A 93,900-nucleotide genomic window follows, 5' to 3' on the forward strand; every position below is an offset into this window, starting at 1 on the left:
GCGGTCTGTTCTACATATGAGTGCTCAAAGAGGCAGCAGAAGCAGTTTTGGAACAGTATTCGGGAAGTCAGTTGGACAGAGACCCGTCAATTGAAGCCACCATGATCTATGCCGGCGTCTAGGTAAAGAGGTGTATTTAGGTAGACTAATCGGTTAGGCCAATCAATAAACCCACCTAGGAGGACTAGCGAAAAACTATAATCAATCAGTTCATCCGATAATACATGCTTACTTATGCCACGTATTCGGAGGCTGGCGGCGTTGGAAAGACAACACTTGCTGCATCACTCGCTGACGAACACACCCGCGTCGGTCGCAACGTCCTGACAGTCGACCTTGATCCACAGTACGGATCGCTGACTCACTTACTCGGCGTCGATGCCCCACGCGACGATGGCGACGCAGACAACTTGGCTCGCCATTTGATCGACCGGCCGAAAGGAGACTTCAACGAGCTCATCCTCGAGACTGATTTCGGATTCGATGTCGTCCCAAGCCACAACATGATGGAGCGACTCGGTGATCTCCTGACTCGAGCCGAGCAGATGGCCGCCGATCTCGACGAGGACTTTGATCCAACCGACCAGCTGCGACGTGTCCTCCTCGAAGCTGGCGTCCCCAGCGAGTATGACACAATCATCATCGATCCGCCAGCAACTGCGGGACCACACCTCTACAACGCAGTTAACGCGACGCGATCGCTAGTGATCCCGATCGAGCCGACGGGGAAAGGGATGCAAAGTATCTACGGCCTCGAAGAGCTCGTCGACGGCCTTGAAGGCACCATCTCGAACGGCGATGAGCAGGTCGAGATCGGAGTCCTCGCGGGAGTCCCGAACGGCATCGGTCGAACAAGTGACCAACAGGAGTACCTCGAGGAAATCCGTAACCGCGGCTATCCAGCACCGGTCGCGATTCGTACTCGGGAGTCGCTATTCCAAGGCTGCTGGAAAGAGCAGTGTACTCCTCGCTACTACGTTGAGCACCACCGTGATCGGAAACGCGACCATGAGATGGAGACGCTCGAGAAGTTAGAGCAACTGGCTGCAGAGATCACAGAGGTCGGTGAACGATGAAGAAAGGAGCTGGCAGCGATCCGTTTAGCGATAACGTCGACGACACGGATGACCAGAACGAGGAGGACGTCGACGACGTTGTCGATAATGCCCTCAAAGAGGAACCCGAGGACGAAATAATCACTGACGATGCCGCTATCGAGGAAGTAGTCGAGACTGCTAACGATGGAGTCGTGCCAGAGCTTCCTCAATCAGGCCGTGATGATGGCGGTGTTCCTTGGGTCTATACGCGGGATAACGTCAAACAGGACCGAGATATGGTCCAGTTCTATCTTCGCAGCAGCGTCCAAGATGTCGAGGGGAAACTCGTTGGCGCGGTCGAAGACGAACTCGGGACCAATGTCTCGAAGACGGACGTTCGAGAGGCTGCGTATGTCGCTGCGATGCGGCGGCCAGAGATCGTTGCTGAGGAACTCGAACGCTGGGGCTTCGAGACCGAGTGAGGTTCTCGAGGACTGAACGGACACCCCCCATATTTCATGAGTGTTTGAGAGTGCGTTATTTTGGAGGAAATAAATTAGTACTGTGAATCAATAACGTTCAAAGAATATAGAGTTCGACGCCCCCCTCCCCCCACTTTTCACGAGAGTTCGAAACAAGTGGGACGGCCAAAGAAATTGTCTGTGCTTCTCATAGAGTAAGTATCTAATGAATAGAAAGATTCTATGTCTAGTGCGGTTCTGGTTTTTTACATAGACACTTATAATTTTCTCTATTCAATACTCTCGGTCTCAGTCTTACCCATAGGCTTGATATCAAAAACACTCGTGAAAAGTGGGGGGAGGGGGTTGGGATGCCGACCGACAAATGAGACGAATGAAGCTCATGAAACTCGTGAACTAGTGGTTTTATTATTCCTAGTTTGAATGTTGCTTGTAATGGGACTCGAGCCATTCACTCGTGACTCGACTATCTTTCGCGACGAGAATGTCCTTCGCGATAGTTACACCCCGCAGACGCTAATTGAGCGAGATGATGAGTTAATGGCCTATCAATCCGCTCTTCGGCCTGTTGTGAACGGTGCACAACCAAAGAACCTCTTCCTCTATGGCCAAACCGGTGTTGGGAAAACGCTCGCAACGAAGTTGGTCCTTGAACGTCTTTCCACCGATCTCGAGCCAATGGATGATGTCGATTTACACACCGTCTTTCTCAACTGTAAATCTCTTTCCTCGAGTTATCAAGTCGCTGCAAATCTTGTAAATGAATTTCGCGAACCCGACGACAAGATCAAGACCACTGGCTACCCCTCGGGTATGATCAATCAAATGCTCTGGGACCATCTAAACGATCTCGAGGCAACCCACTGTTTGATTGTCTTGGATGAAGTTGATTCGATTGGTAACGACGACGACATTCTCTACCAGGTTCCTCGGGCAAACGACAACAATCTAGTCGAAAATACTCAGGTCGGTGTTATCGGTATCTCGAATGATTTCACCTTCCGAGATAATCTCTCGGCTCGAGTGAAGGATTCGCTATGCGATGAGGAGATTCTGTTTTCTCCTTACGACGCAAACCAGCTTCGGCGAATTCTGGAACAACGATCCGAACAAGCGTTTCACGATGATGTCCTCGTGCCTTGTTGAACGCAAGACGGCATCGGGGTGGGGTTGCTGATCTACAATTTCACGACGTTAGAGACGGCTTTTCGACCTCAGAAGATGCAGTAGCTGTCAGTCACAGCGATTGCTGATGAGTCAAAACTATGGTACCTTGCTCCGTTGTTCCGGTGACGACGGCGATGCCTCTCCCGGATACGTCCGGAAAAGGGGAGCAGGCGGCGAGCCCTAACTCGCCGCCTGCGTTAGGTTATGCACGATGCACTTGCGAGTTAGCTCCCGGAACTGGCCGTGCCAGCTCCGGGAGCGGAGCTTCTCGCCGTCGTCTTGCTTCAACTGCGAGAAGCCGGTTTCACTCATCCAGCGCTGGTTGTAGTCATCGTTCATTCGTGCGTTGTGGGCCTTCTGCAACGGTGTCTGCTCCCTGTGCTTGATCAACGGTCGCGTTGACTCGGAGCGACACTCCTCACGGAGGTCGCTCCACGAGTAGTTCGCGTCAGCAGACAACACACGCAGGTCTTCCGCGTTCCGGCGGAAGACCTGCATCCCGATGTGGCCGTCCCAGGCCTTCTGCGTCGTAAAATGAACGTCCTTGATCGCCAGTGAGTTCACGTCGATCAAGATCGTTGTCTTCATCGACTGGAATGAGTAGTTCGCTCGGTCGCGGTAGTGGTAGCTGGTTTGATCGCGCTGGAAGCCACTTGCATCAATCGCAGCTTCACCACTCCAGCCCGCCTGCTCCGCCGAAGCGCGGAGCAGGCGGCGCAGTTCACGCATCTGATACTCCTGCTCCCACCGACAGAACGAGCTGTAGTGCGGTGCCTCGTCGAGATCGAACACAGCAAGAACACCTGGCATCTCGTTGAGGTAGTCTTCAGTCTCACGGAGGCTCTTCTCCAGTTCGACGCGGAACAGAATTAACGCGATCTGTGTCCACTTGGCGTACCCGTCCGCGCCATCCGGCGCGGCGGGTACGTCCGGATCGTCAACGTGCTGTTTGGCAAGGTCTCGACACATTCGCGCTAGTCGTCTGAGCGATGCCATATCGCCAGACGGCGTCCATTTCCCGGTTAATCTGACGGAACCTTCCTGTGAGAACGTCTGAAGTTGCCGTCAATCGGCGGCAAAACAAGGCATGTCCTCGACGAGAACGTAATCCCGCTGGCCGCCGCATTCGCCGGCCAGAGTAGCGGATCTGCACGGCAGGCGCTTCTCCGACTCTATAAAGCAGGGGATATCGCTCGCGACGAAGGTGCAGAAATGGTAACTGAGCGCCATGTTCGAGAGGCCGATCGAGCAGTTGAACGCGATAAGGTGTGGGAAGAGTTGTTGCGAGTACCGACGCACTCGAAGCTCACATTATACGCGCTATTGACGCTTGAGACCGAAAATAAACTCCCCGCAAAGCGCTCCGCGATTTACAAACGGTATCGGATCGCGGCGGATCGGATCGGTATTGACCCTCGTACTGATCGGACGGTCCATGACCGACTCTCGCAGTTGACATTAAAAGGGTTTCTTGATGTTGAAGAAAAGAACAAAGGGCCGAAAGGCGGATCATATTACCAATATCAGTTTTCAATTCGGCCAGAACTGGTTACTGAAGCTCTTTCTGAGGATTCCCGAGTTAGTGAACTATTCGACTAACCGCACCTAGCCATCGCGTTTGAGGTGGTACCTGGAATCCATAGACTCAACCCGATTGGCCCCTTCGAACTACACACCGAATGCGGATCGATTTCGACGACGGGACACTCGTGCTCCAAGATGCGCCTGCCGAGGTCCCCTTTGCGGAGTGGGACGATCGCATTGATGAGTACCGCGTGCAGGCCTATCGGTATCGGAAACTTCTCGAGTGGGCTGGTGGCTGGTCCGACAGCAACGGACAGACAACACTCCAAGATGCATTACCACGTTCTATATCTCTCCACGATGCTGCCCGAAGCTATCCAGAACTCGATCTGACACCGGCGCTCCACATCGAACCGCGTGACTACCAGCAGGCCGCCCTCGACGCCTGGATCGACCACAGCCGTCGAGGGAGTGTTGTTCTCCCGACTGGCAGCGGGAAGACCTTTCTTGGACTGCAGGCAATCGCTGACGCCGGCGTGAGTGCGCTTGTCGTGACACCGACGATTGACCTGATGAATCAGTGGCACGCCACACTCACCAACGCCTTTAGCGATCAAATCACAGAGCCGATCGGCGTTCTCGGCGGCGGCAGCCACGAAGTCACCGCGATTACCGTCACCACCTACGATAGCGCCTATCGCTACATCAACGAATACGGCGACCAGTTCGGCTTACTCGTCGTCGACGAAGAACATCACCTGCCAGCGCCGACATACCGGCAGATTCCCGAGATGACGATTGCACCGTATCGGTTGGGACTGACTGCTACCTACGAACGGCCTGACGGAAAGCATGAGCTCCTCGAGGATCTCATCGGTCCGGTTGTTTATGAAGAGGCTGTCGACGAACTTGCTGGCGAGTACCTCAGCGAGTACGAAACCATCCACATGTCTGTCGAGCTCACGCCAGAGGAACGGGAGACATACGACGAGGAGTACCAGATCTATCGCGACTTCGTCGATAGCCACGAGTTTGATCTCTGGAAAGAGGAGGGTTATCAGGAGTTCCTCAAACGGACGTCCTACGATCCGAAGGGACGGCGGGCACTCATCGCCAAGCAGCGCGCCGAACGCATCGCCCGAACGGCAGAGAAAAAACTCGAGACGCTCGACAACCTGCTCAAACGCCACCACGACGACCGCGCGATCATCTTCACTGCGAACAATGACTTCGCCTACGAAATCTCTCAGGAATTTATCGTCCCCTGCATCACCCATCAAACGAAGACGGACGAGCGCACCGAGATTCTCGAGCGGTTTCGGACTGGCGAGTACTCGATGCTGGCAACGTCACAGGTGCTCGACGAGGGGATTGACGTTCCCGCTGCGAACGTGGGGATCATCTTGTCGGGAAGCGCTTCGAAGCGGCAGTATGCCCAGCGGCTTGGACGCATCCTCCGGCCGACAGATGACCGCCAACCGGCCCGACTCTATGAGATCATCACGGCAGATACGATGGAAACGTACGTGTCCCAACAGCGCCGACAGGGGGTGACGACGAATGTTGACGGCTGATCTGGCTCGCTCTCGTACCACCGGCGATGCGATCAAGCCGCTGTTTATCGATCCAACGGACGAGAACTATCGAGAGACGGCACGCGAACTCATTGCGCTGTTCGATGCCCATCTCGGTGAGCCGAAAGGCGATCTCGAAGACGCGATCGACGAACTCACTGTAGCGGATACCGACTACAAGATCGTCCAGGGACTGGCGAAACTGTTTCTCGACGAGTGTGAGTTCGAAGTCATGTCTCCAGTTGAGCCTCATGAGATCCGCCAGCACTTGTTCGAGAAAGCGAACGAGCGGTATCCGGTTGTTCGCCAGCCTACGCTCGGTGACGACACACAGAGGATCGAGGTGTATAGTGCAGTTGCTGATGAGTTGGGTATCACACTCGAAGCATGCTACCGCGGGATGTATGCTGACCTCGAGGAAAACAAACGACTTGTCCAGATCGGCACACGGACCGCTGACCAGTATGCCGGTGCTGGCGAGCAATCGACTACGACCACGACACTGACTGGCAGTAGCGATGGCGAGTACGAACACACTGACCTGACGGTCGACTGGCTGGTCACTCGCTACAATCTTGCGCTCGCCCAGGCAGTCCTCTACGATGCGACCGAGATGCGAATCCGTGTCTGGGATCATTTCGGGACGGTATTCAGCTACGTCAAACTCTTCGGACTGATGCATCGGATCTATCCGATCGATTCTGATGGCAAGCGTGTCGAACGAACTGACCGTGCCGATGGCTACGAGGCCATACTTGACGGGCCAGCGTCGTTGTTCTCTCAATCGCAAAAGTACGGCATCCGGTTGGCGAACTTTCTGCCAGCATTGCCCCTCTGTGACCGCTGGGAGATGACTGCCACAGTACTTATTGATGAGACAGCGGGTGAGACACGGCAACTCAGGCTGGACGACACTGACGAACTCGATTCACACTACAGTACTGGCAAGCGGTTCGATAGCGATCTTGAGCAGACACTCGCCCAGAAATGGGAGCGAGCGACCACGGACTGGGAGTTACTACGCGAAAACGATGTGTTTGACCTCGGTGATGAGGTGATGATCCCCGATTTCGCGATCGAGCATCCGGACGGTCGGCGAGCGATTCTCGAGATCATCGGATTCTGGACACCCGAATATCTCGAGTCGAAGCTGAAGAAAATACGCCAGGCAGATGCTGAGAATCTCCTTGTCGCAGTCTCTGAACAGTTAGACTGCTCGAATGATGACTTCGGTGAAACGAGCGAGCGGGTGCTCTGGTTCAAAACTGGGATTCACGTCTATGACCTGGTTGAACTGGCAGAAGAGTATTCGATTTGAGAACGGAACTCTCCAGACGAGTTCACGACTCAACACCACTATGTCCGCAGTAATATCAGAATCAGGCTCAGGTGTACCGTTCGAGCGTCGTGTCTTCAGTAAAGATATCGGCTATTGACTCATGTATACCGACCTCTGTGATAGTCTCATCAAGTGCATTAAGAATCATGTTGATATCCATATCAACAGAATATTCTCGATAAGTTCCACCACGCCGTCCTTCATTTCGTTCGACAGCGGAGATGATTCCTAACATAGAGAGTTCACCGAGATGGTCGCGCATCCGACGAGGAACAAGCGGATCAACCCCAATCTGTTTGGCAAAGCTGGTGTATCTGGGCCGAATATCTCGAGACCGAACTGGTGTCTCCTCCTCCTCTTTGTCAAGTGTGATGAGTGCATAGAGAACGAGATGACCGTGTTGAGTCAATCCGGAGATTCCTTCGCGAATTCGTCCTCGCTCAAGTTCATTTCTAGCATCTCGGACAAGATCTTCTGTAATCGTCTTGGTATCACGGTCTCGTGCAAGATCACCAGTTTTCATCAAAAGATCCAATGACTGGCGGGCGTCACCGGCGTCTTTAGCACCGTATGCAGCACAGAGTTCAATAACACCGTCAGTGAGAACACCATCATAGAAGGCTACGTCTGCGCGCTGACGAAGGATCTGGATGAGTTCCTGGGCATCATATGCCGGGAACTGTATCTCTTCCTCACACAGGGAACTCTTGACTTTCGGCGAGAGATTATCACGAAAGGAAAAGTCGTTCGAGATCCCGATAATCCCAATTTTCGCTTTGGATAGATTTCCGTTCGCACGGGCTCGAGGAAGTTGGTAGAGAATGCTATCATCATTGATGTGGTCAACCTCATCAAGAACGATAAGGATCGTACCACCACATTTGTCGAGTTCTTCCCATAGCATATCATAGACAGTGGAACGAGGATATCCAGTTGTAGAGATCTGATTTGATTCGTCCCTGAATTTATTGACGAGTCTTGTTGCGATTTGATAGCTGCTTGAGAGACCATCACAATTTAGCATCTTTACGGTGAGCTTGATATCATCATACTGAGCCGCGTCATCAATTAGATGGTCAAGAAGAAATCGGGTTCCTGCGGTCTTCCCAACACCGGTCTTTCCATAGAGGAAGATGTTGTTCGGTTGTTCCCCGTTGATTACCGGTTGAAGCGCCGTTTTGTATCGTTCAAGCTCCTCATCGCGACCAACGAGAGTATCGGGTTGATAGTCTTCCCTCAGTGCGTCTCGGTTCCGGTAAATATCCAGATCCCGCTCGAACATTCCACCCATCTGTTTTGGAATACATTTAGAGTGGAAGATATTAAAACCACCCCCTGCCGCAGTGTCCGCCGTTTCCGCTGTTCTGGGAGTTTATAAAGATACTCAGCACACACCCACCCCACCGTGTCCGCAGTAACTCTCTCAAATAAGGACATACGCTGAGATCAGTATCTAGATAGAGAAAGATTTATTATGTAGACAGTGGTACTGTCCGAACGATATCTAGAAGCATACTAGTGGTTGTTAGGTGGTTGTATGACAATCGGTTTATCAGCACCACCTCTCCCTTAGTTTCAGAAGAACTGCGGACGTAGTGGGGTGGGTGTCTCCTTTCAATCTCATATTGTACCTAAGCCTCCTAAACCCCGTCATGAGTCTTGAGCAGGCCAATTTCAGAAGCCGATATTTTCTAACACCACTATGTCCGCCGTTCTAGTAACATGTTTTCCGAAGAACAGCGGACATGGTGGTGTGTCTGTACTCGTATAGACACCACTGTGTCCGTCGTTCCGATAACAGGTCTTCGGAAAGGCCAGATATGATCGTTCATTGCCAGTCAGATCACACCCCTATGTCTGCTGTTATAGTAACATGTTTTTTCGAAGAATAGCGGACATGGTGGGGTGTCTGTCTTTTCTCACACCACGGTGTCCGCAGTAGTCTCAGTGTTTGAGAACCCGGAATTCACGTCTACAACCTGGTTGAACTGGCAGAAGAGTATTCGATTTGAGAACGGAACTCTCAGTGTGTTTTCGACTGGCAGATGATTCGTGTCATACGCGGTCGCGTCCGCGTAACTGGGAATCGGGAAGAGATTGATAATGAGGACATCGAATATATCACCTGTCGCGTGATCCACTGCGCGCGACACTGCCCGGATTCAATCATCGCCCACCCTCAGTCCCGTCCGGTGTTGATCGCTGTTCCCGATCCGCCGGACATACCGCTTTTCGAGACTCGAGACACACCGTGTGCAGAGTGAACTCTGTGTGCGTGGGGCATCAACTACAACGTAGTTGGATAGCGTGACCAGGATTCACCGGCCAGTGATGCCTCTCATCCTAATCTGAGTTCTTGCCCACCGAGGATGGACTGGAGCTGTTCAGGCGGATCAAGTCCTCGTCGTTTCCACGTGGCTAACATGGTCGTAATCGTCTCGTGAATCTGGACCCCTTCGGCTGAGCGGAGGGTCCGGAACATCTTCCGCAGCACAACTTGCTCGCGCAGAGCGCGCTCTGCGCGATTATTCGTCGAATCGACGTCTGGCTCTGTAACGAACGTCAGCCAGTGCCCTAACCCGTTCCTGATCTTCTCGATCAGCTTCTTGACCTCCTGTGCCTCGTAGTCTTCCCTGATCAGGCCTTCCAGATGTAACGACGCCTCCGCCCGCTTTTGCTCGCGGGCGGAGGCGGACGGATCCTCCTCGTCGAACGCCGTTAAATCGTCATGGAGAGCGTGTAACTCCTCAGACAACCTCTCTGCTTCCTCGTACCGTTCAGCAACGTACTCCGCCTCCCGCAACAGATGTGCCCAGCACCGCTGGAGCTTCGTGTGATAGCTCGGATACGCTGACCAACCGTCACAGCTGAGCGTTGAGTCCTCGGCGAAGTCCTCGCCGAGGACGTCCTCTAACACCTGACTTCCACGACTCTCATCAACCCAGAACAGCACTTCTTCGTCAGTAACGAACGTCCACGCCCAGTGTTGCTCTCCGTCAACAGGAAATCCCGTTTCATCGCAGTAGACGACGTCACTTTCCTGAATACGGGCTTTGACATCGTCATACGCGGGTCGCAGCCGGTCTGCGACCCGCTTGGTCAGGTTGTAGATCGTCCGATGAGAGATGGGTGTATCGAGTTCCCAGTCAAACAGCTCCGCCTGTTTACGGTTTGGAAGTCGCTGATGGAACCTACCGAGGGCGGTTTGGGCCATGATATTTGGCCCAAACCGCCCGGTTTCCGGGCAGTCTGGATGTTCAGCAACGACTTCGTTTCCACAGGAACAGCGGTGTTTGCCGAGTTCGTACTCGACGACAGTGGTTGGAATAGGGAGAGGTATGTCGATAATCGTCCGTGAGATGTAGCTGTCCGGGTTAGAGAGGATTTGCTCACAGTCTGGGCAATATCCCTGATCGACTCGAATAGTCTCCTCTGGTTCCGGAGGCGGTCGAGTTGTTCCTTCGTGACCTTCGTCACGTCCTGGAGAGGAGCCGCTGGCGGCGTCAGCGTCGCCGCCAGCGTCGTCCCCTTGGTCTTCGTTCTCTTCCTCGTCGCTGTCATCGTTGCCAGGTGATCCAGCCACGCCACCCTGCTTACTGGGAGGTGTGTTTGGGTTTTCGTACCGCTTGAGGCGAGCCTCAAGTTGTTCGATCTGCTGTTGTTTTGCAGTGATCTGACGACGAAGAAGTCGGTTCTCAAGCTCTTTGACGACGAGTTGCTGGCGGAGATGCGTACTGTTCTCGGTGCGGATCGTGGAATCTATCGATTCCAGCGATCCGCTAACCCCCAGCGACACACTTGATTCACCATTGAGAGACCATTCATGAGACTGCTACGAAATCGGTCTGACGGCAAATCGCTATCCAACTACACTACAACTATCTATGAAGGGAGAGTTTCATCATTGCTTACAGCTGATCTCGATTTGAGGTGTTCTTCTCAGGAAATACGGTGTGTCTTTTGTACCGCAAGTCCCGTGTCATCGGTCGAGTTTTCCATATCAGAATCTGTACTGCCTGGTCCAGCGACTGCCTTCGCACGCTCGAGTTCACGGATCTCTCGCTGAGCCTGCCGTTCGAGCAGTTCGGCTTGCCGACACCGTTCACGAGCAATGTCGTCGACACTGTCCTCGTCACCGATCGTGAAACGCTTACCACGGTGATCGATCTGCTCGAGCATCAGTATCGACCCTTGGCTTCGTCGACTGCAGCATCTCGAGCGTCCGCTTGGAGGTGCTCGTAGCGGACCTCACAGCTGTCCGAACAGAACCGACCAGAATACCCTGTCCGATCGCGAGCAGGTTCTGAACACGTCGGCATCCGACACTCATCGCGGTCAGTCATCTGGCGATCCCTCGGTTCAGGAACCGAGTTGTTTCAGTGGCTGTCGATGTGATTGCTGTCTCTCTTTGTCTCATGGGTTGCTACGGTGGGCTCCTTCGAGCCCCCGCACCCCTTTCAGGGGATACAAACCGTCTCGAGTGACGAGATCACTCGACAGTCAGCGGCTGAAAGTACCATCCGACGCAGGGACAAGCCCCGTGCGGATCTCGAGGTCGACACGGCGAAGATGCTTACAGCCGTTGTCTGGCTGGCGCTGCTCGAAATCAGGACAGGTACACGTCGCTGCCTCGATATCGACCTCGTAAGTGTTCCCGCTCTCACTCTCGACTTCGTAGACCGGACCCACTGTCGCAAAGCGGACGTCCAACTTCTCGTTCAGGGCACGACGAGTTCGTGGGTCGTCAATCGAGTAGCCACCTGCCTCGAGGGCAGTCGCCGGCTGGGGGTTGTCGCAGGGGATGGTGAACTCGTCGCGATGGTTGCGTTCTTGGCTGCACTTTCTGCAGCGCCAGTAGCGTGTCCGATACTCGTAGCCATCAGTGAGATTGAGTTCGTACGGTGTTGGCTCCGCGCCTGGCAGCCACTCGTCGATCGCGACGAGTTCGTGTCCGTTCAGTCGGGCAACGTCTCCTGGATAGCTGCGATCGCGGTCGCTCGTGTACTCGTTTGTCGGTCGATCTCGATGCGAGTCGCTCTGGAGTGGTCGATTTGTACTCATTCGTGGCCTCGAGGCACACGAGTGTGCGCCTCAGTCCATTCTGGTGCAAAAAACTGACTCGTCACGCTAACGCATGGGGGAAACTGATCGTCTCGTCCTAGAATTGGTCAGTAGTCAACCTGAGCCCGGTTCATCAAACAAGAAGAAAATGGATCGATATAGACTCCTTAAATATTTCTAGACAGATATTTTACAGTTCCTCTATGCCACCATCTTTGAGCGTGGCCTTGAGGGATTTGGCCGCGTCTAGTGCTGTTCTATAGCTCGTTGATCCAACAATGACAAATTTCCCTGTTCTATAGAGCAGAGCTGTAATATCTTCATTCGGTTTGTAGATAACTCCAGGAAACTGTTCAGGTTCATATTCTGTATGTTCTAGTCCTAAAAGGACAATGATAGCTTCGAGATTAAGTTCTTTCTCTAGGTCTCCCTGGACGACAATATTCTGCAACTGGAGCTTTCCTGATGCCTGCTGAATATCGATCCCGAGTGATTCAAATTCATTAAGCAGTGCTTCTGCTCCATCCAATAGATCGTCTCGCGACTTCGCTCCAGCAAAGCTGATCTTGCCATTCGCTGGAATCAGGCACGTTGGTCCTCTATCCTCAAATGGACGGTATACCAAAAACGGGGAATGTTCTGGATCATATTCTGACTCATTTAAATCAGAGGCGAGCGCTGTGAGATTCAATTCCCGTCTCAATGAGAGCGTCGCGACGATATTACTGATCGAGAGCCCACTCTTCTGGAGCTCGCTTTCGGGAATGTCTGACGCTGCTATTGAGACGGTGCTCATAATTAGTCTTCTACTTTGGCGCTTTTCTTTTCTGCGTCTTCAATACGACCCACCTTCTCATTGAGTGATTCTGTAAGTGTAGCAAACCCTTCTGCACGCTTCTGGACGGCTTCGTCCAGCTCTTTGCGGAATTGGCAGGTAGAGCACCTGGTATCGATCGCTTACGTTCCAGATTAGAGTCTCATATTCATGCTTAGATTGGAGCTGGTCCGTCACGATATCCTGCGAAAGGTGATAGAGGAGCACCGCTGGCGTCAGGTTGTAGTCATTATCTTCATCCACGCGCAGGATGTCGTTCTCTGCGCCAGAGAGCAGCGGGATCTGTGCTGGATGGACGATTCCGACGTTGCCAATATCGGTACTTCCCGACTGGTGTGAGAGCTGGAGCTAAAGCGTTGGTCTCATGAGGAAGATGTCTGGTTGAGTGAATGTGTTCAGTATCCCTCAGCCAGACGGTGTTCTTTCGGATTCGGACGTGAAAGATTTAGCGGAAGACGTCATCTGCCAGCTCCCCTTGCCAGGGATCGAGGGCTCGCCCCTCGATCCCGGCGATATCTGGGTTGTTGTCATTCTTGCAGCAGTCAATCAGACGTCCATCTGGGAGACGTGCAAGGACAACGACAACGCTGCCTGTGATGATACTGTCATGGACTGGCTCCATACGCTCAACCGAGAGTGGCTTGAGCGGGTTGCTAACCGCCTTCTCAGGGAGGTGGCGATGACGATCCTCGACCCTGATCGGTCGAGGATCGTCTCCATTGACTTCGTCGATAACCCCTACCACGGAACGTACGCCGATGAAGAAGGTGAACTCTGCCGCATGCACGCGAAAGACGGAACAACGACGTGCCACCGGTACTGCACGGCGTATCTCGTCTCGAACGGAAAGCCAGTGACGCTGGCGATGACGTACGTCCGTAGTGATGAGAAAGAGGCCGACGCGGTCGAGCGCGTCCTCGACCGCGTCGAAGCCTATCCCTTCGAGATAGAGCTTCTGTTGGCTGATCGTGGCTTCTACAACGAACGTATTCTGCGCCGCTCACGGGAGATTGCTGCGACTGTCGTTCCCGTCCAAAAGAAGGGCAAGCGCATGAGGAAGAAGCTGGATACGCACTGCTCGTACATGACAACCTATCGGATGTACAAAGGCCGCGAGCGGGAACTGGAATTCCCGCTCGCGGTCGCTGTATCATATCACGCCGGAGATCGCGGGAAAAGCGGCGAGGTCGTTCGAGGCTATGTGGCGTGCGATCTGGCCGATCGCACGCCGAAACAAGTCGAACGGCTCTATCGAAAACGGTCAGCGATCGAAACGAGCTACCGTGTATTTCGCCAAGCACGAGTGGTAACGACGACACAAGACCCAATCATCCGCTTCGCGTTCGTCCTGGTTGGATTCCTGTTGGAGAACCTCTGGCTTGTGCTTCGATGGGCGGTCGTCGTCGCCCCCCCAGCGGGGCGGGCGCGACCTGCCCGAGGAATTCACGTTCAAGACCTTCTCTGACTGGATCAGACATGCATTAGAGGAAGAGCTAGAGCGGAGTTGGGAGATCGAGATGAACGGAACAGGTGTGCCAGAAGCATACGCGCCGGCCGCGGGCTGACGCCAGCCCGCGGCCGTGGGCAAGCTCCTGGTGAGCAACAGCATTCGCCTAGAACAGCGTATCTCAGCCTTCTTACTTCACTTCTCCTCATCCGTGGATTCTATTTCCTGTTCACTCAGTTACCACACCGGCATTCGCTCTGTTCGTCCATGACTCAGCACAGTTCACGAAGCGACGTTCGGGAAGTACCGAATATAGTTTGCTCTTCCGTAGGAGATTGTTGATACTGCTGAGCTGTCGCTGTAGAGTCGAAGAGGACAAGGGCACCGTGTTGAATGCGTCGTCCACGGTGAATACGCTGACGACGAGATTCACATCAATACCTGCGAGAGCCACGCGTTGCTGATACGACGGTGGCTCTCACCACATCGAGGCATCTCGAAAGATAAGCTAACACAGTATCTCAGAGCGTTCCAACTCTGCCGAGAGTTATATCCAAAACCGGGACGAGACGCATTCAAACACGCTATTCAAGCGACTCTCTGAAATCAATAATGTGCTACGCAAGAGCGTCGGACGTAGGCCGATCCCTCTACTTCTCTGGACTCCTCTTAGTGATCGAAGTCGATCGGCCTGATACGGGATGTTTTACTCTTGCTACCGAAGTTGAAGAGCGATAGACTCATCAGAACTCTTTCTTCGGTGACTTCCTCTCCTCATATGTATACACTTTTACCATACCCTCCTAAATCAAGCAGGACAAATGGATAACCAGAACTCAATACTCTATCCCAAGGGTTTCGAAGACCTGATCGTCCAGACCAGTAGTAACGACCGTTACGACGAGATGGGAGCTGTCCTCAGTCCCGACGAACAATATCGCTACTACCTGTGGCGCGAGTGGGACAACAGCCAACCCACTGTTGCTTGGCTCATGGCAAATCCGAGTACCGCTGACGGTTTTTCCAGTGACGCGACGATCAATCGCGTGTACGGCTACTCCGACCGCTGGGGCTACGGTAGCTTCGTTGTTGCCAATCTGTTTGCCTACCGTTCTAGCGAACCCACCGATCTTGACGATGTTGACGATCCAGTTGGGCCGCGTAACGACGAAATTCTTCAAGATGTCGCGTCGAAGGCCGACCTCATGGTCGGGGCCTGGGGATCCCCGGGTGACAGGTATGGACGTCCCAAAGAAGTCCTACAAATGCTTGATATCAATATCCATGCGTTGACCGTCCTCTCAAGCGGAAATCCGGGCCATCCGCTGTTCAAAGATGGCGATCTTGAGCCAACCCCCTACGAGTACAATGACTGAGCGACTTGTTGAACATATCATAATTCGTTAAGGGTTGGGTCAGGTGTAGCGCACCATTTTATTACGCCAACTCAACCAGTCCTGTAGTCGATGATGTACCAGCCGTCCTCTGGCTCGAACAGGAGGTCGATCTGGCCACGGACGTAGGTCCCAGTTGGTTCGTGGTAAGCGGTCAGCTAATACTCTGGAAAGATACCAGACGTATCGGAAGGGGAGCTCGGAAGCAATCGAAGTCCCTTCGAAGTTGTCGATGACATTCTCCAAATTATCGAGCACCTCGCCCTCGTATTGGTCGAAGAACGGGTCGACATTCAACTGGCCCTGAATGTACCGTTCTGAAGACGGGGCATTCTAATTTTCTTTTCGAAATATTAAGATATTTTGGTGTACCATCGATGGAATGTAGGAGAAAGGATAGCCGTATACGTGGAGATCTTTTGATGGATCGTACCAGATGAGGTTTGCCTTGAGTGTTAGCCCTACCTCTTGAATTGATCGCGCAAGATCTGCTGAAAGGAAGTTATAGGATTGCTCCCGGTACATATCGCCGATGAACACAGCGATATAACCGTCTTCTTTGATCACTGGCTTGAACTTCTCGAATTTAGTCTGCATATCGTCCAGCCACTCATCCTTCGTTTGGAGTGAGTTCGTGTTGAAGCCGCCCAGTTTACTTTCCCGCGTTTTGTTCACGTTCCGGGTCTGCTCGACCTTGTCCATCGACCAGTAGGGAACATCGGTTAGGAGAAAATCAACTGAACTATTCTCAAGTTCCGTGATCAGCTCTTCGCAGTCACCATGACGGATATCTTGGCTCTGGAGTTTTCCCTTTCCTGCTGCAGCCCGATCAGCGTTCTCAGCTTCGAGTACCTCTTCGTAGACTTCGATCCACTCGTCATTGATCTCGAAGCCGATCGCCTCACGGAAGCCGCTCCCTTCGTACTCGCAGAGACTTGCACCGAAGAGTGTCCCACCAACTCCAGCAAAGGGATCTAATATGACATCGCCAGCTTGGGTGAACCGCTGAATAATATCTGCACAGAGACGAGGGGGTTTCTGCCCGCCGTGTTGGCCCCGGAGCTCGTGCTGGAAGTCTGGTGGATACTGTTTATCGAGAACGGACTTGGTCGCAAACTTCCACTCTTTCCCCGTCAGGTCATTAATCGGATTACGCTCGTCGTAGATCCCGCGACCTTCGATGTACGTTTGATGATCAGCCAGCTCATCTGTATTGATGACCTCGCCGTCCTCAACAGGGAGTGTATCTTCTTTCGCTCGTGACTCGTCGAATTCCCCGTCATCAGTTGTGAAGAGGCGGCTCTGTTCATGCTGGTCCGGGTCCTCGCTCATGTACTGGTAATCTTGATCGGGATCTTATAAACGATAGCATCTTACTGAGACCGGCCACCCAGCTATAGATTCATATTTATATACCACATCATTTAAGCCAATGCTGTCTGTCATATCGATCACCTTGCAACAGGTCTACGCCTACTCGGATAACATCTTAGAGGGTGTGCGGTTTGCGGAAAACCTCGACGCACATAGCTCGCTACTCGATCTTACAGACGAGTCATTCGACGACCCGAGCCAGCCACGATATACGTTTTCCTCATCGGAGGGTGATACGATCGAACTCATCGTTCGAGGGCAGTATGATCACTGGACGCTTCCGGAGAGCGTCGAGAACGCTGTCACATACATCGGTCGCCCGGATATCGTACTCGTCGATTCAACGGGCGATCCGATCCTCGGCGGCGAATTCACCGATGCAGCTCCGATCGGGAACATGATCTATCAGCGGGAGGGTCGTCAAGTCGGTCTCCTCCAGGCTGGCTTTCCGACCGTCTATGATACCGCCTATACAGCGACTGACCGAACGAAGACTCCACCAGCGCCACGATTTCCACCAGCGACAATCGTTTTGCTCAGGTTGGCCTACTGCCAAAAGTTCGGCTTGCCAGCATTCCTGTGTTTCTACAAGGACGAGACTGGCGAAGCGCGAGCGAAAGAAAAGTACGAGGGCTATCCCCCGACACGGGACTACGATACCGGGACGAAATATCTTCACGAATACCTCAGCGCCCAACTCTTGGATGCGGTATACGGAACATATTCCGGAACGGTCGAAGATGCGCAGCGAGATATCCTGCGACACATGATCGAATACCTCCAGGACACGCCAGTTGTGCGCTCCAGTGCGTCGTCGAGACTTGAGAAAGACGTACCGGCATTGGCAAATCAGGCTCTAATCAATGGACAACAAGAGGAATTCATCGACCATCTCATCGAGGTGATCAACGGGCGAGAAGAACCCGATCCAGCATATGATATTACGGATATGGCCCCAGATCGGTTGGTTGAGTGGACAGGGGGCCACCACAAGAGGAAACCACTGAATGCAACCGTGTTAAACAGTAGCCTCAGCCCGAAGACCGTCGGATCTGGGCAAAACCCGTACATCGTCGCCGATACCCCTGCACTGATTGACGCAGTAAGTTCACGCTATCCTCCCCTCACGGGAGCGCTCCGTGAGCTGAATTCCGATCTTGAGACCGTCGTAATCACGATGAAGTTCTTCCAAAAGAAGCGGTCGAACTGTCTCGTGAAGGTCGATCCATACTCGGGTGCAATTGCTGCGTTTGGCGAGTGGCTCTCGCGTGATATCACCAACGAGAAAATCCGGAACGTGCTCGTGTACAGCCACTCGGGGTGCGCAGTGACCGACCTCGAAGTTAATAATAAACTCCACCGTTCCCTCGAAGAAACTGCTGACGTGGTCATCGTGTCAGTAGGCGACGACAACAACGCAGATCAATGGCACCTGATGTGAACCTCTCCGACGAGCCGTATCGTTCACCAAGCGAATACACCGATGAGGCGTCACTACTCCATCTCTGGCACCAGCTGGTCCGCAAGGAAAATTGGAAAGAAGACTACCTTGTGCCGCGTGGGTCTTCCTGGCCCAATATCCGTGTCTGGAACGGGGACAGCTTTGACATCGGATACGTGAACAAAAACGATGCCCGTGTGAATCTCATCGTTCAATCGCCAGAGCCACCCTTTGACTTTGTGATTGGCTACTGTATCGGCAACGAATTGGATCGTGAGCCGTCCGATGCTCGATTGGTGAGCAAGATTAGGAAGGCATACGAACGGACAGAAGAGACCCTATCGGACATCTCTGATGTGTTTGATGACTCAACAACGGTCTACCGCGCACTCGTCATGGCAAAAGACCCTGCCGTCGGAAACCCTGAGAGTGAGGCAGATCTCTGGGAAGATATCCTGTTCAATTCGCTAAAACAACCGCAGAAATCCTTCATGTACCTCACTGTGCCTGACGATGATTCGGGAGTTGAACGCTTAGTTCGGTATCACCCGAACTTCCCTTCGGACGGGCGTTCGGAGCTCGAGTCGCTTCTTACGGACTAGTCATCCCACACGTGGCACCGGTCCATATATGGACACGTTCCACAGCGCGTCGTAATGTCGGGGTCCACGTCATCCTCAGGAGCGGGGCTCGGCTTTGCCTGTAACCCCTTCTCCCCGATGTCGAGATGCCGATCGAGCCGCGAGAGCTCCTCTTCGAACATTCCAGCATCGACATCGACCGTCTCCTCGGACACCTCTGGGTGGATGTAGATGAGATGCGTGTCCGCGAGCGTAATGTCCTCGAAGTTATTCTCGAGAAGCCACGCATAGCTCGCGAGTTGGTAACGATACGTGTCGCTCACGTATTCACCCTTCTTAGCAACACGACCAGTCTTGTAATCGATTACGTGCCAGCCGTCCTCTGCCTCGAATAGGAGATCGATCTGGCCACGGACGTAGGTCCCAGTGGGTTCGTGGTAGGCGGTCAGCTCGTATTCAGGCAGTATACCTGAGGTATCCCGGGGGAGGTTCGACGAGACAGCAGTACTGTCGAAGTTCTCGATGACGTTCTCGAGTTCGTGGAGAACCTCGCCTTCGTATTGATCGAGGAACTGCTCTGTACTTGACTCACCGTGCACGTAACGTTCGAGCGCTTTGTGAGCAGTATCCCCCCACGTGTCCCTTTCCAGACTTCCGGGCGGCTCTGCCCCCGGTGGAGTCGGAGAGCGGATCGTACTGACGTTCTGGAGCATTCGGTACTGGAACCGGAGGGGACACTCACTCAAGTCGTGGAGGGAGGTCGGATTGATGACCCGAGGCATGAAGTCCTCCGTAACGTCGACCACGTCGTGTGTGAGGTCCGTCTCGATCCCGGCGTTAATTTCCTCTACGCCAATCGGGTCTTCCTCGACATATTCGCCAGGGTCGATCATGTCTACGGCGATCGTCGTATGCCTGTGAACAGTCTCGCCGTCATCCTCCCACTCAAGCGGGAGATTGTATTCACCCTGTTGCCAACCATCGGTGGGGCAGAGGAATTCTCGCATCGCTGCCGCCCACACGGTGTACTGATTAGGCCACCATCGACTGCCGTTGCTGGTGCCGAAAATAACGTGATCCGATGCACGGGTGAACGCGACGTAGAGGGTTCGCCAGAACTCGGCCAGTTCTTCTCGAATGTGGTCATTAAGCGGGTGCGGATACTGGAGATCCCCTGTGTTGTTATTCCGATTCTGACCGATCCAGATAGTCCCCCGGTCGTCGTCCTCAATGTACGAACCCCCAGGTCCGGCACCCTGGGTTATCGCGTTATGTGGCCCGGTGACCGGATGGAGTGCCGCCCCCTGGCGGCGACTCAGTTGGAGTCGATCCGTATGTGGGAACGCTATCCCTGGACGGATCATGTCTGGCAGCACGACGATAGAGTATTCGAGCCCCTTCGACTGGTGAACGGTCGTCAGCCGTACCGTCTCGTCAGAGTCATCGTCCGCGATTTGGGCTACTCCGTAGTCTCCGTCGTTGTTCAGGGCACGGGAGCGAAGTCGTGTGAGCTGTCGGAGGAACTCCTGATACGAGAGTAATTCCTCTTCCTCCCAATCGTTGACGACCTCGGTCAGCAACCAGAGGTTTGCGTACTTCTGCTTCCCGCTAACGTCACCCAGGACGATCGCGTCGAAAGCCGTATGACGGATTATATTCTGGATGAGCGAGGCCTTCGAGGACTCCCGTTCCCATCGGAGGTCGTCCCGGAGCTTGACGAGCTTGTCTAGCCGGTCTCGGTCCTCCTCTGGGAGCTCTTCTGGCCAGTCTTCGTCTTCTTTAAGAACATTCGAGAGGTAGAAACTCTCGCTGGCCAGATATCGAAGGCTTTCGTCGGAGATGGCAGTGACGGGAGACCGAAGAATTCGGATGAGCGAATCCTTGGAGTGCGGGTTGGCGAACCAATCCAGAACGTCGATGAGAAGACGCACCTCAGGCTCGGCGAAGAGGCCCTCGGAGACGTCGATGGCGCAGTCGACACCGTAATCGCGCAGCGCTTCGGCGTACTGCTCCATGTACGTTCGCCGCTGGAAAAGGAGCGTGACATCGCCCGGAATCGGATCGCGTGGCTCCGGATCGTCGAAGACGTCCGAGTCCTCGTCAACGACCTGTAGCTGGTTCTCACTCAGAATGCCACTAATTGCCTGGGCCACGCGCTGGGGTTCTTGAGCGAACCAGTCGTCCTTCGAGCTTGCACCCCCGAGGTTGAGGACGTGAAGGTGGGACTGGTCGATGTCTGCTTCATACCGATTCCGTCTCGGATTAAGTGGCTCGAATGGGATATTGAAACGACCAATATCGCCCCGAGCGTTGTCGTTGAAGATGCCGTCGAACAGGTGATTCGCCGACTCGACGAGATCCGGATGGCTGCGGAAGTTCGTTTGGAGTGGCAGATATGCCAGTCCATCTGCTTCCAGGAACTCGTCCGGACCTTCCGCGTCGCTATCCGCGTGCTCGATTATATCTGCGAAGATGCCCGGCTCGGCAGACCGCCACTGGTAAATTGACTGCTTGACGTCCCCGATGAGCATGAGCTGGGTTCGGGGCGAAGTATTATCGATGAACCTGCAGAGAATCCGGCACTGCGCGTAGTTCGTGTCTTGGAATTCGTCGATAAAGAGATGGTCGAAGCGGTCACTGAGACTTTCGGCCCACTCGCTGTCCGGGTTCTCGCTCAGATAGTTCCATACGTGGTATGTGATGTCTGTATGCGACAGCAGCCCTTCCTTTACTGTCTTTTCTTCGTACAGTCGGTCGAACTCCCGAAGCACCTCGCTGAACGCCTCGACCACTTCGAGATTCGTGTCGTAGATGTCATTCGCGTGCTCAACCAAGTCTCTGGTTGGTTGCGTATTAGTCCCTGTCAGGGATCGAATAATATCTTGGACCGCATCGTTATCGAGAGGCGGCTCGTGACCCTGGTGGATCGTGTGGACGAGCGCTGACTCAAGCTCCTCAGCAGCCTCGTCAATAGTCCAGCAGAACTCCCTGCTCTTACTATGAACCGTTTCCAACAGCGTCTGGACGTTGTCCGGGGGATACGTTCTCCAGCTCTCGTCGGGGTATGCCTCGTCGAGGGTATTGATGAGGTCTGCAATATGGTCATCCTCTTGCAGCTCCTCCATTATTTCATCGTAGAGATCCTCGTCCTCCAGTCCCTCGCGAATCTCGAAGGCTGGCGAAATTCCCATCTCAACTGCGACTTCCTTAAGCAGGGTGTGAGTGAACGAATCGATAGTCTCAATATAGCTCTCCGTTTCGATCCATCGCCAGAGATCGTTATCCAGAGAGACGTCGGCCGCCTGCTCGTGCTGTCGAAGTCGACGTTTGAGTTTGGTCTTGAGTTCGCTCGCAGCGTCCTTGGTGAAGGTCGTAACGAGGATATCGTCCATCGGGTTCCCATCTTCCTCGTGGTACTTTTCAAGGACAGCCTCGGCGACGATGTCGATGAGGGTGGTGGTCTTACCGGTCCCTGCTCCGGCTCCAACGACCACCCGACCTCCGCCATCGTGGTATTCGTCGAAGACTGGTTGTTGGTCCGCTTCCTCCAAGTCGTGCGAATCTTCCGGTGTTTCAAGATACGTCATAGGTCTGCCCTCTCAGGAACAAGGCACATGTCTTTGTACACGCAGCTATCGCAGCCATCCAGCTGTACAAATCCTGGATCAACTTCAAATGTGAGGTCGTCCGCAGTCATCTCGCTCAGGTGGTCGCTGAGGTCACTATCTCGGGCACTCTGCCGCGAGTACCACGCTCGTCTCGATAACGGATTGGGGTCGTCCTCTAGGTGACGTTCCGGATCGTTTTGGAGCGATTCTCGGAACGCATTAATATGCCCCTGCTTGATAATCCCGTATCTACTGTCCGGACCTCGATTGTAGTGGTCCTGATAGATGACTCCCGCAAGACTCGACTCTACGTTGGTCAGGGTATGGAGACGGTGGTCGAGGGTAAATTTCGTTTTCCGGGAACAGTCGTCGACGTTCCCGCACGACTGACACAGAGAGTCGCAGTCTTCATCCCGGAATGCGCGGTCGTAGGAGTCCCAACAAGCCTTGATTGCCTTCTCTGCGTAGGAGGGATGACGAACATTTAGGACCGGTAGAGCGTAGCCATCGTCATTGTTGAGGATATCCCGTCGGTAGCCACCGATTCGAACATCCGTGCCGTCGATGGTCTCCGTCTGACTTTCTGCCCAAGTCCACTGTCGGTCAACCTCCGCAGCGCCCTCGAGCTCGTGCTGAACCAACTCCCATTCGTTCTTCAGCGCTGGGAGGAGCTGGTAGCGTTTGCTCTGCAGGTCGTCCTGATCATCGAACCACTCCTCCAGCTCATCGAGGTCATCGAACTGATGAGCCAGTTGATACCGATCCCGGATCTTCTCGTTGATGATGGATTCCCAGGCCTCGTCGAGATAGGGGCTGGTGTACTGGTGACGGATGACCTGCGGTAGTCGTCCGACCCGATGGTGTGGTCGACTACTGGAGTAGTATGGGATCTCGTCCCGCTGGACTGAGTCGCCCTCGTAGTTGAACAGCAGTTGATAGAAGTAGTATTTCAGCTGGCACTGGCTGAAGAGGTCGAGTTCGTGGGTACGAATCGGTTCGCTAACCACATCTGCCAGATCCAGATCGTTCTCGAATGCAGGCTCGTCGGTGGAGACTGAGATTTCCGTGGGAGGCCGTACATATCGATCGTATCGCGGCATCGTCTCCTGCTCCACGATATCCCGATCGGTACGAGCAGCAATTTCCCGAACGTCCTGGGTCGTAATGGCCGGGCGACGCATCGGCCAGAGACGCTCCGTGTGGTGATAGAGGAGCCGGAGCCTGTCCTTCTCGGAGACGTTCACCGCCATGTCTTCCCACGTAGCGCCATCCGGCTCGTCCGGCGTTGCTTCCTCGGGCTGGGGCAACCACTCGTCGACTCGAACTCGCTCGGCGAGGTCGTTCGTGGGCAGCAAGTCGACGAACGGCGACCACTCCACTGTATTCCCCTCTGAGTCCTTGTAGTGGTGGAGCAGCGTTATTTCGGCGTCGCTGGCCCGCATCACGTTCTCGTAGTAGTCGAGATCGATGTTGTATTGGGTTCGGCTGGACTGGAGACGGAGGAAGGGATAATCTCCAGTCTCCGAGCGTTCTGCGACTTCGTCTCGGAGCTCGTCATGGAGGAACGACGCTGGCTCGTTCTCAACCGGGAACTCTCCAGTCGAGACGCCGAGGAGATAGACGTAATCCGCTTCGACGAAGTGAGCGTCGCCAGCATCCATTACACGGACAGCGTTGGCGTCGGTGTGGGTCTTCCCGATGGTCTGGCTACCGATGACCTCGGTGATTGCACGGTTGACCTCTTCCCACCCGGAATCAACGTCGAATATATCCTGTATGTATTCGTAGTACTGGCCCGCAGCTGCTGCGAGTTGGTAGACCTCGGACGCATGTGAGGTTGAGTGGGTCTCGGTGATGCGAGTTCGCTTTAGGTCGACTCCAGGCCCGTCAGGACGGTTACGTTCCCGCGTGACCGTGAGGTAGATGTGACTCCCAAGGAGGGTGCGAAGGAGACCACGGAGCTGAGGACCTGTTTCCGGGGCACCATCCCGCTGTGAGGCGATCCAGTCCATGTAGTCCTTCATAAGATCCCAGGCCATATCCCAGCCAGTTGCCGACTCAACCTCGGCTCGCCATTCCGAGAAACTCCGCCATCCGTCACTCTCCTCCCACTTGTGCAACCGCTGTTCCAAATAGAGGAAGACACGCTGAGGGAGCGGCCAAATCGAGCTGTTCGCTTCTGGGTGACAGAACCCCAGTCGGAGAGGTGCCGTCACGTCATCGTAAGAAATCTCCTGGTCCTCTGACGCTGCCTCAACCAGCCGGAACGTAGCGTCGATGAAGCGATATCCGGCGGCATGGGCGAGGGGTTCCTTGGTCTCGATGTGGTACGGGATCTGGTTCGTTTCGAAGATGTCCTCGATAGCGGCTTGATACCGGTCGGCGCTACGAGTGAGGACGAGAATGTCCTGTGGGTCGGCACTGTCAGCCAATTTTTCGCGAATATCCTTGACAACGTACTCAACCTCCCGTCGTCGTTCCGGTGCTTCGATGAAGTCCACTGTACCAGGAAGATCCACTTCGTTCCCGACTGCTGCATCGAAGAGCGACTGGCCAGACTCGTCTGGGATAGACCACTCTGGATCGTCGTCGAAGGATTGATCTCGTATTGTTTCCAGCCGTTCCTTCTGCCGTTTGTAACTCCCTTTTCCGAGGTAGAAGTGAAGGTCAGTCCCATCGATGTTGTCCTCAATTTCCAGGAGGAGGCGTAGTGTCGGATTGTCGAAGGTGCTGATAGTAGCAACACCCAGCCAGTTGGTCTCGCCGAAAACGTCATTCCAACAGTCTTCGACTCTTTCTCGTGCAGCGCGAACCAGGTGACTCCGTGAAACGTAGATTTGTTCTCCGAGATCCGACACCAAATCTTCCAAAACGATAGTTAGCTCCCTGAACTGATTGAGACGCCGTTGCCCAGTCTGTTGCGCGTAGACGTTCGAGAGATCCCTTGCGATTGATTCGAGTTCGTCGTGGTCTCGGCCCGCGTCTGTACAGCGGTAGTAGTCGTTGAGTTCGTTATAGAGAGACTCCAGCGTCTCATCATTCGAGTATGGGACCGTCTCGGCGAACTCCTGCAGTGACTCATTATATTCGCCATCGATAGCACGGTCGAAGATCTCCTCTATCAGCCGGGTAATAAGCTCGTCAGAAAGGTCGTTTGGCTCGATTCCTGTATCCGCTTCGATGAGACGCCCCGCAATCTCGTCGATAGTGGTTAGCGATGCAGTCTCCCCAAGTTGAGTCCCTTCTCGGGTCAGTTTTTCGTGTAAGTTTCGTCGACTCAGTCCTTCGCCAACGATACATAGTCGCTCTGAACTACGTGATGGTTGGCTGGGATCCTGTGAATCCTCGATTAGAGAATCAACCGGTGGTCCGGCATGGAGGGTAACAGCCATGTAATAGACAGATATACCAACACCGGATAAAGATACCGTTGGACCTACATGTCGAACGTAGCTCAGGGTTATGGTTTCAAGTACCCACTTGAAGTCTCACCCGTCCATCGACTAACTTTCTTCTACTGCCTCAACGATCCGGTCGTAGAGCTCCCGGTCGTGCTGTTTTAAGATGTGGAGATCTTCCTCGAAGGATTCTATCTGTTCTTCAATGTCTGCCCGCATCTTGTTAGGGTGGTACGTGAGGTTCTTGTATTCCGATTGAACAGCCTCCCGTTGGCTTTCCGTAAGTATTCCACGACGTTTCTCCATTGCTCATGATTTTACCCCCCTGCGTCAAAGGTCTAATTATCAATAGGCACCAGCGCTGTCTTCGATACGTCCCGCTCGAGTTTGTCCTGAACCGGGGGTGCAGGGAGGTATGCAGTCTCGCCGTCTACTTCGACCTCCATCAGGAGCCCCTCCTCCATATACCATTGTAGTACATTAGCGAGTTGAACATCTTTCCCAGTAGTTCGACGGAGTGCCTCAGGGGATATGTCGTGGTCGTCACACCAGTCTCGCGCGGTTGAATAGAGGTACTCGTAGAGTTCGTCCGCTGTGTCTTCTTCCAGTTCCGTGAGGAGTCGAGCATAGTCAGACTCTTTGTCGTCGCTCCAGATCTCAAGCTCGATTACTGCCATAGAAGGAGAGTAACTCGCGATTCACTAATAGTTTACTGTATATGGTAACTAAGCTCTCGAAACTCTATATGGTAATGGGCCCCTCGACAAAACTAAGTGGGGGTGACTTTACAGTGAGAGATAGATGCCGGATCTCTCAGATTTCACTGATGAGGGCACCGACGATACAACAGATATGATTGAGGACTACCTGACTGGCAAAGAAATTGCGGACGAACCAGAGAACAAACTCCGAAATCGATTCATTCAGCACCTCATTGAAGAACGCGGCTTCGATGAGGACACGCTGAAGACGGTTCCAGAGTGGCGGGTTCCCCCTCGGCCGTCCGGTTCAAGGAACAGTAGTGCGGCGAAACGCCCCGATTTCGTCTATTTCGACGGCCCGAATCACAATGAGAGTCCGGACCGAATCCACACCGTCGGCGAAACGAAAACCCGAGTTACCGAGGGTGATTCGGCTCACGAGGCGGCGGAGAGCCAGGTGAAGTGGTACCTGACGAACGAATCTCAGGCGGAGTATGGAATCGCCGTCAGCGACATGGAAGACCCGTTTAAGGTCACTGTCTTCGCTGATACCAAGGACCAAGCGGGAAAGAAGAACGTCACTCAGGTCGACTTCGATCCACCGCTGCCGGGCGAAGAACTCGACGTAGATGCGAGCACCACCATCGGGGATCTGGAGCCGTTTGAGGAGAACCCAAAAGAACTCACATCGGACATCCGGGACTACGTCCACTCGCATGACGGGAGTGCCACCGACGACCTGACGATGGCAAAGCAATGGGCGTACATGATCCTCACCAAGCTGAAGGACGAGGAGAAGCCCCCGTCCGAACGGCCCGCCCTTCACATCCGCGAAGGCGATGACCCCGAATCTGTCGCTAAGCGCGTGGATCAGCTGTTCAAACGGGAAGTCCTAGACAGCCACCCAGCGGTCTTCGGGACTGCCCCCGACAAGGATACCTGGGAAATCCAGTTCGACGATGAGACCAAGCGGTACATCGTCAGTAAGCTCCAGGATTACTCGCTCCAGAAGACTGACGCGCTGCTAATGCGGGAGGCATTCGAGGTCTTCATTACGGACGCTGTCAAGGGCGACGAGGGGCAATTCTACACCCGTCGGAACCTCTGCGAGGGAATGGCCCGAGCGACCTCACCCAGCCCGGATGACAACATCGGTGATCTCGCTGCGGGGACTGGGGGACTCATCGGTGCAGGCATCGAGGAGGTCTCAAAGAAGATCGAAAAACGGCTCATCGAACGTGGACAGGAAGACCGTTACGCACTGGAACTGCGACAGTTCATCCAGAGTCACGTCTTCGGCGTCGACAAGGCACACTTCGCCGTCGACCTGATGGAAGCCGAGCTGGAAGCGATGGCGGAGACAGCCCCGAACGTCTACCGGAACGACAGTCTCAGCTACCACCGCTGGGACGAACAGCCACTCCCGAAGGGACGATTCGACATTTTGTTCGCGAATTTTCCATACGGGAGTGGTCTGACGAAAAGTGATACAACTGATCTGCGGGAATACGAGCTTGGTTACAAGTGGGAAAGCACCGATGGTGACAACGGTCCACGCGAGCTGACCGACGTGACGGGTATCGGCCCCTCGACTGCTGAGGACCTCCGAGACGCCGGGTATGAAGACATCGGAGACGTGTATGAGGCGGACGTCCAAGAGCTCGGTGAGATCCAGGGAATCGGCTCGGTGACGGCCGAAAAGATTCTCAATGACATCTCCGAGGAAGACGTAGAGGAGCTCCGTGGCGAAGCTGACGATGAGAAACAGGAGCCGTTCGTCCAGACGAGCCAGATCCGCGACGAGCAAGAAATTAGCATTCTCTTCATGGAGCTATACCACGAGATGCTGAACGAAGGCGGACGGGCGGCCATCGTCTTCCCAGAGACACACCTGGTGACGGACGACTACGTCGCCTACTGGCTTCGTCGCAATTTCCGTGTCCATGGTGTCTGGGATCTGCCGGACCAGATGTTCCAGCCACACACGCACGCGAAGATGGTCGTGCTGTTCTTGGAGAAGCCGCCCGCCGACGTGAATCCCCGCGAGGAAGACTACCCGATCTTCATGGGGACGATTGAGCAGGTCGGCCACAACCAGCGCGGTAACTCGCTGTTCAAGCGAGACGAGAACGGTGATATCGTCCGTGACGAGAATGGACACCGGGTTCGGAAGGATCACATCCCGGACATGGCTGAGGTGACTCTCGACTGGTTCAGCAAGGCCAAAGATTTCGTCGAGGACGCTGAGGCCGATCGGTCTTACTTTGAGGATCCCGAGGCGGAACCGGATCTGGAAGGCACCGACCTAGACGAAGAACAGGTAACGACTATCTGGAACAGCGAAGTCGAGGACGACACCCTCATTCCCCGTGCCTACCAGCGTCAGCCCATCGAGCGGGCTCGGAAGTGGGCCGAGGAGCATGACTGCGAACTCGTCCAGCTGAGCGAGCTAATGGAAGAGGGCGTCGTCGAGGCTTTCACCGGGCATGGCGGGGTCAAAAAAGAGTGGTATAGCTCCGACAACGAGATCCCGTACATCAACACGAGTCGGGTCAGCAAGTTCGAGGTCGCCACTGTCGGAAACCACGTCAAACGTGTGCCTCAGGAAGTTTATGATAGCAAGAAAGAGAAACTCAAGATCCAACCCGGAGATATCTTCATCGTCAAGCGCGGAGAGAACTACATCGGCAACGTCGGGATCGTCCACCCGGCACACATCCCGTTGCTGTCAGCCGCTGAGAACGATATCCTCCGCGTGAACGAGGACAACGAGTATAATCTGACCCCTGCAGTGCTTCTATATCTACTCTCTCAAGATATTGTGACCGACCAACTCCAGTCCAAGCACGAATACGAGACCATCATCTGGAATGTGAGCGACCGCTACCAGGAAGTCTATCTGCCGATTCCGCAGGACGAAGAGTTCCGCAAGGAACTAGATGAAGCCGTCCAGAAGCGGGCTGAAGGCTTTGGGACGCTTGTCGAGTCCATAGATTCAAAAATGGAGCGTGTCGGGCAGGAGTCTGAGGAGAACACCGTAGAAGAGCAGGTGGTTCAATCCGAGGATTAAGGGTGTCCTCGATTCCAGAAAAATACTCACGTCAGATTTAAATTTAAAAATAACAACTATATCTCTTCAACATTTTCGACACTCTTGATTTGGCTCTGGTGAATCGCGAGACAGCGCCGACTTGGTCCGTTACAACTAGGGAGTTGAAGCGGGAAACGGCGGATGCTTTATGTCCAAAATTTCGGTTGTGTTGGGACAGGACCCACTATTTGTCGACCTCAACCGGGACAAGATCGTGGTGACGGAATGTGAGTGTGAGAGTCTCATCTGTTTCCAGAACTCTGAGAGAGTATGAATACGCATCAAGCTCTCGTCCAGTATCTGAATCGAGATCGTCAGTATGGATATCTGTAACTTCACACCTGGTGTTATGATACCGCTCATCTGGGTCGTCAGGCCCAAGATATATTTGAACCCTCTCTCCTTGCGAATATGGTCTTGTGGCCGGTTGTGGGATATCGCTCATTGGCTTGAGATGATGTTCACAGTGGTGTCTGTACGATGACTATCCGCCATATCAATAGTGACTGACTTGGTATCGAACCAAGTTTCGAGGTCTAACAGCGGTTGCTGGTTACTTATCGTGATCACGCTCCGGCACTTCGTCTTCGTTGATCTCATAGATTCCATGGCCCAGTGGTTTGACAATATTGTCCTGTTTCAGACGCCCAAGTCGCTCTCGGACGTACTGCGAAGAGTAGTCCGCTTCTTCAGCGATAAGTGGTGCATTTGCACGTCCTTCGCGAAGCACGTCGAGGATCGCCCAATCAGCGTCGCGCATATCGTCTGCGTCCATAGATTTGGTTGCTATACTCATTGGTGTATGATAAGTTGGTGGCAATGGCCAAAAACCTACTGGTGATAACCTACAACCAATAGGTTTAATAGATTAGCTAATAGAGTAGTAACTGTGAGGCGCAGGGTGGCCGGGAGAACCGATTCTCGGCCGGGTGCTGGAACACCCGACCTGTGTCCCAAGGTAAGGACAATGAGCATTCAACCACGAACCCAAAAGACGGTTTCGGAAGCACAGACTACCGACCCACGCGCTGACTACATCTCCGTCGGTATCGACACGGAAGGCGCACACCACGTCTACCGGACGACCGACGAGTCCGTTCACGTTATCAAGAACGGCGAGCGCACCGTCCGCTACGACCTCGAGGTCGTCGAGAAGACGATCGACGACTGGATCGACTACATTGCCGACCGCCGCGGCGGCTTCGAAGTGCAGTACCTGTTCAAGACGATGGCTGACGCGATCGTCGGCGCTGTCGAGGTGGGCGATCAATGACGACCGTCAATGATCACGAAGCTGTCGTAAAGCGTGCCGAACAACTCGAGCGCAAAGGCGCTCTCGAGATGCGCCTGCGAGCGGAGTCCCGCGCCGTCGCCAGCCACGAACTGGGCGACATCGAAGCGACCGACGGCTCGGAGATCATTATCGCCGACGACGATATCCGATCCCACACTCTCGAGACCGAGGACGGAATTCTGCTCATCGATGCCGATGACGATTCACGTATCGCAGCCGACGGCGGTTGCGACCAGTCCACCGAACCGACCGTCGAATTCGTGTTCGAGTACACGACGATCAACGGCCGTCGCCGCCGGGTGATGGTTGTCCCCGATACCGGTGGCGAAGCCTGGCGGATCGAACACGAACGCCGCAATAGCAACTGGAGAGAAACAGGTCGCGAACCGATTACCGAAGTCGATCTTCACGTACAGGGACGGCCCAGCGAGCACGACCCCAGTGAACTCGAGCACCAAAGACAGTCTGCCGTGCCCGATGGCGGCCACATGAACCGTGAGACGTTCCTCACCGAGCAGAGACATTACTGCGATATCTGCGAGTGTCCATTCGACTCGCTCACCACGCTGGCAAGCCATGACTGTCGACTCCAATCCGAGGGTGGCTAGCTGATCCAGTACACCTCCTCGGATCACGTTGACTTATCGAGCGCAGTAGGCCATACTCCGCCACTCGAGACGGAGCCACCAACCCCGGCAGATCGACATCGGTGTTCCTGAACACGAAGACGTCTTCCGGGGAGACGGCCACTTCGCTTCCTCGAGACGACTCTCGAGTCGGTAGTCTACTGCTCTACCAGCGTTCCCGACATCGACCAGCAGCGCGAGTCGAATCGCCCGACAATGCCACTGAATCCAGAACCAAATGAACGCGAACACAGACTGTCCCGGACCTGATGCACAGACACTCCAAACACTTGCCGACGAACTCGAGCGCCTTCGCGAGCGCGTCACAACCCTTGAGGATGAACTCTCCCGAAAGGACGACCGCATCGGTCACCTCGAGGCCGAACTCGAGGAGGCCCACCGAGAAAACAAGGATCTCGAAGCACGGCTTGAGGACTTAGAAGAATCACAGACTCCCATCGAAGCACGGCTGGACGCCCACGAGAAGAAACTCAACGCCAACAAAGACCGTGTCGGTGAACTCCAGGCACGAGAACTCGAGAAGGGTGCACACCTCCTTGAGGAACACATCGATAATGGGGAGATCGACGTTGTGGATGGCCGCCTCGAGCGCATCCGCAAAGACGATGGTGGGAGCTATTTCCGATTGCCTGAGAGTGACGATCCACTCGATCGTGGTGGCGATGTCTCCCTCTCGTATGGAGATCTGCTCCCACTCCAGCAGCTCGCGAAGATGGACGAGGATATGCTCCGTGCAACGACATCATCGCTTCCGTCACGGCTCGCTGCAAAGCTCTGGAAGGCACGCACCGATCCCGCGGTTGGTGACAACCCCTGGCGGAAAGGCAGCACAAGCGTTCGAGAGTACGTCACTGCCGGCGATATGAAACACTGGATCCGACGGCAGGAGAAGGGCATCAGTGACGACTACGCGAAGAAGCTGGTCTCGCGAACGATCGATGCGTTACTCAATCTCTCGAAAAGCAGGCTGGCTGTCAAAAAGCGGACACAGCGCAAGAACGGCCTCAAGTACACGGAACGACGCGTCTTGTTGATGGACGACGTTGACATCCCCGGTGAAATGGCCGGCTCCGGAGACACCTGACGTCGACGGTTGCGGGTGTCGCCGGACTACCCATAACCCCTGAGAAGGGTCTCACTCTATCCGCCCACCTAATATCCAGCACAAGAGCGGTTGTACGCAGTGTACTGTTAGTCTGTGGTACGTCGTTTGATCGGTCGTTGTCGGTCTTCTTCCAAGGACTTCCCTGTGGGTGTGTCTGAAGACGCCAGCTGTCACCGGGACCCTGTCGTCTCGAGAATGTGAACTTGTAGATAAGAACGCAATTAGCGCTTCTCTCTACCCAAGAGCGAACTACTATTGTCCTCTGGACCAATAGCCTTATTGCATTGGTCCACGTACCAATGGGCGAGGATGGCCTCACTGACTGACGATGACCTCGATGGCGTGAGCGAGGGGAGGAAGTATCCCGACGGGACTGTTGTCCGCGTGTTTTGCATGCGGACAGACCGTGACGCGTACCCGTCTGGGTGGGCCTACAAGCTCCATTCGGTGCGACGGAGCCGGACCCACCCCGCACGCTTGACGATGGGACGATTCGTCGGTACGACAACTCGCACGAGGACACCAAAGGGCACGAACTGCACGTTGCACCGGATCCCGTTCCAGATATAATCTCATTCCCCGAGATGGTCGAACTCTGGGAACGATTCTGGAGCGAAATCCCGAAATCCGAACTCGATGTCAAGTGAGGCCATCACACCACGGTGATACCCATGAACGATACCACGCCGCCGCTACACCCGATGGAGCGTGAACAGCTTCGGGCCGAATCAACCCTCGTTGTGACTGTAAAGTCGTCCAGTGAGTTTCACGATGATGTCACCGATGGCATCAAGGCGCTTGAGCGGGGCGACGCGGTGGATACCCCGCCGACGCTCTCGTTCACTAGCTACGACGACCTCATGGAGACGCTGACGCCGCGCGTCCTCGATCTCATTGAAGCCATCCGCCAGGAAGAGCCATCCAGCATTAATGAGACCGCACGGGTTGTTGACCGGGACGTGAAGAACGTCCACGAAGAACTCAGTCGGCTCGCCCAGTTGGGCATCACCTTCTTCGAAGAAGAAGGTCAGAGTAAGCGCCCAGTCGTCTGGTTCGACGAACTCGTCATCAACCTGCCGTTTGACCCAGAGACTGGCGACACGGCAGCCGCCGCACCATAAAATCTCACTCGATTGCGAGCAAAACCCGTATTCAACGGGTACTGTTAAGCGGATGACTGTCGAAACAACCAGATAGAACTGCAATGGCTCGCGTCACAGATCCACGGCCACCACTTCCGGAGTGGATTCTCGAGTGCTACGACCGGCTGTGTACGCAGGCATGTCGACCAGATGCTGGCGAAGACAGTGTTCCGCTGATCGATTACGACGATGCCGCTGACGTGCTGATCTCTGATGTGGAGTTAGCTCTTGAGCAACGAGACGTCGAGTACGCACTGACGCGGCTCCTTGAACGGGGCTACTTCTACGAAGTTGAAGACGAACTTCGGGTAACGTCCCCAGATGAGCATTGTTAACGGCTCTTCGAGGGGTCGTCCTGCATACCGATCTCGTGCCACTGCACTCAACTCGAGTCAGTTCGACATCTCACCGCTTCATTCACTCCATTCCCGGAATTGTCCAGAAGTGATGGCTGCGTTCTGCTAGAGCCCCACCTCATACTCTTCGAACACGGACTCGAATCCTTCATCGACGACCTGCTGGACAAGCTCCGCGAACGAACTTCGATTACCTGGATCTTCAACGAGTGACCGAAACGTACTCTCGAAGTGATGCCCATGAGAAGGCCGATCACGACTCGAGGTTTCGTGAGCGGCTTCGTGCAACATCACGAGATACAGGTCGTGCATCCAGATTGCACGCTGGCGGCTCGTCACTGCCGAGTCAGTGATCACGATGTACGTCCTGCCGTCGGTCCAGGCATCGGCACTCGCCTCGCCGTAGTACACGTCCCGCTCAATCCCAAGCTCTCGTGCGAGCACTCGAGCGAAGCGGAGATAGCGCTGCTGATCAGCGTTCAACTGCGATTCATCCTCGATGCGATGATAGCCCGTCCACACACCTTCTGATTCTGCTTGCTCGCCAACATCGAACGTCTCCGGTACCGCTATCGATGTGTCTCCGTCAATGGCAAGATCGCGAAGCCGTTGGGTTGCTGCATCGCTCGTATCGAGGACGACATAGCCCCGTTCAACGAGTTTGTCTGCGCCTTTCTGGGCTCCGTCACCCCATCCAATCTTTGGGGCTGCCTGGATCTCCTCAAGGCTAATGCGGGACTCCGTTGCCAGCTGGAACAGCTTGCGATCGGCCCACTGCTCGTCCGATGCATCACTGCTGTCGGATGCCATCGCCTCGATCATCACCTCCCGACTCTCGGCAGTCAGCCGGTCGTCCGAGACATTCGCATACAGGTCGTCACGTGCCTGCTCGAGTGCGTCGTCGATCCGTTGCCAGCGATCACAGCCGGATTGGATGCCGTTGCGCGCAAAGTTCAGCGTCAAGTTCCCCTTCGAGACGACCACACCACCGAGTCCGTACTCGCGCTTTGTCGTCACGTACAGCCCATTGCTGTAGATATCGAGCCCCTCGTGGGGCGTGTACTCGAGTGCGAGAATCGCATCGTCAGTTTCGCGTGTGAGTGACGGATGCGGTGAGTCCGCCACTGCTTCGAGTGGATCGCCGTTGTCGACCGATTCGCCGTTGATCACGACCGAGACGCCTGTCTGGGATTGTACGTACGCGAAGCGCTTGCGAAGATCGCGAACGTAGCGCCGCCACCGGTAACTGTCCGGATCCGGCACTTCGTCTTCGTAGTGGTCGATCTCGACAAGCATCCCCTCGAGATGATGCTCAACGTCCACGAGTTGGCCATCGCGCCCACTGACGTCTGCCCACGTTCCAGAGTCGCGTCGATCTCGATAGTCGAAACACAATGCGGTGTCGTGACTCCAGATACGAACGGCACCCTTCGCGATGATCGCACCCTTGCCGATGCCCCACTCGCCGATTGTCTCGTCGTCTGCTCGTTGCTTGCTTCCTGCACCCAGCACTGAGAGGTTTCGCCGCCCTTCGGTCGACTCGAGGTCAACGCCAGCGCCATCATCGAGGATGATCGATCGCTCAGGTGAGATGCTGACCAACACACGGGATGACCCAGGACTGTCGATGCCGTTTTGGACAGCTTCGCGAATCGCGTCTGTGAGATCCGCCATTTGGTCTTCGATGAGGTACGTTGCAACCCGCTCGTCAGCGGTCATCGTCACGGTCTCGTCAGTCGATGGCTGACTGACCGGCCTCGAGTCAGTCGCTTCGCTCGTCGCGAACTCCGATAACGTCAGATGATCTGTCATGGTGTCCACCCATCTTGCACCACACAAACTTCACCGAGCGGCTACTGGGAAATTGGACCGACTGTTAGTCTGACTCGGCGAACGCCCCCACTATGACACCTTGATCACGGCAACATCGGATGGTGTCACTATCACACGGCGCTCACCAATCGAGAATCGAACCTCGAGATCAGTCTGTGGGCCCGTCGAGTCTACAAGTCGCTCAAGGGCTTCGGCGTCGATCATCCGCTGTAGTTGGTACTCGTCTCGATCGAGGCCCTGTTCCTCGAGTGCAGTGATGATCTCGAGCAGAAGCGGTCGATCACTCATCGTCGACCTCCTCACTGACGATGTCGATGATCTCCTGGGCGGTCGAACTGATCCGCTCAAGCCGATCGAGGATCGTTTCGGGCTCGTCACCGTGCCACGCGGCGAGGTAAAACGCTGACCCACTGGTATCCAACTCGAAGTACCGTCCAACAATGTAGCCGACCGCTTCGGCCTCGAGTTCACGTTTCGATCGCTCAGCCTCATCGTCGACGCCATTGTGTAACAGCGCGTGGGCGTACTCGTGAACGAGTGTGACGGCGAGGTCAGCCTTGTTTTCACGAGCACGGACGGCGACGCGTGGCTGCTCTTGAGGGCGGTACTCACAGATTCCCTTGGCACTCCCATGCGACCAGTCCTGGGGTGGCACGACCTCTACGTCCACCTCGAGGGGATCTGCTGCCTCGAGGAGCGCGGGAACCAACTCGCCAGCTTGTCCCCATGCTTCGGTCTCGAGGTCGGGCAGTGGCTCGCCATCAGTCTGTGAGATATCGAAGACGGGTGCTGGCCGAAAGCCTACGAGTCCCTTTTCCCAACTGTCCGGTGGTGTCTCGTTGTACTCACAGTCACTGCGCTCGTGGTACGACGGCGAGTTCCCGCAGTCGGGACACTGCTTTGCGATGATGGGTGCCCAGATCCAGATCGCTGTCTCCCCTTCTTTGACGTGTCGATCAAACTCGTTCTGCCATGTTCGGTAGCCGGCAACGCATGTTGCCTGCGGACACTGAAGTTTGATCAACAGCGTATTTCGGTGCGAGTAGTCGTGGAAGCGACTCTGGACGTCTAACCACTCTGTGAACTGCTCGCTCGAGACGGCGTCATCGACCTCATCGACGAGGTCCTGGACCCATGCCTCGATCGTACTATGCATCTCATCGTGCCGGGTGTCCGAATCGTCGAACGTTTCCCGGGAGCTGCTGCTCGTAGCCATATTCGATTACTGCTTCCCGAGTCGAATCGAACCGAACTGAACTCGAGAAGACCTCCACCCCTCAGGGGGTCTCAAAAATACGTCTGTCTCGAGCAGCTGAAGAGCCGCTAATCAGCGGACGCTGGGGTCTCCACTTTGATCGGCGCGTCGTCTGGCGTTCCACTCTTGTTCAAGAGCGACGCTGGGTATGCATCGTACGCTGTCCCGATCAGCAGTGGTTCGACCTCTGCAAGGGTTGCGGGTGTTCCGTATGGACTGCAGTCCGCTGTCCTATTCCAGGCATGGACCCAGAGATACGTCTGCTGGGACAGCGTTCGTGAGTCGGGCTCAAAGAGTGCCTCAACCCAGTGCTGTTTGCGTTCGTCGTCACCAGTGAGTGCCTGTGAGAGTTCGCCGATATGCCAGTAGTTTCCACCACCCCACCGCGCAAAGCTTCGCGTCCCATCCCGCTCGTAGGCGATCTCTGTGAAGTTTGCACTGAGCTCTCGCTTCTTCCCGTATGCCTCTGCCTTGCCGATATACCGGGGCACGATGTCAGCAGGTGTTGCAGTCTCTGCAGGTTCCTCGAGCTGGTACATGATGTACAGCAGGCCATCGTCGCCGTCCGCACGGATGCCGTCCTCGTCGACACACTTCCGGCCTTCACGGCGAATCCGGGTATCGATCTCTGCAGAGCGCTCGAGCGTTCCGTCGTCGCGTGTTCGAACCCGTAATTCGTCGGTCACATCAAAGAGCGGAATCGGGTCCGACTGTCCTCCGCTTTGGATATCAGCCAGTATGTACTCTTCAGCCCACGCTTCCCAACACTCGTCCTTCGTCATGGGGTTGGCCCGCGTATTTTCGCCGCCACTCGGCCACTGTCTGTCCTGTGCGGTGATTTCGTCTGCGACCCACTCCGTCCCAGCCTTGCCTATTTCGTGTAGAATTCGATTTGGAACGAACTCGCGATTGGCGAAGATCTGCTCGTATTCGGGCTGTGCGTGAACCAGTCCAACGAGTTTTGCCTCGAGTTCCTGGCGATACGTCTCGAACTCGTAGGGACCGGACTCGAGTTTGTCGACGTCAACGATCCAAACGTACAATCGGCTGTCCGCACGTTGGGCGACTGCTGCGATCTGATCATACTTCGAGAAGCTTCCCCACTCGCCATCGTCTTCCCACTCCGTAATTGGAAGCGAATCGCGGATCTTCCGGGAGTGTTGTCCGATCCGTGAGCTGATGTCGTTCGATTCGCCCACATACACAGGGATCACGCTCTGCGCGTCTGTGACCGGCCCATCCAAGAGGTAGATCAGATAGAGGTAGTCACCGTCGTTCATCCCCCATTTGTAGCTCCCCAGTGCATCGCTCGTCTCGAGTCTGTCGTCAGTGGATTCGAAAAATGGGACCGGATCCGGTGTCTCATCAGATCGGAGGTCCGGCAAGAGCGTGTCCTCGAGCCATGCTTCCCAGATCGCTGCTTTGCTCGTCGAACCTTCTGGGCTCTGCTCTCGCCCGTTCATAGACGCTGATTGTACCAACTGAGTCGTTCTCCGATCAGTAGTCCCTCTGTCGGAATCTGTACCGTGACGTCGTGGTCCTCGATCAACGGGAGTAGTTCCTCGTAGTATGCTTTCCCCGCATGGAACACGAGCGTGATGTCGGACTCGAGCAGACCTGCTTCTTCCAGTTCCTCGTATACCCCTTGGGACCACTCTCGCTTTCGTGCGACTCGAGCGCCGGTCAGCGTCTCGTCATACGGCTCGATCGGCGAGCCGTCTGGTTCGAGCAGCTGGTGCTTCGCTGAGAGGATATACCAGTCGTCGTGATACTGCTCACAGTATTGTCGCGCTTTGCTGAACAACGCTGATGGAGAGTAGAGTTCTGCTGGTGGTGCCGCATGTTCGCGCTTCGTTTTCGTGCAACTCACCAGTCCGATTTCGGTCATGAAACGATATTTTCACGCCAGATGGTAATTAGCCGACGATCTCTCATGAGATGACGTCTTTTGGCGAATTGGATATGGAGACCATCGTATGGCGACTCTCGGCCTGCGGTGCGTCCGTGAGCGTTTTCATCACATGAGTTACCGAAGGAAGTGAAGCACTATTACACGAAGTACGCGATATCTCTCGATAGCAACCGTTCGATAGCACATCCGAAAGTCGGTGTGTCCTAACACCGACTGTTTTGGAAGGATCAACTCGATGCATCTCCGACTGATATCGAACGCCTCAATCGAGAACTCGAAGAGACGCTTCTCAGCATCTTGCAGAGGTTGGCCTTCCACTTCGATTAGGTGCTGGTATCTACGTCGAAGATGCGTACTTCACGCCCACGAACGCCGATCGAGATCGCGACATCCTCAAGCTCGCACTGTTAAACCGAGAGAAAACCCGGGGAAGGTAGCAGGAGATCTCTCTGACCCCATTCTTATCGCAAACCGTGGATAATAGATCATATATGTGATAATATGCGTGAGTTAGATATGAAATAATATATTTGACATAGTGTACAACAATAGTGATCTAATCAATTCCCATACCCGGTTGATATCGTGCAAATCCTTCTAGATTTAATAGTAACATAAGACTTATAAATAGAACCCTCCCAACAGCGCGGTTTGGAAACTAGGATCTGATGTCCAACAGACTACTGGAACACTTGACAAATTCGTGGAATAGATCATAATTATTTGTTACATAGTACCCCCCTATCTATTCAGTCATCACTATAATCAACAAGATCCATGCTTTTAAATGGGCCATCATCATCTGGCACATTGAATTGAAGCTTTGGGTCTGTACTCCTAGTATCGTTGACAACTCTATTTAGTTCACCAGCGATTTTGCTTGTCGGATCTGTCCCTGTAAGTCGACACCATCCTTGTGTTCGTGTCAGGGCAACAAACGCTTTGTTCCGCGATCGAAGATGTTGACGACGCCAATTGCTGTCCGACACATCCTTCGACACTTCTTCAGCGACACTATCTAGTCCCATTACATAGACTAAGCCAGCTTCGTTCCCACGAGCATGATGAACCTCCGAAATAGTTACTTTTCCTTTCTCTTTAAAATTTGCTCGCCGCCCCTGTTGGCTCACTGTCTCTGTCACATGATGAACAATCGAGTCACGATTTTCTTGCAAACCTCCAAGCCGTTCCTCAAGACCAGCTTTTAATTGATCAAGAGGATCTTGGCGCTTCTTATACGGCCATAGATGGGTGATCATAATCTCGTGAGGCAATACATTTTCTTCTTCGAGATTCTGCTCAATGTCATCAATAACCCAGTTGATCTCATCTTTCCAGTTTTTTCCCCAGTAGAGCCGGAGCAGCTCGCTTGGTTCTTGAAGTTCCCAGAACGGGTGAGGTGAGTTGTCTACAGGTCGCTTAATCACCACTCTCTCCCCGACTGACGATTGTTTGAAGTCCCCGTCGGTAACTTCGTAACCGAGTCGATCCCAACCTTCCTGTGTAGTCAATGTTTGGATCACCGGCCCGTCACGATATAACCCCATACCGAATGCGTGAGCAGTCATAAGGATCGAACGAGGGGTTCGGAATGATTTCCTCATAATGTGGGTGCTGTTAATACCTCCCGGTAGTTTGCCTGAGACTGACACTCGTGGGTTACCGTTTTCATCAACCCCGAATAGATCAACAGCTGAGAGGGCTTCAAGCGAGGCTAGATTCTGCGCTTCGTCGTATGCCCAGTAGATGCGTTTGGGCTCAGAAAGAGCTGCATAGCACATTCTGAAAAAGTGGGGCGTTAGGTCCTGAGCTTCATCGATAATAATTGTATCGTATAATTCTTCAATTTCTCCTGTCTCGATAAGATTTCGACAGCATTTATCTAAGAGCTTAGGAGTCTTAGTGTATCGACCGAACTTTCGTTTGGCGTCATCGTAACTCAATGGAGATTCGCCTGATTCCCTAGCGATTTCGTAGTACATCCCTGGACCTGTGCTACGTCCACCCCAACCGTGACGGACATGTAACTGGCTCCAGTTTGGATCATCTCCACCGGAAAAGTTCTGATAGAAGGCTGCTATCAGTTCCTCGTGACTCTGCCGGAGCCCATGCGTTCGAAATGCAACTGCGATGGTCCACTTAGGATGTTCCCAGTGTAATTTGGCCGCCCGAAGTGCACAGACGACAGTTTTTCCAGATCCCGCGATACCACGAATATGTTGTGGCGCATCCGGTGTCTGGAGCCCGATCTTTAGCTGTTTATCAGTTAAGATTTTTAAACGACGATCAAGGAAGTCAAGCAATTCACGCTTTGACTTCGGCGTAATTGCAGCATTGAGCTGGCCACCACTGATGCTATCACTGAATTTTAAAGTTGCCAAACCGTGACGGAGTATTTCATCATCAAGCGGAGATTCCAATAATGCCGTTAGCTTGTCCTTCAGCTCTTCACGATTGGCCAGTGTATCCTTGAAAATGAGCCGTTCAGATGCTTTGTCTTCAAAGGTTTCATGCCATTTTCTCCTCGTAATGTTTGGTAAGACGACAAAATCAGAGACTGGAATTTTTGATTGTCGGTCATCGGTTCGTAATTCATCGCGGTTTTCGAACTGCCGCCGTACCGCGATCATTGCATCGCCCACTGTGTTCTCCGGTCGAATCGATGTAGATTCTCCAGCAAGTTGCCAATCAGGCCCGGTGAGGCGTTCAATATCATCAATTTCGATATCAACAATATTCATAACAAACGCGCCAACGGAAGAAGCTAAGCCGACGACATCAATATACTCTGCATCACCGCGTCCAGTCTGCGGATACTTATAGTATAGCTGAAGAAACTGCTCTGACAGTGCTTCTTCAATATTATTTAAGACTCTTTGAGTATTCTCATTATCTGGCCGAACATTTTCACCAATCCTACAGTTTAGGTATTTATGATCCGCTGTTTCGATCCGGTCCGGAATATCGTACGACGATTTGCTCATACCCTTTCGCGATTGTGAAGTGACAAATATTCTTTGTTCTGATAAATAATAAACCCATCAGTTTAATTGATAACGATAGACTGACTCAGCAGTTGGGGAATCCGGTAGATCAGTTAATTCGACAGTCATGCTATCCCCAGCAGCGCGGTCGATATCAAAGTCATCAATAACATTCGCGTTGCCGGTAATCCGATACTCAACGGTGACACTACCACCTCCATTGGATATTAATGATCGGAAACAAGTTTGAAATTCTTCTGTAATTGGCTCTGTTTCTCCCTTAGGGACTCGAGCGGTAGTAATATTCTTTGCGACGAATGTTACTGGTTCCTCCTGGGGACGAGCGGAGGTGTCTTCTAAAACACGCTTTTCTGTGGAATCATAGCGGCGAAGAGGAGTTTGACTTGCTTCAGGCTGGAACCAGTCCGTCTCAGGGCATTCCAGAATACAATTTAACTTTAAATCCTGTGCCACGCCATGTCCATAGTTAGCAAGCTTAAGATATACATCATCATCCTCAAACCATCGATCAACGACTTCGATAGAGGGCTCGGTTTCAAATTGCATTAGCCGTTTTTCCATCTCCACTTGCCTTCGACTCAACTCGACCTGCTGCTGTGTGAGTAGGATCACAGTAGCAGTGAGCAGAGCGCTCAAGAGGGTAGTTGTCACACTGATCGGCCGTTGAACAGTAATACTTCCTGTATTGACAGCAATCATTCCTCCAATGAGGCTGACAGCTACGATAATATATGCGATCAGCCAGCCTAGTCTGGTATTCGAATTCATCTTGTTTCTGATACCCTACTTATCTCACAGGTTAGTATAATATCTGTGAGTTTCATTTAATCACCTAACATCTAATCAATGATTTGGCTGGTTGGAATAACTCATAATCGAATGAATCAGCAGTTGCTCGAGTAACGACCTAACGGCTGGAGTATCCTCAATCTTCAATTTCAACCTAGCGTACCTGAGTCAAACGTTACGCAGACTCGGCTTGCAACTCCTCGAGAGCAGTTTCCAGCGACCCCTGAAACTGCCACGAGGCTTGCTCGAACGCGCTGTCTGTCGGCCCGTCCCACCGAGGAAAGCCGGCATGGTCGCTCACCTTGACGGTCCACTCGGCCGGTTCATCGAATGGGGTTCGCGTTGGCAGTTCGACGACGTAGAGGTACTCTTCATCTCCATGAATGCCGTTGACGGGATTTTCGACACCGTGACCGAGCAGGAACAACGGTTGCTCAAGATGTGCCATGTTCGACGGGTCCAGCAAGTCATCCGGCTGGTCTGCGCGAATACTTCGGTCACGCCCTTCGTCTATGTAGAGGCCCATACTCGAGAGCGTCTCGAGGAAGATGAACTGCGCAGCGGCGTAGCTGGGTCCACGTTCCGTTCGTGTCTTCTCGAGCAGCTGTTTGAGTTGGGCAAGGTCACGGAGGACGCTTTTCGGATAGCCGTCGGAATGCCGGTAGACCTGTGCGATGCGATTGGTTGAATTCTGTTCTGCTGCAGACTCGTTTCGGTGGACGAATCGGAGTTGACTTCGGGTTGACATCGATTTCTCCTCTCCAGCGCGACTACGCCAGCACCCATCACCGGCGCACAAACAACTCCCGCGGACAGGGTAGTCTGGCATCTAATTACTGCTATGTTAACCCTCTGTGACAGATCGGCTACGCCTGCGGATTCGTCCATGCTGTTCTTCCCGCTCTGCTCGAGAAGTTCTACTCTTAGATCGAGTCATCGAACTGTTCACCACTTCCTTCTTGGGCACTTCTGAATCGATAAGTTCAGGTAGTACAATTATCGCTGCTAAATTCCGCCTGTCCGGATGCTATCAAGATCGGCCTGCTGAATAGAGAGATTTCTTCAGCATGGGGACTACCATTATTTGAATAGAAGCCGATCCATGACCCGTATCATGGTTCAAACCACATTGGAGATAATAGGCCTTATTTTCGGTCTTCTCGGGTCAATTATAGCAGTTAGTAATGAGTTTTCAACACTTCGTAAAATTGGTATAAAGATCTCCAAAATAGCACCATGGTCACAGTGGGATCTTACCCTCTTGGATCAGGGGCTTGATACACTCCCTGAACGTCGGGTACGTAGTGACCACGATGCATTTCTCCCGATGTTTGATTATCTCACCGAATCGGGCCAACCCACCACCAGGCCGTCATACACGGAGGAGGACTTAAAATTCATAGATGAGGTTAAGGATACAAATCTTCACAGATTAGCTGAAGATCTAATGGAATTAAAGCATCAGTCTCAAGAAGGAGATAAGGAGATGGAACAATTGTTGAATCGCATGACAGGGTTCGTAGGTCAAATATCCGACGAAGAAATGTATTTTAGTTTATCTGATGATGGAAATGAGATTGTTTTTAATATTCCTCGCTATCCCAACCTCTCGGGCCAATCCTTTAATCGGTCGTATTACGAGGACCGATTGAATGCTGAGATTGATCGATTCTTTGTGCACACTGGCACTCTCTTGATCGGAATGGCATTCGCTTTCCAAGGTCTTTCCCTCATATTTTAATTATATAAAGCATAGAGTGATTTCATTCTCTGTCAGTCACAGCTTATTCTATACTGCATGATCCAACCAATCTAAATTCGGATCACTTTAGCACTGACGCCTTGTATTTAGCACGACTCCGTCAACATCTCTGGTAGATGGTAGAAGTATCAACGCTAAATTCGCACATCTACTTACCGGCAAATTCACCGCAGCAGTCGGTGGATCAAACCAGTGAGAGAGTTCTCTGATACCCGTCGAGAACAAGGTTTAGTCAGGTCAGCGCGTAACTTCCCCGTATGCCCTTTAGCGTCAGTTGGCACACGCTTCTCGAGCATCTGGATGAGCTGCCGGCGGACGCGACACTGATCACACCATTGTCGCACTCTCGCATCCATATCACAGATGCCCAAGAACACCGCGTTATCGTCCAGTTTGACGAGTCGAACGAGAAGCGTCCGCTCCAGCGCGATCAGTTCGAGACACTCTACCATCAGATACAGACCACACATGATGGGTTCGACCTCGACCGGCTCCCGCCAGATGCTGACCCGTATCCAGCGGTGTTGAGTGTTCATCCACGGTTCGAGATCGACGAAGATGCGGGTGTGATCGCAGAGACAGACGGACCGACGACGACCCAACTGGCCGACACAGCACATGAACCAGACACCGATGACGACCGAACCGAACCCGACGGTCTGGACGTCTACTCGGATGCGCTGCTACTGATCGATGCGCTCGAGCGCCACGACGTAACTGACCTGCCTGAGTTGGAGACGGCCACACTGGTGAATCTCTATACGCTGCTGTCGGATGTCCAGCGCGATGCTAACGACTTTCGCCAAGAGGTTGCTGACGTACTTCTCTCACGGCTTCATCACGACCGTCCTGTTGCCGGTCAGTACGGCTCCGTCCAGCGCACGAGTCGCCGTAACCGCTCGCTCAAAGATGACGAAGACGTCCTCTCCATGCTCGAGGCGGAAGGGATCGACCGCGAGCGCGTCATGAGCGTTGATCGCCAGAAGGTTGACGAAGCCCTCGAGGTAACGACGCTCACCGAGTCCGATATCTACGAGATCGATGAGAGCGAGTACGTTCGCAAGGCGGAGGTCGATGACGACGTCAAGGAGTCGCGCCTCCAGGGCTTGAAGGACCGACTTGCCGCCAGCGAGGAGACAGAAGCTGAGGAACTGCAACAGGAAATCGAAGCACTCGAAGAGCGTATCGATGATCTCACGAGCTTCCAGGCGGGGACGGAGATACAGGGATGACTGGTGACGGCTTTCGCGTCATCATGCACAGCGCAGGTGGTTGGCGGGATCTCTCTCAGTCGTTCTGCAATCTGACACTGGCAGTGTCGAGTTAGCCATTGTCCTCCTGCAAGCGGAGTTCGTTGGCCCGTCTCTCGAGCAGGCGGAGGATCGGAACACGTTGTTGGTGCTGGTTTTCATAGGCGATGCAGGCTCGAAGCGTCTCCATATCGTTGATCGTCGCGATGCTGGCATCAATCAGCCGTGTGTTTGGTGCCTCGAGCCGCTGAGCTGGTGAGAGTTCGCTCGAGTTTGGAGGTTGCTTTGGTGTATCGCTCATTGGATGTTGCCTCTACCCCTGTTGAGGCACGAAAAACTGCATTGCTCTCTGGTTTTTCCGCAAGTGAGAGATGACCACGTGCTACGGTAAGTACGGGGGAAGCACCGGTCGTTCGATGCAGCGGTTATACGGTTCGAAGGTCATCTGTCGCCTGTGACCGGATGGCGGCTGCTGCGACTTCGTCGGCTCTCTTGATGAGTTCCGCTTCGATCGTCGCCGGCTCGACCGGCGTTCGGCTCGTATGGGAGAGCACGATGTGTGCCAGTTCGACTGGCAGGTCCACTGTTGCAACGACGTAGACTCCGTAGTAGGGATGTCCGAGCAGGTTGTAGACCGGCGTCTCGGCCATCCCGTCGAATTCGGCGAGTTTGCTCACGTCGTGGATGAGTGCACCAGCAACTACCGTATCCACTGAGAGCGTGACCTCGCGCCGCTCAAGAAGTGTCTCTGCGAGCGCGACGGCACAGGCAGTTACGTCCCGAACGTGGCTTACCAGCCGTTCGTTCTCCAACCCTAACGCACGCTGTGTTGGAGGCAGCCACGGTACCTCGGTGAGGTCGTCGATGTCGTTCTCTTCGATGGCCGTCGCCCACGCACTGGTAACGCCCGCTCGAAGATTGTCGTCTTCGATCACCTCGAGTTCGGGAAACGCGGCCCTGACTACATCCTCGCTCATGTCTCTGCTGTCAGTATTGACCACTAAAAGTACCCGCCGTGCAGTGATGCTCACTGCGCAGCTTGCGCTCTCACCTGCTGTTAGCGTTCTGCGCCATAGACGATTTTCGAGGGGGCTTCGTAGCCACAGTCAGGACAGGCGAACCATCGTTTGACCTTCGCACCAGCGGCAGATTTCTGGCCGACGATGACGTCGTCGTTCGGACACTCAGGACAAGCGAGTTCGGGGGCTGGTTTGTCCCGGAGTGCATCCCGAACGCTGGTCGCCTCCTTCGTCTCGAAGCCGCGCGACCACACTGGATAGCCGTCGACGAGAATCGCTGCCCGCCACTTGTACGCGTAGGAGTCCGGTGCACGATGCAGGACGGCTCGCGCTCCAGTCTCCGTGTTTCGATATGCCAGCGTGGGTGTTCGGCTCTCTCGTGTCCAGTTGGTGATTCGGGGCATGATTACTCAGAAATGGACATCTGCCGGTACGATCCAGCATGTCTCGCGCTCATCAATCTCCTCGAGGAGGCGATCGAGATGTCCGCGATGGCGGATGCCTGTCGCGTGTTGATCATACAGGCAGATCGACGGGCCACGGGAAGCACCGACCTGCTGGAAGGCGTGCCGAGCGAGGCCCTCATCGCGCATGATCTCATCGTCGCTGCGTTCCTCGAGTGCTTGCTTCACCCGATTCAGATTTCGTTGGAACGTTTCCGTCGTAGTCTCCCAGGCCCGCTCGAGGAGTTCTTCACCTTCGTCGGACGTAACGGGCGCAGCCGCCGGCAGGTCGCCCCACCGTGCTTTTCCAGCCACTGTCGTCTCCTCTTCGTCGAAGGTGACGTAGTAGTCGAACACTGCACAAGAATCCGGCTCCGTGCCAACCAGTCGGGCGAACACGGTCTTTCCGGTTGACAGTGCCTCGTCTGCTGTCGATGCCTCTACCAGTGCGTAAATTAACATATGCATCTGGGATACCTCACTGTCCCGACGCTCTGGTCAGTACTCGTCTGTTCTCACTCAGAGCGCCGGCAGCCATCACCGGCGCACAAAATCACGGTGCAACGCGTCTGTCTCTCGGAGGAGAACGATCCGGATCGGTAGTAGCATCAACAGCGATCGTCAGGTCGCTCGACTCGTCGACAGCTTCGAATTGGCTGCGGGTGCCTTCCGAAACTGCACCCCTGCTTGAGCGAAGCACATCATAGAAGATTCGTGAATGATTTCTTTCAACTCACCTTTATTGAATCAGCCGATAAGTAGATGTGGCTACTATTTGCTTTCAATTTCGACAAGAGATTTAATCCCACACTGACAATGCGGGTACCTTCCCTTCCGTCTTATTTTCCCATCAGGAAGCCGAATCGCGGGATAAACGGCTTCACAGTTAGGACAGATGGCGACGATCTCCTGTCCAGTCCGAGTGTTGCTCATTCGAGATAATCGGGCCGACAACGCCCACACAGATATATCAGTGCGTATAGACTCATAACGAGAAATCACTATTATTGTCTGAAGACCTGCATCCTATTGGCCATATGTAAGGTTTTTCACCTCAGAGGTCGTGTGCTGACATGACATGGATGGAATACCTGAAAACGCCTCTTCAACCGATACTTCGGATCAAAATGAACTTATCCATGTCGTAATCGAAGACCCGGGAGAAGCTGACAAGTGTGTGTTTTTCCCAGGAAATGCAACAGCTGATGAGCTACATACAAAGTGGATTCTTGCTCTCGAGGATTCGTACGTCCACCTAAAAGATGCTCAATAGTCCGCTTGTACTGACCGTTCACTACAGCGTCAAATGGGTCCGTGACCGATCCTATGACCCGCTCGGTTAGGAATCAATGTGGGTATCAGTAGATTCACCACGCTCTGGTCGAGTGAGAAGACTCACTTCCTCCAAGAGCGCCGTTGCTGTCTCGATACGTTCTCTGTCTGCGTCAGTCAGCTGATCGCCCTCGAGATGGTTGAGTTGGCTGAGTGCACGATGCAGTCTGTATCCTGGTGTGTTTCGTGGGTCCATTGAATGCGCCTCGGCCGATCGCGGCGCAGACAAACATGACACGATAGCACGGGCGATCGGTCTGTTAACCAACAGCCACGCTGCACCATTCCTGTCTGTTGGTTAAGACATGACGCGGAGCAAGTCATTCTGGGCTCGGCCCATAGCGCGGTGTCCCGCAGATCTGGCACTCCCAGATTGCGTGGCCGGTCCAGATTTCGTCGGGAACCGATTCATGAGCGCTGAATCGATGATCGGTTGTGCGTCCACACTGGTGACACTCGAGGCGTTCTTTGGTGGGAATGCCACTGCCCTGATGCTCAGATTCACGTTCTTTAGGTGCCTGCTGGAGGGCAATTGCAGGAACTAGCCACGCATCATCACCGGCGTTGTCGAGCAGCGTCGCAAGTCGCTGCTCATCGCGAATGCTGGACCCACCCTCGTCGTAGAGATAGGTTGTTGGTTCGCAGTCGCTATCCACCGCTGATTGGTCAGTCCACGCTGTTCGATCGCGGGCGGCCGCGAGAAGTTGCTCACCGTCAGTGGACGTGATCTGTGCTGCAGCAGGAAGCACGGGCCACTGATCTGTCAATTGGGCTGCAGGCTCGTCCTCGAGATCGTAGATGATCGTGCAGTCGTCGACAGCCTGTTCGGTCGCACTCGAGGCAAGGAGTGTCGCAGCGGCCCCACCTTTCGCGACAGCGCCGTAGAACGTCGACGACTCGACAAGCATGTGGACGACGCCGAAGAGTGTCCATTCTGTCGCTGGTGCGTCTGTCTCTGAGGAGGAGTTCTCGAGATGATTGGTGAGACAGAACAGGCATTTGGTCTGATCAGCTGGGATCGGTGCGTCACAGGAACGACACTCAGTGTCTGTTTCCGTTGGAGTGTCTGGATATCCAGTCGTCGCTGTTGCAACTCGCTGTCGATTTGGCTCACCCTCAGTACACTCTCTGAGTCTCTCATCTGGGATATGCGACGCTTCGCCGGTCGGACGAAGCTCCTCGAAGTCAGAATCTCGATCAGTCATTAGTGGGTAGTGGGTTGTATTGCCTCACGTCTTGATCAGGTTCCAGTCCGGTAGAGAAGATCTCGGGAATAAGTTCACTTGGACGCTATTGCTGCCGAAGTCCTGCTTCTCGAGCTTCACGGTTGCTGGCACAATGAATACACGCTGGCAGATCACCATCAACAGCAAAAACCCGGTAGTAGTTCTCTGTGACATGAGAGCCACACCCATCACATTCTGGCATTATCCAAACCTATGTTGTTACTCCAGTAAATATCTTGTTCCAATACTTGTGTAGTTTTTCTCAATGGCATTCTATCTAAGTGGGATTGACTCTTTTCTGGGTCTGGTATTGTTGCGGTTCGAGAAGGAATCCACAGTCTTCACAACGAGTTTCGACTGCGTTGGTGGTCACTCGTCCATTGCATTTGGGGCACGGACTGGCGCTCGAGTTGGGCTGGACATCTTCGTCGAATGTTGTCTCGTAAACCTCTCTGAAAGCCATGGTGTTCACGAAGGGCAATGAGCAACTCTGACTGCCCCTCACTCCACTCGTGGGGCACAGAAACCACTCTCTCAGTAGACAGTAGCAGTGTTCCTTTATTCAGGGCTCTTCGTGAAACTCGCGATAAATACCGGTGAAGGAGCGATCACGAAAGACACGGACTCAGCCGTACGAGTCTAAAAACGAAATCGTTGTTCACGGTCGCCAAGGCGACAATGAAGTCGGAATTAGTTGCGGACGACGTTCGTCGCGCGGGGACCCTTGGGGGCCTGTTCGATATCGAAGTCAATGTCTGTGCCTTCTTCGAGGTCCGGACCGCCAACGTCTTCCATGTGGAAGAACACGTCGTCGTCCGCATCGTCCGTCGAAATGAAACCGTAGCCGCCTGTGTCGTTGAAGAAATCAACCGTACCGTTTGCCATTACACTAACTCAAAATACGACTATACGGTTAAGTATTCCGCATTTGTTTTCAAAAGCCGCCAACAACGATTACAAAATCCTAAAATATCGTGCGTATGTGGATGCTTAACCACTATTTGGCAAGAGTTGGGCCAATAGTGTCTGGTATGTCACAATGGCGGAAGACTTTCGATGTATCCACAGTTCTCTTAGTTTGGTGTAGTCCGTGTTCTCGCGAGTAGGTGTGAACAGTCTGCCGTTCAGTTTGCACGCATAGTTACCAAACCGAGATGGGGTATTTTCACACCTGGCTTTGGATAAAGAAACTTCCTTCTAACCGCTAGGTGGCGGCAACGCCGTGGAACGGATTCATGCTGTGGCGAAAGCCCGGCAGCGCAACGGCCACCGGCCGTGAGCAGCCCGGACCGTGGAGGTGGTGGGAGGTGGCGGTGACTGCGTTCACACCAGCAAAAAAGGGGCTCAGGCCTGGCTATTCCCACCAGCGGCCGCGCTCGGGGAAGTGAATCGTCGACCACCCGGTCACGGCCAGTGAGACACGGCCTTCGTGCCAGTTCCGGGCAGCCTTGTGAATGCGCACCTGCTCGCCTTCCTCGATCCACGGTGCGTCTGATGACTTCCAGATGGTCACACGCGTCTGGCCACTGTCGTCTGCGATGAGACCAACCTGCGCGATACTCGGATGTGAGGGATCCCACAGGGTTTCGACACGCCCTTCGATGCTCACCTCCTTCCGAGAGACTTCCTCGAGTTTTCCAATGGGGATGACGTGTCCGGGTGCCGTCTGCAGCTCCTCGAACACGTTGACGACCGCACTCGTCAGGTCCTGACCACTGACGACGGACTCTCCCAACCGCCGGCTGATCGCCGCTCGAGACCAACCATCCAACCGCTTTGCGAGTCGCATCGACTGCTTGTTCACGGCCGCCAACTGCTCTTGGGTAAGTTCTGTCCGGGGATCCGCCCGCTCCGGGTCCGCCATTGGGTCCACGCTCGCCGCCCGTTTCTGGAATTCCACACGCCGCGCTTTGTTCTGGTCCGCAGCGATCGTTCGCGTTCGTTTCTCACGACCTTCTTGTGTCCCTATCTCGGCCTGTGCACTGATTCGCTCAAGTTCATCCTCTCGTGCTCGAATGCGCTCTTCCTGTTCGAGGGTCGCGCCAGAGATCCGCTCATCATCTGTATCGACGATCCCGTCTGGGTGGTTTGCATCCACCTTTGCTTGGACCTCTTGCTCAACCGTTGCCTCGAATTCCGGCGTCTCGTCGACGACCGGGAAGCCGTCTTCATCGACCGCCTGCTCGTCCGCCTGTTTGAGTTCCTGTTCATCAACCGTAACGACCTTGCTACTCGAGTTGTTACTAGACATTGGTGTACTAACACCTGAAGGCGTTCACGCGCCTGCCACCGCGATGTCCCAGCATCGCGGTTTTCCGACGACGCCGACCGACTAGATCCATCTGCGCGCTCGCGCTCGCGCCTTCGCGAGCGCCCATCTGGGCGCGAGCGAGAGCGCGCCTGAATGCGGTGTTCCAACCAGCACCGCGCGGCGACCCGCCCGGAGCGAGCGGCCAGCTTTAAGCCGTTTCTCGTGTCCGTCCCGGACTGCGGGTCCGTGTCCAGCGCGACTGTCGTCGAGAACGCGCGCCGCAGTGTGGCGCGCGACAGCGCAGGCGGCACCAAGCGCTGGAACGCGAAATCCCGCGAGGGGCGCAACCGAAAACGCGCTTAATGCTGGCGTCGAGACCAGATTCATTTTAGCCCGGAACGGTGAGCGACGCCAGGAGCGAACCGCAGCCCGGAATGGTCGGTCGCGAGCGATGCGGAGGGCGGCACGCGGCGAGCGGGGCGGGCCGATATCTAAGCGCGGGCAACCGACGCGACAGCAGCCCGATCAGTCCACGTGAGGTGGGACTGAAAGGGGCTGGCGCGCTCGAGGAACCCCGCCGACGCAAGCACCGCAACCTGTGAGGAGCGCAGCGAGGCGCGGGACTCGAGCGTGACAGGGGCTTTCACCCTATTATCGAAAGCGATGGTTGCAAGCCACTTACCGAGACCTACTCCCCTTCACAACTGTTTCAGTGACCCATCCGCACACTACAGATGCGAACTTATCGAAGAAGTCGGATCATTAACAGAGCCACCATAGGAGTTAGGAACAAAATCACACCCCCTCCGATAAGTAACAATTCCCGGGGGAGAATAAGGATAAGCAGCAGCACAAGGTTGCTAAGCAAAAGTGCGATAATCAGATTGAGGCGTAAGATGACCGGATTATTGTTCATTGTGTGAGTGTTTTAACTATTCCACCATATGTCTTGTCTGCTAACTACGTGCCCTGTACTTACCGCTGGTTCACGATCCCCTATCCGACCCTCTCCGATTTCTCGGACACACGATCAGGAAGTATAGAGACATATGTCGATTCAGAGATAGCTGATTTTATGTACACCTTCTTAGAAAAGAGAAATATGTCTGGTTGGTCTCCACCAACAATTCCCCAGAAATGGTTCATCGGAATCGGTGTCCTCTACGGGCTTTTGGTAGTATACTTATTCATCACTCAACATATAACATCTATAATCTGGCTTGGCATACTGCTTGGGGCACTCTATCTCTCGTGGCGGTTCGTCGCTGCTGTGGAGGCGATCGCTGACGCTCTCCAACGAATTGCTTATCAACAGGAACAAAACTGATCGGTTTATATCTGTACTGAGCGTTTGACAATCCACGATTCGTCATTTATCAGACGGAATTTCGGAACAGAACCAAGTGTCCACCACACGTTCTTTCCTTGAGAGCTTCTCTTCATCACCGCCAGCGTCGACTCACTCCTCGCAATCAGACAACTTCTTCGACAACCGATCCAGTTTCTCCTGCGCAGACTCACGGCGTTCGCGAGTGGCGTCCAGTCGGTACTCCACCGACGTGATTTCACCATCCTCAAGCGTCACCGAAAGCACGCCACCGTCTGTTTGAGCGGGCTCAGGCAATCGAGCCACAGGGACATCGACTTGCTCGATCACCTGCTCGTTCTCCTCGAGCAAGATGACAGCAATCTCACCGTCCTCAATTCGATCGACGACGCCAGTGTAAGTCCCATCCATCTTTCTCACCCCATAGCAGGAGCGACAGCTCCATCAATTCCACTGGCAACCAGCGGAGGAGATATCAGAGAGTTCGTCTCGTCGTCGGAATCAGGTGTTTCCGCAAGAATATCCTCAGCGTCCGTCGAGAACGACTCTTCCGTCTCTACCTCGATTGACGTGCCATCGGTGCGAACCATAATATCTCCGTGGACCCCAGTCCAGTACGTTTCGATATCCCGATCGCCAAACCGTTCGAGGACCTCGTCACTCGGATGCCCGTACTGTGAGTCGTAGGCACTCGAGATGATGGCCGTCCCAGGAGCGATGACATCCACGAAGGCGTCACTCGAGGAGGTCGATGACCCATGATGGCCGGCTTTGTAGACGTCGCTCTCGAGGTCGCTTCCCCACTCATCGACTAGCCGCTGCTCGACGCCAGTATCGACGTCGCCGGGCGCTAAATACTGGAAGTCGCCAAACTCGAGCGCCAGCACGACACTGTTATCGTTGACATCACTCCCAGTATCTCCAGCAGGCGGGTTCATCACCTGGGCAGAGACATCGCCCTCAAGCGGCAGTTCATCACCGCTTTCGACGATGAGAAGATTGACGTCGTGCTCGTCGACGGTATTGAGGTAGTTCTCATAGGTAGCTGAATCCGATGGAACACCCGAATCGTACGCGGACCCAACGCCCTCGCCAGTCGTCTCGAAATGCTCGATCACGGCGGCGTGGCCACCGATGTGATCGGCATCGGCATGCGTCGAGACGAGGTGATCAATCCGATCGATCCCCTGGGCGTCAAGATAGGCGATAACCTCACTACCGTCTTGGCGCCAGTCGCCAGTATCGATCAGAATCGTCTCATTCGCGGGTGTGATGATGAGAGTCGAATCGCCTTGCCCGACATCGATGTGGTGAATCTCGAGTTCACCGTCAACAGGACTTTCGTTGACATCATCGCTCTCGTCACCAGTGCCGCTCTCTCCATCGCCGTCCGACACAGACTCATCGAGATCGCTATCGCCGTAGGCGTGCTCAAGCACGACCTGGCCACTGGCATCGACGAGCCGAACCACGTCGCCATCGTCTCGCCAGATATTCACGTTGTATCCCCAATACAGCTCGTTGTCCGTCGGATCGCCTTCACCGGTCGTTATCTTCACCGTCTCCCCAGACTCTAGGACGAACTCACTTGGAAACGAAAACGGCGAGAGGCCGCCATCGACCTGTCCACCCTCTCGGTCTCGGAGTTCAAACCCAGACAAATCGACGGGCTCATCAGCGGTATTCTCGAGGACGATGTACTCCTCGTCGGGCGACACCTCCTTGACGTTCATGTCAACAACCTCGAGAGCGTTCCCAACGGTCTGAGAGTCGTCAATCGCATTCTCGGGGCTCCCGGTGTCGCTCGCACATCCTGCAAGAACGACGAGGAGCGCCACGGAAACGACGAGGATCACTCGGTTCATACACGGGTCATCTCACGAGACGCGTTTGAGTGTTCCGTCCAGTAGAAGAACCCCGCTAACATCATCGCAAATACTGTGTGCGAGAGGCCAATGAGACTCACATACCTTCACTGAGACCAAAGGTCCTCGAGACGCTGCTCGATCGCAGTAAGCACCGTCGAGTACACCTCGAGGGGGTGGAGCGACGGGAGTTCAAGATCAGTGATGTCGTTCGCAGCCGGTGGCTGGTGAAAGTGCAACCGGGCATTGTGCGTGTTTGGGTGCCGATCCCAACGGCATTCCCACTGGCTCCCATCGTCGTGGTCTTCGACGTAGTGGAATGTGAAATCTCCCATTGTGAACCACCGAATATCAAGCCGGGCTGTTGAGACTGATTCTGGATATCGCTCCATATCAAGGAACGCCTTGAGGAGTCGCGGCTCGTAAGAATCTGGATCGAATGCTGTCTCGGCGACGAGTGAATCCGATGTGAGATGTCGCTCGAGCAATCGCAACGTCTGGCGATCCGGTGGCCCTGTCGAGTCAGGGGCCGAATCCGATGGTGGCCGACTCATTCAGGCAGGAATTAGATGCCCATCGTTCTGGGAGAGCTGTCGAGCAAGTTCGTAGAGCCGAATCTCTCGAATAATGCCTTGCCACTCACTGATCGCAGTCATCCGCTCATGAACCATCTCGTGGTCGTCATGCTCGACGACCGAGACCGCTGTCGGGTCAGTGGTTCCGAACTGCTCCTCATACTCTGTGAGCTGTTCTTCGAGTGCTGCCACGCGGTCAATTATCTCGTCGATGGAGAGCTCATCTGCAATTTGGCTGGCCTCCTGCCACTCGAGATACCCATCGTTTCGTTCGTACTGCGCAGGGCGACTGTTCCGGTCTGCTCGAACGATACCCATCTCAGTCAGACGCTCGAGATGCTTTTTAGCGGCGTTCGGAGAGCAATCGGCAAGCTCCGCAATCTCAGTGTACGCGGTGGGCGATGTCACTCCAAGGGAAACATCGTAGACACGTCCAAACGTGTCCGTGCCCTCTTGCCACCGTCGCTGAGCAGCGTCGGATTCTGGGGCCGGATCGAACTCAGTCATATCCAACTGTACGCGGCCATGCTCAATATATGTTCGCATTTCTCAGATATGTGTGAGCAGAGGCCCGATCTGCATAGGGCTCACACCGAGAGAACAGGCTGCTAATTGTAAAACCACAGTAATCAGATCACGTCATAAAAATCCCCGCAGACAATTTATTTCAACCCGCTTTGATTGAACCAGCCGGTAAGTAGATGTTCGGATGTACCGACTGGATTTATTTCGACCAAAGTCAATTAGACGATATGGAGCCGTCATTTAGACGCGACTCGCTCATTTTTATCATTACATATGTGATAGGTGTCATAGCTGTCGGCGCTCTTGGAGCAGTTTTGCTCGAACGCACTCCCTCCGTGTTTCTTCGTGATTTATTCACTGACTCTATCTGGCTATTCAACTGTGTGCTACTGATAGTCCTCTGGTTTTTGATGTATCCAAAGCTCCGAAGGAGCTACGAGAGACGAACCAGCTAGTTCACTGCTGCTCCGGTAACTACTTGACCTGTACTTACCGATTCGGGGAGCAAAGCAAGAATACAGATCGTTTCCGATTTTGATCAGTCGATGTACTGTAATACCCACTCACGGCGATCCTCGATCGCTTGTTCTCCCTCGTCTGTAATCGCGTAATAGTTCGTTCGTCTGTCGAGTTGTCCTTTCTCGACGAGTTCCTTATTCACGACCGTATCGAGATTCGGGTATAGCCGACCATGATTGATCTCTGAACTGTAGTACTGCTCGATCTCGTCTTTGACATCCTGTCCAGATGGTCTGTCAGCGCCCGCGATCACGTACAGCAGGTCTCGTTGGAATCCTGTGAGTTGGTCCATGGCCCAGCCATTCAGGCGAGATGATATTTGTTATTCCACACGTACGTAGATGTAAGCTAATACAACTAGTCGGTTTTTTATACCACTAGCTGACTCTCGTTCCATTCACGCCATCCTGAAACTATGGTTGTAATAGAGTACTCGGGAGATCAGATCGAGCGCGCACGCTCAGTGGTCAGGGCCGTCTCACTCTGTACTCGAGAGTAGCTCACCGACGTACTGATCTTCCCACTCTCGCCGGGCCTCGAGTTCGCGTTGACCACGCGCTGTAATCGTGTAGTAGTTCGTCCGACGATCGACCTTGCCTTTCTCGACGAGCCCTTTGTCGACGACCTCGTCGAGATTCGGGTACAGCCGCCCGTGGTGGATCTCGTTTTCGTAGTACTCCTCGAGTTCATCTTTGATCGCGAGGCCATGTGGCTCGTCTTGGCCGGCAATCACGTACAAGATATCACGTTGAAATTTGGTGAGATCGTACATATCTGAATGTATGTATATGTATTGAGTGATGAAGGTTCCGGGACCAGGTGACACTACAGAATTTTTCACCTTGCCATTCACAGCAATTTATAAGAAAACACAGCGTATTAGTCCTGCAGGATGTTCCGAAGTGGTGGTGGCCGGTTCGTGTGTGAAGGGGTCAGAATCGTCACCGAAGTTTGTTACGACAGTGGAGTTCAGACCGTGATCTGCCCCTCATCTCTTTCGGAGACGATTGTCACTCCTGAAAGATAAGCAAAAGTGTTTGACAGCCGTTCCAACCAGTAGTTAGTCGACGAGCCAGCCACCGTCGACATCGACGGCAGTCCCATGCATGAACGAGGCGTTGTCGCTCGCGATGAAGGCGACGACCTGCGCGACTTCTTCTGGCTCAGCGTAGCGTTCAGCAGGCGTCTCCTGGACAATCTCATGGACTTCGTCGGGCGTCTGCTCGATCATGTCCTCGGTCATTCCCGTCTCGATGAAGCCTGGACAGACAGCGTTTGCTCGAATTTCAGGGCCGTAATCGTGTGCCAGCTGCTTGGTGAATCCGATCACGCCATGCTTCGAGGATGTATAGGCAGCACCACCACCACCAGCGACCTTGCCGGCAATGGAAGCGGTATTGATCACGACGCCTTCCTCGTCACCGTCCATAAGTGCTGGCAATGCTGCTTTCGTGAGGAGGAACACGCCCTTGAGATTGATATCCATGACCCTGTCCCACAGTTCCTCAGACGTCTCCCCAACTGGGGCGTAATCGTCAAGGATGCCTGCGTTGTTACAGAGGACGTCGATCGTGCCGTATTCGTCAGTTGCTTGCTCGACGACTGCCTCGACACTATCGCGATCAGAAACGTCGCCGACAACGCCGATTGCCTCACCACCGTTGGCCGCGATCTCGCTCGTGACCTCATCGAGACTGTCTTCGTCAATGTCGACGGCGACGACAGACGCTCCTTCACTCGCGAACTCGAGTGCCATCGATCGACCCATGCCCGATGCGCCACCGGTAACAACGACAACACTGTCAGCTATTGAAACCATACAAGAAACTTCAGCTCAGACACACAAAAATCACATCCCTATTTTTACGAGCTGACAGTCTCGTTGCTGGCCCGCTAACGTGACTGGCTCGGCTGTACCACCTGGAGCGGACCGATCGTCAGTTACCTTTGTATTCCTTCTTGAAGCCACAGAACTCAGTGCGGTGTGCTTCTTCATCAGCAAGTAGCGTTACGGCGAGATCCTCACTGACAGGATCGTTTGCGGCTTCAGCTGCATCGACTAATTCACGATACGTGCTGATCGCATCTTCTTCGGCATCAAGTACACCGTCGATAACCGAGGCAACATCCGTGGTATCCGCGGGCGGCTGAAGTGTATCCTGATGGGCAACGAATTCTTCAGATCCTGGTGGACTGGAATCCAGTTGCTTGAGCCGCTGGCCGAGTTGTTCGGCATGGCCGAGTTCCTCCTGTACGTCCTGTTGGAGGCTTTCTTTGATTTCCTCCGCATGGATTCCATCAAGAACAATCGAGAGTGCTTGATAGTTCATCACCGTCTCCATTTCATCGTTATACGCCTGCTTGAGAAGATCAATAACCTGATCACTTGACATAGCATCTGTATTTCAGGTCAGAGCAGCATAATCCCATCGGCTATTTCATTCATCTGACCATCACGGAAGCGCTACAGTATCTCTGACATCAGTTCTCACATCGAACCCAACAAACGATCGTCAGTTCTGAATTCCCATAGCACTGATCTGTTCTTGATATCGGTTCCGAATAGTGACTTCTGTCACGTGAGCAACGTCAGCGACGGCTTTCTGTGTCCGTTTCTCATTACACAACAGGGAACTCGCATAGATTGCTGCCCCAGCATAGCCAGTTGGCGATTTTCCTGATAACAGTCCCTTCTCTGCAGTGGTTTCGATGATTTCAGTTGCTTTCACCTGCACTTCTTCGGAAACCTCGAGTTCAGAGCAGAAGCGAGGAACGTACTTTTTCGGATCAACGGGCTCCATTTCAAGGGAGAGTTCCTGCGCGATATACCGGTACGTACGCGCTATTTCTATACGTTCGACACGAGAGACTGCCGAAATTTCGTCCAACGATCGTGGGATTCCCTCCATTCGACAGGCCGCGTATAATGTACTTGTGGCAACGCCCTCAATGGAACGCCCGCGGATAAGATCTTCATCAAGTGCACGCCGATAGAGCACACTCGCGACCTCTCGAACAGATCGGGGAACACCCAGCGCGGACGCCATTCGATCAGTTTCGGAGAGAGCAAGCTGGAGATTCCGTTCGCCAGCGTCTTTTGTTCGAATCCGCTCTTGCCATTTCCGCATCCGGCTGAGCTGGAGGCGCTTCTCTGAGGACAGCGAGCGACCAGCGGCGTCTTTATTTTTCCATCCAATAGTGGTCGTCAAGCCCTTGTCGTGCATTGTTTGGGTTGTCGGTGCACCCACTCGAGATTTGGTATCCCGTTCTGCCGCGTTGAACGCCCGCCATTCAGGCCCTCGATCGATAGCTCCCTCTTCGAGAACTAACCCACACTCCGCACAGCTAATCTCACTCTCGTCCGCACTTCTCGTGAGCGCACTCGACTCACATTCAGGACATGTCTGTTCTCCCCTTTGTTTGGTTGCTTCTTGCCGTGAATGAGTTTCGTTCTCTTGCTGTCGGTTTAGACGCTCCATCGATTAGTTAATTATCATTACTCTCAAGAGTTAAACACTGGGTGTGATTTCTGAACTCAACAATCAAGGAATCGCTACGGGCGGCAATTTGTAATAGCTTCGAAAGGCAGATTCTCACAGTGAACAGTTACGTCCGGTATCCCACTGATCCTCGCGGTCGAAAAAAGCGATTCCGCTACTGATCTGACACACTGGTTGGATCATCGATTAGGACGTCCACACCGTCTGACGTCACAGCAATCCGAATGCCTTCAACAGTGAGTCGAACTTCGGTATCATCCGTTGATGAGGCGAGCAGTTGCTCGAGTGCTTCGGGATCAACAGTGTCGTAGAGTTGGTAGTCGTCGCAATCGAGGCCACACGCTTCCAGCGTCTCGATGATTTCAACGACAAGATCCGTTGATGATCCATTCCCCGTTCGCTGTGATCGATCCATTTGAACGCTTGAGTCTTCAGTTTAACGGGTCATAAAAGGTTTGGAGTCAACTACAGTTTCGTATCGACTCAATACTTGACTTAGCGCGTGTAGGATAGTATCGGCGCAAGCAGAGTTGAGTATGCGCTTTGATGCTGACTGGATGTCTCGCGCCGACGATCGGATTTTAGAGCATCTGTCTGATGCTGGACCCGATACGCCCAAAGAGATGGCTGACAGCGGTCGGGTTCGCTTCTCCCGGCAACATATCAATACCCGCTGCAAGACGCTAGTCACCTACGGCCTTCTTGTCCACTTGGGCAACGGCGTCTACGACATCACTCGTCAGGGAGAGCAGTACCTCGCTGGCGAACTGGATGCTCGCGACCTCGAGGCTGAATGAACCCAGCTGGCGACAACCCTAAATCGAAATTCAGCTAGTCGCGGGTCTTGAACGACTCCGCACACAGATCTCTGGAAGAAGAACTGCTCACTCGTCTTCGAGTGCTGCGTAAATCTCCGCGTGGCGGCGTCCGTCAAGTTTCCCCATCTCGAGGGCGATTTCGTGGCGTTCCTCATCACTCTCAGCCGACTGATATCGCTCATAGAGTCGGCGGGCTTCTTCGTCGCCCGTCGCCGAGGAATCGGTGCTGGACGCCATCTCTATATTGAATATACTCGTTGTGTCCCTTTATCAGTTGCGACGAGCGCACGCTCGGAAGTAAATCACTGCGGTATCGGTGTCGACAGCGGCTTCGTCGGTCGCAAAGCGGTGCAATAAGGCACGAACTTCGTCGCCGTATTCGAATGTGTGTCCGTTTAGCATATAAAAGACGACTACCGTTCGGAGTGCAGTTCGCTTGTTCCCGTCGACAAACGGATGATCTGCAACAAGCAGCCTCATCAGGTGGACTGCCTTCTCATGGATCGTCTGTGGGACCTCCCCGAAAAATCCCTCCGAAACGTACTGCAACGCAGATGCAACTGCATCTTCTGATCGAACCCCTGATTCCGTGTTGTCGCCTTCCTCGACAATCTGCTCGTGAAGGTCAAGGACCAAGTCAACAGAGGGATACGCGACGTCGTCAGTCACAGTCTTGGTTTTCTCATGCCACCCGATAAGCTATTCATTTAGCTCCTCAAGGAACCAGCCGGCCGTCGTCCCAATACGAATGCCGTCGATGTTGCGCATCTCGAGGTCAGTCGTGGCGGTACGGAACGGATAGTGGTCGACGAGGACGCGACGGATAACCGTACGGACGGGTTCTGTCCCGTATCTGTCCACGGCGATCGCCATCGCCGCGTCGAAATGCGCGTCCTGGTGGTCCTCTCGAGGGTTCTGTGCACGCTCAAACACGAGTTCAACTACCTCGTCGACCGATGCGTGATCGGGGTTTCCGGTTCGTTCACGAACGTCGTACAGGGCGTCGCCATCGGACATCGCTATTCAACCGTGGTGTCTCTGTCTGTCTCCGTGGTCGTTGGCTCAAGCCGACGCTGCCGGCGGACCTCGGCAAGAACATCTTTGAGCGTTGCCAAACTGTCGATGGTCGAGAGTTCGTCGGTGATCTCGTTGAGGAGCACGGCTCGCTTGACAACATGGGCCTCTCCCTCGGTTATCTCGATCGAGTCAATGGATACCGACCGTTCTTCATTCCATCCACACGCCCAGCAATTTCGGGTGACGGTGATTTGCTCGTTTTCGTCGGCAGCAAGCAGTGCATCCGCCACTGATGCTGAGAGCGGCTGGTTCGGCCCTACTTCTATCGTGACGGGGCCGCCACACGCAGGACACTCCATACCGATACCGAGTACCGCTGTCGTTTTCAAAATATAGGCTCTGGCTTTATGAGAATCCTGTTTAAGCCCCTAATCGGTGAACGAATGCGCTGGGGTTGAAGGGGACCGTCTTTCAACAGGTATCCCGCTTATCTCTCACTCCCAAAACGCTTCGATTCGATCGTCTAAGTCGCCGAGTACGTCCGAGAGGATATCTCGCCAGTCTTCCTCATACTCTACATCATCCCCTGGTGTCGCTGCATCCGGAGGCGGATGAAAATGTGAGCGGGTATTGTGATCGTTTGGATGGCGGTCCCACCGACACTCCCAGTGGTTTCCAGTCTCGTATTGTTCAGAGTAGTGGATGTTGAAATCGTCTGTCTCATACCATCGGACCTGAAGATACGCACGCTCTATAGCCGTTGGAAAGTACCCCATGTCGTATTCTGCGACGACTGAACTCGGTGCGTACTCCGGCTGAAAGACAGTCTCTGCAAAGCGATTGCTTCGTTCAAGATGCTGCCCAATTTGCTCGAGAATGTCGGTATCGATGCCACCGACCTCTGGGACAGTATCGTCGTCAGCTGGCCGGCGTTCAGGCATCGACTTTGGCACCGCCACTCGAGGAATGACCGTTCTGACGCGCTGTATCTAACAGCTCTGCACGTTGTTTGAGCGTTTTCCACTCACTCAGTGCTTCCCACACTTCTTCAACCGACGCTTCCTTGGTGCTATCCATGAGAGACACGTCTTCCGGACTGTCTGCATCGAACTGGGCACGATACTCCTCGATTCGTTTCATCGTCTCTTTGAACTCTTTGACGATCTCTGCCTCAGAATATTCGTCTCGGATTTGCTCAACTCTGCGCCACTGGAGATACGATTCGTTGCGTTCGTATCTCACAGGTCGTCCCGAGATCTCACGCGTCATTCCCATCGAGGTGAACCATTCAAGGTAGTCTCTTGCAGTCTCAGTATCGCAGTCTGCTTGCTCTGCAATTCTGGACACTTTTGTTGGAGTCCGTAACTGTAAAATAACACTGAGCAATCGTTCTCGTGTTGGACCTCCTTTCAAGACCTCTTCAGGAGAGTCCCATTCGGTAAAATCAGGTGGACTCTCAGTTGAATCACGAATGTCGTCGGGAGTATCAGTCAAGTCCATCAGTGTTCACCTACATCCAACTAACGATATGATCAGCCATATATCTACCGCACGCTGAATTATTTCTGCTTCGTTCAGCGAGTTACGTCGCTCTCTGTTCAGAACCATCGACGTTTTTTCTTGCAGTGTTGAACGCAAGACAGCGCCGTCATAGAAATTTTGACATTCGCTTTTCCACCGGTAGCTACGCTCTATCGGTAGGTTCTGAGATCGGACGATTCGATTTCAGCCGACTTGTGCAGTGATCAAAACATCAGTTTCACAAGATGCTGCACGAAGTGTGAGATGGACGATGGCGATGCCTCTCTCGAATACGTCCGGAGAAGAGGAGCAGGCGGCGAGCCTTAACTCGCCGCCTGCGCGAGGTTATGGACGATGCACTTCCGTGTGAGCTCCCGGAACTGGCCATGCCAGCTCCGGGAGCGGAGCTCGTCGCCGTCGTCCTTCAGCATCGCAAATACGGTCTCACTCATTGACCGTTGATTGTAGACTTCGTCGTCAATTCTGGCGTTGTGAGCCTTCTTGAGTGCGTTTTGCTCACAGTGTTTGATCACTGGTCGCGTTGACGCTTCACGGCAGGCCTCCCGGAGATTGCTCCATGAGTACATCTTGTCAGCCAGAAGTGCCTGCAGGTCTTCGGCGTTGCGCCGAAAGACCTGCAGCCCAATGTGACCGTCATAGGCTTTCTTTGTGGTGAAATGAGCGTCCATGATAGCAAGTGACTCCGTATCGACGAGCAGCGTTGTCTTCATCGCATTGAACGAGTAGCCGACACGATTTCGGTAGTGCGAACTAGCCTGATCTCGCTGGAAGCCGCTGGCATCGATCGAGGCAGTTCCTGAGAGCCCCGCCTGCTCCGCTGACCGGCGGAGCAGGCGGCGCAACTCTTTCATCGGGAATTCTCCGTCCCACACGCTGAAAGACGTGTAATCAGGTGATTTCTCAAGGCCGAACACAGCAAGGATTCCCGGCATCTCGTTCAGATAGTCCTCGAACTGCCGGAGCGGCTTGTTGACTTCCTCTTTGAGCAAGAGCAACGCGATCTTCGTGGACTTGGCGTACCCGTCCGCGCCGTCCGGCGCGGCGGGTACGTCTGGTTCTTCTACGTGGGTCGTGGCGAACTCGTGAAACGTCTGTGCGAGGTTCCTGAGACGTCCCATATCGCCAGACGGCGTCCAAATCCCCTGAAATCAGCGATACAATCCGCAGAGGGCGTCGGCGTTCAACAGAGCATTTTTTCTTGCTCAGCAGGAATCTCCAGCATGTTCTCACATTCGCATCCAGTACTTACGCAGTCTTCACGATGTGCTCCTCGAGATCACGCGTCCAGTAGGTGGCTGGCCCACCCGGACTACACCGCGCACACAGCTGTAGCGTGCCCTCAAGACGGCCGAGTTCGACGCGGAACCGCGTGAGCGCCGCAATCGTGTCGACGATGAGCCCACAGCCGTCACAGGTGCAGTGATCGCGGTCGCTAGGGTCCGGCTCCGCCTGGATAGCGCAGTCGACACAGATCAGATGGGAGACTCGCTCGTCTTTTCCCCAGGTATGTGCCTCACCGGACTCGGTTCCGGGCAGGGCGTCGCAGAAGGCACAGCCAGCGAGCGTCTGCTGCATCACTCACCCTCCTTGTCGGCGTTTCGGGCCGCCGTCCAACCTCGATGGAAGACGGCAAGCTGAGTGCTCGAGTCAAAGGCAGTCTCACTTGGCTCGTGGACGAACACCCGCTTGCCAGGAACCGGCGTCACCACACCGTTATCGATGAGTTCCGTAACGAGCTGTCGGGCGGTTGTCTCGCCAACATCTGCTGTCACAACGCGAGTTGCATCCTGATCCTGGGCAACGAGTCTGGCTTCGAATCGGCTGTAATCATCTGCAGTGTCGTCAATCGGATTGGGATTGGTCATTGGAGATCACATGACGGCTCACTGTTGAGCGCGCCTCATGCCTCACGGCGCCAAGAAACTCGCTGCTGGAAGTACAGTCAAGTCGAAGACACTGCGTGATGTGTGTGGGGTCAGTGATCGATATTCAACAGCGACTGGAGTACTGACGCCTGCTGATTACTTTTCGCCGGGCTGTCGACCTGTTCGCGGTTGCCACGTCGGCTTCACCCTGAACGTATCTGGTTCTTCAACAGGATCGGAATGACTCTAATTCGTCGCCAGTGACGCAGGCTGTGCGAGGCGGTTGATCAGTTCATCACGTACGTCTGTCGACCACGTGTAGCGAGAACAGAGAGCGAAGGGTCGTTTCTAGATGGCCAAGAACAGGATCTTTCAGGGTGCTGCTGCACCGACACTCCCATTCGATCCTGCAAACGGGATATCAATTTCAAGACCGTCGTAGGCCAGTTTCGGCTTCTTTGCCTGACCAGGCCCGCCATTTTCAAACTCAATGACGCCGATGTCTTCGAGTTCGGAAAGGTTCCGATGGACCTGTTTGTAGTCTCGCTCCACCAGGTCAGCGGCTTCGCGGATGCTCTCGGGCTGGTGTTTAGAGATTGCTTCCAACAACTCTAGATTCTTTGGGCTAAGAAGGCGACTGAGCTCTGTATACGATCCGAAGTTCAACACCGGCTGGGCATCGTCAAGGTCTTCACCCTCTTGGGCAGCCTTGATGCGGCTACGCGTGCGCTGGTTGAGGCGATCACGTTCACCGACGGTGACTTTGAGCGTGGGCATGGTGTATACCTCCTGGAGACGTCCTACTCCGACCAGTTCCATGAGACAGGCGACATCTCCTCGGTTTCGCGTTGACAGCGATCGTAGAGCGTCAACATCCCGGGGAATTCGATGATTTCAACATCGTTTCGGGTGTGGCGCTCATGGCCTTTCGTCAGTTCATGGGCGTTGTCGTATCGAAGGATGGTGTCGCCGCCGACTTCCCCGTGGTGTAGGCTGTAGTCCCATCCACACGGGTACTTCTTATCCTCCGTCTGCCGGATGGTCACATCGATGACGTACCCATCTTAAACATCCTGTCAATCTTCGATGGTAGTGTAGGACGCCATCCGTCATCTTATGTGATGACCTCCATAGGCATAAACCTATGGACTTCATAACATAGGTGTGTGATTTGCTTCTTTGCAAGAACATGAGCCGCTTGACCAACCTGATTCAGAGACATTGAGAACGAGTTCACCTCTTGCTGGTCCGTCGACCTGTTCGCAGTTGCCACGTCGGCTTCACCCGGAACGTATCTGGTTCCTCAACAGGAAGAGTATGACTCTGATCCGTCGCCAGTGACGTGGGCCGTGCGAGGCGGTTGATCAGTTCATCACGCACGTCCTGCCGAGACATCGTCTGTTCGTGCCAGCCGAGCCGTTCGTCATAATGGCGCTTCCTGAAGAGCTGGCCAGTCGTCTCGGCGGCGATGTACTGGGTTCGTTTGACTCCCCAGACGTTCGACGATCGATACTCGGCACCGACGTCTGCATGCGTGAGTTCGACGAGAACACACTCGACGAATGAAATGAGTGACTCCCGACTTCGGTCGTTCGGAACGCGTAACTCGAGGCCGGACCAGGGTGGTTCAGTGGGCTGTCGGTGGGTTGGTGCTCGATCAATACCACGGTCTCGTGGGTGCTGTCGCTCAGAAGTCATACGCTATCTCGGGGCAGTTCGACCGCCCCGCACCCTTCCTAGGGACGAAAAACACGACCTCACAGTCACGAGGGTATCGGTGGGCCGTTGTCTGTTTCTTTATTCTGAACGGCTCACGAAACTCGCGGTCAGTACAAATAACATACTTACTTCGGCCGAATGTAGTCGGATATGTGCAACGCCGCCACGCCCTCCTCTCCGCGACGGCCGTGTTGTCCGGGTTCTCCGGCTGTATCGCCCCGTTCACGTCTAGCGGATCCCTCAGAGAGGTGAGTGTCGAACTCCGGAATGCGGACGATGGAGCGCGGACGTTCCACCTCGCGCTCGAAACCGAAGCTGGCATGCTAGACTGGGGGTCACACCGTGTCGACGCGGGCGTCGACGAGATAGTGACAATGGCTCCGGATGAAGACGTCTCCCCGGTCGCGTTACACGGAGTCGTTGAGGATTTCGCAGGGAGCGTCGATATCTTGGGTGTTGATGATCTCGACGAGAACTACTGTCTCCAATTCCATTTCTGGTACTCGCATCCAAGCGACGAGCAACCGCAGTTGGCTCAGGTCGCCGACATCGAATGCTAACCGTGAACCTATTCTGCCGATAGATTCGCAGACTTACTTACCGAGTTGAGTGCCTTACTCTGAATTGAAGAAACGATCCTCGCAACGACTGTTACTTGGAGCTCTCGCCGAATAATCGTCCCCACAAAGAGGATGTCTCTGAAGCGGTGTCACAGTCAGACGCTGTGTCGACTTGTTCTTCTCGAGTCTGCTTGATCTCTCGGTTACGCTCTGCAAGTTCGGTTTTGAGATCCTCGATCGTTGCCTCGAGGAGATCGATGCGCTCATTTTTCTGTTCGAGCGTGGCCTCGAGTTCGTCGACACGGCCAGTCAACAGTCGGTTCTTCTCAATCAGATACGCACGATTCTGCTTCCGATCCGATTTGTCACGGCTAGCAGTGGTCGACGGCTCGCTCGTTCTGGGAGCAGATTCGGTTGCCGTCTCTCGAGTGTCCGGATCGTAGAACTCAGAGATACTCGCAACCGCTCGTTCGATGGTCTTCTCGCCGTACGTAGAGCCGTCAGCATAGTGGACTTCATCCCACTTGTTTCGGAGCAGTCCCGATTGGCGGAAGAGCCGATCCATCTGCTGGAGGTCACCGCCAGTCCAGAATGCCAGCAAACAACACAGCGCCATGTCCGCCTCTGACTGACTCTCGTAACCGGCAGTCGAGCCACGCCACAACCGCTCGAACTTCTCACCGTTCGATGCGTTCCGTGCTCGCTCGAGCAGGTCCTCGTCCTCGAGATCAACGTCAGTATGGGCTGCACTGCCCGTCGTTTTCGTCACGTCCATACTGCGACGGTTCCCAGATTCGTGCTCTGGATCTGGGTCAGAGTCTTGGACGTATTCACGATGGATCGCTACCAGCGCATCCTGCCGACGTGCAACGCAAGTTGGCGTGTCCTCGAGGCGGTCGCCGGTCACGGTGAAAAACCGAGCAGTGTCATACAGTTCGATGCTACCACGGCGGTTCCGTCCATCCGGGAGCTCTCCCTTGATGAGTACGTGGAACCCAGTACCCGAGGGAGAGATCTCCGTATAGGAATCGAGTCGCTCGATGATGTCCAGTGCTGTGTCGTCGACGTCGTCGCTTGCGGGATCTCGACAGTCATCCAGATCCACACCGACGATGGGATCGTCGTCGGTAAAGACGAAGCCGATGCCATCGGCGTTCCCTGTGTCAGCGTACTCGAGGGCTGTCTCGAACGACGCCCATGTTTCGGGATCCGTCGATGATGCGAACGCACCACTCCCTGGCGTCACTGGTATCTTCGTCGGCTTCCCATCTCGAGGTTCTTCTTTCCAGCAGACCCACTGGTCGCGCTCACGTAGTTCCTCGGGGAGTACCGAGACAGCGCTCTCAGACATCATCGATCGACCTCGTAATATGCGTCCAGTTGGACATCGTGCATCCACTGTCACGATGCTGACAAACACACCGAAATCCAGTGGGCTGTTCGCTACCCTGTCCAACGGGGGCTACCCCTTCTATACTAGTTGGTTTTGACCCTCGATTTGCCATGAACATCGCTTCCGTCCTGCGGTTTTGCCCTGAACATTTTTCAAATTCTTGACCTGAACAATTAATTTGCCCTGAACAAATAGTGGTGTAAACCGGAGATTGGCGTGTAAATGGCCTGATGAGCTGAGATCGGAATACTAGTGCTAGTGCAGAGGTATCCGGTGTTTTATTCTCTTGAGATACAGACATAGTTATGATATAAATCTCATTCAAGGAGCTTTGATCCATCGCTGGTCAGGTCGATTCCAGTGTAGACTGTTACCAGATTATCGCCGTCTCTGATACGGTCATCTTCATACTCAACGACGTTCGCAAGCTTCCGACCGAACCAGCTCGCATTTGTCCCATCAATGTCCTGCTGATCAGTCCATCTCGAGTACGCCTGAAACAATTTCTCCTTCGGTATCTGCACACCATCTGCTTCTCTGATGTACATCGCTGCGAACGCCTCGATGCCATCACTCTCTGGTTCGATCTGTACAGATTGCTCTCCTGAGGAGCATGATTCTGCCGGCTGGGACGGCTCCACAGCCTTGGAGTGTTCAGCAGAAGATGCATCTGGCCATAGCTCCTCGTTGTCTGGCGATTCAGACAGCTCGTACGTGTCGCCCTGCTGGAAGAGCAGGGGACTCCCGTCTGTCGGGTGTATCAGAATGAGATGCAGGTCAGACAGCGTCAGCCTGATCGCGGGTCGCGATAGCCAATGACAGCGATGTCGTCGATGAACAAGACGCCCTTCATGAAGTCGAGCTTGGTCAGGCTATGCTGGTAGAGGTTGTCCGATCCACGGTAGTTCACCGGCACGACGAGACAGCCGAACTCAATCTTCGGCCGGCTATCCTTCTGGGTGCGGTACCCCTTCTGAAACTTGAGCAGGTCGTCGCTGACGTTCTTCCGTTTGCTCTTCTCAACCTCGATGGCGATGCGGGTGTCGGCGTCGTAGAGGTCGACGCTGTAGTTAAATCCCAGATGCGACCAGAGCTTGCAGTTCGGGTTGTAGCCGCCTGCAGCGTCCCCTTCGTACTCGTACTGCGGGAGGCAGTCGGCGATCGCGGCATCGAACGCGCCGATCTCGGTGTGTTTCGCCGAGCCATCGAAGACGCTCGTCGGAACGGCCTCAACGGCCGACCGAATCGACGCCAAAGCGTCATCAGGGAACATTTCGGACGTGGTTTGCGTGCGCCGCTCGCTCAATCGGATGACCTGCTCGACGACAACCATACTGGCTCTCGACGAACAGAGGCCCGATAAAACCCGTCATGACGGGCGTCCATACGATCGGCTGCCAGAATACGCTCACTCGAGGGACTGGGGCAGAGATCGAAGGGATGGTTCTGCCATACAGCGTTAACCAACACTGTGCCGGAACTATTCCGGTGTGTTGGTTAAGAGCGTGCGCTACGTAGTCTGAAATTCCTGAACTGGCTTCACGGCGAACGTGGCTAGCTCGCTGGCTGATACGTCACGCTCGCGCTCTGCCGTCGGGGATGCCGACCGAGTGAGGTGGGTGATGAGTTCGTCTCGCACAGTCCGTCGAGAGACGGTGGTCTCGTGCCAGCCCAGCTGATCGTCGAAGTGCTGTTTCTGGAATCGCTCGCCGACGTCGTCGACGGTGATGTACTGCGTGTGTTTCGTCCCCCACACCTGCTGGGAGACGACGACTGCCCCCACGGCCTCGTGCGTCAACTCGACGAGAGCACACTCCACGAGCGCGACAATCGATGTGTGATCGCGGTCGTTCGGGACCGTTAACTCGAGGTCTGCCCACGGGACCCCACCGTCGGGATTGGTTGCCTCTCAATGCGCCGCTCGCGTCTGGGTAGTACGTTCCGAAACCATCGTCTGCTGGGGCACGTGATGCGCCCCTCTACCCCCTTGCGGGGGCGACAGACACCACCGGAACGCACCCGTTCACACTATGCGCTAAATCTGACACTTCCTTGAATCCAATTTCCCTATAACGGCCCCTCGGCCTGAGAGAGCCGGCGGCCTTCGCACACTGCATATCGCCTCTTTCTTTGGACGAAACACGCGATATGCAAGACACTATGACGACCTCAAATCGAAGAAGAACCTCGTCGGGCAGATTTGAGAGTGTAGAAAGTACCTCGACGAGTTCCGAGATTATTCTGCGATTTCAAAAATTGCTCGACGACGGGGTAACAGAGGTGATATCGGTCGTATCTGTATTTCTTGGGGTCGCTGCTTCACCTGTTCTGAGTCCCTCGAGGTCCCCAGATCAGCACTTCGAGTCATGAAATACCCCCGATTCTCTCGATTCCGGTCGTGTTAGCCGCTGAAAATTGCTCGACGGGAATTCAAAAGGGGCTGGCTTTGGTCTGCAACACAACCCTCGAAAATCTGATGGAAGTCTATGATTTAGAATTTCTCAGCGGAACCAGCGGACTGCTCGTCGACTTGTTCGTACATCTCATCTGGGAACGAGAGACTGCCCCAGATTGAGTAGGGACACTGGTCTTGACCGATGCAGTAGCGCTGCATATCGTCGTTATCGCAGTTCATCGGCAACGGCGTGTCGCCGTCGATCGTATTCGAAAACTCATAGCGGACCTGGTACTCAGTCTTCTGTTCGTCATACCATGGCCACCGGGAGAAGACGTCTTTGAGGTCTGCGACGATTTCGTCGAGGCTGCTGTCTTGGTACTGCGGCAGCCACATCACCATCCGCGCGAAGTTGTAGAGGTCCTTCCGCACCGGCTTCTTTTCGTGGAGTCGCTCCTCCATATTCGCCATACAAGGAAGTTCGAAGAGGTCCTCGATCTCCGTCACCTCGATCTGTTCCGCGCCGTAGCCGGCTCGCCCGATCCGGTAGGTGTTGACGCGCCCGTCGCGGTCAATCGTGATCGCCGAATGTGACTCGTGGTCGGCCAGCGTCTTCGCAAGACTACTCGGACTCGAGATCCAGTCTGCGACTGACGTTTCCCAGTCGTCGTCAGGCTCATACGCTTCGACCGCCCGATAGAGATCTTTTGCCGTGTAGAACTCCCCTTGCTGGACGACATCGTCGGGAGCGGCGTTGAGTGCCCGTCGAAGCACACGGATTGTCCGCTCACCACGGTCCCAGTTCCGCCAGATACGCTCGTGATGGCCAGTCTCGAGGAAGCGGTCGATCCGCTCTGTGATCGCCGACTCATTCGTGGTCAGCCACGTCAGCTGATCGTCTGAGAGTTCGTCCTCCTGAACGCGCAAGAGCTTCTTGAACGCCCGCTCAGCATAGTCACGATACTTGCTGTCGAAATCACCGACTGGGACGTACAGGTGGTTGTCTTTCACTCGGGACAGTATCTCTCCACCGCCGTCCATCCCCGTGGACGACTCCTCGTCCCGGACGAGGCATTTCCGTGAAGCCGCCGCCATCGGGATTTCAAGGTACAGACTCTCCCCGAACTCCGGCATCTCTTTGATCCCCGTACAAACCCGTCCGGGATGCGGGCCATCTTCGCCCGGCTCCTTACTATACAGCACCTCAGCGATGTCTTGCTGGAGCGATCCATCGCCGTGAATGCGGATGAGTGAGGCGAGATTGTTGACGTACAACTCTCGAATGTTATAGAGTACCTGGATGTTCCGTGGGGAGGCGTGCTCAAATCTCGGGTGTTCCTTCACGCAGATCGCACTCAACGTCGCAAGCACGGCGAGCGTCCCGGGCTCATCGACGAACGGCTCATCGGCAGCGTCGGCGCGAACCTGCGCTTTGAACGTCGCTGTTCCGAACCGCTCGATATCGTTCAAGAGGTCCTCGGGCTGGTCTTCGCCGTCGACGATGTATCGATTGTAGCCACGCGTAAACAGCTGGTTGATGCGTATATCTCCATACTCCAGCGGGAGCGCTGCAATCCGATAGGCGGCATCCGTGTCATCAATTGGGGTACTCGGACTCATTCCTCAATCACCTCTGGGGTCGCCGATCGAACGTCGAAATCCGGGCTTTCGATAGGTTGGACGATGCTACAGACGTCGGCATGGAGCGAGTATGGCAGGCGGGCGACCCGCCGGCGGTCGGCCGTCACGACGGGATCGATGGGGATCTCGTAGGTCTCGAGGAGGAGGTCGTTTAACACCTCGCGACTCTGTTCGTCGTATCGATGCGCCAGGTCGGTGTCAAGGAGGTAGACGTGGATACCTTGTCCACTGTACACGGCCAACGTCTTCTCGGCATTGAAGTCATCCTCAAAGATATCACGCACTTCGAACCCGAACTCGATAGCGCGGTCGACATCCTCGAAGGCATACGGATACCCCGCGGGGGCAGCATCGAGGATTCCTGCAGCCTCAAGGAGCGCATCGTTGTCTTGGTCGCCAACGTCCTCCGAGACCGTATCCGCGGCTCGTTTTCGGGCGATCTCTTTCGCGTCGATATCTACCAAGAGAACCCAGGGCCGCTCCCAGTGGTCCAGTGCGTAATAGACGGCGTCGGGGCGTGGATCCGGTTTCTCCAGCACCTCTGGGTCAGCGAGTGCGAACTCGCTTCGTTCGAGGAGATCGTTTCGAGCAGGGTGCCGAATGAACTCTATAACGTCCTCGAACGTACTGAACTCGGCAGTCGTTCGTTCTCCGGTTGCATCCGTCTGCCACGTATCTCGGCGGATGAAGTCCTTGTCAGGAATGTCGTCTTTGCGAACGGGATGGGGATCTCGGAAGGCGACCGCGTACTGTTTCGGCCCGTCAGCCGTGATGAACTCTGGGAGGTTGTCGACGTAGCGGGGGAACTCCTCGGCGTAGTAGGCGTAGATCTCCTCGCGGGTTGCCTGTCGCCATGTCATGAATCGACCTCCTCTTTGAGGTTTGTGAAGCCATGAACGGTAGTCAGACCTGATGCATCAAGTTCGTCGACTGCTTCTTTGATGTTCGAGAACGACCGTGCCGCCCGTCCACTGACGCTCTCCTCGATTCGGTCTGCTTCGGCAAGCCTGTCAAGCACCTCGATAGCCGTCTGGCGGTTGTTGAAAGCCCAAATCGCGTCGGCATCTACCGCGCTGAGCTTATCGTAGTCGTCAACAGGTGCGTGGCTGTTGTTACTCGGGAGCTCAGCTTCGCCGACCCAAACAAGTTCTCCAGCGTCGGTGAATGCAGCCACATCAAACACGGTCTCGTCGTCGTACTCGTAGTATGGTTCGACGCGGACGACGTCGTCCTGCTGTTGGAGCCACGATTCGAGGAGGCGAACGCCGACCTTGTGTGGGGTTTTCTCCCCGATATCTCCTTGCCCAGGTCCTACCTGGAGTTTCTGTCCGAGCAGTTCCCGCCCTGCCGGAAGGACAGTGTAGTACTTTTGACCTGCTGCGGACTCCTCCTCGAGGAGGTTCTGATCTTTGAGCCGTTCTAAATGAAGGTCCTCGAACTCGTCTCGAAGGGACCGCATCGAGTCGAGAAGCGTGTACTCAGTGGACTCTCGGTTCATCACTTCGAGGACGCGGCTCAAGAACTGGACATCACTACGGTTGAGCCCACGGTTCCGGAGTTCATCATCGGGGACAGGAACCTCACTTGCTTGGACAGGGGATGAACCGTTCTCCGGCTGCTCGTTCTCGTCGACCGGTGTCTCCTCCTCGTTTTCGAACGCTCCGCCAAACAACGAGCTGATCTTCTGACCACTCTCCTGTGGTTCGGCCTCGTCGCTACCCGTGTCGTGCGATGTTGAGGGGGTCTCGGTTGCTGCTTGCTCGATGAACGAAGACTGTGTGTGATCCGTTTGATCCGTTTTAGTGGCCTCATCGTCAGCTGCAATTGTCGTATCAACGCCCGCACTTCCCCAGTCAGCCTCTTTCGATGCAGTACTCGATGTGGTCGGCTCAGTAAGCCCGTACTGGGTTCGTGTCCGCTCGATCATCTGTGGCCGGGACACGGACTGGAAATGGTCTTCCTGCAGCTCTGCAAGCGGCTGGTCGCTTTCTGGATGGCCCGCTGCTATCGGGAGCGGCTTCACTGAGAACGGGGCTGGACCTGTTTCCCCAAATGACGGGCTCGGGAGTTGGACAATCCATTCGCCACTGGGAAGTGTGTTGATCCGATTCCGAAGGTCAGTGGGGCTCAGGTCTTCGTGGGCCAACGACTCAGCAAGGTCGCGCTCGATGGAGATATTCCCGATGAGCTTCGTTTTGATGTTGTTCAGGACCTCGTCGTAGGCACGCTCACTTCGATTTCGGACCTGCCCAGGGAACTGCATCACCAGTCCCATGCTCAGGCCGAACGATCGTCCCTGGGGAAGCAACTGCTCGGAAACGAGTTTCGTTGATGCGACGGGGGCCGCCTCCTCGATGATGAGGTTGGAGAGGTTCTCGTAGTCCGTGTTCCCGTCACGTCGACGCACTTGCACAGCATCCCAGAGATTACTCAACAGGAGGAGCGTGATCGCTCGCTGTGCCTCCGGACGGAGATCGCCCAAGTCGAACAGGATCGTGGCGTCTTCCTCGAGGAACTCGCGGAAGTCAAAGCGATTGTCGATGTATTCGCCATCATCGTCCTGTTCCGGAACGTGGCTGAAGATACGTCGCAGGTGTGCGTCTTCTCTGAGTTTATCGAGACGGTTGCCGACAGCATCCATCGACACCTGGAACTGGTGGTCGTCCTTCGCAAAGTGCCGTGTGAGCGATTCTTCGACGTTCCTGTTGTCTGCTGAAACTGGTGGAATAGTTCGCTCTTGTTGCATCCGGAGTGCTGCAGCGAAGAGGTCATCAAGACCGAAGACGTTGCTACCGTACTCTTCGTCGAAGAGGGCCTTGATGAGGTAGCTGACGATTTCGTTGGCGACGAACGCCTGTCCGTACTGCTCACGACCCATAATCATCCGCAGGATGTCGTGGAAGTGATCGACTTTGTCCTGAATCGCGTCCTCACGGTTGCGCCCGGCTTCCAGTGCAGGCCGGATGTCGAAGAAGGAGAACGCAGGGACGTTCTCTGGAACGCGGAATTGGTAGACGTCGTCCAATCCGTTGAAGCGTTGGTAGTGACAGCGAAGATAGTTCTTGCACATCCCGTCGCCTTTTGGGTCAACGATGACGACGGGACCACCGGTCGTCTCTCGGAGAGACAGCGCGTCGTTGATGATCGCCTTCGATTTCCCACCGCCAGTCGACGCGAAGCGACCGTAGTGCGTCGTCAACAGATTTGGAGGAACACGGATCGGGGTCGGTCGCGGCTCGCCGTTCTCGTCGAGCGCATATCCAATGGCCATCCCGTCTTGGAATTGCTGAATCAGATCCGGGTTAGGCCATGGCAACGGATTCCGACTTTGTTGCTCGGCACGAGTACCCCGCGTTCCCTCAACCGTCAACTGTTCGGAAGAAGGAACCAACACAAAGTTCGCGAGTTCTGTTCCACAGAGAACCAACTCGGATCGGGTTTTGCCTCGTCCGATCGTCAGTTCGCGGTTGAGGAGGCGCTGCAGGGCGGCTCGTGCGTTCTTCCGCTTCGTTTTCTCACGGAACCCACTCTCGCGGAGGCGTTTCCCCTCAACCTCGTAGAACGGCCCGTCAAGCGGATCGAACACTGGGAGTAACGAATCCATGCGGGCATCGAGATCGTCACGAGTGTCCTCAGAGGGAACGCCGATAGCGCGGATATTGGCCGTGAACGACCGTTTAGCGTCCTTCGCATCGATGTACTCGATTCGTTTCTCGACGGATTCGCTGATCTGCCGTTCGCCCTGATCGTTCTGTTGGTCTTCGACCTCGAGAAACGACCCGACGACCTCTTGGAAGAACGTATCCCGGCCGTCGACAAGGTCTTCTTTCCGAAGCTCGGCATCGGACTGCCAGCTAGATCGTCGTTGGAAGACGACCTGGAACGCGATCGGCGCTGTCGCCTCTATTAAGTGGTCGATCAGCGACGCGAGTGCTGCGCCGGGTTGGTCGACGGACGGAAAGTCATCATTCGTCTCCGCCGCTGTGAACGGCGTCAGCGAAGTCATCCAATCCTGCTTTCGCACCGCGGATCCACACCACCGGACCCCAAGCGGAGAGACAGCGTCTTCCGACGGGCGAGCCAAAACCGTCCCCTCCGGTGTCATCGTCGGCTTCTCGACGGTCGGCCGCTCCCCGTCATCTGGAAGTGCATCGGGCGGAGAGAGTTCGAGGACGGACTCTTCGACGGCAATGTGATGATCCGGTACTGTGGTGGATGTTGTACCGCCGTCGACAATCGGATCTGCTTCCGCTGGCTCGGGATCGGGGTCATCCGCTTCCTCATCGACGAGATCGTACTGTTCCGCCGGACCAAACTCGTACTGAAGTTGTCCGGATTCGTAGTGCTCGACGAATTCCTGCGGTGTGAACTCGACCGGCTGGATGAGACGTGCAGCCACGTCGATGTCGACGCGTTCGATATCGAACGTATCCGGATAGATGGAGCGGAGACGCTTCTCGAGCGTCTCGAGATGCGCATCGGCCCCGTAGAAGAACTCCACGGGGTCGTTCGGACCATCGCTCATTGCGAGGAACTCGAATCGGGGCGGTGTCTCACTGTGGAGCGGATTCAGCTTCGACCGAAGGCCCGATGACCCGGGCGTAGTCAGTTTGTGGAGACTGGCGAGGACACGAGGGATATGCTCCGGATCGAGTCGCTCAGACGTCGGCGTTACGCACAGATACTCAGTCATCGTTGTTTCCCCCCATAGAACCGTCATCTGTCTCGGCCGTGACGATGCCAGTATTGCCGTCGTTTCCAGTTGTTTCTCGGTATTCGAGCTCCGCTTGGAGTTCCTGCACATCAGTATCGGCTGCCTCCTCACCAGCGCCGGGAAGCGAGGAACGCCGCTGCTCGGTCGGGTCGAAGTCGATGACCTGCTTCTCCTTTGGCATCGCCTCCACGGTGATGCCACGCCACTCGCCGTCGACGCCGACGAGTGCTTCTGAGAAGCCAGCATCCTCGTTGCCCGGAACTGCGTCTTGCACGAACCGCATCTGTGCATAGTTCAGGCCGAACTCACTGGCCCACTGTTCATCCATCCCGTCTAACCGATGGAACTGCTTGACCGCGCACTGGTCAAGGATCGCTTCGGATTCCGCGTGCTCGAAGAACTCGTCGACGGTCTGGGTGACCAACCGGATCGAGAGGTCGTGGTGGCGGTGGTGTCGGAACACTGTCTCGAGGAACGCCAAACTCGCGGCGTCCTGCATGATGTACCGCGCCTCGTCGATGTAGAACACGACCTCCTTGTCTGAGACCTTGGCCCGCTCGTAGACCAGCGAAATGAGCAACTGCATCGTCAGTGCGGTGCTGCTGTCGACGCTGCCCTCCTGCTGGGCGAGATCGAGGTAGATGACCTTCTCGTCACGGATGTCGAACTCCGACGGGTGTCCAAGATTGGCGTGCCGGCCATCTTCTTCGAAGGGACGAAGCTGATCAAGCAGCCACGTCGCGTCGTCTTGGAGCTTCCCCGCTTCTTCGTCAGAGCGCACGACGAACTTCTCTGGGTAGTCGACCATCTCCTCAAAGACGTCCATCATGTCCCGAATGGTCGGGCTCGGGTTGCTGTGTGTCGAGATGTCGTCAGTGATGCCGTTTTGCTTGTAGGCGCGCTTGAGTCCAAGTTCGAGCGTTGTCCGTCGATCGCCCAGTGTGATGCCCCGGAGGGCAAAAAAGTTCGTCAAGAAGCTCATCGCATCATCGAGCTTTTCGTTAAACGGACTCGCGTCCTCCCCCATCGCTCGCTGGACATGCTCGGGCGTCTGGCGGATTTCGAGTGGATTGAGCCCGAGCGTGCCACCGACTGTGATCCGCTTTGCATCGAGTGCTTCGGCAACGCCAGCCCAGTTGTTCAACGGCTCAAGAATGATCCCGATACGGTCTGACTGCTGCTCGATCGAGCGGATAAAGTTCTGCTTCGAACTGAACGACTTCCCAGACCCAGTATCGCCAACGGTGAACATCGCGTACCCGTTATCACGAGCAAATGGATCGATGACGACCGGACTCTGGTTGTCCTTGTGAATCCCGAACTCGACACCACCTTCCTCGAGGATCGTCGCGTTGTGGGGTGAGGAGAGTAATGCGCCGACAGCACCACCGAGTGCAATCGACTCGCGTCCGAACACATTGTCGCCGATTGGTGCGGCGGACTGCAGTGCAAGATCTTGCCGACAGATCGCCGTCTTCGGCGTGAGATTCGCAGGCTCATCACGAAGCGCGCTTTTGACCGTTTGAACAGCATCTCGAAGCTCGTCTTTCTCGTCGGCACGCACTGTGATGAACAGACCTTGGCTGAAGACTTGCGCACCGCTCTCGACAGCTCTGTAGGTTGCAGCGGCCTCGTTCGCTCGTTCTTGGAGATAGGCGCTTCGAACACTCTGCTCGAGGTCTGCATCGACCTGGAGATCGTCAGCAATGTCTTGGAGTTCGTTCCGGGCCCGCTCCTGGTTCTTTGGTGTGATATGGGCCGTGAGATCGAACTGGACATCGGTCATATCGAAGAGGTCGCTCAGGTAGCCATCGTTGGGGTAGTCTGGGTAGTCAGCAATATACAGTGTCGACGTCCACTGCTCGCCAACGTGGGCCGCTCGCGTTTCCCACTCGATCGCAGCCGGCGCCGTCACTGTCTTGTGTGACTCAGCGATCTCATCGAGCAGTTGGCCTTCGGCATGCCCTTGCTCGAGGGTTTCCTCATCGAGGACATCCGAAAACTCGACTTCCTCCTCGTCATCGTCAGTGTGCCAGTCCCACAGGAGCTTCCCACTGACACCGAGAGCGATGATACCGAGAATGTAGAGTGCCGCACCCTCTGTCGAGGTCGGACTCGAGAGCCACTCGCTGAGCTGACTAACTGTCCCATCTCCGGTCTGCAGGATTACGTTATGCATCGATCTCATCCTCCCGGCGTGAGTGACCGATGATCGGTTGATCGCGAATGACGCGTTCTGCGTCGTCATAGTCGTGCTCGCGTCCGTTCCAGAAATCCATGTTCAGAACGAACAGCTCGACAGTGCTGAGCCGCCGTGCAGACCAGCCTGATGCTTGCTGGATGAATTCAGAACGAACGTCAGTAACCCGGCTGTCGAGTTTCTCGAACATCTTGACCCGGCGCTCGACATCTGTGAGATCCTCACGACGAGTGACGAATGGGTTGAACAGGAACCCGATAACAGGAAACCGTGTCAGTTTCTCGGCGGGCGTTCCCTCGTCGTGGAAGCGGTCATAGACCTCGAGTGGCGTAACTTCGACGCCGATGTAGTAGCGAACCTGCTGGATACCCCGGTCGCGCATCTCGCTTGGCCTCGTTTCCCGGTATTCCTCGAGGAGTTCGCGGAAGATTGGGTTCTCCGTGACGTCTTCATCAGAAAGTCGCTCCTCGATGTTCTCGATGATTTGTTCGACTGGGAACGAGCGAGTTGTGGCGTGGAGTTTGAGTTTCGAGTTGAGTTCCTTGTTGGCGAACTCCTCGCCAGCGTCCTGGAGTTGAGCCCAGTCATCGGACATCGCGAAGTCCATGTTCCCGGGATCGATCTCGATGAACGCCTCCATCGCGCCGTCGGCCCGCTGAATCGCGCCAACACCCGGCCATGCTCGCTTGATGTTCGTGAGATCCTGTGTTCGTTCGTCAGGTTTGAACGGCGTGTAGTTGGCAAGCCCGCCTTCGTTTCGTTCTGTCTCAGCTGCGTCTGTTGGCGCACTGAACGTGATCTGGGGCCGTTTGGCGTATCGATAGACGTCTTTTGCCCACGTCCACGCGTTCAGGTGTTGAGGTGAAACGTAGACGATCGCTCCACCGAACCCGAAGCCACCCGCGATGAGTGGGAGGGCAAGGGATTCGATTCCAGTGAGTCCGGCGAGGAATAACCCGATGATTGGGAACCCAATCAGGACGCCAACGTCTCCTTCCTCGATGTTGAGATACGGAATGTGGCTCTTTTCGCCAAATTGATCCATGATACGCCGTGCGGCCGCGTCTGGGTCTGTTGACATCAGTAAATCCCTCGGTCGTACTCCATTCCGTGGTTGGTACTCGATGCCTCTACTGTGGACCCGCCCGGATCATTCTCAGTTCGACGATACGATGGTTTCTCTCCGCCTTCACTGCCGTGTCCACCTCGAGCGGCGGCCTTCTGAGCAACTGCGTGACCGGCTGCGGCTTTCGGTCCCCACCGGGCTGCGGTCGTCGCGACGCCGGCGCCACCGACGTAGGCACCGGCTGCGACCCCGCCGACGAGTGCTGCAGTCTTCGTCGCGCCTCCAAGGACCTTCGCAGTCAGCGGAGTTGCGTATTTGAACGTCCTCCAGCTAACATACAGCGCGATTAGAGGCAGCGAAGCCGCCACTAAGTATCGTAAGAATGGTGTGTTCGGTGCGAGTGCATTCTGTGAGTAAAGGAGGTCGTATCCTTTGAACACCACAGCAGCAGGCAGTGGAAGGACGGCAAGGGGGACAAACCGCTTACTGAATCCCATTGCAATGTCTGAGAGAACTGGAATGTTGCCATACGCGAAGGCGAAGGCAATCGGCATCCCATAGATGTACACATAGAGCAGGACTTCGCGGATATAATAGAGTGCCTCGAGGGCCCACATTGAGAGACCGCCGAGAAGGGCAAAAACAAGTGATAAACCAGGATTGCCAAGCGAAACTTGGAGGAAGTCCATCATCGCACCACCGAGTGATGTCAAGTTCGGCATCAATGCAATCGTGAACCCATCGACAATATAGAGACTCAAGACACTCACCCAGTACCAAGTAATGATGAGGAAAGCACCGACCCAAGCCGTCTTTTTCGTCCGTCTCGATTCGTATGCGCTCCCAATATTGAAGATGCGAATCGAATGCCGTCCTTGGACACACATCACAAGAAGGAGGAGAGAGATCAGCATGATCTCGCCACCCACAATAGCCTCCTGTATCGCTGGCCACGGTGCATTGGTTGGATCGCCGAAGACGAACGCGCCATTAGTTTCAGGAGTGGGTGTTCCGAACAGCTCTTCTGAGAGAGTATCGTAGCCAGAACGTAGTCCCTCCATGAAGAGGCCAATAAACCAGTCAACAACGCGTTTGAATCCTTCCAGAACGACATCAATTAGATTCACCATGATTATGCCTCGCTGATGAATATCTCACAGTTGTCTGGCTCTTCCGATGCTGAGTACTGTATATTATATATTTCTGAAATGTTGTCAGAACTAACTCGTGTTTTAACGACTACTTCGAACTCGCCCGTCTGTTGTTCGTCAATACAAGATGTTCCTGCACCCGGGACGAAAGCGAACGGTGAGCGTGAACTGTAAATCCGAATCTGTTCCTCTGGTGCAATTACGATTTCATCGACTTCCGAATCAGATTCAGGATCGTATATTCCACTGATATCGTCATTACTAGCATAGTTCGTTCCTTGCTTGTCAGAGGGATACGGAACATCACCGAGAAAGAGTAGTTTCGTAAGCGCATCCGGTCCACTGCCTTGATTTTCAACGCTCACGAAGGCCTCTTCACTAATTTCGTCTTCTGCCCCGCTCCACATCTTCTGAGGATGATTCCTTCCAATCCCCATTTCTATGATTCTAAGATTTGGCTCAATAGAGAAGGGAGTCTCAATGACAGTCTCGTCGCCGCTAAGTGCAACAACGCTGTACTCTCCCGGCGTATAGGAGGTACCAAGTTCGAACGAAACCTGCTGTGCTCCAGCGGCCACATTGCGCTGCCCGAACAGCTCTCCGCTCGGTTGGATCAGATTGATCTGATCGACATCTGCATCTGCCGCGAGCTCGACGACAAGCGCGGTGCCATCGACAGCAACTCGCTGGAGCACTCCTTGGCTGTCTATCGGAGTCTTTCCGTTAGTGGTGGTGTTCTCATCACTGCTGAGGCAGCCAGCACCGCTTACCAGTGCAGCGCCTACAACTGTTTGAAGGGCGGTACGCCTGCTGATTTGTGAGGTATCTCGAGTCATGGTTTTCGCTGGAAGATCTCTTCTGGGCCGAGCATCCGCAGGAGACGTCGACCTGCATAGAACATCACGAAAAACGGGATGAGGTGCCAGCCGACCTCGAAAAAGAGGGCGAACCAGCCATCAATCGTTCCTAACGGATGCCAGCGAGTAGTCGCGGTATCGCTCACGTATGCGGGGTTATGTCCGATCCACGATCCCGGATGATACTGAGCGGTGTAGATGCCGGGCTGGTCGAGCGTCACGAGAGCGACTCCGGACGTGTTAGTTTCGACACGCTTCTCTGCGATGGTGATGTAGCCGTTCCGAGAGTTACCCCCAATCGGGAGCCATCGATATCGATCGGCAAGGGTGATCGGTGCACCGGTTTGGGCATCCCGGAGTTCGATCCGGAGTGTTGCCTGGGACTGGTTCTGTTCGAGGATCTCTACAGAGAGGTTACTCCGTCGAAGTTGGCGCTCAGAACCCGCATCCGGCTCGTCGATTGAGGCGTTAACACCTCGAACGATACCCGCAACGTGGAGAGCATCACGATCGACGCTCTCAGCACGAACGGCGACACCGTAGGTCGTCGTGTACGACTGGTTTACAACCTCGATGTTGACGTTCTCGCCGATGGTCTCGCCTGGGGCAGGCCGTTCAGTCCCCCAGGTGTCAATGATTTCTGGCCCAGCTCGCACAGGCTCAGCGCGGGGGCCGATCCGGGACGGGTAGGCGTGCACAGCTACTGGAATCGCATCAGAGTCGACAGCAGTACTGTCGGTCCGACTCGAGTGAATGAGCGTGTCCCAGTTAGTGTTCCGTGCAGTGTAAAATCGCCAGACACCACGCACCCTCGACTCACCATCTGCTGTCAGTGTGTATCCCTGCCACGGCCGCGACTGGAAGATGGCAACGCCAGTATCTCCATTAGGATACTCGGCATAGTAGGAAGACGCCGAGAGATCGTAAATCTCGACGTCGATTGAATCCGAAACGGTGACCGACTCGGTTCGGTAGGAGACACGAACGTCTGTCTCGTTGCCGCGATCGATTCGTGTGGTCTTCTTTAGCCGCGTATGAATCTCGGCTTCGAGGGAAAGGGTTGTACTCCCGTCATCCTCGAGGTTGTAGTCGAGCGTTGGCGTGTGTGAGGCGGCTTCCTTGGCGATGGTTTCATCGCCCGTCTGCAACTGGATATCCTCGATTTCGTGTTCCGTAAGCGACCACTCGATAGTGGTGTTCCCAGAGGTTCTGTCCTCGGGAACGCGAACGCGGTAATCGATGAAACCGCGCATCGTCCCGCTCGGTGCAATGTAGAGCGGGGTCTCGTTGGGCTCGAGATGGCCTCGAGTCGATGGATTGACAGCAAATATGGTCGCATGTGCATCCTCGATAAACACACCGTCCTCGAGGGTTGCATGAGTCGGATAGACGGAGGTCTCTGACCCGCCGGCGTTGAGATCCTCGAAATCGTTCCGGGTCCATGTTGCGGCAGTTCCGGGAGGCCGTTTGAACGTGATGTCCGTTCCGTTGGCGAGTTGGTGAACGGCAGTACGGCTGTCTCCGTATCGCTGGCGGAACGTGTCTTGACCAAGATACTCGTCTGCGTCTCGCGACCAGAGCGTCGCGGATTCGTTTTCAGTGAGTCCATTTCCTTCTGTCCCCGGTCGCGATGGGTCAGCAGCGACACCACCCGTGGCTAAGCTGGTTATGAGTAACGTTGTCATGAGCACGGAGCGTTCGCAGTGGTGCATGGAACTTGCGACAGGGATGGGCGTGTGATTACCAGGGGACGAAGTTGACACACTCTGCCATCGGAAGTCCCATCATGGATCCAGCAACCGTATACAGAGGGCCGAGAACGACAATAACAATCATGGACTTCATCGCAGAGCGCTTGTGACGCTTGAACGCCTTCTTCTGCTCTGGCTCGAGTACGAATATCTCTACGAGGGTATCAGCCTGCCAGACGACAGCGAAGCCGACGATGCCCAGTGTCGTGGTTAACTGGAAGAACCCCTCAACCATCCCGGGGAGTTTGTCTGTTCCACAGACTGCGTTGTTCTGTGCTGCGGCGGGTTCCACAACGAACAACGTCAGCAGGACAATCGCGATCGCAGCCTGTCTGGGAATTCGGCTTCTCATCGGTCGTTTACGGTCGTGTTCGCTGCTATTCTCATGCTCGGAGGTGATCGGGTCTGGTGACATAGCAGGTTAGTCGTGGGTTGTATTTCCAGCGGTACGCTGGCCCTGTGACTCTTCGACAAGCGACTGAAGATCGGCGTACCGGTTGGTCTTGTCAGCAATCTCGTCTAACGTGTACCCCTGCTCACGAACTCGCTCAAGGCGCGTGCGGAATTCATGTGGATCAACGTCTCGAACGGCCATCTCTTCGCGGAGGGCACGACGATGGAGGCCGGATGCGTTGATATGACTGTTCCACATCAAATACAGGTCATCGATATCTTCGGCGGTTACTGACCGTGTAATCATTTGTGCTGTGATCGTATTGGTCGACACCGGTTGAGGGCCGGTGCATATTGTCTGCATTATTGAATAGAAAATATATGATTTATGGTAACGAACATGATATCTATACAAATAAGAAACTAGTCAGATACATTGACTAGAAGTCACCTAAGTTGAATATATAGACTAGTTTGGAACTCTAGTTACTGGCCAGGAAGGAAGACTACGATCGACAGGCAGAGCGGGGTAAAGAGTGGCAACGCAATTGAATCGTATTCACGCAATCGCCTGGCCAACAACGGCAGCTACGGTGATAGTTGCGATCCCGAGAGCGAGTAGTGCGTAGTTAGCGACCGGGTTGGCAGCCTTGGCAACATCGAGCGTGATCTCCAGATCGTCGATCGGTTCGAGCGGACGAATTCCCATTGGCGTGAGCGCGTCAGCAAGGAGGTGGGCACTGATTGTGAGTGTTCCGACGAGGAACCCAAAGACACTGAGACCGACCGTCGCGATCGCACCGCTCGAACTGCCAAGGAGACCGCCTGCAACGCCGAGGACGATCCCAGCGAGGAGGGCAAACCACACGGTGTGCGTGATTCCACGGTGTTGAACACCGGGAATCCGCATATCAAGATCGGGTATCATCGCGCCACCGACAGCGATCGCACCGCCGATCACAGCAAGGCCGTCAAACCCGAGTGCAAGCATGAGGAATCCAATCGGTGCATACACAAGCAGTGCTGCGCCGTAGTGACCTGGTTTGTGCATGGCTACAGTTCAGCGTTCTCAGATCGAAGGCTTTGTTGAAATCCTCTTCCTCACATATATTCTCGCCCGAAACAGCTGTTCGCTGAACAGTGCGAATCTAACGCTGATACTTCTGTCAGATTCCGGTGATGTTGGTAGAATCATGCTGAATTGCTCAGTACAGTCCGTAGACTTAGAGATCATGGTCAGTTACTGCGTTTTCCTGTCGTCGGTACTCCAGCGAAGCGAGCTGATATTTGATTAGCTCTGGAACACTTGCCTAACGGCACTTCTTTTGTCTTTTTCGCCTGCTCAAATTGTGACTTTCACACCGTGCAAAGCCAAGTGTCGTTATCTAAATAACTTCGGTAACTGACGAACGTAAGTGGATCGAGATTAGTCAGTCTAACAGGTCGAGCTCATCGAGACGTGACGAGATAACGTCGAGCGCGCGGCCAGCGTCCGCCGGTTCTTTTGCTCCTGTGACGACAACTTTGCCGCTACCGAAAATAAGGGTGACCACGTGAGGGTCGTCCATGCGATAGACCAGGCCCGGGAATTGCTCGGGTTCGTATTCGATGTTTTCGAGACCGAACCCGATGGCGATGGCGTTTAGATTGACTGCAGATCCGAGGTCGCCACTCGAGACGATATTTTGGATGGTGATCTCTGGATTAGACGGAACGTCGATACCTAGACTACGGAGTTCATCGAATACAATGTCGAGACTTTCGTAGACACCGTCGGTGCTTTTCGCACCCGTACAGACGATCTTTCCCGACCGGAAGATCAATGCGGCGGATTTCGGGTCCTGGGTCCGGTAAACTGCCCCGGGGAACTTCTCTTGGTCGTAGTCCGCTCCGTCGAGGTCTTCGGCGACGGCATCGAGGTTGAGTTCTCGATCCACCCCAGTCGAAGCGACGACGTTCTCTACCGTGGGAGAGTGTTCCGAAGTGGTCATACCTACGTAGAGAATAAGCATTTAAATACGAAATAGGTGATGGTCTCGCTATGGGATCACTACGTGCCGAAATATTCAGTTATATCCTATTTTAACCTGCCGTGTGTTCGAATGCAAGGGCTCTGTTGAAATCCTTCAGCGTTGACATTGGACAGAGCTGAAATTATATATGTTAACGGAATATGAATTTATTTATGAATAAGAGAATCGCCGTGTCGGTATTTTTCGCTACCCTATTATATCAGTTTATTGATGCTGGTGCCGAATTGTTTCTCCCATTCTATGACCGGAGCGGTATAATTGCGGCACTACTCTTTTGGTTGATTCCAGCAGGAACCGCTTTCATCCTTGTATTCCGAGCGAATAGGAAACGTCCATTGGATAGTCGGCGACGTAAACGAATGTATCTCTCAACAATTCTTGGCACAGGAGTAGGTCAGTTCCTCAGTATCGTGATTCTACTCCCGACCCCGGCCTTACCCGATATGACCTTCGTTGGAGGCATAATGATAGCAGGACTTACAGCTGCATACGTTTCCTTTGCCACGTACGGTGGAATGAATGTCGTCCGCCCGGCTTCTGATGAAAAAATGGTGAGTTACCCCTTCGCGGTCATCATTGCTGGAATGCTTTTCGTGGTAGCTGTCGGTGAGGCGTATGAGTCGGAGCCATACTATATTATGGCCGTAGGCGAGGCTCTCGCAGGCGTGTGGTTTCTCATCGTTGCACGGAAACTCAAACAAAATAAGGAGGATAACAACGAGAAAGTGTCTTCTACGGCCTAGATACTCCATCTATACTGGTTTTTAGAGAGTTCGGTCAAGATTGTGGACGATACAGGCAAGGACGAGTTCACGAGACTGCTTCCACCAGCGGCGTGACCGCACAAATGCACCGTATTTTCGCTTGATACCGGAGTTCACCGTCTCGCTCTGGCTCCGTTGGCCGTAGAGTTCAGTATCTAACCGAGCGTTCCACGCTTTCTGTAGTGATGAGAACTCACGGTGTTTGATCAGAGGACGAATCGAATTTTCACGGGCCATCTCCCGAATCTGCTGATCGTCATATCCCTTATCTCCAAGCAGAACTTCGACTTCAGATGTGTTGCGGTTAATAAGCGAGGGTGCAATCTGCGTATCGTGTTTTCGGGTCGTTGTAATGTGGAGATCGAGGATAGCGTTCGCTCCAGTATCGACTAAAAGCGTGACCTTCAGCTGCTGAATCGTCAACTTCGCCCGTTTTGTGTAGTGCTTCGAGGCGTGACTGCGGTCAAAGCCCGAGGCGTCGATCCCCGCAACACCGTTAGTCGGGAGCAGTGAAACAGAGAGATTGAGAAGCACTCGCCAGACGGCCATATCGAGTCTGTCGAACGCCTTGCATAGTGTAGACGGCGCAGGGAGTTCGGTAAGGTTGATCGCACTCCGAATGCGGGGCATCTCGATGAGTTCGTCGAGGAGTGTTCGATAGGTCGTGTTCTTCCGAATTTTGAGACACAGGAGTACAATGTGCTGATGCTTCACTGCGTGTTAGCGTGTGAAATATGCCAGCTTTCTTGCGTACCGTTACTCTGAATGGAGCTTTTGTCCATCTGTCTCGAGAGCATACTCCTCTGCAAGATCAACAACATCATAGACATGAATCCCGGACTTGAACCACAGCACCTGATCGCTCACCTTCTCGACATCGGTCGCCGAACAGTCGAGTCGATCAGAAACCGCGATCAGGAGATGGTCAAGTTCGGCGGCCTCGATCTTCGCGAGCTTCTCCTCGAGGTACTCGGGCGTCCAGAAGCCCACGATCTCGAGGATCGCCCGTCGCCCGTCTGGATGCTCAACTGCGAAGTCGGGGATCATCACCTCGGCACCCAAGTCCAGCACGTCGTCCTCGCGACGTAACTCCCAGTCGGTGGTCGCCCGTTCCCACTTCTGGGCCAGTGTTCGCTCAAGATCGCTGTCGAACTCGTCTTGGGCGCTGTAGTGAGAGGACAATCCATCGGTCTGATCGAGTTCAAACGTCAGTGATCCACTGTTTGTCGATCCTCCGTCCCCATCGAGGACTTCTGCCGTCATCTCCCAGCGGTCACACAACGGCAGTGCTGGCAGGAAGTTCGCCATCCGAATACCATACTTCCGGGATTTCGAGAACAACGACGCAGGCCCATCCAGAATTGCCTCGTAGCCTGCAGCGACATCCGTCGAGTCGACCCGCTCGCCGGTTTCGTCAATTGGATAGATTCGGTGCATCAACCCGAACAACTTGGTCGTATCCCAGACTCATCTAGAGTCGTAACTGACTCCTGTGGAAACAGGGTCACCTCTGGTACCTACCCTGAAGTGACCCATGCACGCCACAATTGACGCGCAGTTCACAGTTAGTCTCGACCAAGACAAAACGCTACCGATTGCCACTCTTGCTGAATCTCTTACCGAGATTCAGCTTGAGGCAACTATCCTCAAGGAGGTCGTCAGAAGCCTCGACGAGACGCTCGTCGAGGCGTATTAGTGAGAAACACGCGCGCAGAAACTGCCGTTTCCATCGCGCTGGAACGTCTACACGAACCGCTGTGACAACCGCAGGAGAACACGGATTTACTCACCACCACGTCAAAGAGACTGTTGCTACCGATGGCGGCCCAACCTATTTCCGTCCGCTCTAGGTCGTTGAGGCGACCGACAAGATCGGCGCTGCCATGCACGTCTCGACACAGCCGCGCGTAGGTCGCCAGTCGTGAGCGTTTCGTCTCGACAGTGCTGTCCGCGAGGTTGCGGCGGCGCGACAGTGTGCGGATGTACGACTCGAGTTCGTTCTCAGCCACGCACGTCGTCAATCGAATCGGAGACGTCTTTCATCTTGACATCGGCGTAGGCCTCGTGAGTAGTCTCGATCGAGTTGTGTCGTAACGCTTCCTGAGCCTTTTCGGACATCCCGCTGGTATAGAGGTCTCGCCCGAGTGCCCGCCGAGCGCCGTGCAGCGTCAGATAGTCGTACTCGCCGTCCGGATCGATTCCGGCTTCGTCAGTGAGCCGTTTCAGCAGTCGGCGAACGCCCTCTTTCGAGATCGACGGCGGCGGAACCTCGTGCTCGCAGTGTAGACGGTCAAGCACCTCGGTCTTCCCGGCGTCACCCCTATCCTCGAGCGCCCGAGAGACTGCCTTCTTGCCGAGTGCATCCTCGAGTGTGCTCTTTTTCGAGCCGTAGTGACCGGTCGGAAAGACGGGCCACGCTTCGGTCGTCGGCTCTTGCACCCGATACCATCGCTTGAGGACGTCGTGGACGCTTGCGGGGAACGGGGCCTGTTCGTACTCACGGGACTTGCCGTAGACTTCGATCAGCCGCTCGTCGAAATCGATGTCCTTCCACCGGAGGCCGTTGCGCTTGTCGTCTTTTGGATCGGCAAACAACTCAGCACCACGCGCCCCCGTGCCGTCGAGCATGACGACGATCGCCCGATCACGGAAGGCCGCCTCTACATCGGTCCGGATGGTTCCCTCGAGAGCCATGTCCACGCGCTTGGTGGCATACTCGAGCAACGTCTCGCGGTCTTCTTGAGACCAATACTGGCGTTTGCGTTTCCCGTCGTCCTCTGGCAGCGGGTCCATCGCGGTGTTCGTATTCGCCGGGTTCGACTCGAGGTGTTGTTCTCGCACCGACCAGGAGAGAAAAGCTCGAACGTAGGCGAAGTAGTTGTGAGCGGTTGAAGCCGCCAGGTCCTCATCGATTACGACGCGGTCGTAGAGGTGTTCGCTGTAACTGCGGACATCGTGGGGTGTGAGCTCGTCGACGAACTCGAGATCACGCTCGTCTCGACAGTGGTCGGCGAACTCACGCAGTGGTGAGCGCATGGTCGTCTTCGAACCGTCGGCGTTGATCTTATAGCGCAGGTAGCTCTCGATGGCCTCGTGGACGGTTGTGTCCCCGCGTGTAGCCCGTCTCTCCGTTGATCCAGACATTCGTATGTGGGGTACAGTGTCGACCCTCGTAAAGTCCCTTGGTTAAACTCCCTTTTAACCAAGTGCAATCTGAAACGCCTCTCGCGGGCGATTTCGGGAGTCTCCGGTACTCGAGCGTACAAAATTACATCTAATAAACCAAATACAGCTGTATAGATTTTTCTCGGCGGCGACCACAATCTCGGGATCTCAAATTCTACTAAACCACTAGAATCACGCGAGCGCGTTTGTTTGTGTTCTTGCGCGCACGTGCGCGAGTACGAGAAGCAGAGTCGTCGGCGCTGTTGAAATCCCCTTCTTTAGCTGCGTTGCGGTTGATGAGTGACGGTGCGGTCTGCGTATCGTGTTTTGGGTCGTTGTGATGTGGAGATTGAGGATCGCGTTTGCTCTCGTGTCGACTAAGAGCGAGACTTTCAGCTGCTGAATCGTCAGCTTCGCCCGTTTTGTGTATCAACTTCAAAATTGATTTATATAATTACATTATTTTTTGATACTGTATGGGGAAACAGACCCTTGCTATAGGAACTGGCAGCCTCGGGGCTATTGGAATTTTAGCGGGTCTACTCGTCTTCGGACTGGTGCTGTCGTCGTCCGGCGGTGATGGGTTCGCGGCCGGTCTGGGTATCGTGTTCGCGTTCATCTACGTGCTCGTCGGTGTGATCGCGATGGCCGAGGCGGGCGCCCTCTACGTCTTCACACGGAATCGGGAACCTGGGCGATGGTCAGTCCGACTGCTGGGCCTGGGTGCGGCGACCGGTGCCATCACGACGATTCTGCTCGTCGGGTCGATGCTCCCGTCGCTGGCGAGCGCCGTCGTCGGCGAACCGGTTTCGGTCGGTTCGTCCACGACCGAGTACGCCTTCGGCGTGGGCGTCTGGCTCACGCCGGTCGGCATCGCGTCTTCGGGTCTCGGCGCCGGCTGCTCCGTCGTCTGCGAACTCCGTAGAAGCGGTGATTCAGCGTGAACACTGAACGGAACCAACCCACCGATGGGGGTGACTGAACGTGGGGCGTCGGTCATCCGACTCGTCGTGGCGACCCGTTCTCTTGGTCGTCGTCGTGAGCACCGCGTTGCTGTTCGCCGGGTGCGTCGGGAGTGGAGACTATACGACGACTATCGGCGACCCGACGACCGGTGAGGTCATCGACAGCGTTTCCATCAACGAAGTCACTCCGATCACGGGAGCTCGCCTGACGGTTCACCACACAGCCGATCGCGTCAACATCAGCTCGTACTCACTGGGCGTGTACGTCCGAGAGAACGGTACGTTCGAGCCATTAACGTACTACAGCTTCGACCAACATGCAGACTCCACGGGAGTGACCCTCGACATACCGGGCAGGGACGAAACCGTCGTGGAACAGCAGATCAGAGTGGAACATCGCGAGAACCGTACGGTCGTCGACGCCGTCAACGTCACCGTGAGACGGGTGGAGTGATCGTCGATTCCGGTCGCCGCTTCGATGCCCATCTCGCCTCGCTCGGGCAGCAGTCGCGAACCCGATCCACAGGGAAAGAATTCCCTACCGAACGCGCCGATTGCGGATATGGCAGACCTGGTGTTTCGCTTCGAGGAGGAGAAACTCCCGCCGGCAGTCGTCATCTCAACGCTGGTACTGGCCGCCATCTTCCACAACTTCGGGATCTCAAATTCTACAAACCACTAGAGTCACACGAGCGCGCTTGTAGTTTCCTAATCGTGTTCTCAGGAAGGTATTCGATTAGGCTAGTTGGTTAGGCCATTCCATTAGACCATCCAGATGGTTTTTCTCTTTTAGGATTATGACGACATAGAACCAAACCATTCAGATAGGATAATCGGTTAGGCCAACTCATTAGACCATCTATAAAGCTTCATTTTTAGGAGAGGAGTGTTAGTCAGTTTCAGAT

90 protein-coding genes and 11 pseudogenes are annotated in these 93,900 nt (G+C 54.6%); 29 read left to right on the plus strand and 72 right to left on the minus strand.

The features are described 5' to 3' along the window. Positions 1 to 224 precede the first annotated feature (224 nt). The 3 genes and pseudogenes from MU558_RS22595 to MU558_RS22605 all read left to right on the plus strand — a co-directional run. Complete coding sequence (locus tag MU558_RS22595; RefSeq protein ID WP_246976814.1) at positions 225 to 1,076, plus strand: ParA family protein; 852 nt, start codon at positions 225 to 227, stop codon at positions 1,074 to 1,076. Next, complete coding sequence (locus MU558_RS22600) at positions 1,073 to 1,519, plus strand: DUF7970 domain-containing protein (protein ID WP_246976817.1); 447 nt, start codon at positions 1,073 to 1,075, stop codon at positions 1,517 to 1,519. The genes MU558_RS22595 and MU558_RS22600 overlap by 4 nt, the downstream gene beginning before the upstream one ends. A 435-nt stretch (positions 1,520 to 1,954) precedes the next feature. Then, positions 1,955 to 2,653 (plus strand): annotated as a pseudogene (locus tag MU558_RS22605) (Cdc6/Cdc18 family protein); the annotation flags it as partial. Between the two features lie 213 nt (positions 2,654 to 2,866). Here MU558_RS22605 and MU558_RS22610 read toward each other — a convergent pair. Further along, the gene (locus MU558_RS22610) at positions 2,867 to 3,682 is read right to left on the minus strand and encodes an IS5 family transposase (protein WP_246972198.1); all 816 of its coding nucleotides are present in this window, start codon (positions 3,680 to 3,682) and stop codon (positions 2,867 to 2,869) included. A gap of 63 nt (positions 3,683 to 3,745) precedes the next feature. Between MU558_RS22610 and MU558_RS22615 the strand changes: the two genes are divergently transcribed. From MU558_RS22615 to MU558_RS22625, 3 genes are all read left to right on the plus strand, one after another. Next, entirely contained in the window at positions 3,746 to 4,285 is a 540-nt protein-coding gene (locus tag MU558_RS22615; RefSeq protein ID WP_246976820.1) for a Cdc6/Cdc18 family protein, read from the plus strand. An 80-nt stretch (positions 4,286 to 4,365) separates the two neighbouring features. Next, complete coding sequence (locus tag MU558_RS22620) at positions 4,366 to 5,784, plus strand: DEAD/DEAH box helicase family protein (RefSeq protein ID WP_246976822.1); 1,419 nt, start codon at positions 4,366 to 4,368, stop codon at positions 5,782 to 5,784. Continuing rightward, positions 5,771 to 7,102, plus strand: a complete 1,332-nt coding sequence (locus MU558_RS22625; protein ID WP_246976825.1) for a DUF790 family protein — start codon at positions 5,771 to 5,773, stop codon at positions 7,100 to 7,102. The genes MU558_RS22620 and MU558_RS22625 overlap by 14 nt, the downstream gene beginning before the upstream one ends. A 67-nt stretch (positions 7,103 to 7,169) precedes the next feature. Here the strand turns inward: MU558_RS22625 and MU558_RS22630 are convergent, their stop codons facing one another. The 5 genes from MU558_RS22630 to MU558_RS22650 all read right to left on the minus strand — a co-directional run bounded on the left by MU558_RS22630 (position 7,170) and on the right by MU558_RS22650 (position 12,980). After that, positions 7,170 to 8,414: an orc1/cdc6 family replication initiation protein gene (locus MU558_RS22630; RefSeq protein ID WP_246976828.1), complete on the minus strand. Its 1,245-nt coding sequence runs from the start codon at positions 8,412 to 8,414 to the stop codon at positions 7,170 to 7,172. Between the two features lie 1,047 nt (positions 8,415 to 9,461). Further along, positions 9,462 to 10,919: an IS66 family transposase gene (gene tnpC, locus MU558_RS22635; protein WP_246971934.1), complete on the minus strand. Its 1,458-nt coding sequence runs from the start codon at positions 10,917 to 10,919 to the stop codon at positions 9,462 to 9,464. Positions 10,920 to 11,062: 143 nt separating this feature from the next. Then, a complete protein-coding gene (locus MU558_RS22640) occupies positions 11,063 to 11,302 on the minus strand; it encodes a hypothetical protein (protein WP_246976831.1) in 240 nt (79 codons plus the stop codon). A 321-nt stretch (positions 11,303 to 11,623) separates the two neighbouring features. Further along, a complete protein-coding gene (locus tag MU558_RS22645) occupies positions 11,624 to 12,184 on the minus strand; it encodes an SWIM zinc finger family protein (RefSeq protein WP_246976834.1) in 561 nt (186 codons plus the stop codon). 190 nt (positions 12,185 to 12,374) lie between these two features. After that, positions 12,375 to 12,980: a TATA-box-binding protein gene (locus MU558_RS22650; RefSeq protein WP_246976837.1), complete on the minus strand. Its 606-nt coding sequence runs from the start codon at positions 12,978 to 12,980 to the stop codon at positions 12,375 to 12,377. A gap of 430 nt (positions 12,981 to 13,410) precedes the next feature. Between MU558_RS22650 and MU558_RS22655 the strand changes: the two are divergent. The 3 genes and pseudogenes from MU558_RS22655 (at position 13,411) to MU558_RS22665 (ending at position 15,842) form a co-directional block, all read left to right on the plus strand. Further along, positions 13,411 to 14,584: pseudogene (locus tag MU558_RS22655) on the plus strand (ISH3 family transposase). 273 nt (positions 14,585 to 14,857) lie between these two features. After that, positions 14,858 to 15,070 (plus strand): annotated as a pseudogene (locus tag MU558_RS22660) (IS1595 family transposase); the annotation flags it as partial. A 217-nt stretch (positions 15,071 to 15,287) separates the two neighbouring features. Next, the gene (locus MU558_RS22665; protein WP_246976839.1) at positions 15,288 to 15,842 is read left to right on the plus strand and encodes a DUF1643 domain-containing protein; all 555 of its coding nucleotides are present in this window, start codon (positions 15,288 to 15,290) and stop codon (positions 15,840 to 15,842) included. A gap of 351 nt (positions 15,843 to 16,193) precedes the next feature. Here MU558_RS22665 and MU558_RS22670 read toward each other — a convergent pair whose 3' ends face one another. Next, positions 16,194 to 17,192, minus strand: a complete 999-nt coding sequence (locus MU558_RS22670) for a DNA methyltransferase (protein WP_246976842.1) — start codon at positions 17,190 to 17,192, stop codon at positions 16,194 to 16,196. 124 nt (positions 17,193 to 17,316) lie between these two features. On the opposite strand from MU558_RS22670, the gene MU558_RS22675 reads away from it, so the two are divergent. Continuing rightward, positions 17,317 to 18,675: a hypothetical protein gene (locus MU558_RS22675; protein WP_246976845.1), complete on the plus strand. Its 1,359-nt coding sequence runs from the start codon at positions 17,317 to 17,319 to the stop codon at positions 18,673 to 18,675. Next, a complete protein-coding gene (locus MU558_RS22680; RefSeq protein ID WP_246976848.1) occupies positions 18,660 to 19,277 on the plus strand; it encodes a hypothetical protein in 618 nt (205 codons plus the stop codon). Before MU558_RS22675 ends, MU558_RS22680 begins: the two co-directional genes overlap by 16 nt. Here MU558_RS22680 and MU558_RS22685 read toward each other — a convergent pair. The 4 genes from MU558_RS22685 to MU558_RS22700 all read right to left on the minus strand — a co-directional run bounded on the left by MU558_RS22685 (position 19,274) and on the right by MU558_RS22700 (position 26,939). After that, complete coding sequence (locus tag MU558_RS22685) at positions 19,274 to 22,843, minus strand: UvrD-helicase domain-containing protein (RefSeq protein ID WP_246976851.1); 3,570 nt, start codon at positions 22,841 to 22,843, stop codon at positions 19,274 to 19,276. The genes MU558_RS22680 and MU558_RS22685 overlap by 4 nt on opposite strands. After that, positions 22,840 to 26,256 carry a PD-(D/E)XK nuclease family protein gene (locus MU558_RS22690; protein WP_246976853.1) on the minus strand — a complete coding sequence of 1,139 codons (3,417 nt, stop codon included), beginning with the start codon at positions 26,254 to 26,256 and terminating at the stop codon, positions 22,840 to 22,842. Before MU558_RS22690 ends, MU558_RS22685 begins: the two co-directional genes overlap by 4 nt. A 111-nt stretch (positions 26,257 to 26,367) precedes the next feature. Continuing rightward, positions 26,368 to 26,568, minus strand: coding sequence for a hypothetical protein (locus tag MU558_RS22695; RefSeq protein ID WP_246976856.1), 201 nt, complete (start codon positions 26,566 to 26,568; stop codon positions 26,368 to 26,370). Between the two features lie 32 nt (positions 26,569 to 26,600). After that, positions 26,601 to 26,939, minus strand: a complete 339-nt coding sequence (locus MU558_RS22700) for a hypothetical protein (protein ID WP_246976858.1) — start codon at positions 26,937 to 26,939, stop codon at positions 26,601 to 26,603. Between the two features lie 124 nt (positions 26,940 to 27,063). Here MU558_RS22700 and MU558_RS22705 point away from each other — a divergent pair, with 124 nt between their 5' ends. Then, a complete protein-coding gene (locus MU558_RS22705) occupies positions 27,064 to 30,033 on the plus strand; it encodes an N-6 DNA methylase (RefSeq protein ID WP_246976861.1) in 2,970 nt (989 codons plus the stop codon). 205 nt (positions 30,034 to 30,238) lie between these two features. On the opposite strand, the gene MU558_RS23595 is transcribed toward MU558_RS22705, so the two are convergent. Then, positions 30,239 to 30,499 (minus strand): DUF8139 family protein, encoded by a 261-nt coding sequence (locus MU558_RS23595; protein ID WP_377071357.1) that lies wholly within the window; start codon positions 30,497 to 30,499, stop codon positions 30,239 to 30,241. A 108-nt stretch (positions 30,500 to 30,607) separates the two neighbouring features. Next, positions 30,608 to 30,829, minus strand: coding sequence for a winged helix-turn-helix transcriptional regulator (locus MU558_RS22710; protein ID WP_246976864.1), 222 nt, complete (start codon positions 30,827 to 30,829; stop codon positions 30,608 to 30,610). A gap of 192 nt (positions 30,830 to 31,021) precedes the next feature. Between MU558_RS22710 and MU558_RS22715 the strand changes: the two genes are divergently transcribed. The 6 genes and pseudogenes from MU558_RS22715 (at position 31,022) to MU558_RS22740 (ending at position 34,577) form a co-directional block, all read left to right on the plus strand. Then, positions 31,022 to 31,327 (plus strand): hypothetical protein, encoded by a 306-nt coding sequence (locus MU558_RS22715; protein ID WP_246976867.1) that lies wholly within the window; start codon positions 31,022 to 31,024, stop codon positions 31,325 to 31,327. Further along, positions 31,324 to 31,956, plus strand: coding sequence for a hypothetical protein (locus MU558_RS22720; RefSeq protein ID WP_246976870.1), 633 nt, complete (start codon positions 31,324 to 31,326; stop codon positions 31,954 to 31,956). The genes MU558_RS22715 and MU558_RS22720 overlap by 4 nt, the downstream gene beginning before the upstream one ends. Before the next feature lie 256 nt (positions 31,957 to 32,212). Further along, positions 32,213 to 33,079 (plus strand): DUF8008 family protein, encoded by an 867-nt coding sequence (locus tag MU558_RS22725; protein ID WP_246976874.1) that lies wholly within the window; start codon positions 32,213 to 32,215, stop codon positions 33,077 to 33,079. Positions 33,080 to 33,409: 330 nt separating this feature from the next. Continuing rightward, positions 33,410 to 33,747, plus strand: a pseudogene (locus tag MU558_RS22730) (toxin-antitoxin system TumE family protein). A 24-nt stretch (positions 33,748 to 33,771) separates the two neighbouring features. Then, positions 33,772 to 34,221 carry an HVO_A0114 family putative DNA-binding protein gene (locus MU558_RS22735; protein ID WP_246976878.1) on the plus strand — a complete coding sequence of 150 codons (450 nt, stop codon included), beginning with the start codon at positions 33,772 to 33,774 and terminating at the stop codon, positions 34,219 to 34,221. An 83-nt stretch (positions 34,222 to 34,304) separates the two neighbouring features. Further along, on the plus strand, positions 34,305 to 34,577 hold the full coding sequence (locus tag MU558_RS22740) for a hypothetical protein (RefSeq protein ID WP_246976881.1): 273 nt from the start codon (positions 34,305 to 34,307) through the stop codon (positions 34,575 to 34,577). Between the two features lie 126 nt (positions 34,578 to 34,703). On the opposite strand, the gene MU558_RS22745 is transcribed toward MU558_RS22740, so the two are convergent. From MU558_RS22745 to MU558_RS22765, 5 genes are all read right to left on the minus strand, one after another. Beyond that, positions 34,704 to 36,410, minus strand: coding sequence for an ATP-binding protein (locus MU558_RS22745; RefSeq protein WP_246976884.1), 1,707 nt, complete (start codon positions 36,408 to 36,410; stop codon positions 34,704 to 34,706). Between the two features lie 90 nt (positions 36,411 to 36,500). Continuing rightward, positions 36,501 to 36,719: a HalOD1 output domain-containing protein gene (locus MU558_RS22750; RefSeq protein ID WP_246976886.1), complete on the minus strand. Its 219-nt coding sequence runs from the start codon at positions 36,717 to 36,719 to the stop codon at positions 36,501 to 36,503. Further along, positions 36,712 to 37,647 (minus strand): ArdC-like ssDNA-binding domain-containing protein, encoded by a 936-nt coding sequence (locus MU558_RS22755; RefSeq protein WP_246976889.1) that lies wholly within the window; start codon positions 37,645 to 37,647, stop codon positions 36,712 to 36,714. Before MU558_RS22755 ends, MU558_RS22750 begins: the two co-directional genes overlap by 8 nt. A gap of 107 nt (positions 37,648 to 37,754) precedes the next feature. Further along, complete coding sequence (locus tag MU558_RS22760) at positions 37,755 to 39,149, minus strand: GIY-YIG nuclease family protein (protein WP_246976892.1); 1,395 nt, start codon at positions 39,147 to 39,149, stop codon at positions 37,755 to 37,757. After that, positions 39,146 to 39,574 (minus strand): DUF6884 domain-containing protein, encoded by a 429-nt coding sequence (locus MU558_RS22765; RefSeq protein ID WP_246976895.1) that lies wholly within the window; start codon positions 39,572 to 39,574, stop codon positions 39,146 to 39,148. The genes MU558_RS22760 and MU558_RS22765 overlap by 4 nt, the downstream gene beginning before the upstream one ends. 135 nt (positions 39,575 to 39,709) lie before the next feature. Between MU558_RS22765 and MU558_RS23600 the strand changes: the two are divergent. Further along, a pseudogene (locus MU558_RS23600) lies at positions 39,710 to 39,805 on the plus strand (DUF7845 domain-containing protein); the annotation flags it as partial. Positions 39,806 to 40,347: 542 nt separating this feature from the next. On the opposite strand, the gene MU558_RS22770 reads toward MU558_RS23600, so the two are convergent. The 3 genes from MU558_RS22770 to MU558_RS22780 form a co-directional block, all read right to left on the minus strand. Continuing rightward, entirely contained in the window at positions 40,348 to 42,582 is a 2,235-nt protein-coding gene (locus MU558_RS22770) for a DEAD/DEAH box helicase (protein WP_246976898.1), read from the minus strand. 57 nt (positions 42,583 to 42,639) lie between these two features. Beyond that, complete coding sequence (locus tag MU558_RS22775; protein WP_246976901.1) at positions 42,640 to 43,371, minus strand: hypothetical protein; 732 nt, start codon at positions 43,369 to 43,371, stop codon at positions 42,640 to 42,642. A gap of 196 nt (positions 43,372 to 43,567) precedes the next feature. Next, positions 43,568 to 44,140 (minus strand): hypothetical protein, encoded by a 573-nt coding sequence (locus tag MU558_RS22780; RefSeq protein WP_246976904.1) that lies wholly within the window; start codon positions 44,138 to 44,140, stop codon positions 43,568 to 43,570. A gap of 366 nt (positions 44,141 to 44,506) precedes the next feature. Between MU558_RS22780 and MU558_RS22785 the strand changes: the two genes are divergently transcribed. Together MU558_RS22785 and MU558_RS22790 are read left to right on the plus strand one after the other, a co-directional pair. After that, entirely contained in the window at positions 44,507 to 45,133 is a 627-nt protein-coding gene (locus MU558_RS22785) for a PCI domain-containing protein (RefSeq protein ID WP_246976907.1), read from the plus strand. Between the two features lie 278 nt (positions 45,134 to 45,411). Next, the gene (locus MU558_RS22790; protein ID WP_246976910.1) at positions 45,412 to 46,386 is read left to right on the plus strand and encodes a DUF7983 family protein; all 975 of its coding nucleotides are present in this window, start codon (positions 45,412 to 45,414) and stop codon (positions 46,384 to 46,386) included. 91 nt (positions 46,387 to 46,477) lie between these two features. Here MU558_RS22790 and MU558_RS22795 read toward each other — a convergent pair whose 3' ends face one another. From MU558_RS22795 to MU558_RS22810, 4 genes are all read right to left on the minus strand, one after another. After that, positions 46,478 to 46,705: a DUF8129 domain-containing protein gene (locus MU558_RS22795; protein ID WP_246976913.1), complete on the minus strand. Its 228-nt coding sequence runs from the start codon at positions 46,703 to 46,705 to the stop codon at positions 46,478 to 46,480. Between the two features lie 124 nt (positions 46,706 to 46,829). Next, positions 46,830 to 47,381: an HD domain-containing protein gene (locus MU558_RS22800; RefSeq protein WP_246976916.1), complete on the minus strand. Its 552-nt coding sequence runs from the start codon at positions 47,379 to 47,381 to the stop codon at positions 46,830 to 46,832. A gap of 80 nt (positions 47,382 to 47,461) precedes the next feature. Then, positions 47,462 to 47,827 (minus strand): DUF7568 family protein, encoded by a 366-nt coding sequence (locus MU558_RS22805; protein WP_246976706.1) that lies wholly within the window; start codon positions 47,825 to 47,827, stop codon positions 47,462 to 47,464. Between the two features lie 6 nt (positions 47,828 to 47,833). Next, positions 47,834 to 48,334: a DUF7995 family protein gene (locus tag MU558_RS22810; RefSeq protein WP_246976708.1), complete on the minus strand. Its 501-nt coding sequence runs from the start codon at positions 48,332 to 48,334 to the stop codon at positions 47,834 to 47,836. 610 nt (positions 48,335 to 48,944) lie between these two features. Between MU558_RS22810 and MU558_RS22815 the strand changes: the two genes are divergently transcribed. Beyond that, positions 48,945 to 49,139 (plus strand): DUF7511 domain-containing protein, encoded by a 195-nt coding sequence (locus MU558_RS22815; protein ID WP_246976711.1) that lies wholly within the window; start codon positions 48,945 to 48,947, stop codon positions 49,137 to 49,139. A gap of 66 nt (positions 49,140 to 49,205) precedes the next feature. Here the strand turns inward: MU558_RS22815 and MU558_RS22820 are convergent, their stop codons facing one another. The 5 genes from MU558_RS22820 to MU558_RS22835 all read right to left on the minus strand — a co-directional run bounded on the left by MU558_RS22820 (position 49,206) and on the right by MU558_RS22835 (position 52,675). Next, positions 49,206 to 49,394 carry a DUF8012 family protein gene (locus MU558_RS22820; protein ID WP_246976714.1) on the minus strand — a complete coding sequence of 63 codons (189 nt, stop codon included), beginning with the start codon at positions 49,392 to 49,394 and terminating at the stop codon, positions 49,206 to 49,208. Between the two features lie 124 nt (positions 49,395 to 49,518). Next, positions 49,519 to 50,403, minus strand: coding sequence for a biosurfactant protein 1 (locus MU558_RS22825; protein WP_246976717.1), 885 nt, complete (start codon positions 50,401 to 50,403; stop codon positions 49,519 to 49,521). Positions 50,404 to 50,488: 85 nt separating this feature from the next. Then, positions 50,489 to 50,626, minus strand: a complete 138-nt coding sequence (locus MU558_RS23490) for a DUF7563 family protein (RefSeq protein WP_425607638.1) — start codon at positions 50,624 to 50,626, stop codon at positions 50,489 to 50,491. Between the two features lie 488 nt (positions 50,627 to 51,114). Beyond that, a complete protein-coding gene (locus MU558_RS22830; protein ID WP_008012129.1) occupies positions 51,115 to 51,309 on the minus strand; it encodes a cold-shock protein in 195 nt (64 codons plus the stop codon). A 469-nt stretch (positions 51,310 to 51,778) separates the two neighbouring features. Beyond that, positions 51,779 to 52,675 (minus strand): DNA-binding protein, encoded by an 897-nt coding sequence (locus tag MU558_RS22835; RefSeq protein WP_246976720.1) that lies wholly within the window; start codon positions 52,673 to 52,675, stop codon positions 51,779 to 51,781. Positions 52,676 to 53,750: 1,075 nt separating this feature from the next. Between MU558_RS22835 and MU558_RS22840 the strand changes: the two genes are divergently transcribed. Continuing rightward, positions 53,751 to 54,002, plus strand: a complete 252-nt coding sequence (locus MU558_RS22840) for a DUF8066 domain-containing protein (protein WP_246976723.1) — start codon at positions 53,751 to 53,753, stop codon at positions 54,000 to 54,002. 132 nt (positions 54,003 to 54,134) lie between these two features. Here MU558_RS22840 and MU558_RS22845 read toward each other — a convergent pair whose 3' ends face one another. The 10 genes from MU558_RS22845 to MU558_RS22895 all read right to left on the minus strand — a co-directional run bounded on the left by MU558_RS22845 (position 54,135) and on the right by MU558_RS22895 (position 61,401). Then, positions 54,135 to 54,413 (minus strand): DUF3006 domain-containing protein, encoded by a 279-nt coding sequence (locus tag MU558_RS22845; protein ID WP_246976726.1) that lies wholly within the window; start codon positions 54,411 to 54,413, stop codon positions 54,135 to 54,137. Positions 54,414 to 54,418: 5 nt separating this feature from the next. Further along, positions 54,419 to 55,867, minus strand: coding sequence for a lamin tail domain-containing protein (locus MU558_RS22850; protein ID WP_377071354.1), 1,449 nt, complete (start codon positions 55,865 to 55,867; stop codon positions 54,419 to 54,421). 107 nt (positions 55,868 to 55,974) lie between these two features. Then, the gene (locus tag MU558_RS22860; RefSeq protein WP_246976729.1) at positions 55,975 to 56,421 is read right to left on the minus strand and encodes a toxin-antitoxin system TumE family protein; all 447 of its coding nucleotides are present in this window, start codon (positions 56,419 to 56,421) and stop codon (positions 55,975 to 55,977) included. Beyond that, positions 56,422 to 56,949 (minus strand): winged helix-turn-helix domain-containing protein, encoded by a 528-nt coding sequence (locus MU558_RS22865; RefSeq protein ID WP_246976731.1) that lies wholly within the window; start codon positions 56,947 to 56,949, stop codon positions 56,422 to 56,424. It abuts the gene before it with no gap. Between the two features lie 556 nt (positions 56,950 to 57,505). Beyond that, entirely contained in the window at positions 57,506 to 57,778 is a 273-nt protein-coding gene (locus MU558_RS22870; protein WP_246976733.1) for a PadR family transcriptional regulator, read from the minus strand. A 186-nt stretch (positions 57,779 to 57,964) separates the two neighbouring features. Beyond that, positions 57,965 to 58,258 carry a PadR family transcriptional regulator gene (locus tag MU558_RS22875; RefSeq protein ID WP_130501456.1) on the minus strand — a complete coding sequence of 98 codons (294 nt, stop codon included), beginning with the start codon at positions 58,256 to 58,258 and terminating at the stop codon, positions 57,965 to 57,967. Between the two features lie 288 nt (positions 58,259 to 58,546). After that, a complete protein-coding gene (locus MU558_RS22880; protein WP_265781619.1) occupies positions 58,547 to 59,305 on the minus strand; it encodes an SDR family NAD(P)-dependent oxidoreductase in 759 nt (252 codons plus the stop codon). Positions 59,306 to 59,423: 118 nt separating this feature from the next. Then, complete coding sequence (locus MU558_RS22885) at positions 59,424 to 59,879, minus strand: ferritin-like domain-containing protein (protein ID WP_246976739.1); 456 nt, start codon at positions 59,877 to 59,879, stop codon at positions 59,424 to 59,426. A 120-nt stretch (positions 59,880 to 59,999) separates the two neighbouring features. Beyond that, positions 60,000 to 60,965, minus strand: a complete 966-nt coding sequence (locus MU558_RS22890) for a transcription initiation factor IIB (protein ID WP_246976742.1) — start codon at positions 60,963 to 60,965, stop codon at positions 60,000 to 60,002. Positions 60,966 to 61,140: 175 nt separating this feature from the next. Beyond that, positions 61,141 to 61,401, minus strand: a complete 261-nt coding sequence (locus MU558_RS22895; RefSeq protein WP_246976745.1) for a HalOD1 output domain-containing protein — start codon at positions 61,399 to 61,401, stop codon at positions 61,141 to 61,143. A 121-nt stretch (positions 61,402 to 61,522) separates the two neighbouring features. Here MU558_RS22895 and MU558_RS22900 point away from each other — a divergent pair, with 121 nt between their 5' ends. Beyond that, positions 61,523 to 61,783 (plus strand): MarR family transcriptional regulator, encoded by a 261-nt coding sequence (locus MU558_RS22900; protein WP_246976747.1) that lies wholly within the window; start codon positions 61,523 to 61,525, stop codon positions 61,781 to 61,783. A gap of 87 nt (positions 61,784 to 61,870) precedes the next feature. On the opposite strand, the gene MU558_RS22905 is transcribed toward MU558_RS22900, so the two are convergent. The 12 genes from MU558_RS22905 to MU558_RS22960 form a co-directional block, all read right to left on the minus strand. Next, entirely contained in the window at positions 61,871 to 62,041 is a 171-nt protein-coding gene (locus MU558_RS22905) for a hypothetical protein (protein ID WP_246976750.1), read from the minus strand. 33 nt (positions 62,042 to 62,074) lie between these two features. Then, positions 62,075 to 62,473: a type II toxin-antitoxin system death-on-curing family toxin gene (locus MU558_RS22910; protein ID WP_008015349.1), complete on the minus strand. Its 399-nt coding sequence runs from the start codon at positions 62,471 to 62,473 to the stop codon at positions 62,075 to 62,077. A gap of 30 nt (positions 62,474 to 62,503) precedes the next feature. Next, positions 62,504 to 62,821: a DUF8158 family protein gene (locus MU558_RS22915; RefSeq protein WP_246976752.1), complete on the minus strand. Its 318-nt coding sequence runs from the start codon at positions 62,819 to 62,821 to the stop codon at positions 62,504 to 62,506. 2 nt (positions 62,822 to 62,823) lie between these two features. Further along, positions 62,824 to 63,180 carry a DUF8105 family protein gene (locus tag MU558_RS22920; RefSeq protein WP_049912076.1) on the minus strand — a complete coding sequence of 119 codons (357 nt, stop codon included), beginning with the start codon at positions 63,178 to 63,180 and terminating at the stop codon, positions 62,824 to 62,826. Positions 63,181 to 63,315: 135 nt separating this feature from the next. Next, entirely contained in the window at positions 63,316 to 63,762 is a 447-nt protein-coding gene (locus MU558_RS22925) for a toxin-antitoxin system TumE family protein (RefSeq protein ID WP_246976755.1), read from the minus strand. Further along, positions 63,755 to 64,321: a DUF7342 family protein gene (locus tag MU558_RS22930; protein ID WP_246976758.1), complete on the minus strand. Its 567-nt coding sequence runs from the start codon at positions 64,319 to 64,321 to the stop codon at positions 63,755 to 63,757. The genes MU558_RS22925 and MU558_RS22930 overlap by 8 nt, the downstream gene beginning before the upstream one ends. 344 nt (positions 64,322 to 64,665) lie before the next feature. Continuing rightward, positions 64,666 to 65,481: an IS5 family transposase gene (locus tag MU558_RS22935; RefSeq protein ID WP_246972087.1), complete on the minus strand. Its 816-nt coding sequence runs from the start codon at positions 65,479 to 65,481 to the stop codon at positions 64,666 to 64,668. A gap of 127 nt (positions 65,482 to 65,608) precedes the next feature. Beyond that, a complete protein-coding gene (locus MU558_RS22940; protein WP_246976761.1) occupies positions 65,609 to 65,938 on the minus strand; it encodes a DUF7558 family protein in 330 nt (109 codons plus the stop codon). Beyond that, the gene (locus MU558_RS22945; protein ID WP_246976764.1) at positions 65,938 to 66,228 is read right to left on the minus strand and encodes a DUF8069 family protein; all 291 of its coding nucleotides are present in this window, start codon (positions 66,226 to 66,228) and stop codon (positions 65,938 to 65,940) included. Before MU558_RS22945 ends, MU558_RS22940 begins: the two co-directional genes overlap by 1 nt. 372 nt (positions 66,229 to 66,600) lie before the next feature. Continuing rightward, the gene (locus MU558_RS22950) at positions 66,601 to 67,005 is read right to left on the minus strand and encodes an HVO_A0114 family putative DNA-binding protein (RefSeq protein WP_092933884.1); all 405 of its coding nucleotides are present in this window, start codon (positions 67,003 to 67,005) and stop codon (positions 66,601 to 66,603) included. Between the two features lie 23 nt (positions 67,006 to 67,028). Next, a complete protein-coding gene (locus tag MU558_RS22955) occupies positions 67,029 to 67,280 on the minus strand; it encodes a toxin-antitoxin system TumE family protein (protein ID WP_246976921.1) in 252 nt (83 codons plus the stop codon). Between the two features lie 181 nt (positions 67,281 to 67,461). Continuing rightward, positions 67,462 to 67,926: a DUF8030 family protein gene (locus MU558_RS22960; protein WP_246976767.1), complete on the minus strand. Its 465-nt coding sequence runs from the start codon at positions 67,924 to 67,926 to the stop codon at positions 67,462 to 67,464. A 173-nt stretch (positions 67,927 to 68,099) separates the two neighbouring features. On the opposite strand from MU558_RS22960, the gene MU558_RS22965 reads away from it, so the two are divergent. After that, positions 68,100 to 68,507 (plus strand): hypothetical protein, encoded by a 408-nt coding sequence (locus MU558_RS22965; protein ID WP_092933776.1) that lies wholly within the window; start codon positions 68,100 to 68,102, stop codon positions 68,505 to 68,507. A 91-nt stretch (positions 68,508 to 68,598) separates the two neighbouring features. On the opposite strand, the gene MU558_RS22970 is transcribed toward MU558_RS22965, so the two are convergent. The 16 genes and pseudogenes from MU558_RS22970 to MU558_RS23045 form a co-directional block, all read right to left on the minus strand. Continuing rightward, on the minus strand, positions 68,599 to 69,861 hold the full coding sequence (locus tag MU558_RS22970; RefSeq protein WP_246976924.1) for a phage NrS-1 polymerase family protein: 1,263 nt from the start codon (positions 69,859 to 69,861) through the stop codon (positions 68,599 to 68,601). Positions 69,862 to 70,217: 356 nt separating this feature from the next. Continuing rightward, positions 70,218 to 70,679, minus strand: a pseudogene (locus tag MU558_RS22975) (hypothetical protein); the annotation flags it as partial. 8 nt (positions 70,680 to 70,687) lie between these two features. After that, complete coding sequence (locus MU558_RS22980) at positions 70,688 to 71,233, minus strand: hypothetical protein (protein WP_246976770.1); 546 nt, start codon at positions 71,231 to 71,233, stop codon at positions 70,688 to 70,690. A 177-nt stretch (positions 71,234 to 71,410) separates the two neighbouring features. After that, positions 71,411 to 71,851: pseudogene (locus tag MU558_RS22985) on the minus strand (DUF8030 family protein). Between the two features lie 540 nt (positions 71,852 to 72,391). Then, on the minus strand, positions 72,392 to 73,915 hold the full coding sequence (locus MU558_RS22990) for a primase-associated protein (RefSeq protein WP_246976772.1): 1,524 nt from the start codon (positions 73,913 to 73,915) through the stop codon (positions 72,392 to 72,394). Continuing rightward, the gene (locus MU558_RS22995; protein ID WP_246976775.1) at positions 73,912 to 74,796 is read right to left on the minus strand and encodes a bifunctional DNA primase/polymerase; all 885 of its coding nucleotides are present in this window, start codon (positions 74,794 to 74,796) and stop codon (positions 73,912 to 73,914) included. Before MU558_RS22995 ends, MU558_RS22990 begins: the two co-directional genes overlap by 4 nt. After that, positions 74,793 to 78,629, minus strand: a complete 3,837-nt coding sequence (locus MU558_RS23000; protein ID WP_246976778.1) for an ATP-binding protein — start codon at positions 78,627 to 78,629, stop codon at positions 74,793 to 74,795. Before MU558_RS23000 ends, MU558_RS22995 begins: the two co-directional genes overlap by 4 nt. Further along, positions 78,622 to 80,829: a VirB4 family type IV secretion system protein gene (locus MU558_RS23005; RefSeq protein ID WP_377071314.1), complete on the minus strand. Its 2,208-nt coding sequence runs from the start codon at positions 80,827 to 80,829 to the stop codon at positions 78,622 to 78,624. Before MU558_RS23005 ends, MU558_RS23000 begins: the two co-directional genes overlap by 8 nt. After that, positions 80,822 to 81,931 (minus strand): TraC-like domain-containing protein, encoded by a 1,110-nt coding sequence (locus MU558_RS23010; RefSeq protein WP_246976784.1) that lies wholly within the window; start codon positions 81,929 to 81,931, stop codon positions 80,822 to 80,824. Before MU558_RS23010 ends, MU558_RS23005 begins: the two co-directional genes overlap by 8 nt. Continuing rightward, a complete protein-coding gene (locus MU558_RS23015) occupies positions 81,931 to 83,046 on the minus strand; it encodes a TrbL/VirB6 family protein (protein ID WP_246976787.1) in 1,116 nt (371 codons plus the stop codon). The genes MU558_RS23010 and MU558_RS23015 overlap by 1 nt, the downstream gene beginning before the upstream one ends. A 2-nt stretch (positions 83,047 to 83,048) precedes the next feature. Further along, positions 83,049 to 83,903 (minus strand): hypothetical protein, encoded by an 855-nt coding sequence (locus MU558_RS23020; RefSeq protein WP_246976790.1) that lies wholly within the window; start codon positions 83,901 to 83,903, stop codon positions 83,049 to 83,051. Next, a complete protein-coding gene (locus MU558_RS23025; RefSeq protein ID WP_246976793.1) occupies positions 83,900 to 85,636 on the minus strand; it encodes a DUF8186 domain-containing protein in 1,737 nt (578 codons plus the stop codon). Before MU558_RS23025 ends, MU558_RS23020 begins: the two co-directional genes overlap by 4 nt. A 28-nt stretch (positions 85,637 to 85,664) precedes the next feature. Continuing rightward, positions 85,665 to 86,090, minus strand: a complete 426-nt coding sequence (locus MU558_RS23030) for a DUF7985 family protein (RefSeq protein WP_246976796.1) — start codon at positions 86,088 to 86,090, stop codon at positions 85,665 to 85,667. A 6-nt stretch (positions 86,091 to 86,096) separates the two neighbouring features. Next, positions 86,097 to 86,375, minus strand: a complete 279-nt coding sequence (locus MU558_RS23035; protein WP_246976927.1) for a hypothetical protein — start codon at positions 86,373 to 86,375, stop codon at positions 86,097 to 86,099. Between the two features lie 252 nt (positions 86,376 to 86,627). Continuing rightward, positions 86,628 to 87,119 carry a metal-dependent hydrolase gene (locus tag MU558_RS23040; RefSeq protein ID WP_246976799.1) on the minus strand — a complete coding sequence of 164 codons (492 nt, stop codon included), beginning with the start codon at positions 87,117 to 87,119 and terminating at the stop codon, positions 86,628 to 86,630. A 379-nt stretch (positions 87,120 to 87,498) separates the two neighbouring features. After that, positions 87,499 to 88,059 carry a TATA-box-binding protein gene (locus MU558_RS23045; RefSeq protein ID WP_246976930.1) on the minus strand — a complete coding sequence of 187 codons (561 nt, stop codon included), beginning with the start codon at positions 88,057 to 88,059 and terminating at the stop codon, positions 87,499 to 87,501. 194 nt (positions 88,060 to 88,253) lie between these two features. Between MU558_RS23045 and MU558_RS23050 the strand changes: the two genes are divergently transcribed. Continuing rightward, entirely contained in the window at positions 88,254 to 88,844 is a 591-nt protein-coding gene (locus tag MU558_RS23050) for a hypothetical protein (protein ID WP_246976802.1), read from the plus strand. A gap of 21 nt (positions 88,845 to 88,865) precedes the next feature. Here the strand turns inward: MU558_RS23050 and MU558_RS23055 are convergent. Beyond that, positions 88,866 to 89,570 (minus strand): annotated as a pseudogene (locus MU558_RS23055) (IS5 family transposase); the annotation flags it as partial. Positions 89,571 to 89,621: 51 nt separating this feature from the next. After that, positions 89,622 to 90,332 (minus strand): annotated as a pseudogene (locus tag MU558_RS23060) (DUF790 family protein); the annotation flags it as partial. A 67-nt stretch (positions 90,333 to 90,399) separates the two neighbouring features. Here MU558_RS23060 and MU558_RS23065 point away from each other — a divergent pair. Next, positions 90,400 to 90,712 (plus strand): annotated as a pseudogene (locus MU558_RS23065) (ISH6 family transposase); the annotation flags it as partial. A gap of 154 nt (positions 90,713 to 90,866) precedes the next feature. Here the strand turns inward: MU558_RS23065 and MU558_RS23075 are convergent. Beyond that, positions 90,867 to 92,009 (minus strand): tyrosine-type recombinase/integrase, encoded by a 1,143-nt coding sequence (locus tag MU558_RS23075; protein ID WP_246976805.1) that lies wholly within the window; start codon positions 92,007 to 92,009, stop codon positions 90,867 to 90,869. Between the two features lie 307 nt (positions 92,010 to 92,316). Further along, positions 92,317 to 92,459: pseudogene (locus MU558_RS23080) on the minus strand (IS5/IS1182 family transposase); the annotation flags it as partial. Between the two features lie 47 nt (positions 92,460 to 92,506). Here MU558_RS23080 and MU558_RS23085 point away from each other — a divergent pair. Continuing rightward, positions 92,507 to 92,974 (plus strand): hypothetical protein, encoded by a 468-nt coding sequence (locus MU558_RS23085; RefSeq protein WP_246976809.1) that lies wholly within the window; start codon positions 92,507 to 92,509, stop codon positions 92,972 to 92,974. 82 nt (positions 92,975 to 93,056) lie between these two features. Further along, a complete protein-coding gene (locus MU558_RS23090) occupies positions 93,057 to 93,449 on the plus strand; it encodes a hypothetical protein (RefSeq protein WP_246976811.1) in 393 nt (130 codons plus the stop codon). Positions 93,450 to 93,900 lie beyond the last annotated feature (451 nt).

The organism is Natribaculum luteum (assembly GCF_023008545.1).
GTDB classification, from domain to species: Archaea; Halobacteriota; Halobacteria; order Halobacteriales; family Natrialbaceae; genus Natribaculum; species Natribaculum luteum.

Bases quoted from the DNA above. Each gene is read 5' to 3' on its own strand.
- MU558_RS22970 (WP_246976924.1), bottom strand. From the start codon at position 69,861: ATGATGTCTGAGAGCGCTGTCTCGGTACTCCCCGAGGAACTACGTGAG.
- MU558_RS22770 (WP_246976898.1), bottom strand. From the start codon at position 42,582: ATGAGCAAATCGTCGTACGATATTCCGGACCGGATCGAAACAGCGGAT.
- MU558_RS22950 (WP_092933884.1), bottom strand. From the start codon at position 67,005: ATGCCCACGCTCAAAGTCACCGTCGGTGAACGTGATCGCCTCAACCAG.
- MU558_RS22750 (WP_246976886.1), bottom strand. From the start codon at position 36,719: ATGAGTGATCGACCGCTTCTGCTCGAGATCATCACTGCACTCGAGGAA.
- MU558_RS22690 (WP_246976853.1), bottom strand. From the start codon at position 26,256: ATGGCTGTTACCCTCCATGCCGGACCACCGGTTGATTCTCTAATCGAG.
- MU558_RS22885 (WP_246976739.1), bottom strand. From the start codon at position 59,879: ATGTCAAGTGATCAGGTTATTGATCTTCTCAAGCAGGCGTATAACGAT.
- MU558_RS22680 (WP_246976848.1), top strand. From the start codon at position 18,660: ATGGCACCTGATGTGAACCTCTCCGACGAGCCGTATCGTTCACCAAGC.
- MU558_RS22995 (WP_246976775.1), bottom strand. From the start codon at position 74,796: ATGACATGGCGACAGGCAACCCGCGAGGAGATCTACGCCTACTACGCC.
- MU558_RS22740 (WP_246976881.1), top strand. From the start codon at position 34,305: ATGGCTCGCGTCACAGATCCACGGCCACCACTTCCGGAGTGGATTCTC.
- MU558_RS22980 (WP_246976770.1), bottom strand. From the start codon at position 71,233: ATGGTTGTCGTCGAGCAGGTCATCCGATTGAGCGAGCGGCGCACGCAA.
- MU558_RS22840 (WP_246976723.1), top strand. From the start codon at position 53,751: ATGTACACCTTCTTAGAAAAGAGAAATATGTCTGGTTGGTCTCCACCA.
- MU558_RS23005 (WP_377071314.1), bottom strand. From the start codon at position 80,829: ATGCATAACGTAATCCTGCAGACCGGAGATGGGACAGTTAGTCAGCTC.
- MU558_RS22875 (WP_130501456.1), bottom strand. From the start codon at position 58,258: ATGTACGATCTCACCAAATTTCAACGTGATATCTTGTACGTGATTGCC.
- MU558_RS22640 (WP_246976831.1), bottom strand. From the start codon at position 11,302: ATGCTCGAGCAGATCGATCACCGTGGTAAGCGTTTCACGATCGGTGAC.
- MU558_RS22895 (WP_246976745.1), bottom strand. From the start codon at position 61,401: ATGGATCGATCACAGCGAACGGGGAATGGATCATCAACGGATCTTGTC.
- MU558_RS22595 (WP_246976814.1), top strand. From the start codon at position 225: ATGCTTACTTATGCCACGTATTCGGAGGCTGGCGGCGTTGGAAAGACA.
- MU558_RS22710 (WP_246976864.1), bottom strand. From the start codon at position 30,829: ATGGACGCAGACGATATGCGCGACGCTGATTGGGCGATCCTCGACGTG.
- MU558_RS23595 (WP_377071357.1), bottom strand. From the start codon at position 30,499: ATGAGCGATATCCCACAACCGGCCACAAGACCATATTCGCAAGGAGAG.
- MU558_RS22800 (WP_246976916.1), bottom strand. From the start codon at position 47,381: ATGAGCGAGGATGTAGTCAGGGCCGCGTTTCCCGAACTCGAGGTGATC.
- MU558_RS23015 (WP_246976787.1), bottom strand. From the start codon at position 83,046: ATGGTGAATCTAATTGATGTCGTTCTGGAAGGATTCAAACGCGTTGTT.
- MU558_RS23075 (WP_246976805.1), bottom strand. From the start codon at position 92,009: ATGTCTGGATCAACGGAGAGACGGGCTACACGCGGGGACACAACCGTC.
- MU558_RS22790 (WP_246976910.1), top strand. From the start codon at position 45,412: ATGCCCTTTAGCGTCAGTTGGCACACGCTTCTCGAGCATCTGGATGAG.
- MU558_RS22780 (WP_246976904.1), bottom strand. From the start codon at position 44,140: ATGTCAACCCGAAGTCAACTCCGATTCGTCCACCGAAACGAGTCTGCA.
- MU558_RS22820 (WP_246976714.1), bottom strand. From the start codon at position 49,394: ATGGACCCACGAAACACACCAGGATACAGACTGCATCGTGCACTCAGC.
- MU558_RS22850 (WP_377071354.1), bottom strand. From the start codon at position 55,867: ATGAACCGAGTGATCCTCGTCGTTTCCGTGGCGCTCCTCGTCGTTCTT.
- MU558_RS22805 (WP_246976706.1), bottom strand. From the start codon at position 47,827: ATGCCCCGAATCACCAACTGGACACGAGAGAGCCGAACACCCACGCTG.
- MU558_RS23035 (WP_246976927.1), bottom strand. From the start codon at position 86,375: ATGATTACACGGTCAGTAACCGCCGAAGATATCGATGACCTGTATTTG.
- MU558_RS22625 (WP_246976825.1), top strand. From the start codon at position 5,771: ATGTTGACGGCTGATCTGGCTCGCTCTCGTACCACCGGCGATGCGATC.
- MU558_RS22835 (WP_246976720.1), bottom strand. From the start codon at position 52,675: ATGTCTAGTAACAACTCGAGTAGCAAGGTCGTTACGGTTGATGAACAG.
- MU558_RS22860 (WP_246976729.1), bottom strand. From the start codon at position 56,421: ATGAGTCGGCCACCATCGGATTCGGCCCCTGACTCGACAGGGCCACCG.
- MU558_RS22630 (WP_246976828.1), bottom strand. From the start codon at position 8,414: ATGGGTGGAATGTTCGAGCGGGATCTGGATATTTACCGGAACCGAGAC.
- MU558_RS22695 (WP_246976856.1), bottom strand. From the start codon at position 26,568: ATGGAGAAACGTCGTGGAATACTTACGGAAAGCCAACGGGAGGCTGTT.
- MU558_RS22720 (WP_246976870.1), top strand. From the start codon at position 31,324: ATGACGACCGTCAATGATCACGAAGCTGTCGTAAAGCGTGCCGAACAA.
- MU558_RS23045 (WP_246976930.1), bottom strand. From the start codon at position 88,059: ATGACCACTTCGGAACACTCTCCCACGGTAGAGAACGTCGTCGCTTCG.
- MU558_RS23040 (WP_246976799.1), bottom strand. From the start codon at position 87,119: ATGCACAAACCAGGTCACTACGGCGCAGCACTGCTTGTGTATGCACCG.
- MU558_RS22880 (WP_265781619.1), bottom strand. From the start codon at position 59,305: ATGGTTTCAATAGCTGACAGTGTTGTCGTTGTTACCGGTGGCGCATCG.
- MU558_RS22815 (WP_246976711.1), top strand. From the start codon at position 48,945: ATGGATGGAATACCTGAAAACGCCTCTTCAACCGATACTTCGGATCAA.
- MU558_RS22865 (WP_246976731.1), bottom strand. From the start codon at position 56,949: ATGACTGAGTTCGATCCGGCCCCAGAATCCGACGCTGCTCAGCGACGG.
- MU558_RS23030 (WP_246976796.1), bottom strand. From the start codon at position 86,090: ATGTCACCAGACCCGATCACCTCCGAGCATGAGAATAGCAGCGAACAC.
- MU558_RS22735 (WP_246976878.1), top strand. From the start codon at position 33,772: ATGAACGATACCACGCCGCCGCTACACCCGATGGAGCGTGAACAGCTT.
- MU558_RS22830 (WP_008012129.1), bottom strand. From the start codon at position 51,309: ATGGCAAACGGTACGGTTGATTTCTTCAACGACACAGGCGGCTACGGT.
- MU558_RS22825 (WP_246976717.1), bottom strand. From the start codon at position 50,403: ATGACTGATCGAGATTCTGACTTCGAGGAGCTTCGTCCGACCGGCGAA.
- MU558_RS22765 (WP_246976895.1), bottom strand. From the start codon at position 39,574: ATGACCGAAATCGGACTGGTGAGTTGCACGAAAACGAAGCGCGAACAT.
- MU558_RS23050 (WP_246976802.1), top strand. From the start codon at position 88,254: ATGAATAAGAGAATCGCCGTGTCGGTATTTTTCGCTACCCTATTATAT.
- MU558_RS22645 (WP_246976834.1), bottom strand. From the start codon at position 12,184: ATGAGTACAAATCGACCACTCCAGAGCGACTCGCATCGAGATCGACCG.
- MU558_RS22610 (WP_246972198.1), bottom strand. From the start codon at position 3,682: ATGGCATCGCTCAGACGACTAGCGCGAATGTGTCGAGACCTTGCCAAA.
- MU558_RS22900 (WP_246976747.1), top strand. From the start codon at position 61,523: ATGCGCTTTGATGCTGACTGGATGTCTCGCGCCGACGATCGGATTTTA.
- MU558_RS22785 (WP_246976907.1), top strand. From the start codon at position 44,507: ATGGTTCAAACCACATTGGAGATAATAGGCCTTATTTTCGGTCTTCTC.
- MU558_RS22920 (WP_049912076.1), bottom strand. From the start codon at position 63,180: ATGGAGTGTCCTGCGTGTGGCGGCCCCGTCACGATAGAAGTAGGGCCG.
- MU558_RS23000 (WP_246976778.1), bottom strand. From the start codon at position 78,629: ATGACTGAGTATCTGTGCGTAACGCCGACGTCTGAGCGACTCGATCCG.
- MU558_RS22700 (WP_246976858.1), bottom strand. From the start codon at position 26,939: ATGGCAGTAATCGAGCTTGAGATCTGGAGCGACGACAAAGAGTCTGAC.
- MU558_RS22925 (WP_246976755.1), bottom strand. From the start codon at position 63,762: ATGCCTGAACGCCGGCCAGCTGACGACGATACTGTCCCAGAGGTCGGT.
- MU558_RS22665 (WP_246976839.1), top strand. From the start codon at position 15,288: ATGGATAACCAGAACTCAATACTCTATCCCAAGGGTTTCGAAGACCTG.
- MU558_RS22845 (WP_246976726.1), bottom strand. From the start codon at position 54,413: ATGGATGGGACTTACACTGGCGTCGTCGATCGAATTGAGGACGGTGAG.
- MU558_RS22940 (WP_246976761.1), bottom strand. From the start codon at position 65,938: ATGCAGCAGACGCTCGCTGGCTGTGCCTTCTGCGACGCCCTGCCCGGA.
- MU558_RS22890 (WP_246976742.1), bottom strand. From the start codon at position 60,965: ATGGAGCGTCTAAACCGACAGCAAGAGAACGAAACTCATTCACGGCAA.
- MU558_RS22990 (WP_246976772.1), bottom strand. From the start codon at position 73,915: ATGAGTCCGAGTACCCCAATTGATGACACGGATGCCGCCTATCGGATT.
- MU558_RS22620 (WP_246976822.1), top strand. From the start codon at position 4,366: ATGCGGATCGATTTCGACGACGGGACACTCGTGCTCCAAGATGCGCCT.
- MU558_RS23020 (WP_246976790.1), bottom strand. From the start codon at position 83,903: ATGACTCGAGATACCTCACAAATCAGCAGGCGTACCGCCCTTCAAACA.
- MU558_RS22930 (WP_246976758.1), bottom strand. From the start codon at position 64,321: ATGGACTTGACTGATACTCCCGACGACATTCGTGATTCAACTGAGAGT.
- MU558_RS22960 (WP_246976767.1), bottom strand. From the start codon at position 67,926: ATGACTTCTGAGCGACAGCACCCACGAGACCGTGGTATTGATCGAGCA.
- MU558_RS23490 (WP_425607638.1), bottom strand. From the start codon at position 50,626: ATGCCAGAATGTGATGGGTGTGGCTCTCATGTCACAGAGAACTACTAC.
- MU558_RS22915 (WP_246976752.1), bottom strand. From the start codon at position 62,821: ATGTCCGATGGCGACGCCCTGTACGACGTTCGTGAACGAACCGGAAAC.
- MU558_RS22755 (WP_246976889.1), bottom strand. From the start codon at position 37,647: ATGGCTACGAGCAGCAGCTCCCGGGAAACGTTCGACGATTCGGACACC.
- MU558_RS22945 (WP_246976764.1), bottom strand. From the start codon at position 66,228: ATGACCAATCCCAATCCGATTGACGACACTGCAGATGATTACAGCCGA.
- MU558_RS22685 (WP_246976851.1), bottom strand. From the start codon at position 22,843: ATGACGTATCTTGAAACACCGGAAGATTCGCACGACTTGGAGGAAGCG.
- MU558_RS22810 (WP_246976708.1), bottom strand. From the start codon at position 48,334: ATGCATATGTTAATTTACGCACTGGTAGAGGCATCGACAGCAGACGAG.
- MU558_RS22705 (WP_246976861.1), top strand. From the start codon at position 27,064: ATGCCGGATCTCTCAGATTTCACTGATGAGGGCACCGACGATACAACA.
- MU558_RS22935 (WP_246972087.1), bottom strand. From the start codon at position 65,481: ATGGGACGTCTCAGGAACCTCGCACAGACGTTTCACGAGTTCGCCACG.
- MU558_RS22600 (WP_246976817.1), top strand. From the start codon at position 1,073: ATGAAGAAAGGAGCTGGCAGCGATCCGTTTAGCGATAACGTCGACGAC.
- MU558_RS22715 (WP_246976867.1), top strand. From the start codon at position 31,022: ATGAGCATTCAACCACGAACCCAAAAGACGGTTTCGGAAGCACAGACT.
- MU558_RS22775 (WP_246976901.1), bottom strand. From the start codon at position 43,371: ATGAATTCGAATACCAGACTAGGCTGGCTGATCGCATATATTATCGTA.
- MU558_RS22870 (WP_246976733.1), bottom strand. From the start codon at position 57,778: ATGGACCAACTCACAGGATTCCAACGAGACCTGCTGTACGTGATCGCG.
- MU558_RS23085 (WP_246976809.1), top strand. From the start codon at position 92,507: ATGGGGAAACAGACCCTTGCTATAGGAACTGGCAGCCTCGGGGCTATT.
- MU558_RS23010 (WP_246976784.1), bottom strand. From the start codon at position 81,931: ATGTCAACAGACCCAGACGCGGCCGCACGGCGTATCATGGATCAATTT.
- MU558_RS22905 (WP_246976750.1), bottom strand. From the start codon at position 62,041: ATGGCGTCCAGCACCGATTCCTCGGCGACGGGCGACGAAGAAGCCCGC.
- MU558_RS22745 (WP_246976884.1), bottom strand. From the start codon at position 36,410: ATGACAGATCATCTGACGTTATCGGAGTTCGCGACGAGCGAAGCGACT.
- MU558_RS22670 (WP_246976842.1), bottom strand. From the start codon at position 17,192: ATGAGCGAGGACCCGGACCAGCATGAACAGAGCCGCCTCTTCACAACT.
- MU558_RS22725 (WP_246976874.1), top strand. From the start codon at position 32,213: ATGAACGCGAACACAGACTGTCCCGGACCTGATGCACAGACACTCCAA.
- MU558_RS22650 (WP_246976837.1), bottom strand. From the start codon at position 12,980: ATGAGCACCGTCTCAATAGCAGCGTCAGACATTCCCGAAAGCGAGCTC.
- MU558_RS22795 (WP_246976913.1), bottom strand. From the start codon at position 46,705: ATGAGCGATACACCAAAGCAACCTCCAAACTCGAGCGAACTCTCACCA.
- MU558_RS23025 (WP_246976793.1), bottom strand. From the start codon at position 85,636: ATGCACCACTGCGAACGCTCCGTGCTCATGACAACGTTACTCATAACC.
- MU558_RS22760 (WP_246976892.1), bottom strand. From the start codon at position 39,149: ATGAACGGGCGAGAGCAGAGCCCAGAAGGTTCGACGAGCAAAGCAGCG.